Source organism: Chryseobacterium sp. MHB01 (assembly GCF_034651565.1).
In the GTDB taxonomy this organism is placed as follows: domain Bacteria; phylum Bacteroidota; class Bacteroidia; order Flavobacteriales; family Weeksellaceae; genus Chryseobacterium; species Chryseobacterium nepalense.
On record NZ_JAYEDA010000003.1, the window covers coordinates 288,358 to 403,700 of the forward strand.

83 protein-coding genes (2 of these 83 only partly in view) are annotated in these 115,343 nt (G+C 37.5%); 28 read left to right on the forward strand and 55 right to left on the reverse strand.

Features of this window, described 5'->3' with window-relative positions:
• A protein-coding gene (locus U9K52_RS07415; protein ID WP_322925809.1) for an anion permease crosses the window boundary here: on the forward strand, positions 1 to 1,180 show its 3' portion. 251 nt of this gene lie to the left of the window's left edge; 1,180 of the gene's 1,431 nt are visible here — the last part of the coding sequence; the start codon falls outside the window, past its left edge; the stop codon is at positions 1,178 to 1,180.
• An 86-nt stretch (positions 1,181 to 1,266) separates the two neighbouring features.
• Here the strand turns inward: U9K52_RS07415 and U9K52_RS07420 are convergent, their stop codons facing one another.
• From U9K52_RS07420 to gndA, 13 genes are all read right to left on the reverse strand, one after another.
• Positions 1,267 to 2,421, reverse strand: a complete 1,155-nt coding sequence (locus U9K52_RS07420) for an ABC transporter permease (protein ID WP_322925810.1) — start codon at positions 2,419 to 2,421, stop codon at positions 1,267 to 1,269.
• On the reverse strand, positions 2,418 to 3,584 hold the full coding sequence (locus tag U9K52_RS07425) for an ABC transporter permease (RefSeq protein WP_322925811.1): 1,167 nt from the start codon (positions 3,582 to 3,584) through the stop codon (positions 2,418 to 2,420). The genes U9K52_RS07420 and U9K52_RS07425 overlap by 4 nt, the downstream gene beginning before the upstream one ends.
• 16 nt (positions 3,585 to 3,600) lie before the next feature.
• Positions 3,601 to 4,596 (reverse strand): HlyD family secretion protein, encoded by a 996-nt coding sequence (locus U9K52_RS07430; protein ID WP_322925812.1) that lies wholly within the window; start codon positions 4,594 to 4,596, stop codon positions 3,601 to 3,603.
• Positions 4,597 to 4,672: 76 nt separating this feature from the next.
• Entirely contained in the window at positions 4,673 to 6,103 is a 1,431-nt protein-coding gene (locus U9K52_RS07435; RefSeq protein WP_322925813.1) for a TolC family protein, read from the reverse strand.
• 180 nt (positions 6,104 to 6,283) lie between these two features.
• Positions 6,284 to 8,275, reverse strand: coding sequence for a hypothetical protein (locus U9K52_RS07440; protein ID WP_322925814.1), 1,992 nt, complete (start codon positions 8,273 to 8,275; stop codon positions 6,284 to 6,286).
• Between the two features lie 2 nt (positions 8,276 to 8,277).
• A complete protein-coding gene (locus U9K52_RS07445) occupies positions 8,278 to 11,109 on the reverse strand; it encodes a DUF6603 domain-containing protein (protein WP_322925815.1) in 2,832 nt (943 codons plus the stop codon).
• Between the two features lies 1 nt (position 11,110).
• Positions 11,111 to 13,294 carry a phage tail protein gene (locus U9K52_RS07450; protein WP_322925816.1) on the reverse strand — a complete coding sequence of 728 codons (2,184 nt, stop codon included), beginning with the start codon at positions 13,292 to 13,294 and terminating at the stop codon, positions 11,111 to 11,113.
• 2 nt (positions 13,295 to 13,296) lie between these two features.
• Complete coding sequence (locus U9K52_RS07455; RefSeq protein WP_322925817.1) at positions 13,297 to 16,425, reverse strand: hypothetical protein; 3,129 nt, start codon at positions 16,423 to 16,425, stop codon at positions 13,297 to 13,299.
• Positions 16,371 to 18,254 (reverse strand): hypothetical protein, encoded by a 1,884-nt coding sequence (locus tag U9K52_RS07460; protein WP_322925818.1) that lies wholly within the window; start codon positions 18,252 to 18,254, stop codon positions 16,371 to 16,373. Before U9K52_RS07460 ends, U9K52_RS07455 begins: the two co-directional genes overlap by 55 nt.
• A gap of 87 nt (positions 18,255 to 18,341) precedes the next feature.
• Positions 18,342 to 18,806: a hypothetical protein gene (locus tag U9K52_RS07465; RefSeq protein ID WP_322925819.1), complete on the reverse strand. Its 465-nt coding sequence runs from the start codon at positions 18,804 to 18,806 to the stop codon at positions 18,342 to 18,344.
• Between the two features lie 329 nt (positions 18,807 to 19,135).
• Complete coding sequence (gene pgl, locus U9K52_RS07470; RefSeq protein ID WP_322925820.1) at positions 19,136 to 19,849, reverse strand: 6-phosphogluconolactonase; 714 nt, start codon at positions 19,847 to 19,849, stop codon at positions 19,136 to 19,138.
• A 17-nt stretch (positions 19,850 to 19,866) separates the two neighbouring features.
• Positions 19,867 to 21,348 (reverse strand): glucose-6-phosphate dehydrogenase, encoded by a 1,482-nt coding sequence (gene zwf / locus U9K52_RS07475; protein WP_248392877.1) that lies wholly within the window; start codon positions 21,346 to 21,348, stop codon positions 19,867 to 19,869.
• Between the two features lie 12 nt (positions 21,349 to 21,360).
• On the reverse strand, positions 21,361 to 22,779 hold the full coding sequence (gene gndA / locus U9K52_RS07480) for an NADP-dependent phosphogluconate dehydrogenase (RefSeq protein WP_322925821.1): 1,419 nt from the start codon (positions 22,777 to 22,779) through the stop codon (positions 21,361 to 21,363).
• A gap of 316 nt (positions 22,780 to 23,095) precedes the next feature.
• On the opposite strand from gndA, the gene U9K52_RS07485 reads away from it, so the two are divergent.
• The 4 genes from U9K52_RS07485 to U9K52_RS07500 all read left to right on the forward strand — a co-directional run bounded on the left by U9K52_RS07485 (position 23,096) and on the right by U9K52_RS07500 (position 29,628).
• On the forward strand, positions 23,096 to 25,672 hold the full coding sequence (locus tag U9K52_RS07485) for a phosphatidylglycerol lysyltransferase domain-containing protein (protein WP_322925822.1): 2,577 nt from the start codon (positions 23,096 to 23,098) through the stop codon (positions 25,670 to 25,672).
• Complete coding sequence (locus U9K52_RS07490) at positions 25,669 to 26,358, forward strand: AcvB/VirJ family lysyl-phosphatidylglycerol hydrolase (RefSeq protein ID WP_312175054.1); 690 nt, start codon at positions 25,669 to 25,671, stop codon at positions 26,356 to 26,358. The genes U9K52_RS07485 and U9K52_RS07490 overlap by 4 nt, the downstream gene beginning before the upstream one ends.
• A 130-nt stretch (positions 26,359 to 26,488) precedes the next feature.
• Positions 26,489 to 28,819: a TonB-dependent receptor gene (locus tag U9K52_RS07495; protein WP_322925823.1), complete on the forward strand. Its 2,331-nt coding sequence runs from the start codon at positions 26,489 to 26,491 to the stop codon at positions 28,817 to 28,819.
• A gap of 2 nt (positions 28,820 to 28,821) precedes the next feature.
• Complete coding sequence (locus U9K52_RS07500) at positions 28,822 to 29,628, forward strand: DUF4249 domain-containing protein (protein WP_322925824.1); 807 nt, start codon at positions 28,822 to 28,824, stop codon at positions 29,626 to 29,628.
• A gap of 53 nt (positions 29,629 to 29,681) precedes the next feature.
• Here U9K52_RS07500 and U9K52_RS07505 read toward each other — a convergent pair whose 3' ends face one another.
• Together U9K52_RS07505 and U9K52_RS07510 are read right to left on the reverse strand one after the other, a co-directional pair.
• Positions 29,682 to 30,056 (reverse strand): DUF6876 family protein, encoded by a 375-nt coding sequence (locus U9K52_RS07505; protein ID WP_072883217.1) that lies wholly within the window; start codon positions 30,054 to 30,056, stop codon positions 29,682 to 29,684.
• 28 nt (positions 30,057 to 30,084) lie between these two features.
• Complete coding sequence (locus U9K52_RS07510) at positions 30,085 to 30,519, reverse strand: DUF6876 family protein (RefSeq protein WP_322925825.1); 435 nt, start codon at positions 30,517 to 30,519, stop codon at positions 30,085 to 30,087.
• 71 nt (positions 30,520 to 30,590) lie between these two features.
• Between U9K52_RS07510 and U9K52_RS07515 the strand changes: the two genes are divergently transcribed.
• Positions 30,591 to 31,055, forward strand: a complete 465-nt coding sequence (locus U9K52_RS07515; protein ID WP_248392866.1) for a hypothetical protein — start codon at positions 30,591 to 30,593, stop codon at positions 31,053 to 31,055.
• 1 nt (position 31,056) lies between these two features.
• Here U9K52_RS07515 and U9K52_RS07520 read toward each other — a convergent pair whose 3' ends face one another.
• The 3 genes from U9K52_RS07520 to U9K52_RS07530 are packed head-to-tail and all read right to left on the reverse strand — an operon-like array spanning position 31,057 to position 32,057.
• Positions 31,057 to 31,314, reverse strand: a complete 258-nt coding sequence (locus U9K52_RS07520) for a hypothetical protein (RefSeq protein ID WP_072883220.1) — start codon at positions 31,312 to 31,314, stop codon at positions 31,057 to 31,059.
• Entirely contained in the window at positions 31,307 to 31,870 is a 564-nt protein-coding gene (locus U9K52_RS07525; RefSeq protein ID WP_263603331.1) for a hypothetical protein, read from the reverse strand. The genes U9K52_RS07520 and U9K52_RS07525 overlap by 8 nt, the downstream gene beginning before the upstream one ends.
• Positions 31,773 to 32,057 carry a hypothetical protein gene (locus U9K52_RS07530; RefSeq protein ID WP_263603332.1) on the reverse strand — a complete coding sequence of 95 codons (285 nt, stop codon included), beginning with the start codon at positions 32,055 to 32,057 and terminating at the stop codon, positions 31,773 to 31,775. Before U9K52_RS07530 ends, U9K52_RS07525 begins: the two co-directional genes overlap by 98 nt.
• 567 nt (positions 32,058 to 32,624) lie before the next feature.
• Between U9K52_RS07530 and U9K52_RS07535 the strand changes: the two genes are divergently transcribed.
• The 7 genes from U9K52_RS07535 to U9K52_RS07565 all read left to right on the forward strand — a co-directional run bounded on the left by U9K52_RS07535 (position 32,625) and on the right by U9K52_RS07565 (position 39,615).
• A complete protein-coding gene (locus U9K52_RS07535; protein WP_322925826.1) occupies positions 32,625 to 33,533 on the forward strand; it encodes a universal stress protein in 909 nt (302 codons plus the stop codon).
• A gap of 8 nt (positions 33,534 to 33,541) precedes the next feature.
• A complete protein-coding gene (locus U9K52_RS07540) occupies positions 33,542 to 33,988 on the forward strand; it encodes a GNAT family N-acetyltransferase (protein WP_322925827.1) in 447 nt (148 codons plus the stop codon).
• Position 33,989: 1 nt separating this feature from the next.
• Positions 33,990 to 35,102, forward strand: a complete 1,113-nt coding sequence (locus tag U9K52_RS07545; protein ID WP_263603335.1) for an alanine/ornithine racemase family PLP-dependent enzyme — start codon at positions 33,990 to 33,992, stop codon at positions 35,100 to 35,102.
• Between the two features lie 45 nt (positions 35,103 to 35,147).
• Positions 35,148 to 36,029 (forward strand): helix-turn-helix domain-containing protein, encoded by an 882-nt coding sequence (locus tag U9K52_RS07550; RefSeq protein ID WP_322925828.1) that lies wholly within the window; start codon positions 35,148 to 35,150, stop codon positions 36,027 to 36,029.
• 107 nt (positions 36,030 to 36,136) lie between these two features.
• A complete protein-coding gene (locus tag U9K52_RS07555) occupies positions 36,137 to 36,418 on the forward strand; it encodes a hypothetical protein (RefSeq protein WP_248392858.1) in 282 nt (93 codons plus the stop codon).
• A gap of 170 nt (positions 36,419 to 36,588) precedes the next feature.
• On the forward strand, positions 36,589 to 37,719 hold the full coding sequence (locus tag U9K52_RS07560; RefSeq protein ID WP_263603337.1) for a serine hydrolase domain-containing protein: 1,131 nt from the start codon (positions 36,589 to 36,591) through the stop codon (positions 37,717 to 37,719).
• A gap of 132 nt (positions 37,720 to 37,851) precedes the next feature.
• Positions 37,852 to 39,615: an FAD/NAD(P)-binding protein gene (locus U9K52_RS07565; RefSeq protein ID WP_322925829.1), complete on the forward strand. Its 1,764-nt coding sequence runs from the start codon at positions 37,852 to 37,854 to the stop codon at positions 39,613 to 39,615.
• 60 nt (positions 39,616 to 39,675) lie between these two features.
• Here U9K52_RS07565 and U9K52_RS07570 read toward each other — a convergent pair whose 3' ends face one another.
• From U9K52_RS07570 to U9K52_RS07600, 7 genes are all read right to left on the reverse strand, one after another.
• Entirely contained in the window at positions 39,676 to 39,942 is a 267-nt protein-coding gene (locus tag U9K52_RS07570; RefSeq protein ID WP_263603339.1) for a hypothetical protein, read from the reverse strand.
• A 6-nt stretch (positions 39,943 to 39,948) separates the two neighbouring features.
• The gene (locus U9K52_RS07575; protein ID WP_322925830.1) at positions 39,949 to 41,310 is read right to left on the reverse strand and encodes a S41 family peptidase; all 1,362 of its coding nucleotides are present in this window, start codon (positions 41,308 to 41,310) and stop codon (positions 39,949 to 39,951) included.
• 10 nt (positions 41,311 to 41,320) lie between these two features.
• Complete coding sequence (locus U9K52_RS07580; RefSeq protein ID WP_263603341.1) at positions 41,321 to 42,061, reverse strand: hypothetical protein; 741 nt, start codon at positions 42,059 to 42,061, stop codon at positions 41,321 to 41,323.
• 134 nt (positions 42,062 to 42,195) lie between these two features.
• On the reverse strand, positions 42,196 to 43,125 hold the full coding sequence (locus U9K52_RS07585) for a T9SS type A sorting domain-containing protein (protein WP_248392842.1): 930 nt from the start codon (positions 43,123 to 43,125) through the stop codon (positions 42,196 to 42,198).
• A 68-nt stretch (positions 43,126 to 43,193) separates the two neighbouring features.
• Positions 43,194 to 44,495: a hypothetical protein gene (locus tag U9K52_RS07590; protein WP_322925831.1), complete on the reverse strand. Its 1,302-nt coding sequence runs from the start codon at positions 44,493 to 44,495 to the stop codon at positions 43,194 to 43,196.
• A gap of 289 nt (positions 44,496 to 44,784) precedes the next feature.
• Positions 44,785 to 48,087 carry a TonB-dependent receptor gene (locus U9K52_RS07595; RefSeq protein WP_322925832.1) on the reverse strand — a complete coding sequence of 1,101 codons (3,303 nt, stop codon included), beginning with the start codon at positions 48,085 to 48,087 and terminating at the stop codon, positions 44,785 to 44,787.
• A gap of 49 nt (positions 48,088 to 48,136) precedes the next feature.
• On the reverse strand, positions 48,137 to 49,081 hold the full coding sequence (locus U9K52_RS07600) for a FecR family protein (RefSeq protein ID WP_322925833.1): 945 nt from the start codon (positions 49,079 to 49,081) through the stop codon (positions 48,137 to 48,139).
• Positions 49,082 to 49,315: 234 nt separating this feature from the next.
• Here U9K52_RS07600 and U9K52_RS07605 point away from each other — a divergent pair, with 234 nt between their 5' ends.
• The 3 genes from U9K52_RS07605 to U9K52_RS07615 all read left to right on the forward strand — a co-directional run bounded on the left by U9K52_RS07605 (position 49,316) and on the right by U9K52_RS07615 (position 51,452).
• A complete protein-coding gene (locus U9K52_RS07605; RefSeq protein ID WP_248392838.1) occupies positions 49,316 to 49,939 on the forward strand; it encodes an RNA polymerase sigma factor in 624 nt (207 codons plus the stop codon).
• Between the two features lie 223 nt (positions 49,940 to 50,162).
• Positions 50,163 to 50,843, forward strand: coding sequence for a type 1 glutamine amidotransferase domain-containing protein (locus tag U9K52_RS07610; protein WP_248392837.1), 681 nt, complete (start codon positions 50,163 to 50,165; stop codon positions 50,841 to 50,843).
• 87 nt (positions 50,844 to 50,930) lie between these two features.
• The gene (locus U9K52_RS07615) at positions 50,931 to 51,452 is read left to right on the forward strand and encodes a DUF1440 domain-containing protein (protein ID WP_322925834.1); all 522 of its coding nucleotides are present in this window, start codon (positions 50,931 to 50,933) and stop codon (positions 51,450 to 51,452) included.
• Positions 51,453 to 51,542: 90 nt separating this feature from the next.
• Here U9K52_RS07615 and U9K52_RS07620 read toward each other — a convergent pair whose 3' ends face one another.
• Positions 51,543 to 52,238: a DUF1826 domain-containing protein gene (locus U9K52_RS07620; protein WP_322925835.1), complete on the reverse strand. Its 696-nt coding sequence runs from the start codon at positions 52,236 to 52,238 to the stop codon at positions 51,543 to 51,545.
• Positions 52,239 to 52,411: 173 nt separating this feature from the next.
• On the opposite strand from U9K52_RS07620, the gene U9K52_RS07625 reads away from it, so the two are divergent.
• The gene (locus U9K52_RS07625; protein ID WP_322925836.1) at positions 52,412 to 53,257 is read left to right on the forward strand and encodes a transporter; all 846 of its coding nucleotides are present in this window, start codon (positions 52,412 to 52,414) and stop codon (positions 53,255 to 53,257) included.
• Positions 53,258 to 53,331: 74 nt separating this feature from the next.
• A complete protein-coding gene (locus U9K52_RS07630) occupies positions 53,332 to 53,553 on the forward strand; it encodes a hypothetical protein (protein WP_248392832.1) in 222 nt (73 codons plus the stop codon).
• 102 nt (positions 53,554 to 53,655) lie between these two features.
• Here the strand turns inward: U9K52_RS07630 and U9K52_RS07635 are convergent, their stop codons facing one another.
• From U9K52_RS07635 to U9K52_RS07705, 15 genes are all read right to left on the reverse strand, one after another.
• On the reverse strand, positions 53,656 to 54,729 hold the full coding sequence (locus tag U9K52_RS07635; RefSeq protein ID WP_263603348.1) for a glycosyltransferase family 4 protein: 1,074 nt from the start codon (positions 54,727 to 54,729) through the stop codon (positions 53,656 to 53,658).
• A gap of 13 nt (positions 54,730 to 54,742) precedes the next feature.
• Positions 54,743 to 55,963, reverse strand: coding sequence for a DUF1972 domain-containing protein (locus tag U9K52_RS07640; RefSeq protein ID WP_322925837.1), 1,221 nt, complete (start codon positions 55,961 to 55,963; stop codon positions 54,743 to 54,745).
• A gap of 128 nt (positions 55,964 to 56,091) precedes the next feature.
• A complete protein-coding gene (locus U9K52_RS07645; protein WP_322925838.1) occupies positions 56,092 to 57,165 on the reverse strand; it encodes a glycosyltransferase family 4 protein in 1,074 nt (357 codons plus the stop codon).
• 1 nt (position 57,166) lies between these two features.
• Positions 57,167 to 58,399 (reverse strand): glycosyltransferase family 4 protein, encoded by a 1,233-nt coding sequence (locus U9K52_RS07650; RefSeq protein ID WP_248392825.1) that lies wholly within the window; start codon positions 58,397 to 58,399, stop codon positions 57,167 to 57,169.
• Positions 58,347 to 59,087 (reverse strand): acyltransferase, encoded by a 741-nt coding sequence (locus tag U9K52_RS07655; protein WP_322925839.1) that lies wholly within the window; start codon positions 59,085 to 59,087, stop codon positions 58,347 to 58,349. The genes U9K52_RS07650 and U9K52_RS07655 overlap by 53 nt, the downstream gene beginning before the upstream one ends.
• Complete coding sequence (locus U9K52_RS07660) at positions 59,084 to 61,390, reverse strand: hypothetical protein (RefSeq protein ID WP_322925840.1); 2,307 nt, start codon at positions 61,388 to 61,390, stop codon at positions 59,084 to 59,086. Before U9K52_RS07660 ends, U9K52_RS07655 begins: the two co-directional genes overlap by 4 nt.
• Positions 61,391 to 61,506: 116 nt before the next feature.
• Entirely contained in the window at positions 61,507 to 62,814 is a 1,308-nt protein-coding gene (locus tag U9K52_RS07665; RefSeq protein ID WP_322925841.1) for an O-antigen ligase family protein, read from the reverse strand.
• A 1-nt stretch (position 62,815) separates the two neighbouring features.
• Positions 62,816 to 63,934, reverse strand: coding sequence for a glycosyltransferase family 4 protein (locus tag U9K52_RS07670; protein ID WP_322925842.1), 1,119 nt, complete (start codon positions 63,932 to 63,934; stop codon positions 62,816 to 62,818).
• A complete protein-coding gene (locus U9K52_RS07675) occupies positions 63,925 to 65,151 on the reverse strand; it encodes a lipopolysaccharide biosynthesis protein (RefSeq protein ID WP_263603356.1) in 1,227 nt (408 codons plus the stop codon). Before U9K52_RS07675 ends, U9K52_RS07670 begins: the two co-directional genes overlap by 10 nt.
• Positions 65,148 to 67,295, reverse strand: a complete 2,148-nt coding sequence (locus tag U9K52_RS07680; protein WP_322925843.1) for a GumC family protein — start codon at positions 67,293 to 67,295, stop codon at positions 65,148 to 65,150. The genes U9K52_RS07675 and U9K52_RS07680 overlap by 4 nt, the downstream gene beginning before the upstream one ends.
• An 8-nt stretch (positions 67,296 to 67,303) precedes the next feature.
• On the reverse strand, positions 67,304 to 68,035 hold the full coding sequence (locus tag U9K52_RS07685) for a polysaccharide biosynthesis/export family protein (RefSeq protein ID WP_248392815.1): 732 nt from the start codon (positions 68,033 to 68,035) through the stop codon (positions 67,304 to 67,306).
• Positions 68,036 to 68,039: 4 nt separating this feature from the next.
• Complete coding sequence (locus U9K52_RS07690; protein ID WP_248392812.1) at positions 68,040 to 68,477, reverse strand: response regulator; 438 nt, start codon at positions 68,475 to 68,477, stop codon at positions 68,040 to 68,042.
• Between the two features lie 122 nt (positions 68,478 to 68,599).
• Complete coding sequence (locus tag U9K52_RS07695) at positions 68,600 to 71,767, reverse strand: response regulator (protein ID WP_322925844.1); 3,168 nt, start codon at positions 71,765 to 71,767, stop codon at positions 68,600 to 68,602.
• Positions 71,757 to 72,911: an FIST signal transduction protein gene (locus U9K52_RS07700; RefSeq protein WP_322925845.1), complete on the reverse strand. Its 1,155-nt coding sequence runs from the start codon at positions 72,909 to 72,911 to the stop codon at positions 71,757 to 71,759. Before U9K52_RS07700 ends, U9K52_RS07695 begins: the two co-directional genes overlap by 11 nt.
• Before the next feature lies 1 nt (position 72,912).
• Positions 72,913 to 74,262, reverse strand: a complete 1,350-nt coding sequence (locus tag U9K52_RS07705) for a sigma-54 dependent transcriptional regulator (protein WP_322925846.1) — start codon at positions 74,260 to 74,262, stop codon at positions 72,913 to 72,915.
• 248 nt (positions 74,263 to 74,510) lie between these two features.
• Between U9K52_RS07705 and U9K52_RS07710 the strand changes: the two genes are divergently transcribed.
• The 8 genes from U9K52_RS07710 to U9K52_RS07745 all read left to right on the forward strand — a co-directional run bounded on the left by U9K52_RS07710 (position 74,511) and on the right by U9K52_RS07745 (position 86,717).
• Positions 74,511 to 75,764 (forward strand): glycoside hydrolase family 88 protein, encoded by a 1,254-nt coding sequence (locus tag U9K52_RS07710; RefSeq protein ID WP_322925847.1) that lies wholly within the window; start codon positions 74,511 to 74,513, stop codon positions 75,762 to 75,764.
• 24 nt (positions 75,765 to 75,788) lie between these two features.
• Positions 75,789 to 76,694 carry an alpha/beta hydrolase gene (locus tag U9K52_RS07715; RefSeq protein WP_322925848.1) on the forward strand — a complete coding sequence of 302 codons (906 nt, stop codon included), beginning with the start codon at positions 75,789 to 75,791 and terminating at the stop codon, positions 76,692 to 76,694.
• An 88-nt stretch (positions 76,695 to 76,782) separates the two neighbouring features.
• A complete protein-coding gene (locus U9K52_RS07720; protein ID WP_322925849.1) occupies positions 76,783 to 78,186 on the forward strand; it encodes a glycoside hydrolase family 28 protein in 1,404 nt (467 codons plus the stop codon).
• A gap of 1 nt (position 78,187) precedes the next feature.
• A complete protein-coding gene (locus U9K52_RS07725; protein ID WP_322925850.1) occupies positions 78,188 to 81,751 on the forward strand; it encodes a DUF4450 domain-containing protein in 3,564 nt (1,187 codons plus the stop codon).
• Between the two features lie 249 nt (positions 81,752 to 82,000).
• Positions 82,001 to 84,136 (forward strand): hypothetical protein, encoded by a 2,136-nt coding sequence (locus tag U9K52_RS07730; RefSeq protein WP_322925851.1) that lies wholly within the window; start codon positions 82,001 to 82,003, stop codon positions 84,134 to 84,136.
• A 325-nt stretch (positions 84,137 to 84,461) separates the two neighbouring features.
• A complete protein-coding gene (locus U9K52_RS07735; RefSeq protein ID WP_248392788.1) occupies positions 84,462 to 85,508 on the forward strand; it encodes a GntR family transcriptional regulator in 1,047 nt (348 codons plus the stop codon).
• A 72-nt stretch (positions 85,509 to 85,580) separates the two neighbouring features.
• Positions 85,581 to 86,024, forward strand: a complete 444-nt coding sequence (locus U9K52_RS07740; protein WP_322925852.1) for a nuclear transport factor 2 family protein — start codon at positions 85,581 to 85,583, stop codon at positions 86,022 to 86,024.
• 33 nt (positions 86,025 to 86,057) lie between these two features.
• Entirely contained in the window at positions 86,058 to 86,717 is a 660-nt protein-coding gene (locus U9K52_RS07745; RefSeq protein ID WP_322925853.1) for a hypothetical protein, read from the forward strand.
• Between the two features lie 154 nt (positions 86,718 to 86,871).
• Here U9K52_RS07745 and U9K52_RS07750 read toward each other — a convergent pair whose 3' ends face one another.
• The 14 genes from U9K52_RS07750 to U9K52_RS07815 all read right to left on the reverse strand — a co-directional run bounded on the left by U9K52_RS07750 (position 86,872) and on the right by U9K52_RS07815 (position 113,689).
• Positions 86,872 to 88,023, reverse strand: a complete 1,152-nt coding sequence (locus U9K52_RS07750) for an alpha-hydroxy acid oxidase (protein WP_322925854.1) — start codon at positions 88,021 to 88,023, stop codon at positions 86,872 to 86,874.
• Positions 88,024 to 88,152: 129 nt separating this feature from the next.
• A complete protein-coding gene (locus tag U9K52_RS07755; RefSeq protein ID WP_322925855.1) occupies positions 88,153 to 89,541 on the reverse strand; it encodes an FGGY-family carbohydrate kinase in 1,389 nt (462 codons plus the stop codon).
• 796 nt (positions 89,542 to 90,337) lie between these two features.
• On the reverse strand, positions 90,338 to 91,618 hold the full coding sequence (locus U9K52_RS07760) for a hypothetical protein (RefSeq protein WP_322925856.1): 1,281 nt from the start codon (positions 91,616 to 91,618) through the stop codon (positions 90,338 to 90,340).
• 174 nt (positions 91,619 to 91,792) lie between these two features.
• Positions 91,793 to 93,895, reverse strand: a complete 2,103-nt coding sequence (locus tag U9K52_RS07765; protein WP_263603372.1) for a bifunctional aldolase/short-chain dehydrogenase — start codon at positions 93,893 to 93,895, stop codon at positions 91,793 to 91,795.
• A gap of 249 nt (positions 93,896 to 94,144) precedes the next feature.
• Complete coding sequence (locus U9K52_RS07770) at positions 94,145 to 96,208, reverse strand: RagB/SusD family nutrient uptake outer membrane protein (RefSeq protein ID WP_322925857.1); 2,064 nt, start codon at positions 96,206 to 96,208, stop codon at positions 94,145 to 94,147.
• 17 nt (positions 96,209 to 96,225) lie between these two features.
• Positions 96,226 to 99,270, reverse strand: coding sequence for a SusC/RagA family TonB-linked outer membrane protein (locus U9K52_RS07775; protein ID WP_322925858.1), 3,045 nt, complete (start codon positions 99,268 to 99,270; stop codon positions 96,226 to 96,228).
• A 307-nt stretch (positions 99,271 to 99,577) separates the two neighbouring features.
• The gene (gene rhaT / locus U9K52_RS07780; protein ID WP_322925859.1) at positions 99,578 to 100,666 is read right to left on the reverse strand and encodes an L-rhamnose/proton symporter RhaT; all 1,089 of its coding nucleotides are present in this window, start codon (positions 100,664 to 100,666) and stop codon (positions 99,578 to 99,580) included.
• A gap of 221 nt (positions 100,667 to 100,887) precedes the next feature.
• Complete coding sequence (locus tag U9K52_RS07785; RefSeq protein WP_322925860.1) at positions 100,888 to 102,048, reverse strand: glycoside hydrolase family 88 protein; 1,161 nt, start codon at positions 102,046 to 102,048, stop codon at positions 100,888 to 100,890.
• 13 nt (positions 102,049 to 102,061) lie between these two features.
• Entirely contained in the window at positions 102,062 to 103,948 is a 1,887-nt protein-coding gene (locus U9K52_RS07790; protein WP_322925861.1) for a rhamnogalacturonan lyase, read from the reverse strand.
• Positions 103,949 to 104,267: 319 nt separating this feature from the next.
• Positions 104,268 to 105,071 (reverse strand): DUF4350 domain-containing protein, encoded by an 804-nt coding sequence (locus tag U9K52_RS07795; protein ID WP_322925862.1) that lies wholly within the window; start codon positions 105,069 to 105,071, stop codon positions 104,268 to 104,270.
• A 154-nt stretch (positions 105,072 to 105,225) separates the two neighbouring features.
• Complete coding sequence (locus U9K52_RS07800) at positions 105,226 to 108,000, reverse strand: glycosyl hydrolase (RefSeq protein WP_322925863.1); 2,775 nt, start codon at positions 107,998 to 108,000, stop codon at positions 105,226 to 105,228.
• A 132-nt stretch (positions 108,001 to 108,132) separates the two neighbouring features.
• Entirely contained in the window at positions 108,133 to 109,455 is a 1,323-nt protein-coding gene (locus U9K52_RS07805) for a rhamnogalacturonan acetylesterase (RefSeq protein ID WP_322925864.1), read from the reverse strand.
• Between the two features lie 2 nt (positions 109,456 to 109,457).
• Entirely contained in the window at positions 109,458 to 112,313 is a 2,856-nt protein-coding gene (locus U9K52_RS07810; RefSeq protein WP_322925865.1) for a glycoside hydrolase family 2 protein, read from the reverse strand.
• Entirely contained in the window at positions 112,313 to 113,689 is a 1,377-nt protein-coding gene (locus U9K52_RS07815; RefSeq protein ID WP_322925866.1) for a glycoside hydrolase family 28 protein, read from the reverse strand. The genes U9K52_RS07810 and U9K52_RS07815 overlap by 1 nt, the downstream gene beginning before the upstream one ends.
• Positions 113,690 to 113,930: 241 nt before the next feature.
• On the opposite strand from U9K52_RS07815, the gene U9K52_RS07820 reads away from it, so the two are divergent.
• Both U9K52_RS07820 and U9K52_RS07825 read left to right on the forward strand, forming a co-directional pair.
• Positions 113,931 to 114,755, forward strand: a complete 825-nt coding sequence (locus U9K52_RS07820; RefSeq protein ID WP_248392764.1) for a class I SAM-dependent methyltransferase — start codon at positions 113,931 to 113,933, stop codon at positions 114,753 to 114,755.
• Positions 114,756 to 115,055: 300 nt separating this feature from the next.
• Positions 115,056 to 115,343, forward strand: partial view of a glycosyltransferase family 1 protein gene (locus tag U9K52_RS07825; RefSeq protein ID WP_248392763.1) — the start only. Its footprint extends 810 nt past the window's final position; the window shows 288 of its 1,098 coding nt (coding positions 1-288); its start codon is at positions 115,056 to 115,058; its stop codon lies beyond the right edge, outside the window.

A 115,343-nucleotide genomic window follows, 5' to 3' on the forward strand; every position in this document is an offset into this window, starting at 1 on the left:
CGGTTTCGGAGATAAGGTAATATGGCTGATCGGAATATCTTTTTTTATAGCCAGAGGATTTATCAAGACCGGACTGGGAAATCGTATCGCGTTTCTATTTATCCGGATATTTGGTAAAAGTTCTCTTGGACTGGCTTACGGACTAGGACTGGCAGATGTCTGTCTCGCTCCGGCAATTCCCAGCAATACAGCCAGAGGCGGAGGAATTATTTATCCCATTATGAAATCAATGGCAACCAGTTTCGATTCGGTACCTGAAAAACCTGAAACGCACAGAAAATTAGGCTCATATCTTACGCTCAACAGTTATTATATGAATCTGATTTCCTCTTCGATGTTTTTAACGGGAACCGCCAGTAATCCGATGTGCCAGAAATTTGCAGCTAACCTGGGAGTCAATATTACATGGATGTCATGGGCTGCGGCAGGCTTTATTCCAGGATTGGCAGCATTCTTCATCGTCCCTTTGGTTTTATATAAACTTTATCCGCCGGAATTGAAAAAAACAGGTGATGCCCCGAAAATGGCCGCCGAAAAACTGAGAGAAATGGGCCCTATCAGCAAAAATGAATGGCTCATGCTTTTTGCGTTTTTCATATTGCTTACGCTCTGGATTTTTGGAGGAAGCCTGTCTATTGATGCTACAACAACAGCTTTCATCGGTCTTACGTTACTGTTACTCACATCGGTTCTTACCTGGGAAGATGTGAAATCTGAAAAAGGAGCATGGGACACCATTGTCTGGTTTGCGGTTCTGGTGATGATGGCAAGTTCCTTAAATGAACTGGGATTCATCGGATGGTTCAGTGATCTTATTAAACAAAAAATCGGAGGTATGACGTGGACTGTTGCTTTTCCGGTTATTATTCTGGTGTATTTTTTCAGTCACTATATTTTTGCGAGTGCCACGGCACACGTTGCCGCCATGTATGCCGCTTTACTGGCGGTAGGAATTGCTGTAGGAATTCCGCCAATGCTCCTGGCAATGATGCTTGGTTTCTTAGGATCTATCTACGGTGTACTCACGCATTACGGGCATGGCCCTGCGCCTGTGTTTTTCGGAAGTGGTTATGTTGATCTGAAATCGTGGTGGCTGCGTGGACTTGAAATCGGAATTGTTTTATTGATTATTTATATGGGACTTGGCGGAATCTGGATGAAAGTTTTAGGATATTATTAATAAGTCTGTTTTAAAGCAATTTAAATTAAACCCTTCTAATAAAGCAGATCAATATTTAAATATATTTTTAAATTTAATAAATACTGTTATTTTTTATCGGACTTTATAAGATATTTCAACCTTAAAATTAAAAGAATAAGAAGGACGAGAAGCAAAATCACAAGATGTATTACCGAATCAATATTATCCATGAGTGATCCGCCCGCCTGAACCATTGATACATATATTTTCAGAAATGGCGAAGTGGGAATCAGGTCAGACATTACCTGAATGGCAGACGGCAATGATTGATAAGGCATGGAATATCCCGTAATCAAAAATATAGGGTAAGACGAAAATACCAATACCTGAAAAGCAAAAAGTTTACTTCTGAAAAAACTTCCGATCAGCATTCCCAAAATGATTATGGAAGAAATAAATAGAACCGCAATAAGAGCAAGATCCATAAAGCTTCCCCTTACCGAAACGCCAAACACTGAAAAATTAACGATGGTAAAAAAAGTTCCGAAGATCATAAAAATACACAGATAAAGAATTCCTTTCCCGAAGATTAATTTTGAAATGCTGAATCCTGAAATCTTATAAAGCTCCGGCAATTTCTTTTCTTCCCTTTCGGATGTAAAACCTGCAGCAACACCAATCAGTAACGTCTGCTGAAGAATAATGGCGAGCAACCCCGGCAAAAGAAAAGAGCCGTATGTCATCCCCGAATTGTATAAAGGTCTGTAATCCATATTGATGGGATTGGTCATTTTCATGGATTCGTCTTCACCCATTCCCTGCTTATTAAAATAGGTCTTTCTTACACCGGCTCCCACCGTAAGACAGACTTTTGTTACGGTACTCAGCAAATCGCTGGAAGGCAGAAAACGGGACGCATTTAAGACTAAATTTACATTGCCCTGTTTTTGGGAAAGAATATATTTTTCAAGATCTTTCTGAATATAAAAATACCCTTCTACTTCGCCGTGGCACATTTTCTCCTGGGCTTCCGAGATATTGGAAGCCGGAACAATTTCAATCATAGGCGTAACATTAAGCTGATCGGTAAGTAATCTTGAAACCGCAGATCCGTCATCATCAATAAGAGCCAGCTTTACTTTTTCTTCACCTTTATTCAGGTAAATACTGCCGTACATAAAAGCATATAAAACCGGAGCAATCAACAGAATAAGAAAAAGGCTGGAATCTCCTGAAATATTCCTTACTTCTCTTTTCATTATGTTAAAAATATCTTTCATGCCCGATGATTTTTTAGATACCGGTTAATTTTTCTCTGAAAAAATATGATGGCCACCGGAAAAGTAATTCCTGTAAAAACCAGAAGCCTTACCATCTCCGGAATGGCATATCCAATGGGAAGTTCCATAAAATAAAGTTTGATGAAACCATCCAGAAAATGTGTATAAGGCATGATGTCTGCGTACAGCTGATCGTACCACGGCATTGCCCATCTTGGAAACGTAAAACCACTGAACACAAATGCCGGTGAAGTAAAAAAAAGTGCTACATCCACCACAAAAAGCAGGTTGTCTGAAATCGCGGAAAGCATCATTCCGATCCCAATGCATGAAAGAGCCAGTAATGTGTATAATATGAAAAAGCTGAAATCCGTCTCCGGTTTCCCTAGATCAAAAACAGGAAACACCACAAAACTGATGAGGATAAATAATAACCAGGCTATACAAAGATGAGCCAGTAACTTTCCGGTAATGATCTGTGAAGATGAAGCAGAAATTTTCAGCAGACTGTCTATTGTTTCTTTTTTAAATTCGAGATTAAGAATAAGAACGGAAGCGACAATTAACGCCATCTGCAAGCCTACGGTAATCAGCCCCGGGGTAAGATACATCTGATAATTGAATTCCGGATTATACAGAACCGTTGTGTTGAGTTTAACAGGCTGTACAAGAGCATTGGCTTTATCAGCTGCCATTCCCTGCTTTTCCGCTTTTTGAAGCACCACCGCAAGGCCTCCTTTAATGATGATTTCGGCAGCACCTTTATAAATCATTTTTGCAGGAACAAGGTAAGCGCCATTGGTATACAATGTGATATTCGACTGATGATTTTTCTTGGCATCCGCTTCCATATTTTTCGGAAAATGAACGGCTCCGAAAATTTTCCCTTCTTTCATCAGTTGTTCAATTTCCGCATTGCTGAAAACAACATGAGTAAAATGGATGTTTTCATTCTGCTCCATCATATCCGTGAGCGTTCTGGAAACAGAGGACCTGTCTTCGTCCCAAACCGCCATCGGAAGTTCCCTGGCAAATTGTTTCTGATAAATAAAACCGTAAAACAGGAAAATAATGGGTGGAATAATCAGCAATACCACGTAGAAATTAGGAATCGAAAAAATCCGTTTCCATTCGCGTACCATGATGATGCTGATTTTTTTCAAGCTTAAAAAGTTTAAATTAAGGTAAGATAAGCTGTGCTGTCATTCCCGAGCGAAGTCCTTTTATGGCTTTCGGATTTTCGGGCTTTACTTTGATCTGGAAAGTTCTCAGCTCAAATTCTCCGTTCTGTTTTTCAGGGACCCAATCTGCATACCCTAATGCCGGAGCCAGTTCAGAAACTTTACCTTTCACGGTTTCCGGAATACAGCCGGGAATTTTCATCGTTACCATACTCCCTTTATCAATTTTTGCCATCTGATTCTGGCGGAGATTAAATTTCACAAAAAATGAATCGTCTTTTTGAATGGTCATCATGGGATATCCTGCATTTACCATTTCGCCTTTATTAGAAACTATGGTCGATATTCTGCCGGATACAGGCGCTTTGATAGAAGCATTATCTTTAATTTTCTGTGTAAGTTTTTCCGCTTTCTGGGCCTGATTGAGAATAGCCTGTGCAGAGTTTTTCATTTCTTTGTTACTTCCTCTTTCCAGAAGCTGTACATTAAGCTTTGCGGTTTCCAGTTCTTTTTGAGCGGCTTTATATTTAAAATAAATGACGTCCTTTTCCTGACCGGAAACTACTCCTTCGGAATACAGATTCTGAAACCTGCTGTAGGTTTTAGACATCAGATCCATCTGCTGCTGGGCAATCTGCTGAAGATTTTTTGCAGAAGCCAGCACTTCCGGCTCTACTCCACGATCTATTTTATCCATTTGACTGCGTGCAATCTCAACCGCATCTGCCACCTGAGACTGAATGGTTTCTATTTCGGAAGTTTTCATTTGGGCCACGGTCTGTCCTTCTTTCACGTCTTCCCCCTCCTTTACCGGAATATCCAGAACACGCCCCGGAAGAGAAGCTGAAACATCAATAAACTCAGCATCCACCATACCGATCACAGCATCTTTAGGCGTATCAGCAGATTTTTCTTTCAGGAGGTAAATAAGCGCTGCTGCGAGTACAGCAACCGGAATAAAAACAGCCCAGTAGTTTTTTATAAAATTTTTCATCTGTTGGTTGATTATGCTTCGGATACTATCCGGTTATTAATTTATGCAAGAAATATACTCAGTCCACGTTTTACTATCAGGGAATATAACTGGTAATATTCTCCGGTTTTCCGATGATATAAAAATAAGTTGCCAGAGCGGTCTGATAAGCTACCAGTGAGGTAAAATAAAGCTTTTCGGTTTCATACTGCAGCTGTAATACATCATTAACATCTTTTACGGAAGAAAGGCTGTTTTCCATTCTCTTTCTCACCATATCCGTTGTCTGATACGCCTGTTTGCGTGATGCATCCAGGGTTTCACTTTGTTGTTTAAGACTCATCATTTTATTTTCCGCTATTTTCGCAGCCAGGTTTACCGATTTCTGCTTTTGCTCTATAAGAAGATCAGCTTCTTTCACCAGAGATTGTGAGGCCAGATTCCTGGAACGTCTTTCCGGGTCAAAAAGTGTCCACTGCAGCTCTATACCTACAAGCCATGGAGGAGTAATTACAGGAAGGTCTTTTCTGAAGAACTGAACATTTCCTATGGCAAATATATTGGGTCTTGACAATGATTTTGTGATATCCAGTCCGGTTTCCGCTTCTGCTTTCTTACTTTGAAGAAACTTTACATCGGCATTTACCGATTGTGATGAAAAAACCGGAAATTCTGCAGATTCTTTCAACATTTCGGTAATTTCTACCGGTTCGTCGAGAGGAATTCCCATCATATCTTTTAAAATGAAAAGAGCATTTTCTTTTTCAGTCGTTAAATTTTTCAGGTTGGTTTCGCCCTGCATTCTGGCAATATCTGCCCAGTTCTTCTGATAAGGTGGAATAATTTCTGCTTTAAGCAGGTTTCCGGCATACATTTCATTTTTCTGTAAAGATTCCAGACTGCTTTTTTGCTTATCAATCATTGAGTTCAGATACATCACCTGTAGATATTGCAGGGTAATATTGTAAGCCGTAAGATCTTTTGAAGACTGAAGGTTTGCTTCGCTGCTTTTTACCTGTTCTTCGGAAAGTTTTCGGGAAGATTTCAGTTTCCCACCAAGATAAATGGGTTGCCGTACAACGAGGCCGGCAAGGAAATAACTTTGCTTCGTGATTTCAGGATTATAATCAGGATAAACAGCACTGATGATATCTTTTGAGGTCTGATAAATCACATTCTGTACCTGCTGTGAAAGCGGATTGCCTGTAATCTGCTGGTAAGCAGTATTTGCTGAATATACCGCCTGATTGGCAGAGCCTTCAACGATACCGTCTTTTACCTGTTGCAGATTGACTCTTAGAGGTTCACCGATATAATTATACCCCGCAAGAAGGTCAAGCTTCGGGAGTCCGTTATTTTTACTGGATTCGAGAAGCTTCTGCCGGGTTTCAAGCGACTGTTCGGCAAGCTTTACTGCGGTATTATTTTGCTGCGCTTTCTCCATGCAATATTTTAAAGAAAACTGCTGACAGAAAATTTTTGCCGAAAGCATTAAAAAAAGCGACACGGAAGTTTTCTTTATGCTCATAACATTTGTGAATGGTGTTTACTATGTTCAGGGCCACTAACAAATTTAATGAAAAAGTACCACATTAGGAAGACATTAACACGTTAAAATAATGCAATGAACACCAAAGCAGACAATTAGTTATTAATTTTAACGATAACCATAACGCCATAAATCATTTATATAAACTAAAAGCAATATTTAACTGATGGTAAAAACCACTTTTGGCTGTCTGAATAAAAGATCGAAAGGCATTCTGTTTTTATAAATATTCTTTTCAAATCCAGATACGGAATATTCTGTGTCTCCATTCTTGTTTGAGAAAGTTAACAGTCCATCCGTATTTTTGTTCACCGCATATTGATTGGGAAAATCCAGGGCAAAATGTGCGTTTTCATTTTTCATATATAAGGATATTGTTTTGAAAGTTCCATTTACCAGGAATATTCTTACCGTAGAGGCAACATCCGTAACATATTGAAAACCTGAAATATTATCGGTTTCAATCTGAAGCTGCGGCCAATTGGAAATAATTTCCGAATGCATTACAAAACCGGTATAGTCTTTTTTATAATCGAACACCTCCCTCAATGAAGAATTGTGAAGCACATATCTTTTAAAATCTCTGATTTTAAAATCATTACCTATACTAAATATCCCGAAAAGTAATGATAGAATCCAGGTATTATCTAATTTAAAATAACTTAATGAACCTTCAGGTAGCATCGTTTCGTCCGGAAAAAGGTAGTCATATGGAAAATCAACAAACTTCAAAATGTTTATGATAAAATTCCTTATAAGATCAGGAAGTTGTCTTACACTATTATCGACAGATAAATTAACAGGACTATATTCCTGATTTTGCGAAAGAATCAGTTCATTTATTTTCAGCTGATGTTTCCACTTTTTGATCTCCTGAACAACTTTAACATTATTCATAACCAGCAGTCTGCCCAACTGCCACGCTGCCGCATAGCCAAGATCAAGCATATTTGTGTCTTTGCTGTAAAAAATCAATTTTTCCGAATGATCCGGAATATTTTCACACAAATCAATTCCTTGTTCCGGATTAATGCTAAACTCTTTAAAAACAACATTATACCCGCTTCTCACGAATGGACCATGATACCACGAAACAATTTTTCCTCCTGATTTCAGGTGATGAAGCAACGGTACTTTGCCAACGTCTATTAATTCCGCGGTCCATTGGTTGCCCATCAACGTTTTGTGATAACCAATCTCTGAAAACTTGAGTTCATGAAGAAGTCCCTTTAATGTTTTGCCTTCATATTTTAAAAGAGACAAGATTTCCGATCTTTTTTTATCATCCGAATTAATACCCTTAAGCATACTCCCAAAACGGGATTTATTCTTTTCTAAAAATGCAAACAATTTGTCCTCTCCATAAAGCACGGGATTTTCGTAGTTTCTTCTCTCACTTGTATTTTCATCATAAAAACCCCTGAATTTCAAATCATTAAACTGATAAGCATTATTTGCAAGCACTTCAAAATTCCATTGATAAAGAACAATCAGCACCTCTGTTTTTTCTCCTGAAAGCCGGAACGTATTTCCCGAACGCATAAGATAAGAACAGACAACTGCCCTGTATTTTTTTTCCGGGAAAGCCATCCTTTTCGAAAGCACAATGGAAGTCTGTGACGGAGAATTCATTTCCGTATTCTGATCTTCCTGAATTCTTACATGCGCAAGATGTCTCATTTCATCAGCATCCGGTAAAAGATGCATACTTCCCTTAGGAACAGTGAGATAGGCAAATTCTTTATCCTTCTCATTGCCCGGCTCCAGATCGGAAGTATTTCCGTTTCTTATTTTTATTTTCGTTGAATCTATACTTCCGGACTCCTGATCAAACTCATCTTCTTCAAAAAGTGCCAGAAAAAGATATGGTATTCTCTGCCCTTCTGCAGTGAATTCAAAATCCCACGGAAGAGAGCTTCTGCTGAACTGAACCATAGGAAAAGTGCCTGCGTAATTGCCATGTCCTTCTTTAGGCGGATAAACCGATAATATTTCCGTCTGCGGAATCTGACTGACAAATCCTGAAACAATAAAATCTACAGACGATGAAGCTGTAAGAATCTCATTTTCAGATTTCACATTGATACGGTATTTTCCTGCAGCGACCTGAGGAATATGGGATGTTATAACATTTATAGTATTTTCAGCCATAATTATGCATTGATTGAATAGCTAATAATTTCATTATCTGACTGGTATGAGTATATTTCTTTACCAGACAGTACGTCGGTAAAATCCCAGTCGTTTTCATCGAGGATGGCAGCGAAAACTTTTTTATCAGAGCCAAAATTTTCGAACACTGAGGCGGCTTCACCTTTTTCTTTTATTTTTTCTTTTTTAAAATCCTGAACTTTTGTGGTACTTTTTTGGGTATAGCGGTAAAGGTTTTCGTCATAACTCTGTATTTTTTCTCCGGAAATGGTTTGTCCGGCCTTTGCTTCCGGGAATTTAATTACCGCTCCGGTAGTTAAGTTTTTTATCAGTCCATCCCCTGAAAGTACAGAATTCTGGGTTAACGGTACCCTGCTCCATAAAGCTTTAGGCATATTCTGAAGGAGCGGTTCCATCATCCAGCCTTTCTGTATTTGAGGCACGCGGCCTTCCATATACAGCACTTCGATATTAACTTCGTGTATAAATGCTTTTGAATTATCTCTTTGATACGTAACTCCAAATGCAGAATTACCGGATATTACTTTTGTATCTTTTAGTGTTAATGAAGTAATTGGAATCTGGCTGGTGAACTCCATCATAAACTCTTTGGGATTCACAACAGTAGCTTCCGTATGATCATCTTTATCCGTTTCTTTGCCAATCTTACCATTGGAAATATTCAGCTTAAGATGATCGTCAGGAATAAATTCTTTTTTAAATTCATACATACTCAACTGCGAATTTCTGGAAACCGAATCCCCGAACTTCACCGTAAAACTATATCCTGCAACACTAAGATATGCCACTCCTTCCAGATCCGGCCCCCAAATGCTTAATCTTGCATTGAGACTTACATTAATATTGATGGCAAAAAACCAGAAATCCGCATAGAGTCTTACATTAAACAGCAACTCTAAATCAGCCTTATAACTAAAAGGCTTCCAAAACATTACAAAATGAGCTTCAAGTTTTATTTCAACTTCAACACCAATGGTAAAAGTAAAAGTTTTGGATCCGATCCAATAATCAATAGTAATGCTTTTTGACAGATCTAATGTGTAATTTAATCTACCAATTAACCCGAACATAATTGCCTGTGGCGTCAAAGCAAAATACATCTGGAGCGCAGCCGAAAGATTTCCGCGTCGTAACGAAAATCCTAACCGATACAATTCTCCGGAAGACGGATAATGTTTCGGTACATTAAAATTGGGATGATATCCACCGATGGTAAATAAAAAATCACCTTTCAGACTTTCCGAAAACCACATTGCAAAAACAAAGCTTCCCTGCAGTTTAACTTCTTTAAAAATCAGGTAACTTCCGTCGGTAATTTCCCCCCGCGCGATCACAAAACCCGAATTAAAATCTGCCTGTAATGAAAATGCAAATTTGATCCTGTAGACTTCCGGAACTTCCATCACACTCAGCCCAAGCATGTTAAATACCAGTCCGTTTTCAATATTGAGCGCAATAAGTGCGATGGTATCAATTATTTTAAAAGACTGAAAACGTAAGCCGATCATGATTACATAAGCCCCTTCTTTAGGTGGAATATAATGGTTTAGTTTTGAAAAGATTTCTTTAATGCCTTCTCCGGGACGCGGCCCATTGTTTTTGACAATCTGAATTAACGGGAAATTTTCAATTTCACTGATTGCCGGCAATTTAAACTCCCGGTTCAGACCTAAACCAATCGCGAAGCCTTTAATTTCAAATGCGGGATGCAGAGGAATCGTTACACCTAGATATCCGAATGCAAACAATGAAGAATATGTACTTTGTTTTACGTAAGAGCCTAAGGCTATGATTTCAATTTTCTGTAGCTTAATGGTCAATAAGCCGTTGTATTCTTCGTTTTTAGCAGATTTTTCACGATAAAAGCCTCCATAAATAGAAAAAGCAGGCGATTTATACTGAAGTGCCAATCCCTGGATTCCAAAAGATGTTCCTTTAAAAAATCCGGCAATTAATTTAAGCGGATCACTTTCTTTTTTCCTGGAATATTCTTTTATAGTTTCTAAATAATGATTGATATTCAGGCCGACATTTAACCCGATCACTTCAAAGGAAAATCTTGATATGGAAAGTCTGGCCGATAATTTCAGGAGTACCGATTTATTGCCGTTCTGAAAATCGGTATCAGCTCCTACTTCAGTAATTTTGAATACAGACTCCTTGCTTTCCGGATTATTCTTCTGCGGCAACGAAATATTATTATCCGCATCAGAACTGATATCCTGCAGATCTTCAGGATAGGTTAAGAAAGTTTCTCCTTTTCCTGCATTGTAATGTATGAATATATTTTCACCTTCATTCAGCATCATGGCTTTACCATCATCAGAATACATTTTTTCCAGTTGCGGAAATAGCAATAATGAAAAATCTTCAGGATAAATCGTACTATTTTTGTCCTGCTTCTTCAGATATATAAAACCGATCCCGGAAATAGCATGTTCTGCCGGGATATATTCTCCCACCAGCGGAAGATTGGAAAATCCGATTGAATTGTTGATCCAGCAGCTGAATAACGTATATTTTCCGGTTTTAACAATCTGAATACTGACCTTTTTCTCCGCAAAATCTACGGATATAGAAAGGATATTTTCTTTTCCTTTTGGTATTATTAATGACAGCTCAACCTCTTCAGGCAAGATTCCCTCTATCATCGAAAAAAATGATGCATCGCCCACCAAATCCTTCACAATGAAAGCAATATCATTGGTTTTCACCTGCAGTATCGTTTCTTTTTCCTGTACAGAACCTGTAAGGATGAAATTTTTATTAAAAATCTGAACATCAGCTGAAAGGACGATCATTTTCGCATTCATCTCATTTTGCTTTTATGATGTAGTACACTGCATGATAAGGAGGTCTGTTCTCGTGGGAAAGTCCGTCACCTGTACTCTGGATCGGAGTAGATGTTTTGGTGTTGAAAAAGGTTGTGGAACGTGCCGAATCCTTTCCATAATAATATACCGTACGATCTGTTCCGTAAACGCCGTGCATTTCTTCTCTCTGTGTCCATCCAAGGTCAATTTCCTTGAAAGGTTCATAGTTACTCTGTATTCCCTTAATATGATGCGTATGAGCAGGAATCTGGCTTGTCTGCAGGGTAACAGATTCCTGGCCTCCTGTACTACCCAATGGATAATTGTCACCCGCACCTACTAAAAAACGGTTTCTTAAATCCGGTACGTTTCGGTGCTGCAATAAGTTATACAATTCCGGATAAAGTTTTGCATCAACACGCTGTCCGTCACACAACAGCCAGTTTTCAGGTATATCTCTGGTGTAGAAGGCAACAATGCTTCCAACAGGACAGGAAAGTTCCTTTTCAGCTATAAGACCGATTGTGAAGGGAATACTGCCGTCATTATAATCTTCGATATTTTCAAACTGAATCTGAAAAGGATAAGCACCTGGAGGAGTAAGCTCTGATAAGCCATTTATCTTTAAACCACTGATTTTAAATCTTATAATCTCATCTTTTTTAAGTATAAAATCCTGATTGGTTTCCAGAAATACTTCATTCTGACTGCATTTAAAAACCAATTCTTTGATTTCTGTTAACGCATTTCCTGAAATACGTCTGGCCTCTATTTTTATGAGAGAAACCGCATCTTTTGGAATCAACTGCTTCCAGAAAATTGAATGAATTTTGAGCCTTCCTTTTATTCCACGGGATTCCTGATGGATAAATTTCAGATCATTCCCGGATTTGTTGATCAGGTTAAGCTGTACAAGAATCTCCGTATCGGGCTTAATTTCAAAAGATGGCTCTCCCAACATCATAGCATCTAAAGGAACCGTTGTTTTCTTTGACAGATCTTTAATGAAAATCAGTTTATCCATCGAAAGGCTTTCGCAGACTTCAACAGGATTATTATTCTCAAACACCGTAATGTCCGTAATTTCGCACTGGACAAAAAGGTTTTCCGTATTGGCAATGCTAACAGCCTTTACATGCGACAATTCATACTCCAACAGGTTGTCATTAAAATCCATTGAAATCTGCAATTCATCTTTTTCTTCTTTAATTTTAAATAGGTTTTCCTTATCACTTACTGTAAAAAATCCTTTCTTCAGTTTTATGATGATGCTTGAATTTCCTGCTCTTGAAGCAAAAGAATAGCGGTCCGGTAAAAGTTTCAGAATATATTTTTCGTTTCTGCGATCAAAAACCTGAATGCCTTTATATTCTTCGCCCTGATAATCCGTAAATATTTCAAAATTGATTCTGGATCTGTAAGTATATTTGGATGAGACATTTACCCCTTTTTCAATATACGCCCACAATTCTTCTTCATTTAATCCTTTGAATAAATACAGATCTGAAAGATTGAATTCTCCTTTATTGTTCTCCGACCCGAAATTGAGAGCATGAATTTTCCGGAAATTAATATTGTCGTTATCGATAAGTTCTTTGAGATCAAGCTGATAACTACCTGCAAGGCGCTCCGAAATATTTCCTGAATGTAATACCGAATTTATATATAATACACTGATTTCCAAGACTCCTTTTTTATTAATATTCAGGTTGACATTATACCAATAATCCAGGTTTATTTCAATACCGGTTTTTTGATTGATCACATCAAATATTTCTTCATTATCTCCCGTCATTCTGCAGTCTATGTAAATTTCTGCCGTATTGCTTTTCTCTGAATTTTTAATCAGATAAAAAGTTATTAAAAACTCATCGAGTTTTATATCAAAAAGAATAAAATTATTTTTACCTGATTCAGCTATCAAACTGATATTCAAGAATATATTAACACTAAGAGAATTATTCCCGAACAGCAGATCATTGTTTCCCGGAATTATCTGAAGTATTGTTTTGTTCCGGATTCTCATAAAAGAACCTTTAAACCTGTCAAAACTCATTAACGGCAGTTCCGGATTTTTTATTTCAAGCTTTATCGTACCCTCTTTCCGGGAATCTGCCCAGGGATTGATCACAGTATTGAAACTGTCAAACTGATCAAGCGAACAATAAAAAATTTCTTTATTCATAATTAGTTATTAGTAGGTTTTATGGATAGCCAGCCTTCTTTCATCATGAGTTCTGGAACAGTTGGGTTGTTGGTATTAAAATCATTAATCGAGGATATTGCCTGACTGTTTGCAAGAATGAATTCAAATGTTTTATAATGATTCTTAAGCTTTTCCGTAAAATTTTTCTCTTTAGCAGCCATGATGCGGAAAAACCTGTTTCTTAATGAGTATTTAGAACGTACATCTTCATTGCCGTTAAAAACCATCAGCTCAATTCTTTCAAAAAAATCCAACAGTATTTCGTATTGTTCCCTGTCATCAATAAGTATTTGTCTCCGTGCATTCAAAATATCGATTACCTTTAGTTCCGGGATATTTTCTGCACCCAAAGCTTCTGAAAAAGATAATACACCGATCAGCCTGCTTTTAACGGACAGGTTATCTTTTTCCATTTTTATAAGATTTTGTTCTGAAAAAGTATCATACACATAATGCCAGTCATTGTAAATGCTCTCAAATTCAGCATATGGTTTCTCATTGATGAAATAAATATGCTCATCCGGAAAAAAATCATCGGGATTCAAAAATACAGATTGAAGATATTGCTCTGACCGTAGATTCAGGTTGATGTGAATCAAAAGCTCATCATCGACATCGACAAGCTTACTCGCCTGAATCTGAATGTCTTTCGTCTCTTCTGAAGCAAGAACACGAATTCTTTTTAATACCTTTTCATTTTCAGAATCCTGTCTGCTGAACATCTGAAAATACTTTTCTGTAACCACAATATATTTTTCATCATGAAAAAAAGGAGCATCATAAATTATCTCATTGTCCAGGAGTGTTTTTTTTAAACCTGAAGTATAATTGATTATTTCTGCCAAAATATAATCCTGTCCGAAGTTCGGATCAAAAAGTCTCCATCTTTTATCAAAAAACTTCTGTTCAGCATATTCGTAAACAGCCTGAACAAAAGAAGTTCTTCTTTTCCTCTGATCCGTAACAATATACGCATCCGGATGACCTTTAACAGAGGGCTTTATCTTTGTGATAATTTTTTGCATGAAAAGATACTCCCTAAGTTCACTTACCGTTCTGAACTCCCCTTCAATATTGCATTTTTTAAGATCCAACGATTTTATTTGTGTCAGCCGGATTTTTTTAACGCTATTTCCACTTCCCGCAGATAGGTTGCTCTTTTCTTTTTTCAGTTCTATCCAGCTCCACTGATAGCGGTGATCTTTTAGCAGTGTCATTTCAAAGCGATCCTTAGGCGTAAGAACTGGTCCGGTGTATATCGTTAAAGCAATTTTCCTGAGTGCACTTTTAATTTTTTTGTAAGGCATCTGCAGTTTTGTAACAGGCAGAATACCAGACTTTATAAAAACTTCTCCCTTAGGATGCATAAGAAGTATATAGGATCTGGTACGTAAATCCGTTGCTGCAGCCAGCCAGCTTTCCGTATCGCTTTTTTTCAGTCTGACAGCCGTATTTTGCGAAGATTCCGGATAAGGAATAAGAATTCCTTTTTCCATTAATTTAAACCAGATATTGTTTCCTTCAATGATGTAATTTTTCAGAAAATCTCTCTGGTTGATATAGCCTGTATCCTCGTTTTCCATCAGATCATTGAGAAAACGGATCAGGCTTTCACGTTTTTCGATAAATGATTTTGTACCGTTATTCTGCTGATTTGATGCCCTGAACTGATCATCCAGATTAACTACAGATTCATCGATTGATTTATCCGGATTAAAAACCGCTTTCTGAGAACTGTTAAAATAAATTTCTTCAGAAATACTGCGTGTTTCTCCATCGTTGTCATTGTTGCAGTGCCAATAGGCAACACACCCATCATTGTATTGATTCGGATCGCCGATACTTACAGGAATTTTAACCCTGGAATATTCCAGATCGTTACGTTCGCCTCCTTTTTCGGAAAATATCTTCTGGCTCTCCGTACTTAAATCATAATAAAGTCCGCCTTTCAGATGTAATCCGACATCTAAACGGGTAATAGCAATAGGTGTTGTTGATATACTTTCTAATAACGAAGGATCATAAGCAGATTCCGGCTGAACGCTTTTTAACGCAAATATGGTTTCTTCAATAAAATTTTCAATAAAATTCTCTTTTTTGCTTTGTACATTAAGCCAGCTTAAAACCAGATTCAGATCGTTATTCTGATCCTCTTCCGAAAATCCTTCACCAAAAGCATGATCAAAAGGAGAAAACTCCCATTTTCCTTTATCCGTAAAAGTACCCAGGTGATCACCTTTTTCGTTGAATATTTCAAGTCTGGTGTTGATTGTATTGAGAACAAACCAGCCGAGTACCGGAGAATTGGTATCCTGAAGTTTTTTCCATTTTCCGGAAACCGATACAGGCTGCGCCAACCTCGGAGGTAAGGAAATCCAGTTTTTTTTGGCTGGAATCTGTTGATGGTATCCTGTTGTAACCTCATTTACGGTCATCATTTTACTTCTGCCAAAAGTATCTACCAACCGTATTCTGTTGACTTTAAATGCTCCATTTCTGAATGGATTGAAAGCAGCATTGGAATTTGGAGTCAGAAGATTAAGCCTCGACTCATATTTTTTAATCAGTCCTGTGATGGTTCCTGCTAATTCGCGATGATCTCTGAAACCATTGGGAATGAGTGGCATCATACTTAATGCACTTGTCCGCTGGGTAAAAATAGTATTAAAATCGCTAAGGCTTATTTCCAGTAAATCAATAGAATTAAGGCTTTCTTTTATATTCCGGATATATTGCCTGTTACCGGATTTTACTTTATCCGGACTCCCTTCCGTAATCTGGACATTTTCAACGTCCTGGCTGTTTAGAAAAGCATTGAGTTTGCTTTCAACAAATCCTTTTACCGAATCATTTACAAATGAAGATCCATAATATAAATCCGGATTTTGAGAGTAAATAAGATTCTGAAGATCATATTTCTTAATAAGATCGGCATTCTGATCATCCAAAATATAGCCTGCCGTTAAAAAATCCTGGCTGAATCCTGTTTCTGGTTTTGGGGTTTTGTGAGCCATAAAAAAAGCTTCCCAATCAATTTTATAGGTATTCCATGAGTTTACAAGGGTATACTTTTTAAAAAGTTGATGATCTTCCTGCCTGAAAACCGGCATGCCGCTTCATCAAAAATGATATCAGAAATCAAAATTTCTTTAACCGGTTCTTCATAAGAATTTCTCAGAAAATCAATGTTCTTTTTTTCCTGTACGGAACTCTTTTTATCGTAAACAATAACTGTAGGCGGAATAGGCTCATGAAAATAAAAATCATCTTTACGTTCCAATATAAACTGATCACCCAGCAGATCTGAAATGTATTTTTTCTGATTATAAATTTTAGCACGAAGCATTTTTATTTTACGTTCCGTATTGAGAATAACCGGCAGCAGTTTTTTCTCCATGATCACGCGGATATTGCTGTTGGAAATATCTTCATTCTTATACACGAAAAGACTCATCAGATAAGTATGCCAGTCCATATAAAGATTTTCCAGGTCGCGATATAACCTATATTTTTCAGAATCAAGCTGAGCCTGTTTTGCATTTAGACTGTCCAGCCTTTCTTCAATACGTACCGGAATTTCAGGAACTGCAGATTCTTCGTTTTCATCCGGTTTTCGGGAGGGAACAATTTCCCATTTTCTTATATTTCCGTTTGTTTTAAACTGATTTTCATGTCTTTTGTGACGCAGCCTGCTTACCCAGTCGAGATTTTTATCATTCAGTTCACCCCAGTTAAGGATGGCTTCCAGCTGCTCTTCCTTCACCAGTTTTTCCACTTCATCATGATCTTTCAAAAGGATGGCTGTAAGCGCTTCCGGTAATGTATTTGCAATGGAAATATTAAGACTTTCCGAACGGTCTTCGTATTCTTTAACGGCCGATTTTTTATATTCAAAAACCCCAAAACAAATTGTTTTTATATCTCCTGAAATGTCACTTATATTAAAAGAATTGATCTTCCATTCGTTAATATTCACGGAAGATTCCGAAAGATGGAGTGCGTAATCATCTGCTTTGAAAGAGTTTCTGTTGACGAAATACCGGAATGCATGATCCGGATCAAATATCACAGCTTTATTGATTTCTTCGGATAGATAATCAATATGTAAATTTCTCATGACCTCCAGCTGTTCTGCAGAAAAATTGCCTTCTGACCTTTCAGCCTGAATTCCCATTCTGAAAAGCTCATCATCCGCCATCTTCCGGAGATCAAGAGACTCTATTCTTTTTTTGAGCTTAATCCTGTTTACCTCAAGCAGTTTTTTAAAATAATCCTGTTCTTTTTTATTTTCGCTGTAATAGCCTATGATGGTATATGTTGAATCAATTTCACCATTAAAATCATCATCATAAAAACCGAAAATACTTCTGCAATTTGCGTAATGGCTGTCAAATGAAAGACTTCCCCAACCCAGGGCGGTGAGCCCTTCAAGATAATCTGATTTTTGACTTTCTTTATATCCGTCTTTAAGATATTTCCTTCCTACATACCGAAATTCAAAACCTTCTTTTATCCCGGAATTTTGTCCTTTTTTTATGATCGGATAAGAGCAAAGTTCAGCGCTGGAAAATCCATCTGTATTGATATCCCAGATATAATCGCTTTCTACAATCCACTCTTCTTTTTTACCGTTTTGATCGTGTTTTATAACCAGCCACCGGTTGGGCACTTCGGGAAGAGTTCCGTATTCATCGAATGTTTTCAGCAGAGACGGCAGCGACCAGTGAAGGTGCATCCCTTTTCCCAAAGTAATAAGATTATCATTGGAGAACGGCCGTGGAATCACCGATTGCGAAACAAACGGCGTAAGCGAATTGATGAATGTTTCTTCCTGCTGATTGAACCAGGGTATATTTTCAAAAACAATATCCTGACCGATCATTTGTTCCGGAGCCTCAAGAAGTAAAGCTTGTATTTTTACAGGCAGTTGAAAATGCATAGTGTAACGGTAAGAATAAAAAGCCATTCTGCAAATGCATCAATGGCTTCCCAATATTATAAAAGTTCGATTTTGTAAATTAGAATATTATTTTTCCAGCTTTTTTACATTGTCGTTCATCCAGGTGACAAATTCTTCCTTTTGTTTTTCTTGTTCCGAACCATAGCTCAGGTATCCTACTTTAACCGAATTGATTGTAAAGTCATTTCCTAAAAGACCTCCTTTTTTTAATGCTTGCTCAGTTTTTTCCTTTGATGTAACTGCAAAAACCATTTTTGTATAATTGTCATTTTTTTTCGGACTTCCTTGTGCTGCAGAATCCCCCTGGTATTCTACCATGAAATCAACTGTTAAATCTTCCAGCCCCAGTTGCGCTTTTGCAACTTCGTCTCCGATCTTTGTTTCTCCGATCTGTACTTTGCTCAATTCTATTGGTTTCAAGGTTTTCAGGCTGTAAAACTTTTGTGAATTGTCAATGATTCCTTCCAGCGTACCACCCCATAAAGTGATGTTAGCATGTGCTATGAATATACTTTTTGATTCGTCTGCCATGTTTCGTTTTTTTTAGTTATTAATTATTTGAATATTTTAAAAGATTATTTCTTAATTGTAAGCGTATAACAGAACTTTTATCACATCAAAATAAGGACATGATAGAATTGCCGGTTAATTAAAGCTTTAATGAATTGCTGCACGAATATGCATCGAAATTGAGTGTTTCATAAAGGTTATTTTCTAGTTTTCATACAAAACTATGCATTTTTTTAAATCAGACAATATGAAATCTGTATTATCTTAATAATTAATCAATTTATAATATACTTATAATAAAAAAATCCTGCAGATTGTTCTGCAGGACCAAATGATATATTTTACGATTTTTATTTTCCCATTGCTTTATGATCTGTAAAGAACATAAAATTTTCCTTTTTTTCAATAAGCTGCATAGGATATAATTCCGGGTTATATTCTCCGTTCAGGATTTCGTTCAATGCATGTTTTTTAGATTCACCGAATGCAACGGCCAGTATATTTTCCGCCTTGTTGATAATAGGTGCAGTCAGGGTAATTCTATACATTTCCTGTGGTTTTAAATAATATGCAGAAACCCATTTTTCTTTTTCATTAAGAATTTCTTCTCCCGGAAACAGCGACGCGGTGTGACCATCATCCCCCATTCCAAGAAGGATAAAATCGAAAACGCCCTCATTTCCGAGTACATTTCGGATGTAGGATTCATATTCCTGAGCATATTCTTCAGGAAGGGTGTGATCTTTATACATCGGAAAAATATGATCATCAGGAACCGGAACCTTATCCAGCAGCGTTTCAAAGGTCATTCTTGCATTACTTTTATCATCATGTAAAGGAACCCATCTTTCATCAACCCAGAAAAAATAGATTTTACTCCAGTCAATCTTTTCTGCATATTGCTGTGTTGCGAGCAATTTGAATATGGCTTTTGGTGAAGAGCCACCGCTTAAAGCAACGGTAAAACGTCCTTTTTCGTGTATTGATTTTTCGGAAAGATCCTTAAAAATATCGGCTGCTTCCGTATACAATGTATCTAAATCATCAAATATTCTGATATTCATTTTTTCTTTATTTAAAGTTACCACCACTTGTCTCCCTGTCTTTCCACCAGCGTGAAGCTTTCATCAGGACCCCAGCTTCCGGCTTTATAATTCGGAAAAGAAGCGTCTTTACTGTTTTCCCAGGCTTCCTGAATTGTTTTCACAACATCCCATGCTTCTTCCACCTGATCGGAACGCATGAATAAAGTAAGGTCTCCCAACAATGCATCAAGCAGTAATGTTTCATATGCTTCCGGAGTATCTTCCTGACACACGAAATAATCGAAGATCATTTCTACCGGCTCAAGCGACAGGGTAAGTCCTGGCTTTTTGGCCATGAACTGCAGCCTGATATCCATCAGCGGCTGAATATTGATAACCAACCTGTTAGCCGCAAGATGATGTTGCGTATCTGAAAAAGTGGAATTCGGGAGCGGTTTAAACTGAATGGTAATATAAGAATGCTTCTCTTTCATTTTTTTACCAGTACGTACATAAAAAGGAACACCCTGCCAACGTTCATTATCAAGATAGAATTTTACCGCTGCAAAAGTTTCTGTGTTGGAATCCGGTGCAATTCCGTTTTCCTGGCGGTAGCCTTTGGCTTCAAAACCATTGATTTTATTTCTTCCATACTGACCTCTCACAGCGTAATGATCCACCTTATCGGCGGGAATTCTTCGGATTGACTTCAGGACGTCAACTTTACGGTCTCTTATTTCTCCGGATTCCAGTGTTGCAGGCGGTTCCATGGCCACCATGCAGAGAATCTGCAGCAAATGGTTCTGGATCATATCACGGAGTGCCCCGGTCTGTTCGTAGAAGCTTCCTCTTGTCTCTACGCCTACTTCTTCTGCTACGGTAATCTGTATCGATTCTATATGTTTGTGATCCCATAAAGGCTCAAAAATAGAATTTCCGAATCTGAAAGCCAGAATATTCTGTACGGTTTCTTTACCCAGATAATGATCAATTCTATAAATCTGCTCTTCTTCAAAAGCTTCGGAGAGAAGATTATTCAGCTCAATGGCCGATTGTTTATCGTGTCCGAAAGGTTTTTCGATAATAATCCTGTCTTTTTTAGGATCGGAAGCAAGCTCACTTTTTTTAATGTGATTGGAAATGGTGGAGATAAAATTTGGTCCGATGGACAAATAGAATAACCGATTGGCCCTGGTCCCGTAGATCGTGTCGAAGTTTATTAACTTCTTTTGTAAATCTGCATAAGAATCTTCCTGGTCAAGTTGATGTCTGAAATAGGTAATATGCGCCTGAAATCCTGCCCAGTCTTCCTGAGTCAGTTTTTTTCTTGAGAAATTTTCAAGATTTTCTTTTACATAATTTTTAAAATCTTCATCCGTATTTTCTGCCCTGCCCAAAGCAAGTATATTGAATCCTTTAGGCATTCTTCCGTCAATATATAAATTATAAAATGCCGGAAATAATTTTCTTTTTGCAAGATCGCCTGTAGCACCAAAGATGATAACAGTAGTTGGCCTCAGGCTTTTATTTTCATTCATTTTCCCGAAATTTTATTGATTTGTACTGTTCCAGATTGTGTGAAAGATTCCTTCTCTGTCAATTCTTTGGTAAGTGTGAGCGCCGAAATAATCCCTTTGTGCCTGGATAAGATTTACCGGCAATGATTTTGTGGTATACGCATCAAAATATCCCAGAGCTGTCTGAATGCCAAGACTTGAAATTCCGTTTGAAACCGCAAATGCAGCAGTTTTTCGAAGGGACTTTATTTTGGATTTCACCAATTCTGAAATGTCATTATCCAGTAAAATATTCGTTAATTGAGGATTTTCCGTATAAGCGGAATAGAATTTTTCAAGAAGCAGCGAACGGATGATGCAACCGCCTCTCCAGATTTTCACAACATCTTTTAAAGGAATTCCGAAGTCATACTCTTCAGAGGCTTTGATGAGTAAAGCTAATCCCTGCGCATAGCTGATAAGAGCGGAAAGGTAAAGTGCCTCTCCAACTTCACGGATGAAAAGTTCTTTATCTTCAGGAGTGTTAATTTCTTTTTCGGCATAAAGCTCTGAAGCCTGAATTCTTTCATCTTTATAGGCGGATAAAATTCTCGATGTTACCGCAATATCAATAGTCGGGATAGAAACACCTATTTCCATGGCCTGTTCCGAGGTCCATTTTCCCGTTCCTTTTGCGCCGGCTTTATCCAGGATCTGATCAAGAAGATCATGATCGGTAAATTCGTCTTTCTGTTTAAAAATATCTCTGGTGATTTCGATGAGAAATGAATTCATTTCACCATTATTCCAATCTCTGAATACTTCATACAATTCATTATTGGAAAGGTTTGCTCCTCTTTTTAGAAGATCGTACGCTTCACTGATGAGCTGCATAATGGCATATTCGATACCGTTATGCACCATTTTCACATAGTTTCCGGCAGAACCTTTTCCCATATACGCCGTACAAGCTTCTCCGTCAACTTTGGCAGCAATAGCTTCAAGCATAGGCTGAAGAAGGGCGAATGCTTCAGCATCTCCGCCGGGCATAATACTCGGTCCCGTTCTGGCCCCTTTTTCACCACCTGAAACGCCGATTCCCATAAAATGGAGACCTTTGGAAGACATCCCGGAAATACGTCTGTCGGTATCTTTAAAATAAGAATTCCCGGCATCAATTACAATATCACCTTTGCTGAGTAATGGTGAAATATTGTCCAGAACGGCATCCACCGGTTTTCCTGCAGGAACCATAAGAATGATTTTTCTTGGAGTTTCCAATGTAGCTACAAATTCTTCCAGAGAGCCTGTTCCTTTGATTTGCATTTCCGAAGTTGCGTCGCTGTGCAGCTGTTTTACTTTCTCCTCATCGAGGTCAAAACCTGCTACTGAGAATCCGTTGTCAGCAATGTTGTAGAGAAGATTTCTTCCCATCACTCCGAGACCAACCATCCCATAATTATATCCTTTCATTGTATTGATATTAATATAAATTCTGTTTCCAGAGAATAAAATTACACAAATGCTTATGATGAAAAAAATAAAGTTCAAAAAACTGCTTATTATGAAAATCATTAAAATCATTAAAAAATCACTTAATACCTCAAAACAATATAAATTATTTAAATAATATTCGTTTTATATATCTAAAAACCACTTCTAAAAGCTTTTCATTAATTAATAAATTTTAACAAAAGTCGGATTAGATTTTTTAAATATCAGATTATTAACAGCTGTTTCAACACGGAATTTTAGTATTTTTGAGAAGCTAAATCCAAAATTAACTGATATGAAAAGTTCCAAAATATCAGGAGTCTTCAAACTAATCCGCTGGAAAGAAATTCTTGCCATTGTCATTTTACTTTTGGCATTTGTTTTCTTCAGAAGTGAAAGGCATGAACTTGCTTCTATCGGGCCTCAACTCGAGGAATCAGACCCTGCATGGATTGTCGCCGGAATTTTTTTATCACTTATCTATATTCTTCTCCAGGGTTTAATGTATGTTACCAGCTTTAAAAGTGTTGACCTGTCTATCAGTATTCCTGATGCCATTTCGCTTTTTTTGAAGCGTAATTTTTTAAGTGTTTTTCTGCCGGCCGGAGGAGTGAGCTCTCTGGCTTATCTTCCAAGAAATATAAGAATTCTCGGCTACAAATCTTCAAAAGTGCATCAGGCCAGTGCCATTTATGGTTTTGTAGGTCTTCTTACCGTTGTTATTGTAGGAATTCCCCTACTTTTTTATGCTTTATCAATTCATAAAAATTTTGGTAACAGCTGGATTGGAATTTTTGTGTTAATTGCATCACTTTCCTTATTGTATGCAATCTTTATTTCTTTTAAGAGAAAAAACAGATTCTATCATCTTATCGGACAAAGATTTCCAAAATTGATCAGTTCCTCCGAAGAAATTTTCAGCAGCGAGGTCAACAAGAAAAACTTCTGGTACACCGTTGCGATTTCGGTAATTATAGAATTTTGCGGTGTTTTTCATTTGTTGATTGCAATGTACGCTTTTGGCGTTAAAGATTCTTTTTCCGCCGCAGCAATTTCCTATGTAATTTCTGTATTGCTGATGATCATATCTCCTTTTTTAAGAGGCTTGGGTGCTGTGGAATTTTCCCTTACTTATATTCTTTCTGTTTTTGGCTATCAGCATTCTGAAGGATTGGGAATCACTCTTCTTTATCGTTTTTTTGAATTTTGGCTGCCGCTTGTTTTTGGAGTTTTAGCTTTTCTGTGGGGTGGCCGGAAATTGTTTGCGCGCCTTCTGCCTGTTATGATGATTTTTTTACTTGGTGTGATTAATATTCTTTCAGTTATTACCCCGGCCTTGGCCAACAGGCTGAATCTTGTAAAAAATTATTTATCATTAGATTTTATTCATCTTTCAAAAATGCTCACCCTTATTGCGGGAGTTCTGCTGTTGGTAACTTCCGCCAATCTCTTTAAGGGAACAAAAAGAGCGTGGTATTTTGCGGTAGGGCTGGCCATCACATCAGTTATTTTCAATATTGCGAAAGCCCTCGACTACGAAGAGGCATTATTTGCACTGTTTACACTTGGTTTATTATTTTACAGCCGTAAAGAATATACTTTCACAACAAGCAGAATGTCACTTCAGCGCGGATTTGAGTGGTTTATAGGAATCTTCACGGCAATCTTTCTATTTAATTATCTTGCATTTTATTTTATCAGTAAGTCTCATTTCGGAATAGATTTTACAAAGGAGCAAGCCCTGTATTATACTTTGCATACTTTTCTTCTTTTTAAAGATTCCGGATTGGTGCCCAAAACAGGATTTGCTAAAGATTTTCAGCAATTAAATTATATCCTGGGAGTTATTTCATGGCTTGTTTTTATCTTTTCATTTTACCGTACCAATACTTATAAGAAGCAGAACAGTTCACAAAATCATGCAGATGCAGAAAGCCTGGTAAAAGAATACGGAGCCTCTTCTCTAGATTATTTTAAACTGACCCGGGATAAGCAGTTTTTCTTTTCCGAAAACAGGGAAGCTTTTTTATCTTACCGGATCGCCAATGGTTTTGCGGTAGTGCTTGAAGATCCCGTATGCGCAGAAGGTAATAAAACAAACAGTATTCTGGAATTTGAAAATTACTGCAGAAATCACAGCCTAAAAACTTCTTATTACCGCGTTGGGGAAAGCAGCCTGATTTATTTCAATCCGCTTCAAAAGCAGAAACTTTTTATTGGTCAGGATGCTATTCTGGATGCCGAAAACTTCAATCTGACAGGTAAAGAAAGAAAGTCAGTAAGAAACGGAATTAATGCTCTTCAGAAATCCGGATATTCAACAGAAATAAAATACGCCCCACACGATGGAAAAACTTTAGATCAGGTGGAGGCTGTTTCGAACGAATGGCTGAAAGAATTCGACAAAAAAGAAATTGTTTTTGCTGAAGGAATGTTTGAACGTGAAGTTGTAAAAAACCAGGACCTTATAACGATATCCGATCCGGAAGGAAAATGTATTGCTTTTCTTAATATAATCCCTTTTTGCGCTCCGGATGAGTGTAGTTATGATATGATCAGGAAAACTGAAAATGCTCCCAATGGCTCTACTGATGCCATGATTGTGAAATTAATAGAATATGCTAAAAGCAAAAACCTCAAATTCATTAATATGGGAATGACCCCAATGGCCGGGATTAAAGAACCCGGTAATACTGCAGAAGAAATAATGAAATTTGCCTATCAGAGAGTCGGAAGTTTTAAGCATTATCAAACCCTGAGAAATTTTAAGGAAAAATATGCCGATCTGTGGGAAAACAAGTATATAATATATGATAATGATTTCGATCTTTTGCAGCTGCCTGCCGTTTTAAATAAAATAATGAAACCATGAAGCAATTCATTACATTAATCTTCAAAATAATCTGCGCATCACTGGTTCTGACCATCGGAGGATGCAAATCTGAATCTGATTTCAGGATTACCGAATGGAATAGTCATTCTGAAAAACCTATTATTTTTTACCTCAGCGGAGATGCCGGTTTTAATACCTTTTCAAAAAGTTTAGGTGAAAACCTGCATCATTTCGGATATGATATTTTTGCCTTGAATACCCAAATTTATTTCTGGAATAAAAAAACACCGGAACAGACTTCCTCCGATATTGAAAAGTATATTAACGAACAGCTGCAGGGAAGAAAAAACCAGCATGTGATCATCATAGGATTTTCATTTGGAGCAGATGTCACACCTTTCGTATATAACAGATTTTCAAATAATTTAAAAAATAAAATTCAGAAAATATTTATTATTGGCCCTTCAAAAAGTAATGATTTTAAAATTCATCTTGAAGAATATTTGAGTCAGGAACCTAAAGGAAGTTTACCCGTTATCCCGGAAATTAATAAAATAACGCAGATTCCGGTAATGGTTGTCCTCAGCGATTTTGAATACACGCATTTTCCTTATCAACAAATTACCCTGAAGAACAATTATCAGATGAAACATATCCCCGGAGATCATCATTATGGTGGCAATACGAAAATGCTGGCTGATTTTATCAATAATCATCTGAAATAATTCATTCTCGACAGATAATTTCTTTTCGCTAAAAATCATGTCTTAAGAGATATGATGACGTCTATAAAAATTGTATTTTTGACCAGTTCAGATTAAAAATATTATTACATCCTCAATCAATTAAACCAAAATGCAGATATTATCCTTTAAAATTGCCACTTCCGCAGCAGCAATTTGTTTCAGTACGGCTGTTTTTGCACAACAAAAATATTCTGTAAGCGGTACTATAAAAGATATTAATAACGGAGAGCTTATGATTGGGGTTACAGTAAAAGTTGCTGAAGACCCTACCATTTCTGTAGTTTCCAACGATTATGGATTTTATTCGCTTTCGCTTCCCAAAGGCACTTATCACCTCATCATTTCAAATCCAGGTTTTAAAGATTTTCAGCAAAATGTTACGGTTGAAGATAATATAAAACAGGATCTGCAGCTCGGTCAGGAAGAAGAAAAAGTAGCGAAGATTGAGGAGGTAGTCATCTCGGGAGTTAAAAAGGACAAAAACCTGACTACCGCACAAATGGGAACAGAAACGCTAAGCATCAAAAATATCGAAAAACTGCCTGTTCTTTTTGGCGAAAAAGATATTATGAAAACCATTCAGCTTTTACCGGGTATAAAAAGCAATGGAGAAGGCAGCAACGGATTCAGCGTTCGTGGCGGAGCAACAGATCAAAACCTTATTCTGCTTGATGAAGCTGCCGTTTACAACGCTTCACATCTTCTTGGTTTTTTCAGTACTTTCAACAGTGATGCTCTGAAGGATGCGAGTATTATCAAGGGAAACAGTCCGGCTCAATATGGCGGCCGCCTGTCTTCTGTACTGGATGTTAAAATGAAGGATGGAAATAATAAAGAATATAATGTGAACGGCGGCCTCGGACTGATCAGCAGCAGACTGAGTGTTGAAGGTCCTATTCAAAAAGAAAAGTCTTCTTTCATTGTTTCCGGAAGAAGAACCTATGCTGATGTATTCTTAAAGGCAACCGATGATTTTAAAGACAGTAAACTTTATTTTTACGATTTAAATTTAAAGGCTAATTACCAGATTAACGAAAACAACAGGCTTTATTTATCAGGATATTTCGGAAGAGATGTTTTGGGATTGGGTGACACTTTTGCAACCGACTGGGGAAATACTACTGCTACCCTACGTTGGAACAGTATCATCAGCAGCAAATTGTTTTCCAATACCTCTTTTATATTCAGCAATTATAATTATAATGTAAGCTTAAGCAGCAACAATAATACTTTCGGACTTTCTTCCGAAATTGAAGACTGGAATCTGAAGCAGGATTTTACCTGGTTTGCGGGGAATAATCATTCCGTGAAGTTTGGTCTTCAGTCGATTTACCACACCATTACACCAAGCAGCGCATCCGGAACCAGTGTCAGCAGTTTTCCCAGAAATCCGAGACACTCGTGGGAAAATGCTTTTTACATAAATGATGATTATAAAGTAAATGAGAAACTTACCGTGAACTACGGGATAAGGCTTTCCTTATTCAGTGTTTTAGGTGGTGATACTTTCAACACGTATGAAAATGGAGTTCTTACAGGTTCGGAATTTCTTGAAAAAGGAAAATTTGGCAAAACCTATATAAATCCGGAACCTAGAATTACAGCCAACTACCGCATCAACGATGTAAGCAGCATAAAAGGAGGATATTCCAGAAATACGCAGAACCTGCATTTATTGAGCAACAGTGGAAGCGGAAATCCTACAGACCAATGGATCGGAAGCAGCTATACAGTGAAACCGGAAATCGCAGATCAGATAAGCATTGGCTACAGCAGAAATTTCAGTAATAATAATTATGAACTTAATACTGAAGTATATTACAAATCTATGCAGAACCAGATCGATTATAAAAACGGGGCACAGATAACCTTCGATACGGCAGCCGATGTAGAGAGTGAGCTTCTTTTCGGTAAAGGAAGAGCATACGGACTTGAAATTATCGCCAAAAAGAAAAGCGGAAAACTTACCGGATGGATTTCCTACACCCTTTCGAAAACGGAAAGAAAAATTGACGGCATTAATGATAATGAATGGTATAACGCAAGAATGGATAAAACGCATGATCTTTCGCTAGTAGCAACGTATCAGCTTAATCCGAAATGGTCTTTTTCCGGATTGTTTCTGTACAGTACCGGTAATGCCGTAACTTTCCCTACAGGAAAATATGAACTGAACGGGCAAACTGTTTTTCAATACAGCAAACGAAACGCAGACCGTATGCCGGCTTATCACAGAATGGATCTGAATGCCACTTATGAACCCGCTTCCAACCGACGCTTTAAGGGATCATGGTCATTCGGGATCTACAATGTTTACGGCCGGGAAAATGCCTATGTAATTAATTTTGAAGATAATCCTGACAGCCCGGGAACAACGAGGGCCGTACAGACATCCCTGTTCAGATGGGTTCCCAATATCACTTATAATTTTAAGTTTTAATCATGAAAAAAATATTTTTAATCATAGCAGCACTTACAATAACCGTTTCATGTGAAAAAGAAATTGATCTTGATCTCGAAAATCAAAGCGGAAAAATTGTAATTGAAGGTAATATTACGGATAAAGCAGGTCCTTATATTGTAAAAATAACAAAATCGGCTTCTTTTACCTCTCTCAATGAGTATCCTGCCGTAGAAGGTGCGCAGGTAACCCTGAGAGACGATGCGGGACATTCTGAAATACTGCAGTACATAGGCGGCGGAAACTATCGGACCTCGGCGATCACCGGTGAGCCGGGAAGAACGTATACCCTGACAGTAAAAGCTGAAGGTAATGAATATGTTGCGCAGAGCACCATGCCCCAGCCGGTTGCTTTTGAAGGTCTTATGCAGGATTCTTTTGTAGTGGCGGGCGAAACAAGCTATACACTTCTGCCTGTTTTCACGGATCCTCCTGCCTTAGGTAACCGTTACCTCTTCAGTTTCACCGTAAACAATAATCCTAAAAAGTTTTTCTCTGAATTTTCAGACAATGTAAATAATGGTATGCTCAATCAAAGGCCATTGCTGCTTCCTAATGATGACAGTGACCCCGGAGATATAAAAGTTGTGCCCGGAGATATTATTTATGTTGAAATGCAGTGTATCGATAACCAGGTATATACCTTCTACTCTGCTCTTCTTCAGCTTTCCGGCAGTGGTCCCGGTGGCGGAATTACGCCGGCCAATCCGCCGAGTAACATCAGTAATGGCGCGCTGGGATACTTTTCCGCGCATACCTCAGAAAAGTTAAGTGCCGTTATTCAATAACGGCACTTTATTTAATAATAAATTTTGAGTTCAAATCTTAACATTTCCAATGGTTACGCATACATTTTTGATTCAATCGGCAGACAAAGAAGGTTTTTCTTTACCAGCAGGAAGAGGTCATCAAAATAAAAAGGAATAGAGATGTCATTTTTTTCAGTAAGAATTATTCCGTCCTCATCGGTACAGTAAAGCCTGAAAACGTTTCCTTCTACTCTTTTAAAATGCCAGTGCTGTGTTTCACAGTTGATTTTTGGCTGTTCTTCCAGAATGATCTCCAGCAGCCAGCTGCAATCTTCTTCGTTGGAAACATCCACAATTCCTTTGGTTAATTTATAACCTTCTTTAAATTCAAACAGTTCTTCTGTTGATGTGTAAGAGTCGTAAAGCGTGTTTACGGAATTTCTTTTTTTGTTTCTTTTAATACTCATGAGATTAGTTAATTAATTATTCTTAGTTTTAGTTCAATTTTGTTTTAATATCATCCATACTTTTGGAAGTATGATTGGCTGTTTCATTTTTGATAAGCTTTACAAATTCATTATATTCTCCCGGCAAGATGAGGTAGCTGCCAATTTTCCATATCGTGATTTCATTAAATAAAAAATCCGGTGATATAAAAGTATTTTCAAAAAGAATACTTCCTGAACTGTCTTTGCATTGGAGCTCATATTCTAACCCTTCTTTTCTCTTCAGCTTCCAGAACTCCACCAGTTGTATACCAGATGCTTTCTGCTGAAAACAGATGATCTGTAAAAGCCATTGGCATTGTGTTTCGCCGGATATTCTGAAAATCCCTTCAGAGAGAAAAAATCCGGATTGGAATTCAATAAAATCTCTTGGCTGTATAAAATGACGGTAATAGTCATTCGCCGATTGCATATAATTTTTCATTTGTATTAATATTCTATAATTTTGTTTTATCTTTGCAAATATAGACTAAATTCCGACTATAAAAAATAATTATGGACAAAATTCAGACCACGAAAGAAAGAATTTTAATTTTTTTAGAGGCAAACAACATTAAAAAGGAAACTTTTTACAGAGAAAGCGGGATTTCGGCATCCAATTTTAAAGGTGCCGGACTGAAGAGTGACCTGGGTGTAGATAAGCTTGCCCGGATTCTAAGAGTCTATCCGGACCTTAATGATAACCTTGTCTGGCTGATCACCGGTGAAGGAGAATTGTTAACAGAAGCTGATAAAAACAAAAAAGATCATCGGAATGATGATCTTTATACTAATGAGATTAATGATAAGATTGGAGATCTGCTTGCCAATTTGTTTGCCCAGTATAATACTCAGGACAAAACATTAATGTTTCTGCAAAGCCAGATCAGTAAAATTGAAAAGAAATACAGTAAAGCTATTTCAGAACAAAATAAGATGTTGAACGAAATACTTTCAGCAATGAAAATATCTGCCAAATAAATTAGTTTTTATTAATGATAATCTTTTCTGAACCATAAATAAAACTCTTCGTAGGTACAGACATAACGATATACCCCAGTTCATTGGTAAATACTTCCAGTTCCTCAAGGGTTTTTATAAATCCGTTATTGATTTCTTTCTTTACCAAATTCATTTTTCTTATATATTCCTCCTCAGATATTACCGTATTGTCATAATCTTCCCATAATTTATCCGAGAGAGCAACAAGAATCTTTAATCTATCTCTGTGACTACTCATTTTTTCCTAAACGTTTAAATAATATGGAAGAAAATCTTTCAAGCGTACTGTTATTAAATTTATCAAGCAGATAAATTTTTCTGTAATATCTATCCAGCAGAAACACAAGGACTATAATTACCAACAGCAGGCAAATTATTGCTGCATCTGCAATTGCGGAAATTTTGTTCTGGTTAAAGAACACAAATTTCACATAAGTGCTTAGGTGAAAGTACCCCGATATTAAAGCCGCATAAAAAGTAAACCTGTTTGCCCTGAACAATCCGCCCAGCGCCAACAGTATCATACAAACCGGTATCGACAAAAAGTAAATAGCAGAATCCAGATCAAGACTTCTTACACCTGCGTTATTATCCAACTGCACCGTTACATCAGTGAAGTATCCTACTATATTGTTCAGAAAAGGCAATATAGCTGAAATAATAACAAAAACAGAAGCCGTAATCTCAATAATGAGCTTACTTAGGCCTGTCCGGTTTTGTCGGATCAATTGTTTCTCCTGTGTCAGTTCCTGCCTGTTCTGCGGAGATGTCTGCTGGGATTGCTTGTGGTACATCGATAATTTCCTTGCTTTTTGTTGAATCTGTTTTTTTAGCGGTTTCATCTCCTTGTTTGCTTTCAATTTTAAAAGCTTCTGAAGTCTTACTCGTCTTCGGGTATGAATCTCCCTCTTCATACCTATCCGAACAAGCCGCTAAAAGGGATAATAATAAGATTCCGGATAATAATAGTTTTATGTTCATAGTAAAAATAATTTTTAGCACCTAAAGATAAAGCTTTTACCTCTAAATTTAGACATAGTAAAAATATAATAATTACTTCTTATTTCCTATAAGAATATTCATATAATTTTTCCGGATTTTATTATATCACCGCATATTGAATTCAAATTTAGTAAAATATATTCAGATTTAAGAAAATAAATGAAAAAATAAAACTTAAAATTTATTGAATTACAAAGTAATGTACCCGTTTTAAAACAGTGCTGCCACTAATAAAATGCTAAGTAATTTAACGCAGGATCTGTTGAAATAATTTTTAAACTATTGACAGTCAAAAATTTAAAAATAATATCTTTTATTCATTAATACAATCCAAAAATCAATTAAAAAAATAACTCCACTTTTAACATACCATATTTAAAAGAGAACTTTTTTTTCCACACAGAACGATTGTCAAATAGTTTCATTTGATAAAACAATACGAGACGTAATCGAATATAAAAAGTAAAATATACCATAACAACAATAAATCATGACATGTTTTTCTTATGCTTGGCCGTAATTTTGCACTCTTATATCACAATTGATATGGAAAAACACACCAAAATAAAAACAATCTTAGTTGCTATTGATTTTACCCAAAAAACAGATAGCGCAACAATTCTTGCCGTACATATGGCAAAAAGACATAATGCAAGAATCATCCTGTTCCATAATGTAATGAATTTTTTTATCATTGACCGGACAGGCAGGCAGATCGTAGGTGAAGATACAGTTACTAAACAATATGCTGAAGCAGAAAACAGTCTTGAAATGATTAAAAATTCTCTGCAGCAAAACTATAACGACATTACCTTTTTAAAAAGAATCGGGACAGAGACCATTACCAACAGCATCAATAAAATTGTTGAGGAAGAATCTGTAGACATTGTCATTACCGGAACATCCGGAAAACAGGGATTGCGGGAGCTTATCCTTGGGTCGTCTTCTTATCAGATTCTTAAAGGAGTAAACTGTTCGGTTCTGATGATGCCGGAAGATTCCAGACAATTCAAATTTGAGAGAATCCTGGTTCCTGTACGTGTTCTTGAAAAACTTAAGGAAAAAATGGAAATCTCAAAACTTATAGCCGAAAAGAATAAAGGTTTTATTAGTCTTTTCGGAATTTCGGGAGATGAAAATTTTACCAGCATCCGAAAAGCTTTTATAAATATACGGGAATCTCTGAAAGGAAGTGATACGGAACATTATACTTCATTTACTGTGAGCAACGATAAAGCCGTGGAAATATCCAAAGCTTCTAAAGATGCCGAATTTGATCTTATTATTCTGAATTATCAGGATGAAGAAAGCTGGAAATCATTCTTTTCTGAGAATTTTTTCAAGCAGATCATTAATAACACATCCGTTCCGTTGTTGTTTTTTAAGGATGATGACATGCCTGCCCAGGATCCGGAACCGGCGGGTTACGACATTACACTACCTTTTCCGGGATAATAATAAAGATGATAACAATTAATATATACAACCCAAAAAATTTAACAGAAACAACTGAAATTTCAGCATTAACAGCATTTCTCTTCGAGCAGCTCGGCCAGTACGGAGATCCTGAGAAAGATATCAGAAAAGCTATAGAATATGCTTTAGATATTGAAAATAAACCTGGCGGAACAATTGTCACAGCGGTGGATCAGCAGACCGGAAAACTGAAGGGAGTCTGTGTTGTCAACAAAACCGGAATGAGTGGTTACATTCCTGAAAATATTCTGGTTTACATTGCTACAGACAAAGAATCCAGAGGACTGGGAATTGGAAAAAATATCATGCAGAAAGTTATTGAAACCACAGATGGAGATATCGCTCTTCACTGTGAAAGCGAAAATCCTGCCCGTAACCTTTACGAAAAACTTGGATTCAAAAGCAAATATCTTGAAATGCGATTAAAAAAATAATATGTCTTATATCACTCTAAATACAGAAAAGCTTGCGCAGAATTATGATTTTTTAAATCATCTTTTTGACAGGCATGAAATAGAATGGGCAGTTGTTGCCAAACTTCTCTGCGGAAACGAAATCTTCCTGAAGAGTCTTCTTTCAGTAATAGATACGGATATCTGTGATTCGCGTCTCAGCAATCTGAAAAAAATCAAGGAACTTTCCCCTGAAACCAAAACTGTTTACATAAAACCTCCGGCAAAACGTCTTGCAGCAAGTATTGTAAAATATGCAGATGTAAGTTTCAATTCAGAAATTGAAACCATAAAAGCACTTTCAGAAGAAGCTTTCAAACAAGACAAAATTCACCGTATCGTCATTATGATAGAGATGGGTGAGCTTCGGGAAGGTATTATGGCAGATTCTCTTCCTGATTTTTATGCGGAAGTTTTAAAGTTTCCCAATATTGAAGTTTCAGGAATCGGAACCAACCTCAAATGTCTTAACGGCATTCTTCCGGACCGGGAAAAACTCAATCGTCTTGTCAATTACAGAAGAAACACTGAGAAGATTTTTAAAAAGAAAATTCCATACATCAGTGCAGGTTCATCCGTAACGATTCCTTTGATCAGCAAGGGCAAAGTTCCGGACGGAATCAATCATTTCCGGGTTGGAGAAAGTCTTTTCTTCGGAACCGATGTCTTTAATGATACTTACATTAAAGGAATGCACAAGGATGTTTTTACCCTGACGGCGGAAGTAATTGAAATGATTAAAAAACCCATGGTTCCTACCGGAAGAGTGGGAAAAAATCTTACCGGTGAAAGTCCGGAATACGATGAAAAAGACAGGGACAAGACTTCTGTAAGGGCCATTGTAGATCTTGGCGTTCTTGATATAGATGTGAAGCAGGTATATCCTCTCTCTGAAGGGATTGAAGTGTTGGGAGCAAGCTCAGACATGATGATTCTGAATATCACCGATGATAAAAAAGATTTAAAAGTTGGCGACGAAATCAATTTCGGAGTAAGCTATCTCGCTGTACTGCGTGCTATGAATTCAGATTATGTAGACAAGAAGGTAGTCAATTCATTAAAAATGAAGAAAAAATCCGAAAAGGCAGAAGTTTAATTTTTAAACTTTCGGTATTAAATCAATAAAGGAAAAGCATACATTGTGAAACAGGATATCAAAACACTGCAATTGTATCATCTGGAGAAAGTGCATTATCTGAAAAATGAAGTACTGATTCTCCCTGTTGCTTTGTTATTTGATAAAATGAACGTTAATAAACATTGGCGAAACCGTTTTTATTCTATTTTTCTGTTTAAAGAAGCAGAAGGTTCGGTAATCATTGATGATCATTTGTATGAATTGAAAAAAGACAGTCTGCTCTTCCTTAATTACAACCAGGTATATTATTTTAATCTTTCATGGGTTCCCGAAGGCTATGTGATATTATTTACAAAATCCTTTTACAATCATGTTTATACCGGCAATAAGCTCATCAGAAGCGACACCGCAATGGCGGAAATGCCACAGATGATAGATCTTGGTGCATCATCTGTAGCGGAGTTCTGGCAGCAATTTTATATCATCAGAAAAGAATACGGCAGAAACCGGATGTTTGCAAAAGAAATGATCTGTATGCAGCTTAAGATATTCATATTGAGATACATAAGAGCTTCTAAAATAATAAAAGAACACAGCCTGCCTGCCGATCATAAAAAAGAAATTGTTGCCAGATTTTCAGAGCTTGTCAATCAGTTTTATAAAGAACTGAAAACAACTGCCCCCTATGCAGAAAAATTAAATCTTAGTCCTAATTATTTAAACATGCTTATTAAGCAACATCTTGCCCTAAGTGCAGGACAGCTTATAAAAAACAGGGTAATTCTGGAAGCAGAAAGGCTGTTGCTCCACACTCATCTATCCGTTACTGAAATTTCTTACGAACTCGGATTTAGCGACAATTCACATTTCGGAAAATATTTTAAGTCTGCCACCAACAAATCTCCCAAAATCTTTCGTACAGAAAATAAAATTCAAAAATCCTGAAATTTTAACATTGTAATCATAAATCATTACAATTTCATCAACCTGCTTTACATACCACAATTATTATTTTTTCTCCAATGTTTTAATACATTAGCAAAAAAATAAAGGTGTCTTATACCATAAAAACAACGAAGGAAGGATTGATTTATATTAAAGCTTCAAGCATTATAGGAGTAAGCAGACCCAACTCGATTGACGGTGCAAAAGTTTCCGGTGGTCCTTTAATTATCAACGCTGATCATGTTACCTTTTTAAGCTTTGATACGGAAAGTAAGGTTACTTATTTTATGATGAACGGTTTTCAGATCTCCATGAAAATTCTATTTCAGGATGCGGAAGAAGCACTCCAATATGCTAAATCGCATGTGGATAAAATTATAAAAGACTGATTTTTTATAATTTCTATATTGAATAATTCTTAAACATCATATTCAGATTCCAAAATATTGTCGGCACAGCCTTTGAATGAAATCAGCAGATGTGTTGTAATTGTAAAACCGGATCATCAGGATATCCACTATAATTACAGCAATCTGAACCGACTTCATCTGAAATCAATATGAAAAAATTTCTGTCTGTATTCATCGCCGTAATATCAGCATTTATTGCTGTAATCTGTCTTTCAGGTTACCATTTTATATTTAAAGTGTTTGCCCTGAATATCAAAAAAGGTCCGATAACGCCATCAAGCGATGATGCAGAAAAGTTTTCTTCCAGAAGCATTCCGAATAAAAATCCCGAGCCCTGGCAAAAATCAACATCGTACAATTCTGCTGCAATTCCGGAAACTATTCTTAAAGAGCTGAAAAAAACAAGAGCCTCATCCCTTATTGTTATCCAAAATAACGAAATCATTCACGAAAAATATTGGAAAGACCACAATTCTTCATCCCTGATGAATTCTTTTTCAATGGCTAAGGGTATTCTTTCATTATTGGTGGGATGTGCCATTGACGACGGCTATCTTCAGTCGGAACACCAGCTTCTATCATCAATTTTTCCATCCTATAAAAACAATAAATACGGTAAGCATATTACCTTATACCATCTCATGACCATGCAGGCCGGACTGGACTGGAAGGAAGAATACCACCACCCTTTTTCTGAAAATTCAAAACAATATTTTGTTGAAGATCTTGCCCAACAGGCTTTTGAAACTGAATGTAAAGAATTGCCGGGTCAGCATTATGAATATCAAAGCGTTGCTGCACAGCTTCTTGGTCTTGCGTTAAGAAAAGCCACACAAAAAGATCTTGCCACCTATCTTTCTGAAAAAATATGGAAACCTCTGGGTATGGAATCTCCCGCAAAATGGAGCATTGATAAAAAAGGTGTAGAAAAAGCATTCTGCTGCATTCATGCCAGATCAAGAGATTTTGCTAAAATTGGTCAGCTGGTGATGCAGAATGGAAGCTGGAAAGGAAAACAAATCATCAGCGAAGAATACTGCAAAAGAATGTTGACACCAACGAAAATAAATGACGCATTTGGCTTTACCATCTGGGCAGATGATGAAGATTCTTTACAATACCGGTTTTTCTACGGCTTTTTAGGCCAGTTTATCATTATGATTCCTGAAAAAAAAATGGTTATTGTAAAAACCGGATTTTACAACAGACTGGAAGTGGATCAAAAGAAACGGCCACTTCAGGTAAAACTTTTCGCCGAAGAATTTTCAAAGATGATCTAGATGATCAGAATCATTTTTTAATTCTATATATACCACATTTTATTAGGTACCCAGGTACTGGCATACGCTTTGGAGTAAGATCATGACTGCAATCATAAACCGGTTCAAAAAAATTTATACAACCGGTTTTCAATGATGCATCAATTACTGCAAAATAGAAGTATAGATATGGAAAAAATCGACAGTATAGGAATTGTCGGGGGCGGACCGGCAGCATTATTTGTTGTCAAACATCTGATCTCCGAAAATATATATCCCCAGACATTATATATTTTTGAAAAAAACACGAGAATAGGCGCAGGAATGCCTTACAGCCAAGAAGGTGCAGCCAAAGAACATGTAGCTAACGTTTCTGCCAATGAACTTCCTGAGCTTCCCGAAACTTTTTCATCATTTATCCAAAGAAAACCTTATCCGCATCATCCTGATTTCTCAGATTATCGCGATATCAATGAATATAAAGTCATCCCGAGGTTAATATTAGGCGATTATCTGGAAGAACAATTCAAAATACTTCTGAATACTGCCAGAAAAAAAGGTGTTACAGTAAAAGTGTTCACCGAAACGACAGTTATTGATATCCGCAAAAAAGATCATCTTTTTGAAATTATTACAGGTGGGGATGATATCTATGAGTGCTCGGCAACAATTATCTGTACCGGGCATCACTGGCCTAAAAAATTTGAAGGAAATAAAAACGGATGGTACGATTCTCCTTATCCGCCGTCAAAATTTTCTTCGCCAACCAATTACCCGATTGCCATACGCGGAACTTCTCTCACAGCGGTTGATGCTATTAAAACACTTGCGAGAATTAACGGAACATTTAGTGAAAAAGATAATGAGATGACCTATACTTTACATGAAAACAGCAGTAATTTTTCCCTTACCTTATTTTCAAAAAGAGGGTATCTTCCTGCGCTTCGTTTTCATTCTGAGGGAAGTGCTTTTTCAGAGGGATGGATTATGTCTCAGGAAGAAATTTATGAATACAAAGAGAAAAACGGAGGTTTTGTAGATTTAAATTATGTATTTGAACGCAATTTCAAGCAGCCGCTCCGTAAAAAAAATGAAAAATTTTATAATGAAATTAAAGACCTCACCATTGAACAGTTTGTAGAAAAAATGCTGGCTTTGCGTGAGGAACTGGACAGTTTCGAGCTGTTTAAAGCAGAATATTACGAAGCACAAAAATCAATCGAAAGACATCAGACCATCGCCTGGAAAGAAACGCTTTCGGCATTCAGCTATGCGATTAACTATCCTGCCAAGCATTTTTCGGCAGAAGATATGATCAGGATGAAAAAAACGCTGCTTCCTCTTATTTCGGTGATTATTGCATCATTACCACAGTCCTCATACAGGGAAATTATTGCTTTATATAATCAGGGGCTCATCAGTCTTGTCAGCGTAGATGATGAAAGCCATGTAGAACCCCATCAGGAAGAAGGTGCAATATATCATTATACCGATCATCATTCAGGAGAGGCAAAATCAGATCATTACAGAATGTATGTTGATGCTGTGGGACAGCAGCCGGTACAATTCAATGATATTCCATTCGAAACACTTCGTGAAGAAGGATTAATCAGTTCCGGATATCTTAAGTTTAAAGATACAAGTACAGGGAAAATGCAGTTTGAAGAAGGCAATAAAAAAATCCTGAAAATCGAACCGGAAAACTATTATCTTCGTGTGGATGGACTGAATATAAACGATTATTTCCAGGCACTTGATTATTACGGAAGGGCAACACAAAATCTTTTTATTATGACCGTGCCATACATTGCAGGACTCAATCCGGATTATTCGGGTCTTGATTTTTGTGATACCGCGGGAAAAAGAGTGGCAACCTGTTTAAAATCAGGGATAATTGCTGACCAAATCGTTTCTTAATTCAGAATATTTAATGATAAATCAATGAGCTCGCATAACGGTGAGCTCTTTTTATGAGTATTATTTCCGTGTCCTTTTTAACTGGCGTATTCTGGGAGTCAGTAATTTTTGTTGTCCCTGATAGAACTCCCGGTATTTTTTTATACTCTTTTCCAGGTTTCTTTTCTTGCTTAAATAATCTTCATACAGCTCATTCAGCTCGATCATCATCTGATGAGCATCTTCCGGATTGATACAGGATTCATGTTTCGAATTCTTGATGAGATCCGAATAATATTTCATTCTTTCGATGAGACTGGTATGGATTTTCGGCTCTATTCCCTGCATTTTTGTTTATTTAAAATTTAACCCTGAAAATCCCGCTGCCGGACTGTCACTCTGAAATAAAACTTTAATTTCATTTTCATCAGCATTCGTATTTCCCTGCTTAGAATAGATTTTATTCAGAACAGATGAAAGTAAAGCTTCAGCAGGATCGCCTAAAGGCATTAACGGTAAATTATTAAATTCATTGACAGCAAATTGCGGACTTATACCATTGATATAACCACCCTCTTCATTGGCATTGAACACTTTATAAATAACAGGATGAAGCTGCCATGTAATTTTTTTCGGTTTTCTTTTATCCTCAATGATAAATCCGGCCATATCTTTTCCTAAAGTAGCCTCTCCTACCTGAATTACTTCCATGTACGGCTTAAGATTATTGATTACAATTTCAGCGGCGGATGCTGTACTTCCCGAAGTCAGCACATACACTCTGTTTAAGCCTAAGGAATGGGCATGCAAAGCATCAAAAGATAGTGCACCGGGATCATAGGCCATTTGCTGGGAAAAGGTTCTGCTGAGTTCACCACCGTTCTTATTACCTTTATAGATAATGAACTTGGAATTCGCTGAAATTCCTGAAGGTATCATTGCACACAGTGCTGCTGCAGAGGAAACAGAACCTCCGTAATTGTAGCGGAGATCTAAAATAAGTTCCTGAATCCCTGATGATTTGAATTCACTGAACTTCTGGTTCAGAGCGGAAGTCATTCCATCCGGAAAATCATACATGTAAAGATAACCGGTTTTTTTACCGTTCTGCTCAAAAATTTTGGAGAGTAGCGGCTGTTCAAGAGAATAACCGTAATATACCGTTACATTTTTTTCATTAATAACAGATCCGTTCTGCCAGTTTCCGACTGTCAGATCAATAACGGTTTTGCTTGAAATGGATTCCGTCAATTGTTTCGCATTGGAAGCAGTAATGGCTTGTCCGTTTATTTTTTTGATCACCATTCCACGTTCCAGGCCTGAGTTGGAAGCAGGAGAATTTTTTAAAACCAGTTTAACTACCGTTACTATTTCACCTCCTGACAACTGCAGGATCGCGTAATCGAAACCGAACAAGTTCCGTACAGATTTCGGATATGTATTGGGATCAGCAGTATTAACAATGAAAGAAAAGCGGTCCTGGGATGATAATAAGCTTTTAAAAAAATCCTTTGTAGAAAGATAATAGTCCGGTTTTGCAGGCATTTGATCTGCCCAGTAATAATACCGGCGCATGCTATCCTGAATCCAGCGGTTGGTATATTCCGTAGTTCCTTCCGGGAAGTCCGGCACGTCATCATCCGTCCAGTTACAAGAAACCGTGAAAGCTGACAACATCATTACCCACAAAAACTGAATTTTAAAAAAATCTTTCATAAATAATTATTTATAAATAATCTGCTACGTCAATATCTCCTTTAATGACCAATACTCCATTTTCCATTTTTTCCTGAAGAACAATCATATTGGCTCCAATATCCTGTTTTAAGGTTGCTTTTATAATAGTAGTTCCTGTGTAAGGTTCCGTAGTTCCAGATTTATACAATTCAAGATAGACAGGAGCGGTAGCACTGAAATAGTTATATATTTTTACACTGGTAAAATCTCTTCTTCCAATGTTGTCAAATTCGGCAAGCACGACGCCATTTTCTCTTTTTAGGACACCTTTCACACTCTGAAGGGAAGATCCTGAAAATTCGCCAAGATTGGGAAAGATAAACTCAAAGCCTACTTTTCCCAAATTCACCTGTGGTTTTACGGCATAGGTCTGCAGGAAAATTCCAGGAAGATTGAAGAAATACAGATTTTTGTAACCCTTGGCATTATTATAATTAATAGAATATGCAACAATCTTGCTTCCTGTCTGATGGTTGTAAATTTCCAATTCGTCGGTTTCCCCGTTATCAAGCACAAAATTGATTTTGGTTTCTATTTTATCCGTATAAGATGTGGCACCATTGATGGAAACGGGCTGGCCATTCAGCCTCATCTGAATAATATCCGGTTTTGAAAATCCTTTCACCGTAACTTCGGCAGGAATCTGATCTTTATCATAAGTTTCCAACGTGCTGTTGTCGGTGCATGAAAAAAATATGGTGAACGCTAAAAATGCTAAAAAGTTTTTCATTTTATTAGTATTGGGTCATTATCAACATTAAAAAAACTGCCCAAAACCGATCTGGCATCGGGCAATTACCTAATTTTAAAATCTAATTGAAAATGTTTACTTGAGTTTTCATGGTTTCCTTGTAAAGGAATCTTTTATTTTTTAATAAACTTCAGTCTTTCCGCTATTTTACCATCGGATACTTCTGCCACATATGTTCCTGAAGATAAAGCTGTAACATTAATGTTTTTTGAATACTTTGACATCAAAACTTTTTGTCCTGACATATTGTAAACGCTTACCACAACCGAATTTTCATTCAATACCGGATTAAGCTTAAGCTGCAAAAATTCGGAAACAGGATTTTCCTTTACTTTCGTAAGTGTTTTTTGTGCTGCTGATTCTTTTGTCCCAAGAACAAATGAGGATGCATAAATTCCTATCTCATCAATATTGATATTCTGAACGTTCAGTCCTGAAGTAATTCTATTTGACCAGAAACCGATATAAATTTTCTTTCCAGCAAAGCTTGAAAGGTTCACTAAACTTTCCGCAGACTGTGTTAAATCTGTAGAAGGCCACGGATTCGCCGTATTTCCGGCGATAATGGTATATGGGCTTGTAATGGTGTTACCGTTTCCGTCTACCGTCATTGCCTGGAAATCTGCAACGGTAGGAACCGGTTTCTGAGGGGTGCTGGTAAAAATCCAAAGATCTCTCCCTACAATAGTATGGGTTGTTCTCTGTCTGCTGATATAGGCTGCAAGAGTGATCGTTCCTGAAGCTCCTGTTAAATCGATTTCAGGCGAAATAATCCAGTCATTCTCCGTAGAAAAATTGGCAGCTGTACCAGTAGGCACAAGATTAATGGAATATCTTAAAACCCCTGAAGCACCATATGTAAGAGCCGTTCCGTTGTAGTAAATATTATTTCCCTGCTGCCATTGGTTGCTGTTTCCATTTCCGTTAAAAAACGTCCATCCCTGAAGATCATCAGGGGTATCAAAAGAATTTACCCATACAGGAATCTGAGAATAAGCCATCAGCGGCAGAAGCAGAATAGAAAATAAAATTGTTTTTTTCATTATGAAAATATTTATCAGATTAAAAAAGCAGGAAACAGCAGCATCTCCACTATTTCCTGCATTGAAAGTTATTCTACGATTGAGAAATCATATTTAGTCCAGGAAGCAAAGAAATTTCCGCAGTTTCTTGATCCAAGATTAACAGTACCTGAGTTGAAGAACGGCTGAGGCATACCTCCGTTAAGTGTGGTTGCCGTACCTCCGGAAACAGTAAGTGCAGACTTTGTAGATCCTACTAATGAAGCAAAATTGAAAGTATATCCATAAGCCTGTACATTCGTAAAATTAAGATCAGAAAGGTTCACAGGAGCACCGCTTACCGTTTCCAATAGTACCCCAACAGGATAGCCCGTTACCGTAGCATTGTTTAATGTTAATTTTCCATTTCTTCTCACGTGAATTGCATTTTCATACAAAGCTCCGAATGAAGAAGTACCCGCTCCTACAATCGTAAGATTGTTGATTACCGGATGCGTAAATGGTGAAGCAGAAGAACCAGTTCCGTCGTTATCAAGCTCAATACCGTTAGAATCAGGATTAGAACCACTAAGACTGTGCGTAGAATTTTGATCTGCCAATGCCAGAGCACAGTCAATTGTTCCGCTGTATCCGAAATCGAAATCGAAGTTATCATCATCCGATGCAAAAGAAATAAGATTTGATGCATTTACAGTACCTCCGAAGAATTCGAAAGAATCGTCTCTACCGTAAGCAACCTGGATGTGATCCAAAGTAGTACCGCTTCCAACTCCTCCTAAAGTTAATCCGTTGATTTCGTTTCCTGAATTAGGAGCAAGAAGATCGTACCCTGCAAATTCGATACGGGCGTACTTCAGAATTCCGCTGTTGTCTGAAGCATTAGATCCTCCGTACTGGTAATCTGCTCCGGATAACCCTTCGATTACCGTAGTGGTCGGTTTGTTGGTCGGTGCAGCTCCCAGCATGATTACCCCTCCAAAATCTCCAGGCTTAGCGGTTGTGCTTTCGTCTCCATCCAATAAGTTGTAGCTTGTGAAAACAATTGGCTGAGAAGAAGTTCCCTGAGCATCAAGCCTGCTTCCTCTTGAAATTACCAATACTCCGGTGGCCGTATTGGCAGCAGTTGGCTTTGCTTTAATAAATGTTCCCGGCTGAATGGTAAGTACCGCTCCGTTTTTCACGGTTACAATACCATCAAGCTCAACAACTCCGCTCCATGTAGTATTTGATGTAATGGCTCCGCTTACTGTGGTAACAGGAAGTGAAGAAGCTGTTAAATATTCTGCAGAAGCAGACTGCATTTCGAACGGTGTCGTAGCATCTGCTAAAGTTTCATGCTGACAAGCTGTAAGAGATAAAGCTGTAACTGCGATTAAAGTTAATTTTCTCATTGTTAAAGTTTTTGAATGATCAAGCCTTTTATCTAAGTTTTTCCAGACCTGATGTTTTTAAATATTTAGAAATACCCGCCTCTGTATTTCTGCGATTTGGTTATTTTTACCCAACATTACATGAGGAGCTATAATGAAGAGTCCCCTATTTTTCATTGCTGATATTCGGGAAGGTATCAGCTTTTTCCGAATCAATACTGTGGCGCGCATCATCAGTATTATATTGATTCAAATCATCAGGATAAGACCTGTAACATTGCAATGAGCTCTTTACTGAATATTCATTTATTTAGAAAGTATAATTCACGCTTAACCCGAAAGTTCTTCCGTTATAAGCTCTGAACAATATCCTGTCTATATCTTTATCATATTTATCGGTAGCTCCGGGTAGAAGCTCAAGCGCTTCTCTCTGCGTCTGATAATCCGTTCCGGATCCTTTAAAGACTGAATAGGAATTGAAATTATTGTAAAATTCTTTTACTCTGTTAAACAGGTTTCTGACATTAAATTTTACTTCTAAGCTTTTATTCCTTAACAATTTGTAAGAAATCTGTGCATCGGCCACTGCATAAGGCCTCTGGATCTCTTCCCCGATGTAAGCATATCCTACAGTGATGTACTGGTCTCCTTTGGCATTGTACAGGAAGTTCACTCCAAGGCGCTCTCCGTCATATAAAAGTCCAAGATTGTAAGCATAGGGTGTCTGTCCATACAGCGGCCGTTCCACTTCATAAGTCTCATCGGTATCTTCAGTTTTGTAACGGTCTTTAAAAGCGATTACCTTCGTAGTGTTATAGGTAAAGTTTCCGCTGATAAAAAGATGCTGCAGAAAAAAGCTCTCTTGTATAAAACCCAAACTTTTCTTTACCTCCACTTCAAATCCTTTCAGTTTTGCATTTTTTGAATTTCCATTGTATAAAAAAAGATTTCCTTCATTAGAAATAAAACCTTCACGTTCTATTGGCCGATCGATATTTTTGTAGTATAGACCTGCTGAAATAATTTCGCCCAAATTAGGAAACCATTCAAATTTGAAATCATAATTATTGATTACGGAAGAGGTCATTTCCGTATTGTAAATCAACCCATTGGCAACAGGATCAAAATAAGGCAGACCGGTTCTTTCATTAAATTGTGGTCGGATTACCGATCTGTTATACGCAAGCCTCACATTAATTTTACTGGAAGGGCTGTACGTGAAGTTGGCAGAAGGCATCCATTGCCACGGCTTTTCTTCAATAGATCCTTTGGTTACGTTTCTAGGATCATCTGCATCCAGCTGCTGAGAGATAAGTGTATATTTAAAATATTCGGCGCGAACTCCCCAAACCAGTCTCAATTTGTTTTTCCAGCGGTTGTCAAACATGATGTAGGGTGCATGCTGATCTACCTCTCCTTCATATGTATCACTTTTATAAAGCGGTTTGGTCTGCCATCCGATGCCTCCCTGCGTATAGTGTGAACCATCAAACCAGTCTGAAAGCAGACCGTACATTTTCAGGTAATTTTTTTCACTATTGGGAACATCAAGGTTTTCATCCACTTTCAGGAAAAATTTCTGCTGCTCGTTGGTATTGCTTTTCAGAGCGCCGGCATACCCTATTTTGATATCGGTCTTAAAGTTTCCGGCATTCATTTTCCATTTTGCCGAAGCTCCGAAATTATAATCGGTTTCTTTATTTCCGATATATCCTCTTGAAAAATTATTCCCTGAATTATAAATCTGATGGTAGGTTAAAATTTCATTTCCCACAAAATCATAAAAAGTCTGGTACTGCGTATAATCTTTAGTATCTGAAATTACACCTGTTCTTGCAGCAAACCAGTTGATTTCCAACTCTTTTATCTTGTGGTTTCCCTCCAGCTTATTCTGCAGTAAGGTCTGATAAACAGGATAATCCGTATTATCCGTATAAGGACGATCCAGGGCAGCAAGCTGAGAAGGATCGTTATCAGGGATGATCCCATTATAAAAATAATTGTATGAACCTTCTGCCATTGCCGGCTGGCCGGTACCACCGGTATACTCGTTCCATCCCGTAATTCTTGTAAGGGTCTGATCGTAAATATGCGTATATGAGTTACGGAAGGATAACCTGTTCTTTCCCAGCTGCAATCCGAAATTCAGCATTGCTCCGATGGTGGAATTGTAACTGTAAGATGCTCCTTTATTTTTAAAATTAAAAAACTTCACTGGTGCCACTCCCAATTCCTGCCAGTTGTTGATAAGTCCTGCATTATCCAGCCATCCTCCCCTTCCGGTGTGATCTATATCTAGTTTATTTTGTTCGTTCCGAATAGTCAGTGCGCCGGCAAGTCCCCATTTATTATCATTTTTCAATTTAAAGCTTCTTCCCAATGCTAATTGCATATTGGAATTCAGATCTGCCTTTGTCTTATAATTGGTAAAATTATCATTAACAAAACGCTTTGACTGTTCAAAAAACAACGGATTATTCCAATCTGTGTACACAAGGTCTAGAGGAAAATCTCTTGTTCCATCGTCATAGCCGAAGTAATCATATTTCCCTCTTTTCCGGGTAAGAAATTCTTTAAAAGTTGCGATATCATTATAAGAAGTTCCCAGTGTCACAGTTGTAAAATTTTCATTAGGAATGTCCTTTGTTTTTACTTCTACAAATCCTCCGGCAAAACTTGCATTCATATCGGGTGTTGCGGTTTTACTGATCACAACACTTTCCACCATAGAATTCGGAATAATATCAAAGGAAAAATTCTGGTTATACGCTTCGGTGCTCGGAAGATTAATTCCGTCCATGGCTGCCGTATTCCACCTTTCGCCCATCGATCGCACAACGACATATTTATTATCAATAGTAGTTACACCTGTTACTCTTTTCAGAGTTGCACCCAAATCATTATCCGGTGTTTTTGAAATCTGTTCTGCCGAGATTCCATCACTCATCTGAGCAGCTTTTTTTTGCTGCGTTAATAATCCGGCCTGTGTATCTGCTTTTTTTGTCGCCGTGATCACCACTTCTTTTATATCTGAAACTTTATCCGAAACCGGCCGCATGGCAAAAGAAACGGTATTGGTTGTATTATCTTTTACCTGCAGTTTTTCTACACGTAAAGAGTTGTATTTGGGAGATTTTACCATTAACGTGTAGATTCCTGAAGGAAGTTCTATCACAAAATCTCCGTTGTTATCAGTTACGGTTTTTCTGCCTGCAATACTGATTTCTGCACCTGTAACCGGATTCCCGACTTCATCCACTATTTTTCCGGATATTCTTCCGTTTCCCGATACGGAAACTTCAGATGCATTATATTTAACCGAAATAAGATCTCCACGAAGACGATATACTACAGGAAGCCCGGTGGTTAAATCGTCCAGACATCGATGAACAGGAATATTTTCACACTGTATTTTTTTTATTTTTACATCTTTAATATCTGTCTTTGAATAAGCCAATCTCATTCCTGTTTTACCTGCAAATTCTTCCAGCACTTCGATCAAAGACCTTCCTGCCGGAGCCGTAAACGACACTTTCTGTGACAATTCCTGCGCCTCTGCCGCTATCGAAAAAAATATGGCCGCAATGGTAAAACTACATTTCAAACTTTTCATTTCTAGTGTTTACTTTATTATATTGATCTGATTATTAGTTTAATTGGTATTATTTAAGAATGTAGGTCTGCTTTTCTTTTTGTACTTCAAGTCCAAGTATGAAAGCAAGTGCTTCAATATTTTCGTCAGTACTACCACCTGTGAAATCGGCGGTTATTTTCTTTTCTGCAAATTCTTTAGGGTAAATGATACTGATACCGTAGTTTTTCTGAAGAACTTCCGCTACTTCCTTCATCATAACATCATTAAAGCTTAATGATAATAAAGACGGAAATATTTTATGAGTAGTTTTTTCTTTTTCATAAGAAATTACAGCTGCAGTGCGTGAAATCCCGAAATTCGTCCATTTCTGATGAGGCTTCAGAAAAGCGACCGGAGCACCCGCGTAAGAAACGGCAACTTTTCCTTCATAAAGATCTACTGTTTTACTGTTTCCGGTTTGTGTAATTTTAAAAACAGTTCCCAATACTTTTGTACTGAAACCTTCAGCATGTACAATGAACGGATGTTTTTTTGATTTTGCCACCGTGAAAACAGCGTTACCTTTCAGATCAACAATCCGGGTATCCTGTGGAAAAGACTTTTCTACCGTAAGCTGCGAACCGGGAAGCAATATGACAACTGAACCGTCTGCCAGTATTATTTTTCTATTGGCAGATTCTGCATAATATTTGTTCGCCTTAAAGAACGAATGATAGATGAAAAAACCACCTACCGTAAAAAGCAATATGATTGCAGCCGCTATCCGGAAAAAATGTTTTTTAAACGTATTCGAATGATGTGAAATATGTCTTGATGCAAAATAAGGTTCCAAAGAAAACAGAACTCTTTCTCTTGATTCTTTCATATAGTGTTCATCCAGATTTTTTTCCACACCGGTTTTCCATTGCCCTAAAAGTTGTTTTTCTTTTTCTGAAATTTTTTCTTCAGTAACCTCCCTTTCCCAAAGTCTGAAAACGAATGCCTGAATTTCTTTATACTGTAGGTTTTTCATAAATGCCTGATCAACGTTTGCCGTTACATCTATAAAACAGCAAAAATGAAAAACTTCCCCAGCAAGGATTTAACATTGTATTTATATTAGCATCGACTTGTTAACAATTTGCGGTATTTTTTAATCATTTATAAAAATTCATTCCATTATTCATGTCTCATTTTCAGAAATAATTAATATTACATTCCCCAAAGTTCACAAAAAGTTAATTTTCGTTTAGGTAATTTTGCATCAATGAATCAGACGGATCACATCTTATTGAAAAAAATAAAAACAGGCGACCGGCCGGCTTTTATGATACTCTATGAAAGGTATTGGGATGATTTGTACCGTTTTGTTTTTGCACGAACCAAAGACAAGGAATTGGCAGAAGAATTACTTCAGAATCTATGGATAAAAGTTCTGGAAGATACAGAAAGCATCCAGACCGACGGAAACGAAAGTGCAAAAGGGTATTTCCTGAAGCATCTTCATTACCGGGTGATTGATTATTTCAACAGCCATAAAAAAGAATGGGCTACCGTAAGCATTGACGAATCTGAAAATTTTGTACACCTTACTGATACAGAATATTTTGAAATTCTTGACGAATATGAAATTACCGATCTTTTTGCAATGATTGACGAAGTTGTTTCAACACTTCCTGCCACTGAGCAAAAGGTATATGACATGAGAATTCGCAAAAATATGTCGGTAGATGAAACTGCTGAAACATTAGGCTTGAGCAATAAAACCGTCAGCAACAAGCTGAGCAATGCGCTGGGTGAAATCCGGGAACAGCTAAATCCCAAATATCAGTCTTCTAAGAAATTTATTTCTATTATCCTCATGATCGAGCTTCTGATGAAAAGTCAATAGATCAAAGAAATATTTCCTTCTTTTTAATCTATTCATTACATACCACATTTTATTTGATTTTGATCCTGATTGGCAATAAAGTTGTATAGTAGTACCCGAATATGGTGTGAAAAGTACCTTAAGAAAAGGCAGGATTTTCTATTGATAAAACTTGCCATTCTATTGAAAAACAGTACACTTTTCAACCTAAATCTATTAAAAAATCAACCATAAAATAAATACAATGAAAATACTATTCGTAGTAACCTCCCATGATGAGTTGGGAAATACAGGAAAAAAAACAGGATTCTGGGTAGAAGAATTTGCAGCACCTTATTATCTACTGAAAGATGCGGGATTTGATATTACCGTAGCAACCCCAAAAGGCGGACAGGCTCCTATTGATCCGAAAAGTGAAGATCCTGATGCGCAGACCACTGCAACAAAACGTTATTATCAGGATGAAGAAGTAAAAAATATCATTGCCAATACCAAAAAACTGAGCGATCAGAAAGCAGCTGATTTTGATGCTGTTTTTTATCCGGGAGGCCACGGTCCGCTTTGGGATCTTGCTTTTGACAAAGATTCTCAGCAATTGATCCTTGATTTTTACAATAATGAAAAGCCAGTAGCAGCGGTTTGTCATGCTCCTGGAGTTTTTAAAGATATCGTTCTCGAAAACGGTAATCCTTTTGTTAAAGATAAAAATGTTACCGGTTTTTCAAATAGTGAAGAGGAGGCTGTTCAGCTTACAGAGATTGTGCCTTTCCTTGTTGAAGATGAACTTAAAAAATCAGGCGGACACTATACCAGAACAGACGACTGGGGCGTACATGTTGTGCAGGACGGATTGCTGATTACCGGACAAAATCCGGCTTCTTCAGAAGGTGTTGCAGAAAAATTAATGTCTGTTCTGAAGAAATAATTTAGTTTTTTTGAATATAAGATTTTCGGGCGGCCGTTTTCAACGGCCGCCCGAAAATCTGTCCAAATAACAATCTTACATTATAAAATGAATACCATTACAAAAATATTAATAAAGGGAGTTGCTGTAGGACTGATTGCTTCTTATGTCAAATCTCTTGCAGAACCACCACTTCAGAAAATAGGAAAAAAAAAATTTCCGCCCAAAGAAGATGAACTGAAGTTGCGTGGTGCAGATGTAACCCATCAGGCGGAAAATATGCCGCCGGCGGTTTTGGCTAAAAAAGTATATTCTGAGATAACAGGAAAAGAACTTTCATATAATAGCACAATGAAATCCATGAAAATCATCCATTACACGTTAGGAGCATTGATTGGAGTAAGCTATATTTTTCTGACAGATAAAAGAAAAAAATTCACAGCAGGTGAAGGTATTGCAGCAGGAACAGCGGTTTGGGCATTAACCCACGGTTCTACCGTTCCGGCTCTTAATCTACAGGGAAAAGTTTCCGAAATGCCAACATCCTGGTGGGTATGGGAATTCGGGTCACATCTAGTATTTGGCGTAGCGATGGAGCAGACGAGAAAAGTGATTGACAAACTTTTTTAATATCAATTTAATCCCAACGTTTTAATATGTTGTCCCGTCAAATAAAAAGGGATTCTGAAACAAAAGTATAAAATTACAAAGTAGTGCCTACTAACAAATTAACAGAAGACGGTATTCTCCCGGATTTTCCTGCGGGGCCCGATGAATGCAGGGTAAAACATTTTGTCCGGGATGATCTACTGCAAGTCTCCATAGGTTACCCTTTCCTAAATTAACCGGTTTCGCATCTTCATTTGCCGCATAATGAAGGTCAAAAAAGTTGTCTTTCAGAAAATTTTCAAACTCTTCATCGGAGCCTTCGTACAATTTTTTAAGAGATTCTCTTATTTCAGGAATGAGAATTTTCTGCGTGCATTGATCATTCGGGATAAGTTCGCTTGCTGCTCCGTAGTATGTACATAAAAAAGTAGAAGTTTCTATTGGGGAGCGGTCTGCATGATAGGAATAAACATCGGTGGATATAAAATCAAATTCATCATCACGCTCATATTTTTTCAATAAATTAAGGGACGGTGCTGCTCCAAAATCCGACAGCATCTGCATATCCTTTATGATGGTTTCTCTTGCTGTATTCCCTTTTTCAGACAGATCAAGTGCCAAAAGATCATCTATAAAAACTTCTGTAATATTCTCTTTCAGTTTAAGTTTTGATACAATTTCCTGAAAATCGCCTTCCAGATTTCTTTCCCAGCAAACAGCATTCACATTCCCCCGAAATTGTGTTTTTACCAATTCCGGAAATGAGGAAACCAAACCTATATGATGATGTTCTGGAAATGTATTCATAGAATAAAAAGTTTGCATTCAGCCTATGCAAAAGTAATTGCTTTGAAAACAATTTACAAGATGGAATTTCTTGATTGGCTATTATGCCTGCAGATAAATTTAATTTTAAATACCACATATAAGTTTTATGATGAAAATTAGTATACAATTTGCAATAGTCATTAAAAAAAACAATGACTCATCATTACAGTTTCTCCTTATTGGTTTTATCGGCTTTTTTAATTTCTTTCACCTGCAGTGCACAGGAAGAACATGAAAAAAAATATACATTATTTAATCCCGTTCCGAAATCAATGATGCGGGAAATGGAAACGGACCGTCCTGATGTCACAGAATCACCATACACAGTGGATGCCGGGCATATTCAATATGAAACAGATGCCGTACGAATAACAAGAGAAGAATCTGATCTTACGAAAACAAAAACCTTACTAATCAATCAGGGTAATATAAAAATCGGAATTACCGGATCAACCGCTGTACAGATCGGTTTTCAGAGTTACGGCATACAAAAAGAAACTGAAAAAAGCTCCGGGGATATTTCTAAAACGCATGGTTTTGGTGATATTACTTTACGGATAAAACAGAATATTACAGGAAACGATAAAGGCAATTTTGTAATGGCAGTACTGCCGTATGCTAAAATTCCTTCTTCACAATATGATGACGAAAGCCGGTTTGAATACGGATTGATCGTACCTATGCTTTATAAATTTGCAGGAGACTGGAATTTAGGTTTTCAGGTAGAAGTGGACCGACTGAAAGACCAGGACCTTCCCGAAATGCATACGGAAATTTTGCAGACTCTTACCATAAGTCATCCGCTGACCAAAAACCTTGACGGAATTGCAGAAACTTATTATACTTACGATTTTAAAGCACATGAATTTTCAAACTACATTAATGCTGCCCTTCAGATGGAAGTGATGAAAAATTTTAAAATCGACGCCGGACTTAATTATGGATTACAGCACCATTCGGAAAAACATTATTTTATCGGTTTTTCTTATCTTCATTAAATTTAAAAACCTAATAAAGATCGTATTTGCATACAATTTGCTCCATCTGTAAAACAAACCAAATACAAAATATTATGCAGTTTATTGATTTTAAAAAAGAACATTTTAAAGAGGATGAAAATACAAATGATTTCGTGATCGAGATCTCCAAGGCAGAGATCGGATTTGATGAAATCAAAGTACAGGAAAGAAAAGATGATGAAATCTATGAAGACGCAGATTATCAGATCACAGATGATCCTTTAAAGATTACCATAAGAATGAAAAAACCTGCAGACATCAGGGTTAACTTTTAAAATGAATAAATGCTCCGAAAAATTCCGGAGCATTTTCAAAAACTAATTATACATGAAAAACAACTTTAGCTAAACAAAAATTATTAACCAGACCCAGAATCATCATTGTGCATTATTTTCCAATTCTTTCACTTTAGTTTTCCATATGGTAAAGAAATTAAGAACTTTAATGCATTTAAAAATGGCCACAAAAGCAATCAATGATACCAGAAAGGTATATATGGAAAAGCTTTTCAGAAAGATGTATTGTGCAGCAAATATGGAAATATTCATCATCACAAAAAGTATTGTAATTTTTTTATGTGATATTCCCAGCTGCAGAAGGTAATGATGAATATGGGATTTATCTGCGTTAAAAGGTGATTTACCCTGCAATACCCGGTCTGCATATACTCTCACGGAGTCGATCATCGGGATGGTAAACACAAATAACAGGAAAAATAATCCATGAGGGAAACCGGACGCCGGATGATCAAATTTTGATATATAAATTCCTATTGACACCAGAAAATATCCTAAGAATAGTGATCCCGAATTTCCCAGGAAAACTTTATTCTTTTTTGAAAAATTATATCTGAGAAAAGCAGCAATACCTCCTATAAATAACATCACCAGTTTCATCAAACCGTAATTTTTTTCGATAACGGCAATCGCTAAAAGCAAAATGAAGCCAATTCCGGCAACGCTTCCTGCCAGTCCGTCTATACCATCAATAAGGTTAAAGGCATTCACTGCAGCTGCAATCACCAGCACCGTAATTATATATTGAGCAAGCACGTCAATTTCATAGATCCCGAAAAGTCCGTATAAAGAGGTAATTCTTATTCCTGAAGAAGCAATAATAATACTTATACAAATCTGAATTCCTAACTTATAGATTGCCTTGATATCTGTTTTATCATCCATAGTCCCCACCAGAAGCATTATATAAGAAGTAATGATTATCGGTAAGATTTCCTCTACATCCTTCATGCTGGTTAATCCGCCAAGCAATGCCACGATAATACCTATCGCTAAGCCACCAATAAGCGGAATGGCTTTCTGATGCACCTTCCGGGCGTTAGGAACATCAACTAATTTAAATTTTTGGGCAACCATCGTCATCAGCGGAATGATGCAGATCGACAGGGTAAAAGCAAGAAGCCCATACACGGTAAGTTCTGTAAAATTTTTCATAATGGTTTAATTTTTAAATCCTGCTTTTAGCATTGTTAAATAACTGTATATTCTGCAGATGACTGATATTATATTTTTCAAGCATTTTTTTATCCAGCCTTGAAATTTCAGGATAGACATTTTTCTTTGCTGTAACCGAAAAACTCTCCTGAATAACCTGGCTGTACTTTTCGGCGACAGTGTTCCATACATATTTATTTTCCGCAATTTTTTTCATTCTCAAAGCGCATTTCTTAATATCAGCCTGCGTAAGGGTCTTAAGGAGGTTTTCCAGCTCTTTCTCATCAGAAAAATAGAAGGCCTGGTCGCCTGTTGTCGTTCTGTTATATGAAACGCCATAGCAGATAACAGGTAGCCCCAAAAACATCGCTTCTACTAGAGAAGGATTGGTTCCTCCAGCCGAATGCCCGTGAATATACAGAGAAGCATTCCCGCGGATCATATCTAATGTATGCTGGTCATAAATAGGATCAAGAAGACTGATATTCTCAAAAACAGAAAATTTTTGCTTCAGATCTTTTCCATAATGACTGTTTTCCCAATTACCGACTAACACAAGGTGATGCTCAGGATTTTCACTAAAAACTTTTAAAATCGTTAAAACATTATTTTCGGGCTCTATCCGGCATACTTTTACTGCATATGGCTTTGATAAAAAAGGATAGGTCAGAAAATCCTGTTCTGAGGGAGCAGCATTTACTCTTGTATGATCTGCACCATATTCAATAACCCTGCTGATGGTTTCATACCGTAAAGACGTATAATCCTGAATTGACTCGTTATCTGAAATATCAATATGGGAATATTTTACGGCCAGATTTTCTGCAAACCACAAATATAGTTTTGCAGCCAGCGGCCATTTATCTCTCTTCCATTCGATTCCGTCAATAGAAATAATTATTTTTTTATTGGTGAACATTCTTACAAAAGGCAGAAGCCACGCCCCCGCAACTCCGAGAATGAGCAACACATCACTGCAGCGCAATGCATGCAGGATAGACCAGCTGTCGTAGAATATGCTCTGAATTCCGTTTGCATCAAGAGGAATGTATTTAAGTCTGCTGCCTTTCCAGCTTTCTTTTCTTTCTTCCCTGCTGTATTTTTTTGATGAACAGTACACCGTAAAATCATAAGTATCAGAAAGTTCTTCTACAAGATGTTCCGTAAGGGTTTCAAATCCACCGTATCGGGCAGGAAGTCCGACAGTTCCGATAATAGCTACTTTAGTTTTCATACGATTATATTTTTATAAAATCTATACTATTGATATTCCAAATTCAAATTAAATTACAAATAACTGATTTTCAAATATTTAAATTAAAAATTAAATGACCATTATTCCAGATTCCGGAAAAACAACCGTTAAATGGAAATCATCTGCACACAGGTTTCTTCAAAATAATCTTCTGAAAACATCAGACTTTTTTGATATGCCGATTCGCTGAAAGATTTGTAAATTTCTTCATTACACATCAGATAATGGATTTTGCCGGACAGCTCATATACGTCTGCAGAATTTATAAGAAAACCGTTTTTATTTTCGTTTACCAGTTCTGTGATTCCTCCCACCGGCGGGACTATTGCAGGAAGCCGGTAGCGCATTCCTTCCAGAATCGTTAATCCGAAAGTTTCCACCCATTCATCCGGTCGGGAAAGGTTAACAATAATGCTTGCTTCCCGGTAAAAAGAATGGGTATCAGTCTGGGTTGGATAAATTTTAAGATGATCCGGTAAAGTTTTTCCTTTAAAATAAATATCGATCTCCTTCTGCGAAGCATTCAGCACCAGTTTAAAAAGATACGTCCTGTTTATTTCTGCAAGTTTTACAAATTCATCTACCCCTTTGTAAGACTTTAAAGAGCAGATCATTAAAATAATAGGTTCTTTACCGTAAATACCATGGGATTGATCTGCCTTTTCAGCAAATTCGCGCTCCAGAACATTATAAAGAAGTACCTGATTTTGAACAATCGGTTCTTTTTTCATCAGATAATCTGAAACAAAAACCCCTTTTGAAGCCGTTAATCTTGCGATTCCGAACAGAAAATCTTTAAAAATTCTAGGTTTTACGGAAGTTTCATGGATATGATAAATTATTCTGCAGCCCCGTAATTTTCCCGCAATAGCTGCTCCAAAAGGAAGCACGGTATTAATGTAGATAATATCTTCCCTTTTCAGGAATAACAGAAGCTTAATCGTAAGAAAAAGCTGACTGATAAAAAAGCTACAGATTTTTATCAGCGGGTTCTGAGAAAACCGGTACCAAATCAGATGGCGGGCTACTTTAGGCAAATCTGATAAAAAGCCTGTACTCCCGCCGGAAGTAAATAAGTGAACTTCTATATTTTTTCCTGTCCAGGTTTTTAGAAGCTGCATTAATACCTTCGGGCTTCCGCTATAGTCGTTTAATAAATGTATGGCTACAATTCTGTTCATATTACATTTTGCTATAAATTTCATCCAGGTGCTCTCCCCTTTTCTCCCATGAAAACTTTTCAACATATTGTTTTCTGGCTCCCAGGCTTAATTTTTTTCTGAGAGGCTCATCTAAATACACTCTTATCAAAGCAAGACTCAATTCTTCCAATGTTTTTTTATAACTCTGCTTCGGAACGGCAATACCACAGGAATGATTGATAAATTCTCCGGGACCTTCATTTTGCAGGCAGATCACCGGCAAACCGAAACAGAGTGCTTCAGGCACTACCATTCCGGCACCTTCGTGGGAAGGAAAAAGAAATACCGAAGCGCTGTCATACAGTTTCATAAGTTCTTTACGCTCTACCCATTCTTTAATTTCAATGAAATCATTCATTCCGCTGCGTTCAATCAGGCTTTCGTAGAGCGCTTTCTGTTCTCCTGCTCCTACAAGGATGAGTTTGCATTCGGACTGTTTTTTTTCCGGAAGCTGATTAATAAATTCTATAAATGAGCGTATCGTTAAATCAAAACCTTTTAAAGGGACAAACCTTCCCACACTTATTACCGTAAATCCTGATTTAGGGCTGATTTCCTCATGTTTCTTAAAATCTTCCGTTGCAACTGAAGGACACAGAGAATAGGAACTTTCAGCAAGATTCAGTTTCTGCGGAACACTGGTATTCATACACCAGATATGTCCGGAATGTCTGATGGTATTTTGTAATGAAGACGAAAATTTCCAGAAAAAATTCTTAACCATCCACGTAAGCCTGTCTTTTATAAAATGTGTTTTCGAATACATATTTAAGTATTGACCCGGAATCAGCGGGTGATGCCCTACCGGACCCCAAACCATTGGTTTACGGAGTTTCCAGAGAAAACTCGGGGTCCAGTCATTATGGAAATTTATATTGTGCGTGATATCAAAATCCAGTTTCTGTTTTTTGATGAAAGAAACGATGCCTTTTTGCCATAGGTAATAGTACAGCAATGCTCCTCTGCTGCCTTTTTTCCAGAACCTCATCCAGTAAGGAAGGTCAAAATAAAGGAAGGTGATATTTCTGTGCACACCGTCCGGATGTTCTGAAATGTATTTTTCTATATTTGCCCTGTTGTTTTCCCGGGTAATCGCAATTACTTTCCGGAATCTCGCAATCTGGCATACAAAATTCCAGCCCATTGCATCTTCGGATCCTTTATATGGATTTACGGCATAGCAACTCGCCAATATAGTCTGATTCGTTTTCATAATTTCTTGTTTTTATTAGTTTTGCAGGAACTCCTGCGATGATACTGTTTGCGGGGAATGATTTTGTGATAACGCTTCCTGCTGCCAGAATGCTTCCTTCCCCTATTTTCACACCGTCCAGAATGGTAACTCTGCTTCCGATCCAGCAGTTTCTTCCTATTTTAATTCCTTTCCGGCTTACCCCCTGAAGCCGGATGAAAACATCAGGATTTTCATAATTGTGATTTTCCGGGTGACAGCTTAAGTATTGTCCTGCAATGCAGTCATCACCAATTTCCAATCCTCCTGCACCACCGAGATAGGCAAATTCTCCGATACCGACATTATTTCCTATTTTGATCTGTTCTCCGATATTGTTCATGGAAGTGGATAGAATAATCCGGCTGAAAGCCCCGATGGAAACATTATTGCCAAACTCCACTCCTTTCTTTCCCAGTGCGGAAACATAGACGTCATTTCCCAATCTTAAAAACTGTCCCCATTTTATTTTGGAAAGGTTAAAAAAACCTACCCGTTTTCCCAACAACATTCCTTTTGGATTTTTAAGAAATAAAAGAACGCTTAATCCGCGGAGCATGCTGCACGCCTGAATCCAGATCATCTGCATAACCGCACCGGAATTCAAACCAGGATCTACTGTGAAATCCGGGTTTCTCATTTTTACAATTTTCTCGATCAATATTTTCATTTTGCTGTGATGATGCTGTTCATGATGATATCTAAAGTGTCATTCAGATCATTATTCTCAATTGCAATGTATTTTGCACTGTTATTATGCTTTCCCAGTTTCGAGAACAGTTTATTGTATTCTGCATTGAGATAGGAGATCGACTGATAAGAAAGTTCTTCTTTTCTACTGAGAATCTTCTCTGGTGATGCATACAGGAAGAAGTTGAACTTCGGTTTCATTAAGAAAAAATACCCGCTTTCGGCAATTGATTTGGGAAGTTTAATATTACTCCTACGGGCATCGGCCATAAAATCAAAATAATACCGGTCATACAGAACAACTTTACCACGCAAGACATATTTCAGATAAATAATAAACTGCCCGATGATGTAATCCGTATAATAATAACAGAACCTTGCAAAAGACGAAAATGTGTTGCTATTGCTGCCTTGTCTTGGCAATGAACTGACTACATCAAGATGCGCTTTTTCTTTCCCTTTTATCCAGACGCTTAAAATCGGTAGTAAAGAAGGTCTGTGCCTTAAAATTTTCACCGGTCTGCGGTACCGTTTTTCAATAAGATTCGAAATTTCCGAAATGACTGTTGATTTTCCGGCACCGTCAACACCGCTGAAGGTCATAACAAATCCTTTTTCTGAGAATGTGTCTTTGATATATATGAATGTGTCTTTTAAAAAGGATATTCTTCGTTTTGCATTCATTTTCAGCTGATTAACATGACTTGTTATTTTTACAAGCTTATTTTCTGAAATATTTTTTTCAGTAAAACCTCTGTAATATTCCGGTATCTCACTGCCGTTAAGAGTATAGAAGTAATGCAGGTATTTGGCGGTATCACTGTCGCAGGCTGTTTTAACACCATATTCATTTGAAACAGAGTGCTTGATGACTTTATTCACATTCATAAATTCAAAACCTTTCCACTGGATTTTCAGGATCAGGTCAAGATGAAGAATCTGCTTGTCATTTGTAATAATCCTGACTCTGTACATATATGATTTTTTTGAAACTACCACACGTTCTGCAAGACTGTTCCTTTTCAGAAAACGAATTAATCCTTCTGCATTTTGCGAAGACATCAGAATATCAATGTCAGAATCAAGGCTTAGCTTTTCAGGTTTCTTATCGTGAAATTTCAACGCTGCGTAAGGAATCGTGTGAAGACTGTCAAAAATATCCATGATCAACAGCTCCCTTTCCGTATATATTTCTTTTGCAAAATGGTTCAGCGCTTCTGTCCAGGTCTTCAGCAGCCAATGAATCTGAAGATGCCATTCCTTTTGTTCCGAATATATTTTAAGGTAAACTGATATGTTGATTAAAAGATAAAATTTCAGGTGATGATACAATTCATCTTCATTAAAATGAAAAGTAAGCCTGTTTTTATGTCTAATTTCGTCTAGGATAGATTTCCAAGATCTTTTATCAATTAAAATTCCTTTCTGAATAATGAAATGAAAGAAATCGAATCCTTTAGGCTTTTCGCAGGAAGCCAGTTCCCAATCGTAAACCGACAGCGTATTATGGTGAAGAAAACAATTCCATGGAGTGAAATCACCGTGAGAAAAAGAAAGGCTGATACGTTCGGTTTCATCTACTTTTTCCAATAGGGAATTCAGCTTCCTTAGCAGATTCGGCGGTATTCTTTCATCGCTTAATGTATTAATTTCTTTTTTCAGCATCTGAAAATACCTCCATTCTGATATTGAACAACACCGCTGATATTTCTGTGTAATACCCTGCACTGTTTTAGCATGAATTCTTCCAAAGGTATTGCTTCGCTTGCCTTTTTTTGACATATCATCGGTCTGTAGAATATTGCCGTTGTGTAAGACCGTTTTCGGAACAGTATATAACCGGCTGGCGGAAGCAAAGCGTATGTTGGCAAATTCATTGATCAACAGGTCTTTTGCTGTTTCCGTACAGGCAATTTTATAAAAACTTCCCGCTGTATACAACAGAGCCTTATTATTAGGTCCGGGTGTTCCGGTGAACATGGCCCAGTCTGATTTGATATTGAAAATAGGATTTCCCTCAACTTTATAGTATAAGATTTCTTTTTCGAAGATCAGATTTTGCAGACCAAGTTCAAATACCAGTTTTACCGCTATTGCATATAATTTTGCTTTAAAAGAAGAAGCATTATAAAATTTTAAAAACAATGGTTTTTTTGATTTTGAATTCCAAAACCAGCGTAGAGAACCGTCTGTGTTTCTGATGTAAGAAAAAGATATTTTAAAACTTTCAGGCTGTTCTTTGGCGTACAATTTATATCCTGTATTTTTAAATAAAGTCTTCATAATTCTTGCTTTTATACAAAGAGATATAAATACGCTGCTAAAAATATAGTTATTTGATTATCAATAATTTAAACACAATAAAAAAGATACCTTTTTTCCATATTCTGGAATAAAGTCTAATTTTTAAACTCGAATTGCCCCATCATATCCGGTCTTTTCTTTTGAAGAATTATTCTTTGTATTCTCGTAAGATGATTATTATTGCGGAATGCAATTGAGAAAATAATGATCTGATAAAATAATATTCCATAGTTACTTTCTCCGAAAATTCCGAATTCGGTGAACGAGTTGATGAGGATAGGTATCAGAATACCAATCAGCATAAGTTTTAGTTCCTTCTGTGCGGAAAGTATGGATTTAACGGTAAAAAATACCTGAAAAAGAACGATGGTAAAACCGATAAAACCGAGGTTCATCAGTACCTGCATAAAGGTATTGTGCGTCATTTTTCCGGGATAGGTATGAGCACTCTGAAAGAATTCTTTATAGTCAATCCTCATAAAACCGAAGCCCAGAAGAGGTTCCCTGGGCAACCCTTCTGTAATAAGGGCTTTCCAGAAAGGCAATCTTCCCGTAAGGCTCATCACTTCTTCCAGCCTGGACTGGTCTCCGCCTTTAAGAATGACCGTGTACACTGCAAATGGTGCTATTGCCAAAACCACTGCAATAATGCCCAGCTTCAGTCCTTTCCGTTTGGTTTGGTTAACATGAAAAAATATGATCAGCAGAACACCAATCAGCGAAGACCTTGAACCGGTCATATATAATGCATATAAAATGATCATAATTTTGATGATGGTCCAGGCTTTATTTTTAAACCTGTAAAGATCAAAAATAAGGCAGGCAGAGCCTACTCCGGCAAGCATTCCCAATTCGTTGGGGTTCATTAAAGTTCCCCCCAGACGGGCTTCTTCCCCTCCGTCTGTAAGACGGAAAAAAACGTCCGGATTCGTCCACATGCCGATCACAAAAACCAGCTGCAGTACAAAAACCGTATTTCCTAAAAGATGATACAGCCGTATTGAATGACCTTCAAAATAGACATCAAGTATCGCTAGGCTTTTCACAAAAAAATAAGCAAAAACAAAGCTTTGAAAAGTCATAAACCATTGCAAAGCACTAAATCCCGGATTGGTGCTCCAGGAAAACGAGATAAAGCCTAAGATAAGATAGGCAATATATAAAATCGGTGAAAATATATTTTTATATACTAATGAATTAACACTTCCGTAAGAAATAATTCTGTAATAAACGATTATAGATGAAATCATCACTCCCATTCTGCCGACAACTTTTATGGCTCTCGTAATGGCTACGTTTTCACTCCACGTAAAAAAACAAGCCACCATAAGCAGCAGAATAATAAAAAGCTGATTGTTGATCTTTTTGAGAAAGCGCTGATGTTCTGTAGTGGGTGTTTGCATTTCAGAAAGTGTATAATTTTCTGTTCATTTCATCAAGAATTGTATTCCAGTTAAAGGCTTGTTCTACCATTTTTAAGGCATTATTGCCCATCATCTGATATTCCTGTTTATTTTTTTGCCGTATGTTGCAGATTTTAATTAAAGCATCAGTAAGAAGTTTTGATTCAGGACAGGCTATGCAAATGCCTGCGTTATATTTTTCTATAAGATGCCCTACATTCGTATTTCTGGTTACAATACAAGGTTTGCCGAAAGCAGCCGCTTCAATTACAGAAACCGGAAGACCTTCATTTCTTGAAGGGTGCAGAAAAACATCCATTTTCCGGATAAGGTCATTTTTTTCTTCTCCAAATTTACTGCCCATCAGTTCTACTTCATTCTCAAGATTATTTTGTTTAATCTGCTGATGAAGCTTTTCTTTTTCCGCACCGTCTCCGATAAGCCACAGCCGGGATTCCGGATATTCTTTAGAAAATGCTGTGAAACTTTCAATCAAAAGATCAAGTCCTTTTGTGTACACATCAAGCCTACCTACGAAACCAAAAACAACAGGTCCATTTGCTGTAGCTGTATTACGATCTGAATTTATTTTTTCAAATCCGTAATTAATTAAAACCGTTTTATCAGTACGCTGAAGCGTTTGAAGGCCATCGATTTCGCTTTCTCCGATACAGTGAATTTTTTGGGCATCGATAATAACTTTTTTTTCAAACCACCTGAAGTACAGCTTTTTAACAAATTTGCTTTTCTTCATTGCAATTTCGTTATAGGAACCATGCGGCGTGATCACGTATCTGCGGTTATTTTTCTTTAAAAACCGGCTCAATGAGGAAAATACAGGAATCCATCCGCCATGAAAATGAAAGATCGTTTCCTGACGGCTTTTCAGAATTTCTTTTTTCAATCCTTCCGGAATGGAAAAGGGATTTTTCCTTCTTTTAAAAATTTTTGTAATAAATACTCTCGCAGGATAATTAATTTCTGTATTTTCCGAAATACCCCAAACTTCCACTTTCATCTTTTGCGAAGCCTGCTTGGAAGCAATGTTAAAAACAACTTTGTTCACCCCGTTCATTTTCTCGGGGTTCGCTTTTCCTAATATAAGATGTACTATGTCCATAGTGAAATCTTTTTTTTGTTGAGGAGAATTTTCCAGTAAGCAATCATCAGAATCTGATTCATGGCGAGTCCGCCCACGGCTCCGTACAATCCTCCGAATTGTAATAAAAAATGAAAGCTGAGAACAGAAAATAAAAAAGAAATACAATATCCGGTAAAAAATGCTTTATTCTGTTCAAGCACCCTGATGGAAATGCGGGTTGGGTAACTGTAAATAATCAAAAGATACAGTACCGAAATGAGCCTTACTACAAATCCGTACTGACGGTATTTTTCACCGCCAAGCAAAGCAATCAGCGGTTGGGAAAAAACGAAGAATAACCCAATGACGATTCCAAGGGCCGTCATCCACTGTACCATATTTTTAAACAGTGTTTTTCTTGCTGATTCCTGATCCTCATAGTACAGCTTTGCTGTTTTAGGAATATAATAATTCTCTACTGTCTGCAGGATAATATTGATGACTCCAAAAAACGACTGCACCAGTCGTAAAGCTCCCAACGCACTCGCCCCTAAATATATTCCGGCAGCCAGCGTAAAGAAATTCGATGAAAACCACTGTAAAAGGGATGCGCTTACGAACCATTTTCCCGCATTCCAGTGATACTTCCAGAGAGCGGAATTTTTAATGCTTAAATCCGAATTCCTTACGATATGGTAGATTCCCGGTATGGAAGCAATACCATTGACCCATCCAATGATCATCAAACTTTTACCGGGCGAAAGATTTTCCTGGATAGCGATTAGGGGAAAAACGAGGAGAAAAATACTGTCGATAATAAGTACAAGCTTAATCTTGTCTGTTATCAGCAACACTTTTCTCAGAAAATCCTGTAAAATATATGCTGATATAAAAATTATAATAGAAAAAATATGATGCTGAAAAATTGTCAAAACTGAAAACGGTAAAAATGCAGACGAAAATATCAGCAAGGCAAAAATCAATAGCAGCAGCAGTGCAGCCTGAAATACAAACCCCAGTGATTTTTTACCGAATTCTTTCGCCGCCAGAATCTGAAATGGCTGTACAATAAGCGCATTAGAAACTGCAACCAAAAGATAGGTTATCAAAAGAACGGATGAAAAAAATCCGAAACCCGAAATGCTTAATTTCCTGGCCAGAAGAAATGCCAGCAGAAAATTAGATCCGCTGAATATCATCTGGTCAGCCAAGACAAGAAAAGAATGTTTTTGTACGATTTTAAAAATATTTTTCATGATCTGAATTTTTTCAGCATCTTCATAATTGTGGTCATCAGGCTTGGGTTATATCCTTCTTTGTTTAGGACAAACCATAGATTATCAAGATGGTATTCATCTTTCAGGAGTTCTACATTCATGATATTTCGGGCGGCAGTTTTCCGGCTGTCCAGCAGAAAAATATTCTGATCGGCAAGTTTCAGGAACATCAAGGGAAGTTTTCCCTGTTTTATAGCCTGATTATTAATAATGCAGAGGTCTTTATCTTCCATATTCCGGCGGATGATCTCTTCCATTTCATGAGCAGTATGCTGAAGGTTTTCTTCCGCTGAACAATGGATATATTGACCTCCGATTGTATTTTTTAATGTTCCGGCAACATCAACTACCAATATATTTCTTGACTGAGCATTTAACGCCTTTATCATATGTTCTGCATGAAAAGCATGCTGAGAAGCATCGTCGTAAGAGGTAAGACAGATGACTTTTTTTTCTTTAAGAATACCTTTGAGATCCATCTCCAGGATATTTTCAAGGAAATGGTGCATTATCTGATTCTTATTCCTGATATAAGGCGTCGTAAAAGCAACAGGTACTGAACTGTTCTTTTCAATGGTGTAAATATCATTTACTTTAGCTTTGGCAAAATGAACAGCATAAATCAATATGATTGAACCGATCATTCCCACAACAGCGGCAACAATAATGATAATGGAGCGCATGGGAGACACCGGGTGTTCGGGAAGCTCTCCTCTGGTAATGATTTTATGGAAAGAAATTTTGGCAGATTTGGCAATTTCCGCATCTATCCTTTTTTCATTCAGGAAGTTATAATTTTTCTCATAAAGATTAAATTCCCTGTTCATTATGTTGAGTAGTTTTTCTTTTTCCGGCAGCCCTACAAAAGCCTGTTCGGCAACGTTGATATCTCGGTTCAGATCATTATACTTGATCTGGAGATTATTCTGTGTATTTTTAATGCTTTCGATCTGATAATCGGTAAGATCTTTTATTTTAGCATCAATGGTTTTCACTTTTTCATGTTCGGGAGTGTAGGTAAGAAGAAGTTCCTTTTTTTCAGCCTGCAGCTGTTTGATATTTTTGATCATTTCCGTTGAAAGAAGATCGTTGAAAGCCTCAAAATTCGTGGCCAGATCAGGAAAATTATCTTTTCCATTTTCTACATAGCTGTTAAGACTTTTGATGGCATCAAGATTCATTTTAATATTGCTTTTCTGAATTTTCAGCTGTGCAATTTTCCTGAGATCCGTTTCGGTTTCCTGCGGGATATTGATGATATTTTCCTTTTCCCTGTAATGTTCTATCCTGTTTTCGGCATCCGAAAGTTTGTTGTTGGCCTGTCCGATCTCACCTTTAAGAAAATCTACCGTGGTATTGGCAGCACGGTATTTATTTTCTATATAATCCTGAATATAAGTTTCAGCCAGCGTATTCACAAAGAGTGAAGCTTTTTCAGGCACATTACTTTTAAAATTGATCCTGATAACGGGAACATCTTTATCAACCGCAACAATATCCAGGTCTTTATTGATTTTATCTAAAAGTTTTTCCCTGCTCAGAAATTCAAACTCATACTGATCAATGATTTTTGCATCCCGTTTTCCCGAAAGATACTCTTCATTTTTTGAGATTATTATTTTCCCGCCTTTGATGTTTACCGGAATACTGAAAGTTCCTTTTATTTCTTTTGATGAATCCGGCACTAATAAAGTGTATTGATTTTGGGAAGTGACAACAAGCTGAAATTTTTTATCATCGTTTTTTTTATCATTAAAAGTTGCTTCTACCTTAATGGGAGAATCATTGAATAATTCTACGGAACGGACTTTCCCTTTTCGGTATATTTCCGTTGAAAAAGGTAATTTTCCGAGTGTTTTTTCAATTAATGATGTTGATTTCAGGACTTCAATTTCAGTGCTTATTTTATTGGGCGATGCAAAGACATCAAAATCTTTAAAAAGATTGGCACTGGGAACACCTTCCTGGGTGTCTGCCAATTTCAGTTTGGCAGTACTTTCGTACATCGGGGTAACGTAATTTAGGTATTTTTTTGCACCCAATACGGAAATCACCATCACGGCAATTACAATGGGAAGCCCTCTTAACAGAGGTTTTAAAAATCTTACATTCTCGTTGTTCATGGTAATCGTTATAACATTCCGAATAATATTGCCGCAGCAGATGTAACCGTAGCAAACGGGATAATGGTAGAAATTCGCTTATCGAAGTCTTTGCTTTTTTTGGAAGGAACAATAACGTAATCTCCAGGATGCAGTACAATATTCTGATTAGGAATATCCTTCATCTGAGTAAGATCTATATTGGTTACCCTCACATTTTCGCCTTCCTGTCTTAATATTTTGACTGATTTCAGATTGGCATACATTTCAAAACCTCCGGCTTTGGAGACCAGCTCCAGCAGAGTATTCTGATCTTTATCAACCTGGATTACCGCAGGATTACGGACTTCTCCCATCACTGAAATTTCCTTGTTGAGCACTTTTACATCAACAATGGGATTCACCAGCCATTTTTTAAGCTTGTTTTTTATTTCTTCTTTAAGTTCCGGAACGGATTTCCCGATCACCGGCGTAGTTCCCAGCCTCGGAATTTCAATATTTCCGCCGGCATCTACCAGAAGCCATTTTCCGTACACTTCATTGGAGTTATAGATTCCGTACACCGAGCCTACACTGAGATCATCCTGCCCCCACACCGACAAGGTAATTTTATCATCTTTCCTGATCCTGTACTGATAGGACGGATCAAAGCTGAAATCCTGCATATTCCGTGTGGCTTTTTCTTCTTCCAGAACGTTATACGTCTTGCACGAAAGCACCGACAGTAGGACAACTGCGTAAAAGAGTAATTTTTTCAACATGGCTTTAAAATAAAAATGAAAAAAACCTTCTGATTGTTTTAAATTTATTCTGGGCCATTTCCTGCCTGATGCTTACAATCTTTTCTATGGTCTCCTTCATTTTTTCGCAGACATCATTTCCTTTTACCAAATAATCGAAAGTACCGTATTTAAGCGTATCTACAGCGGTGTCAATACTTTGCTGTGCCGAAACCATAATTACATAAATATTCGGATCGTAGCGTTTTATTTTTTTCAGAACTTCAAAGCCGTTGAGATCCTCCATGTTGTGATCAAGGAAAATAATATCGGGTTTAAGATGAAGCGCATTTAGACATTCCGTGCCGTTGCTGAAGATGGTAATATCACTGTAATGGTGATTTTTTAAATACCGTTCATACATGCTTGAGCAGAATTGATCATCATCTACAATAAAAAGCTTCAGGTTGTGAGTGTTTTCCATTTTATAATTAATTTATAGAATAAGCTCCCCACAACCGTACCTTTTACATAAGTATATGATTTTCAATTATTTAAATTTAAATACATTTCCATAATATGGAATTTAATCCGGATTCCGGATCGTTACAGATGGTCTTCTTTCATCTGTTCAATTGCTTCGATAAGTATATTTTTGATTTTTTCAAATAAGGAATACATTTTAGAACTCTCCATGCTCTGCTCCTTTGCCGAAACTTCCAGTTCTCTCATTTCTTCAGATATAGATGCAATGCCAACCGCTTCCACACTCGGTCTGAGTTTATGCACAAGCCTGGCGATTTCTGTAAAGTTTTGGTTATTGAATGCAAGATCTATCATCGGAATCATTTCTTGCGTCTGAGTAATAAATAAAGTAATGATTTTCTTAATAAAAGCTTCGTCGCCCTGTCCCAGCTTTTGAATGCCTGTTAAATCATAAGGCACTGCTCTTGCCTTCACTGCATCTGATTGATTTTTTTGCCGCCCGATATGCTTCTCAATAATGTTGATCAGGCTTTCTTCCGCAAAAGGTTTGGTAATATAATCATCCATTCCGATGCTGATGCATTTGTCGATTTCACTTTTAAAAGCGTTGGCGGTAAGTGCAATAATCGGTGTTTTGACTCCCATATTTTCCCGTAAAATCTGGGTAGCCTCAATACCATCCATCTCGGGCATCTGAATGTCCATCAAAATAATATCAAATTGTTCTTTTTCAAGAAGTTCTACTGCTATTCTGCCATTATCTGCTTTTGTGACCAGACAGTTGTAATGTTTCAGCGAATTTTCGGCAACAAGCTGATTAAGCTCATTATCCTCAACCAAAACCACACGGATACCATCCAGAACAATATGCTGTTTTTCTGCTGAAACGTCCAGGTTTAACTTTTCATTTCCTTTATGAAGAACCAGCTGAATGGTAATGGAAGTTCCGACGTTTTTCTCACTTTTCACATCTATTTCTCCTTTCATCAGATGGATAAGCTCTTTAGTAATAGACATTCCCAATCCCGTGCCTCCATATTTTCTGGAAATAGAACTGTCTTCCTGGTTGAATTTTTTAAATATGCTTCTGACGTATTCTTCGCTCATCCCGATGCCAGTATCAGTAATAACGATTGAGAATGTCTGCTGATGAGGTAAATCCTGCAGCACTTTACAATCAACCGCAATTTTCCCTTGATTCGTAAACTTAAGGGCGTTACCGAGAATATTGTATAAAACCTGTTCTATTTTAGAAGGATCTCCCTTAAAAACAGGATAGAGCTTATCGGAAAATGAGGTGGTAAGCATCAGTCCTTTTTCCCGTGCTTTGGGTTTAAGGATCGTAATTACATTTTCAATACTTTCTTTTAATGAAAAGTTTTTATTCTCCAGCAGCATCTCACCGGATTCTATTTTTGAAATATCAAGAATATTGTTGATGATTGAAAGTAAATGCTGGGAAGCATTATAGCTGTAATCTAAAAATTCCTGTTGCGAACCACTTACTCCTGCTCTTTTCAGTTCACGAAGAAATCCGATAATGGCATTGAGCGGCGTTCTGATTTCATGGCTCATGTTAGCGAGAAAAACTTCTTTCGCTTTAGATGCTTCAAGCGCTTTGGCGCGCTGGAGTTTCAGTTCTTCTTCCAGTTTTTTCTGATCTGTGATATCCAGGTGAATTCCTACAGAACCGAGAAGATTTCCCTGGTCATCATAATTGGGCGCGCCGCTTATTGCCCACCACCTTATTTCTCCGCGTTTGTTCTTTACAGGAAGCTGATAAACACTAGAAACTCCCTTTTTTCTTAATTCGATCTGCTCTTCCAGGAATTTCATATTATTTTCTCCATAAAGGAAAAGCTGAGATGGATTTTTTCCTATCAATTCATCAGCTTCAAAACCCGATACGTCACAAAAGCTTTGATTGGCGTACTGAATCATCTGATTATTATCGACTTCAATAAGCCCCAGATTCATATTGGCAATAATATTGCGGTATTTTTCTTCCTGTCTTCTGAGATGATCTTCTGCCCTTTTTCTTTCAGAAATATCATTATACTTCCAGAGATGTCCCTGATAGCGGTCATTAATGAAAATGGGAATATAATCTCTTTCCAGAAACCTTCCGTTCTTCATTTCCAGAAGCTCGTTGGTTACAATTTTCTTCTCTTCAAGGATTTTATTGATTCTCTGAACAAAATATTCTTCATTTTTAAACAGCGTCTTAGATTCTTCCGCAGAATTTGTACAGTCCAGACCAATCATATCATCAGCAGAAACAGGTATATTAAACATATTGCAAAAAAGATCATTGGTGAAAATGATCTGACGCTTTTCGTCTTCCATTAATATCCCGGACTGTAAATTGGCCAATAGCTTTTTAAGCATTTCCACAGTTCGGGAAAGGTTTCTTTCCAATACGAGCCGTTCTCTCACATTGACAAGAACCTGGGTAAATATGGTGAGCAGGTTTTTTTCCGTATCTGATAGGTTGTGATAATCTTTCACAAAATCAAAACCGACAAAACCTAAACATTCATTCTGCATCATGGCCGGAATAACGAAAAGACTTTTGATATCCTGCGCCTGCAAAATTTCTTTAATTTCGCTTTCGGGAAGTTCATCAACATCGGGATAATAAATACTTCCTCCTTTTTTGTTGATTTCTACCCAATCGCCCATCATTTCAAGAGGAATATCCTGAAGGTTGTCTATTTGCGGAGTAATTCCTTCATTGCAGTATTCATAAACATTTGAACAAGTTTTTTCAGCGAAATCATATCTGAAAATATATGCACGGTCTGCATGTACAAATTCAGACATTTCTTTAAGGGATTTATTAACACTTTGAGATACTTTTTCAATGGGAATATTGATATATTCTGAAGATATATCCATTAAAAGATTCTGAAATTCAAGCTGTTTATTTAGCTGTTCCTGTAAGAATATTCTCTTTTTAAGCTGCTCGGAAACATAAGATGACAGCTCTGTAAGATCTTCGGAACCCTGATTTTCAACAGAAGAGTCCAGCATTTTAATAACTTCATAGAGATTTGAAATTGACTTTTGCTTGAGAATATTTTCATTTTTGAGGCTTTCATTGATCTCATTATACTCTTCTTCACTTTGCTTAAAAACATGGTCCATAAGATCTTTATCCCGCTCAAAAGATTTATACGATTCATTGACTGCATTGATAAAGCCTTTAAACTGAGGATGATTTTTGCAGTCTTCCGTAAGGTATTTATCAATCTGCCTTCTTAATAGCTTATGAAATTCAATTTCCATTTTGTGTAATTTCGTTAATGGTAGTAATGGTAATGGTCTGGTTATGTAAAACACCGTTATCAAAAGGTCGCAGCGGTGATATTTCGCCGTAAGAATAAAACCCGGAAATTAAAGTATCCGGACCTAAAACATCCTTTACCATATCAACTTCTTCTGCAGTACGGTCTCCCAAAACGAGTTTTCTGCCCACACAGCTAATGATAATTGCCATTTTAGGATTTTGGCGGCATATTTCAAGACATTGGTTGGCTGCCTCATGAGCTGCGTCAACCAGCCGGTCTATATTGGCCTTCATGAACCTCACTTTGCTGCCTTCCGGAAGATCTCCTGCAAATACCATCGTGTTGTCATTTTCATTTACCGATAAAATAGTTCTCACCACAGGATATGAATGATCGCCTGAAGTAAGGGACAGCGGAAAAAGTAAAGCTGATCCCGGTAGATCCTGGGCATATTTCCCAAGATATTTTTTGTACAACTCGAGAGCATTTTTTCCGTCGATTTCATAAAGAATATTATGCCGGGACTTTGTAACTGTTTTTTCGAGTCCGAAGCTTTCCCATCCCCCTAATGAAGAATGAGACAATACCAAATTGTTGCCGTAAAATCCTATGGCCACAATCTTATTGGGTTCTGCCATAGCATTTAACCCTACTACCGTTTTTTCAAAATGATCACCGTCGCCCGCCAGACCTCCCGTAATTAAAACATTTTCAGGACGTCCGGAATTGAGACCTTCAACAAGCTGACTTCCGTTGACACTGCTTCCGTCCGACAAAATGAAGACCCATTTGAGATCTTTTTTGGGAAGCTTGTCCATAAGCACTTTTCCGGCCTGATAGCTATCCGGGAAATTGGTAATATCAATCTGGGAGGTTTTCAGCCAGGCTGTCTCAAACTTGAGTATGGTTACTGCTACGGTATCATCGTAAACATCATTGTCGTAAATTTCGCCAGAAGATGAGGACAGAACGATCTCCGCGTTGGGAAATTTTTCTTTTATAAGCATAAAAAAAGAGGCATCTTCAATAATGTTTCTTGCTCCGTAAGCCAATACAAGCTGAGCATTTTCGTAGTTAAGGTTTTCATCATTCCTTTCAAGCTTCCATTCTCTGTTCTTATAAAGTAGTTCGGCAACTTTCATGTTATTCTGTTCTTTTATTTTCAGTCTGGCTTAGTAAATTGTATATCGTTGATTTCCCGATATCCAGCATTTTGGCTGTTTTAATAACATCATTATTATTTTTTTTCAGAAAATGGAAGATAATATCGGTGGTGTATTCTTTCAGTGTTTTCCGGCCGTTAAGGAAGTTCTCCGATTTTTTTTCAAGGTTATAAAAAGTAATATCTTCTGCCATAATCTCCCCGTTATCCGCCATTACACATGCCAGATCAATAACCGATTTCAGCTCTCTTACGTTTCCCGGAAAACTGTATGACAAAAGTTTTTTTTTAGCCTCATCCGACAAAGCTAAAGGTTTGCTTTTATTTTCCTTTGCAAATAATTCGATAAAATGTCTTGCGAGAATTAAGGCATCCTGTTCTCTTTCGCGAAGCGGCGGAAGCTCAATCGGAAGTCCGATAATCCGGTAATACAAATCTTCCCTGAAAGTACCTTTCTTAACTTCATTAGCAAGATCTTTATGTGTTGCCGTAATAACACGTACATCAAGGTTTATTTTCTGGGTTCCGCCGACTCTGGTAATCTCTCTTTCCTGAAGCGCACGAAGCAGTTTACTCTGGATATTGAGATCAAGCTCTGCAATCTCGTCCAGAAAAATAGTTCCGCCGTTAGCCTGCTCAAATTTTCCTAACGCTCTTTCTGTTGCACCTGTAAATGAACCTTTTTCATGCCCGAAAAACTCGCTCTCGACAAGCTCCTTTGGGATCGCAGCCATATTCACCGCTATAAACGGCTTGTTTTTTCTGGGAGAATTGTAATGAATTGCTTTAGCCACAACTTCCTTCCCTGTACCGGTTTCGCCGGTTATCGAAACGTTGATATTGGATTGTAATGCTTTGTTGATTTTTGAAAATATTCTTTTCACAGATTCGCTCTGGCCGATAATGGTTTTTTCAAAGGCATATTTGGTTCCGAGCTCATCCTTCAGATCTTTAACCTCCTGTTTTAGGGAAATATTTTCTTTAAGCCTGATGATTGAATTCCAGAGCAGTTCTTTTGTATGCTCGTTTTTTACAATATAATCTCTCGCACCGAGTTTTAAAAAATTAACGGCTACCTCAATATTTTCCTGTCCGCTGATGACGATAATCGGAAGATCGGGGTATAAATTCTTAATTTGGGTAAACAGTTCGTCTCCCTGCAGATCAGGTAATCCGAAATCAATACAGATAATATCAGGAGCCTGGTAAAGTGCAGAAAGACATTCTTTTCCGGTGTTGCAGATATGAACATTATAATCGGGATTCAGCTGCAGGTAATATTTAAGCATTTCCGCGAAGAAAGGATCATCATCAACTAAAAAGATTTTCATTATTGTGGTTGGTTTTAGTTTTTATTCTATTACTAATTTAAAAACTTTTCATCAGATTAAGAATAATTTTCAATAAAATAATACGAATATGAAAATGATAAATAATTATTATCATTAGTTTATAAAATTACATCTGAATTATTACCAAAATGAAAGCAATCAGATTAGTAAATTCAAATGAAATCCAGACAGTGCAGGACAATATTTACCGGCGTTTGTCTTAGATTGCAATTATTAATATTTTGAAAATGAAGTTCATCAATGATAAAATAAAAATCCTGGTCTTCACAATTCTTCATACAGGAATAATGCAGACATCAGCTCAGCCTGCAATTCACAACAAAGCTGAAACGGCAAAAGCACAATCCGGCAATGTTGTGCCCACAAATCTGAAATGGTCAGAAAGAATGCTGCTTTCCGAAATGCATCGGTTTCCGGAATCCTGGATGCTTGATTTCAGTAAAAGTCCGAAATGGACTTACCCTTCAGCTATTGTACTGGACGGTGCCGAGCAGCTTTATACAAAGACTGGCAAAAAGGAATATTACGATTACATCAGGGGTTTCGGAGAAAAACTCATAAAAGAGGACGGTACAATTCTCACGTACGAACTGGAAAAATACAATATCGATCTTCTCAATAGCGGAAACGTATTGCTTTATCTTTATGAAAAAGAGAAAAAAGGAAAATACCTTAAGGCACTTCAAACTCTTCGTTTACAAATCACCGGCCAGCCAAGGACTAATGAAGGTTCTTTCTGGCATAAAAAAATATATCCGTATCAGGTCTGGCTGGACGGGCTTTATATGGGAATGCCTTTCTACGCTCATTACACAAAAGATTTCTCAAAAGGAAATGATGCCGCAAAAGCGTATGATGACATTATTTTCCAGTTTGATTCTGTTCAGAAAAATCTTTTAGACAAAAAAACAGGACTGCTGTATCATGCCTGGGACGAGAGTAAAAAGGAAGCCTGGGCTGATAAAGAGTCCGGATTATCACCTAATTTCTGGGGCAGAGCGATGGGCTGGTACGGAATGGCTATGGTAGATGTTCTGGATTATTTACCCCAAAATCATCCCGGCAGAGCGAGATTAATTTCTTATATTAAATCTTTTTCAGACGCTATCATCAAAGTTCAGGACAAAAATTCCGGACTTTGGTATCAGGTTTTGGATAAACCTTTGGAAAATGGGAATTATGAAGAAGCAACTGCATCTGCAATGTTTGTCTATACAATGATAAAAGCCGTCAACAAAGGATATCTTCCCCAATCTTATAAAGTGTACGCTAAAAAAGGCTATCATGGAATTATTAAAAATTTAATCACAGTTGATGAAAACGGCGTTGTTAATCTCAACAAATGCTGTGCGGTTGCCGGTTTAGGAGGAAAGCCATACAGAGATGGTTCTTACGAATATTATGTGAATGAAAAGATCCGTTCTAACGATGCCAAAGGAACCGGACCATTTATACTCGCCAGTATAGAGTTTGAAAAATAAGATCATCAATAAATTGGACTTATAATGAAAAAACTGTTATTGTTTCTGTGTTTTCTAATGGTAAACTTAACCATTGCACAGGAGAAAATCATTTTGTGGCCAAAAGGCCAGATGCCAAACTCCAAAGGATTACAGTTAAAAACTGAAGAAAAGGACGGACGAATTATACAGATAAAAGAACCCGAATTATTTGCCTTTCTGCCTCCAAAAGAAGAAAGAAAACCAATGGCGGTCATTGTGATTCCCGGAGGAGGTTATTACAAACTGACGTATGATCTTGGAGGTTACCAGATTGCAAAATGGTTCAACACCTTAGGAATTTCTGCTTTTGTCCTGAATTACAGATTACCGATTTCTCCTGATGTAAAACAGCGGGAGATTGCTCCGTTGCAGGATATTCAGGCGGCGATAAAATACATAAGAAAAAATGCAGAACAATACGGAATTTCACCGGAGCAGATCGGTGTGATCGGAACTTCAGCCGGCGGACATCTGGCCGCATCTGTAAGTAATATCGCTACGGATTACACAGAACTGAAGGACAGCTGGACCTCCATTTCCACCATTCCCAATTTTGCAATTTTAATTTCTCCCGTTATCGATTTGGGAGAATTTGCGCACGTGGGAAGTCGCAAGAGCTTGTTGGGTGAAAATGCTTCTCCGGAAAAAATCAGCGAATATTCTATGCAAAACAGAGTGACCGAAAAAACACCGCCCACCATTCTCTTTCACGCGCAAAATGATAAGACAGTTCCGGTGATGAACAGCCTTCTTTATTATCAGGCAATGACAAAAAACAAGGTGAAAGGTTCATTATTTATTTTCCTGGAAGGCGAACATAAAATCGGAATCACAAACAAATCAGAATTAACCGATAACTGGAAGAAACTTTGTTCCGATTGGCTGAAAACATTATTTCCGAACAAATAATTTTTCTTACCGACAGTGCAGGACAATCAATTCTTATATTTATTTTAGATTGCAATACATAAAACCATTCTACATTTCCCTGATTCTTATGAAAAAATATATTCTGTTTCTTCTTTTTTTAGTTCTTTCCGGTACAGTTTCGGCTCAATATAAACCCTGGGCTTCCGCAAAACAGCCTTTAAAGGAAATCAAAGCTTTAAAAAAGCAAATCAAAAAACCTGAATTCAGAAAAGCGGATTATCTGATTACCGATTTCGGCGCAGTTGGCGACGGAAAAACAAAAAATACGGAAGCGTTCAAAAAAGCGATTGAAAAATGTAATGCTGAAGGCGGCGGAAGAGTTGTCGTTCCAAAAGGTATATTTTTAACGGGAGCTATTTATTTAAAAAGTAACGTCGAACTTCATTTAAATGATGATTCTACGATTTTATTCAGCCAGGACAGCAATGACTACCCTATCGTTTTCACGCGTTGGGAAGGAATGGAATGTATGAATTATTCATCTTTAATTTATGCTTACGAAGAGAAAAACATCGCCGTAACCGGAAAAGGAACATTGGACGGAAATGCAGATAATGACAACTGGTGGTTCTGGTGCGGTGCGACAAAATATGGTTACAATGAAACCCGTCCGGGAAGACAAAATCCGGCAAGAGCGAAACTTCACGAATATATGGCGCAGAGAAAACCTGCGAGAGAAAGAATTTTCGGGGATGGATGGTATTTGAGACCCAATTTCGTTCAGCCTTACAAGTCCAAGAACTTCTATATGGCAGATGTTTTGGTTAAAAATTCTCCGATGTGGAATCTGAATCCTGTGCTTTGTGAAAATGTTTTAATTGAAAGAGTAAAAGTCATCAGTCACGGGCCTAACAACGATGGATTCGATCCTGAAGCCTGTAAAAATGTATGGATCAAAGATTCCTATTTTGATACCGGGGATGACTGTATCGCCATCAAATCCGGAAGAGACGAGGACGGAAGAGACATCGGAAAACCTGCCGAAAACCATATCGTCGAAAACTGTGAAATGAAAGACGGTCACGGCGGAGTCGTTATCGGAAGCGAAATTGCTGGTGGAGCGAAAAATATTTATGCCGTTGGAAATGTAATGGATAGCAAAAACCTTGACAGAGCTTTGAGAATTAAAACCAGTTCAAGCCGTGGCGGAATTATCGAAAACGTATTTTTCTACAACACAAAAGTGGGCGCTTATAAAGAAGCGGCAGTGCGTTTCAATATGCATTATGAAAAGCCTGGAAATCACATTCCGACCATCAGAAATATCTGGGTCGAGAATCTAACTGTTGAAAAAGGCGGAAAATATGCCGTATTTTCTGATGCTTACGAATCTTCTCCTGTAACCGATTTCACGATGATTAATACTAAAATGGTCGGTGTTCAGATTCCGTACAAAGTAGATTATATGAAAAACGTGACCTTAAAAAATGTAACTGTAAACGGAAAGCCTTTAACCGAGTTAAAACCCTAAAATGCGTAGAAAGACCATTGTCGCCGGACTGATTGCTTTATCATCAATTTCACACTCTTTTGCCCAATCGAAACATTGGCAGAACAACGAGCGTGAATTGCATTACAAAGAAGACAAAGGCGACTTTTTACTGGTTAACGGGAAATACCGTTTCAACCGTGCGTTGTACGGAGACAACCGTGCATCAAGAGTCGAAGCGGGAGACTTGCCGGAATTTGCATTGTATTTTCCCGGAATGGGCGGAAACCTTCAATTCGTTATTCAGAAAGGAAATTCAATCAAGAAATTAATTCAGGCTGATAAAATTGGAACCCGTTATCGTCCGGGTTCTATGTTATATGAAATCAAAGACCCGATTCTTGGAACCGGAACTTTGAAATTAACAGTTTTAGCGCAGGCTAAAGAAGAAGGTTTGGTTGTAAAAATGGAAACTGAAAACATAGATTCTTCAACAAAAATCTATGCGGTTTACGGCGGAGCAAGCGGAACGACTTTCAGCAGAAACGGCGACATCGGCGCAGACCCGGAATCCGGATTTTACCTGTTACCTGAATATTGCCTGAACAATCAGTTTCAGATTAATAACAATCAGTTTCAGCTCAATTATTTAAATAAGAAAAAGGAAATTCAGATCGTCAGCGGAAGTTTTTCGAATGTCAGTTCCTTACAGCAAACCGATGCGACAACTTTAGAAAAATTGGGTGAGTTTACTCAAAATAAGACAGACAAATCACCGATTGTTTACGCTTCGTATTCTTCGCAAAAACAACTGATTTACATTCAGGTTGCAAAAGGAAAATCAGCTAAAAAATTTTCTGACGAAGAATTGAAAAGCATATTTAATGAAGCTGAAAAAGCTCGTTTAACATTAACGAATCGAATTCAGTTAAAAACTCCGGATGCAGATTTGAATAATTTCGGAGCCAATTTAGCGGTTGCCGCAGACGGAATTTGGGAAAGTCCGACTTTCCTTCACGGCGCTGTTGCCTGGAGAATGCGGTTAAATGCCTGGAGAGGAGCTTACACGGCCGATGCTTTGAGCTGGCACGACCGGGCGAAAGAACATTTTGAAAGTTATGCCAATTCGCAGGTTTTGAAACCCGATTCTGCGCCTGTGGAAATGGATACGATGCGCCATCTAGCCCGTCACGAGGAGAAAATGGGAACTTCCGTTTTTTCAAGCGGATATATTTCCAGAAATCCTAATGACAATACAAAACCGCATCATTACGATATGAATCTGGTGTTTTTTGACCAGATGTTTTCGCATTTCAATTACACGGGAGACAAAGAATTTCTGAAAAAAATGTGGCCAACGATGGTTCGACATATGGATTGGGAAAAAAGAAACTTCAAGCGTGGCGATTTGTATGATGCGTATGCGGCAATTTGGGCGAGTGATGCCCTGCAATATTCGGGTGGAAAAGTGACGCACACTTCGGCGTATAACTACAGAGCCAACCGTGAAATGGCGAAACTGGCAAAAATTATTGGTGAAGATTCTACACCTTATGAAAAAGAAGCTGATGCGATTTTAAAGGCAATGAGAAATGAACTTTGGATTAAAAACAAAGGTTATTTTGCTGAATTTAAAGATGCTTTAGGCAATCAAATCGTTCACGATAAACCGGGAATATGGTCGATTTACCACGTTTCCGATGCCTATATTCTGAATGAATTTGAGGATTATCAGAACTTACAATACATCAACAATCACACACCGAAAATTCCGATTACGGTAAAAGGTGCGGACAATAAAGATTATTTTACGTTGGCGACGACCAACTGGCAACCTTACGATTGGTCGATTAACAATGTTGCTTTGGCGGAAAATCTACAAACCGCTTTGGCGTATTGGCAGGCCGGAAGAAATGCTGAGGCGTACCAACTTTGGAAAGGAAATCTGATGGAGTCGATGTATTACGGCATCAGCCCGGGGAATTTTGAACAGCTTTCTCATTATGATGCGTTTCGTGGTGAATTGTACAGAGATTTTGCTGACCCGATTGGTGTGGCGTCCAGAACTTTGACGGAAGGACTTTTTGGCGTTCATCCGAATTTGTTGGAAAATAAAATCAGCATCAAACCTGGTTTTCCGAAAGACTGGAATTCTGCCGAACTGAAACTTCCGGATTGGGAGTATCAGTTTAAAAGAAATTCGAAAACGACGGAGTATATATTCAAATCAAAATACCAGAATCCTATAGCGTTGGAAATGCAGATTCCTGTGAATTATTCCAATATCAAATCGGTGAAAGTGAATGGTAAAAATGTGGATTGGAAAGTAAAATCGAATTCTATTTTACAGCCAATTATTCAGTTTGAAACTCCCAAAGCGAAAGATTTTAAAATTGAAATCAATTATTCGGGAGAAGAAATTAAAAACGAACAGACCGATTATATCACTTATATTTCTGAAAGTCTTCAGCTAAATTTTGATTCAAAAAAGAAAATTAAAGATGTTCTTGACCCTCAGGAATTGATTAAATCCAGAAATGGAAGTCAATTTAATTTGATTCAGGAAGAAAGAAAAGGAACTTTTTTCGTTCAAGTTGAGCAAAACGGAACAATTTGGTGGCAACCTGTGAATGTAGATATTCGTTTTCCGTTGGAGACAAAATGGGTGAATAAAAAACTTCAGATTGAGTCAAAATCTGCAAATTCAATTAATGGAAAACTGAGCACTAATGGTTTAAATAAAACATTTAGCACTCAAAAAAATCAAAATTCATCGATTGAAATTCCTGTAAATTATTTAAGCAAAGGAACCAATTCTATCGAGCTTGAATACAACGGAATCAAACAAAATATTGAAATCACGGATTGGGAAGTAGAAAACCAAGGTCAGTTTAACAACATTTCATTAGCTTCAAAATACAATGAAAAAGTAACAGAGATTTTCAATCAAAAGTATCTTTCGCCGAGGTTAGAATTCCCTACTCTACAACTTCCGTGGCAGGGAATCGGAAACTGGTGTTATCCATTGATTACTGCTCAAATTGATGATTCTGGGTTGATGAATAAAAGAAAAAATAACAAAGTTGATTTCCTTGGAATTCCTTTTTTAATTGATAAATCAGATAAAAATATTGCATTTGCAAGTCAGTGGGATAATTACCCGGATTCGATTGAAATTCCGGTTTCAGGAAAAGGCAAAAAAATCTATTTCCTGATGGCCGGCTCTACCAATCCGATGCAGTCGCAGATTGTGAATGGAACAATTACCGTTCAATACGTTGATGGTTCAACTTCGGAATTAGAATTGAAAAATCCGATGAACTGGTGGCCGATTGAGCAGGATTTGTTTGATGATAATTTTGCGTTTGAAATTCCGGATGATAAAATTCCGTATCGTGTAAAATTGAAAACGGGGGAATTATATAAAGGCGGAACATTGAGTAAATATTCGAGTATCAAAGGTTTTACGGACCGGCAGGTTGATGGCGGCTCTGCAACGATTTTGGATTTGCCGATTGCCCCGAATAAAGAATTAAAATCTGTGAAACTAACAGCTGTGAGCAATGATGTGATGATTGGAATGATGAGTGCGACGGTTTTAAAATAATTAATGCCACGAATTAACGAATTAATGTTTAATAAAAAATAAGATAGCGTTCCTATGGAACGCCCTAAAATTTGAAAAATAATAAATCTACACATATAATATTCCTAAAGGAATATAAAGAAGAATAAAAGATGTTCCAGCGGAACATTATCTGTGTAGAAAAAACAAGTTTGGATGTCTTGCGCTCCGTAGGAGCGCTATCTTAACACATTGCAATGCAAATAATAAAAAATAAATCTAATCCATAAAATGAAAAAAATTGCAATATATCTGAGTCTTTTCTGCATCGGATTTTCGTCCCTGAATGCCCAGAAAATCGACCGTAAGAAGGTTGTTCAACGACATAATGTGGTGAACACTAAAGCAGATACATTATCAACTTTAACGGTTGGGAACGGGAAATTTGCCTACACCGTTGACATTACCGGAATGCAGTCATTCCCTGAATACTACAAAAACGGTGTTTCATTGGGAACGCAGTCAGAATGGGGCTGGAACAGTTTTCCGAATACTGAAAATTATACGTTTGAGGAAACTTTAAAACCTTACGATTTCAATAATGACGGTAGAAAAGCTTTGTACAGTGTTCAACTGAAAGAACCCGAACGCAACAGAAAAGCGGTGGAATATTTCAGGGTCAATCAACATCGTTTGCAGTTGGGAAATATAGGTCTTGAGCTGCTTAAAAAAGACGGCCAAAAAGCTCAGGTTTCAGATTTGCAGAATATCAATCAGAAAATTGATTTATGGACGGGAATTATTACGAGTGAATTTACTTTGGAAGGAACTCCTGTAAAAGTGTGGACGGCTTCTTTCCAAAATTCAGATAAAATCGGGGTGAAAATTGAATCTGATTTGATTAGTCAGAAAAGATTAAAGGTTTTCGCTAAATATCCTTATCCGAGCGGACAGTTTTTAGATGAAGCGGCTTTTTATGGAAACGCAGATAAACATTCAACAAAAATCATTTCATCAAACTCAACGCAGGGATTGATTGAACATAAATTACAAACTGCAGATTATTTTACGCAATTATATTTCACCGATGGAAAATTAAGTGAAGCCGGAAAACATCATTTTGTTTACGAACCTTCTTCAAAAAACAAAACTCTTGAATTGACAGTTGAGTTTTCAGATAAAAATCAAAAGACTACAAAAAGTTTATTTACGGATGCTGAAAAAGAAAGTATTTCCGGCTGGAAAAACTTTTGGGAAAGCGGTGCTGCTGTTGATTTTGAAGGAAGTACGGATAAAAGAGCCAATGAATTAGAGCGAAGAATTGTTTTGTCTGAATATCTAACGAAAGTTCAGTGTGGAGGAAGCAATCCGCCGCAGGAAACAGGTTTGACCTTCAACAGCTGGTACGGAAAGCCACACACCGAAATGCACTGGTGGCACGGCGTTCATTTCGCTTTGTGGGGAAGATCTGAAATTTTGGAAAAGCAACTGGATTATTATTTCAGGTCATTTGACAAAGCTAAAAAGCTAGCGGAAAGACAAGGCTATAAAGGCGTTCGTTGGATTAAAATGTCGGATAATGACGGCAATGAAAGTCCGTCTTCTGTGGCTGCATTTTTGATCTGGGAACAACCGCATTTGATTTATATGACCGAGCTTTTATATCGTGATAAAAAGGATAAAAAAGTATTAGAAAAATATAAAGACCTGGTTTTTGCAACGGCTGAGTTTATGGCTGATTTTGCGACTTTCGACAAAGAAAAAAACCGTTATAATCTCGGAAAAGGTGTGATTCCGGCACAGGAAGTTTTCCCTGCAAAAGATACTTATAATCCGACTTACGAAGTCGCTTATTGGGATTGGGCGCTGAAAGTTGCTCAGCAATGGAAAGAAAGACTGGGTGAATCAAGAAATAAAAAATGGGATGACGTGATTACCAAACTGGCTCCGCTTCCGGTGCAGGACGGCGTTTATTTGTCAACAGAATCGGCGAAAGATTCTTTCACTTTTCCAAAATGGATGACCGACCACCCTTCAGTTTTGGGAGCATTAGGAATGGTTCCGGAATCTCTGAAACTGGATAAAAAGATTATGAAAAATACTTTGGATACCGTTTGGGAAAGATGGAACTGGGCTCATACCTGGGGTTGGGATTTCCCGATGACGGCGATGAATGCTGCAAGGCTTGGACTTCCGAATAAGGCTCTGGATGCGCTTTTTATGGATATTCAGACCAATACTTATTTAAAAAACGGGCATAATTTCCAGGATGGACGTTTGAGAATTTATCTTCCCGGAAACGGCGGAACTTTAACAGCCGTTGCGATGATGCTGGAAGGTTGGGACAGTTCAACAGGACAATTTCCAGGTTTCCCGAAAGACGGCAGCTGGAAAATAAAAACGGAAGGGTTTAAAAAGATGCCTTAAAAATTTCACATTCATATAGTTGAAGTCTGTCCTTTTATAGGGCAGGCTTTTTTGTTTAAGGTTTAGGGTTCAAAGTTCGGATTAAAGTTTACAATAAAATTGGAGTTATCATCGTTTTACAGTTGAGGATTGGTAATTTAATAAATTTAAACTCATATGAATCCACAACTATAAAACACTGAAAACAAGTTATTTATATTAATTTATTTCATTAAACATGATGATTATCAGTTATTATAAATTTTTGTAACTTGTCTTCTTTAACAAATCATTTTTCTGAAAATTCATTTTGGTTAAAGAAAATAATTCCTATACCACAAAAGCTATGGCAGAAACTTTTGAAATACATATCAACGAAAACTCCAGAGTTCCCAAATACAAACAGATTGTAGATTCTATTTTAAATGGAATTGATGGCGGAGAGATCAGCATCGGCGAAAAAATTCCCTCCATTAATGAGTTAAGTGAATCCTGTTTTCTTTCAAGAGATACAGTGGAAAAAGCATATAAAGAACTGAGAAAACGACAGATAATTGAATCTGTGAAAGGCAAAGGATATTATATTTCCCGAATCAATAAGAATGACACGATTAATATTTTCTTTCTGATCAATAAGCCGAGCACATACAAAATGATGATTTATAATTATTTTGTGAATGCAATCGGTACCAAAGGCAATGTGGAAATGTATATTTACCACTGCGATGAAACGCTTTTTATAAATGCTTTGAAAAAAAATATAGGAGGTTTTGATTATTATGTCATCATGCCCCATTTCCGGGACGAACAGTCTAAACACACGAGCTCTACCAGAGAGGTAATTGAAATGATTGAAAAAATTCCTAAGAATAAATTGCTGATGCTGGACAATACAAAACCCAATATTTCAGGAGAATACGGTTCTATTTTTCAGGATTTCGAGCATGATATTTACAATGCTTTAAAAGAAGGTCTGGATAAGATCAGGAAATACGAGAAAATTATACTCGTGTATCCCGATAAATCCATCCATCCCTATCCTTTCAGGATCGTAAGAGGTTTTGAAAAATTCTGCAGGGATTTTAAGCTTGATTATGAAATTCTCGATGAAATTTATCATGACATGGAACTGCAGGACAAAGATATCTTTATTACCATCCGTGAACGTGATCTTGTAAACCTTGTAAAACAGATCAGGCAGAAAAATCTGAAGCTTGGTGAAGATATCGGCATTATTTCATACAATGAGACACCGCTAAAGGAACTGCTGGGAATTACCGTAATCACGACTGATTTTAAAGCGATGGGCGAATCTGCAGCATATATGATCCTAAAGAACAAAAAAGAATCGGTGAACAATGTTTTCAAATTTATTCAGAGGGATTCTCTTTAAAAGTATTTTAAACTCCGCAATAATTGCGCAATCGATTACACTATTTTATTATTTTAAATACATTATTTCATTATGATTAAAAAATTAATTTTTGCTTTGAGCTTTATCATGGCAATTACCATCACCGCACAGAAAATAAATGATACTGATGCTGTGACAGCCGCCGCCGAAAAGTTGCGAACGGCCATGATAAGCGGGGAAAAATCTGCTCTCGAATCTTTAATTTTACCTGAACTTACATACGGACATTCCGGAGGCCACATTGATGATGCCACAGAATTTGTGGAAAAATTAGTTACGAAGAAATCTGATTTTCTTACAATTGATATAACCAATCAAACCGTGCAGATTGTTGGAAATACAGCGATTGTCCGCCATCATTTTTACGCAACGACCGCCGACGCAGGAAAAGCTCCCGGTGATGTCACTCTGGATATTTTACTGGTTTGGGCTAAAGTTAAAAACGACTGGAAATTATTGGCAAGACAGGCTGTGAAAGCGGAGAAGAAAAAGTAAATTAATTATTTTTGCAACAATTATATTTCGACCATGAAATTAAAATGCATTCTTTTTGTCATTTTGATGATGATTTTAAGTTGTAAATCAAATGATGCTTTTACATTAAAAAAAATGAGTAATCGTGAACGTAACGAGTACATATCTTCAAATTTACGATCTAAAACAGGTACAGAATTAGGCAATTTTTTGTACCATATTAAATTGTCTAAAATTGATTTAAAACCCTATAATCAGATTTTATTTGAAAAATTAGAAACTGCGGCTTTTCCTTATGATATGTATATAGTATCAGAGCTTTTAATTGAAAATGGTAGTGATAAGTCTGCCATTGAAAATACATTAAATTCGAAAATAAAAATATGGGATGTTGGAAATTGGTCAGAAAAATTTTGGGATTTAATTCAAAATAACAATCTGAAAATTGAAAAGCCCCAGTATTACAGTTCTGATTCCACGATTCAGAAATATAACATTCCTGAATTTATGAAGGTTAAATTAGCCAACAATGAGCTTGGAGAAAATCCACTATTAATGGTAGATTGGAAAATAGTAGATTATGAAAAAGGTAAATTAATTGAAGTATTAAATAAATTAAACATCAAACAGATTGATATTACTCCCAAAAGTCAATCTGTCAATCAATATGGAAAAAGAGGGATTGATGGACTTATGAGAGTCAGCACAAATTAAAACTTTTACATTTACATTGTTTAAGTTTCGGCTAAAGCCGATCGAGATACACTAATAAAAAACGGGCTTAAAGCCCGTTTCTATTAATCAATTTCTTCTGTTAATTTTTTGAGAAAGCTTATTAACTTCCATCATCCAGCTTCGCGCTCAAAACCTACCTCACCCTAAAATCCCGCAGCTGTTCAGGCTTTTCACAGCAAAGCTGTTCCATTACCTGTCTGAACTGCATTTTGAGCATTTCAATAATATGATCACCACCCTGATCACCCAAAGCACCTACAGCATACATAAATGTTCTTCCCATAAAGGTAAATTCGGCACCGCAGCTTAAGGCTCGGGCTACATCAGGACCGGTTCTCACGCCGCTGTCCATCATAATTTTAATCTGATCTTTATATTTTTCACTGATTTCTTTTACCACCGCAATGGTAGATTCTCCTGCATCCAGCTGTCTTCCTCCGTGGTTGGAAATAATCATTCCGTCGAAACCCAAACGTACTGCTTCTTCCGCATCTTCATCGGAAGCCACGCCTTTGATGACCAGTTTTCCTTTCCACTGATCGCGGATCGCCTTGATTCTGTCCGAATTTAATCTTCCTGAAAAAGTGGAGTTCATGAACTGTCCCAACTGTTTTACATTCATGTTTTTATCCATATATTTTTCCATTGTTTTAAAACCCGGAACGCCATGTTTCAGCATCTCCAGACACCATTGAGGTTTTGCCAGTGCCTGGGAAACATTCCGGAAATTCAGTTGTGGCGGCATCGCCAATCCGTTTCTGATTTCTTTGGCTCGGTATCCGAAGGTAGGAACATCTGCCAGAATCACCAGGACATCATATCCCGAAGCTTCACAGCGGTTGAGAATATCATCACGCAGCCATTCTTCCCTCGGGTGATAAAGCTGATACCATGCTTTTCCTTCCGTTAATTCCGCAATTCTTTCAATGCTGCTTGTGGTAACCGTGCTTAAAATAAAAGGAATATTATGTTTAAAAGCTGCCTTTGCAAGGATTTCCGGGGCATTCGGCCACATTAATCCCTGCAGACCAACAGGAGAAATCCCGAAAGGTGCAGAATAATTCACCCCGAATAATTCGGTTTCCATATTGGCTTCGGCAAAATTGTTATTCAGATAACGCGGGCGAAGCAACACCTCTCTTAATTCGTTGGTATTTCTGTCACGGTTTATATTTTCATTACAGCCGCCGTCCAGGTATTCAAAAGCAAAACGGGGCATTCTTTTCTTTGCTCTTTCAATTAAAAGCTCAAGCGATGCATATCTTGTGTCAAATGGGAAAGCCATGATTACAGGTTTTATGTTAAAAAGTCAGAAGTCAGAAGTAAAAAGTTAGAAGTAAGAAGTAAAAATTAGAAGTTGATTCTTTCACATTTTACTTTTCACCTCTCACCTTTCACATTTTACTTTACATATTTACAAATTAAAAATTAAGGGCTGAAGCACTTTCATCTGATAATGCTGTTGCAGAAAAGCTTCATCTATTTTTTTGTTGGAAATCACCATGGACGCTCCCAATGCAGAACCCAGCGGCGAATGGCTGGACATTACATTATAATGCTGAAAATGGTGTGACATCAGTTTCATAAATACATCATTATCGGTAAATCCACCATCGATATAAATATGCTGAATTTCAGAATTTCCGATGGCATTTGCAATCGTATGAATTTGTAGATCCATAAGCTCGATCATCAGCTGATGATAGGCTTCTTCAAAAGTTGCGAAAGAATTTAAATCGGTCTCGCTGATCATTTTTCTTTTTAAAATAATGCCTTCAAAACGGAAATAAACTGCTTTATGCTTCATTAAACGAAGGTACAAATCCTGATCAAACTGTACTTCCCTGTGGAAACCATACTCTTTTCCATAATGCGCACATAATTTTTCAACCTGAATTTTATATTCATTTCCCATGAAAAAACGGGATGCTTTCACACGTTTTCCGTCGATTCTCATGTAATTCAGGCAATTGTTTTCGATGTCTTCATCGGTTAAACTCTCATCATTGAAAGGATTGAGAGAAATACTCCAGGTACCTGTTGAAAGCAGCAAGAACGGTTCTTTTTTGCTTAAAATATAAGGCAAGAGTGCCGAAGAACTGTCGTGGATTCCAACCCCGATTTTAATTTTCTTATTTCTGTATGAGGTATTAATGCTTGCTGAAGTCGGCACAATCGGCGGTAACAAAGCATCGATCTCTTCTTCGTACACCCAGTCATGGTAATCTGCTTTATCGTAATCCCATAAATTGGTGTGACAGCCGATTGATGTAAATTCGGAGACACAGATTCCGGTAAACAGGTAGGATAAATATTGGGGTAAATGAAGACTGTACCGTATTTTTTTGAAAACTTCGGGATGTTTGTATTTTAACCAAAATAACTGCAACCCGGAATTCAGCATTCCTGCCTGCGGAGAGGCTGTTTCACGGGCAATTTTAAGTTTACTGCCGTGTATTTTATAGAATAAATCCAAGATTTCTTCATCCATCGGTTTGGTGTAATTGTACAATGGCGTGAGAACATTTCCTTTCTGGTCCAGATGTACAAAACTTGCCCCGTATGTAGAGAAATTGATGGCTTTTACTTCAAAATTTTCATCATCAAGAATAGCATTGAAATTATCTTTGATCCAGTTTTGGAGTGCAGCCAGATCTTCCGTTGGATAGCCATCTTCATCAGTTGTGAGCGGTAATTCGGTATATTCCCGGACAACTTCTTTGTAATTTTTATCAAACAGAAAGAATTTTTTATTGGTTTTTCCAATATCAAATACAATGGTTACTTTCTTTTTTTTAGACATTTTCTTGGATGATTATTTTGGTCATTGCGAATGACTTTTAAACGCAAAGTCCGCAAAGAGTTTTTTTAATACTATATGTTTTTAAGTTCGCAAAGGCGTCTTACTTAGCAAAGAGCACAAAAGAATGTACTGTATATTCTGTAAATTCATAATGTTATCTTTAATTATAAAACCTTTTTAAGCAAAGATTATTTTGTCATTGCGAGGAGCGATGAAGCAATCTTTTTAATTAAATACTTTCTTTTATTTAAACGCAAAGCCCGCAAAGATTTTTTTTTAAATACTATACGTTTTTTAAGTTCGCAAAGGCGTTCTACTTAGCAAAGATCACGAAAGAATGTACTATATATTCTGTAAATTCAATTGTGTTATTTTTTATTTATAACTTTTTTAAGCAAAGGTCATTTTGTCATTGCGAGGAGCGATGAAGCAATCTTTTTAATTAAGCACTTTCTTTTATTTAAACGCAAAGCCCGCAAAGAGTTTTTTTAATACTATATGTTTTTAAGTTCACAAAGGCTTTCTACTTAGCAAAGAGCACAAAGAATTTAGCATATATACTTCTACAAAATTCAATAATGTATTTTGTTAAATATTCAATTACAGTAATAATTAACACCATTAAGGAGTGTTCAGATATTAAGATCATTAAGAAAAAATCCACTAATTCTTCAAGCATATTGCTTAAACCCCAATAATCTAAACACTTTCAACCTTAATGATAAAAATATAAGGATACATATAATTAAAAACTTTCGATTGCACTTGAAAGTTCAAATTATCAAATTAAAACAGGTTATAATCCTGTAGCTTTTACATTCAGGCCTCTTTCGGAAATTAAATTTTCTCTCACTTTAAGATTTCTGTAAGCCGAAATAGGATCAATCGCTGCGCCTGTCTGTAATCTTGCAGCTTTTAATAACGGACGAACATCTGTTCTGTAGGCATTTTGTAAAATTTCCTGTGCACGAACCACATCGTTATTCAGCTGCGCATCTTTCAATGCTTTCTGATCTACTAAAAGTGCCTGAGCATACGCGATCAAAATCGCTTCCAGTGACTGAATAAGGTCTTCCAACGGATCTTTAATATTGTGGCTTGCATCAATCATCCAAGCCGGATACGGATTCTGCGGATTGTTTTCCATCCCGTATACCAATTCATTGAAAATCAGGAATAATGCATAAGGTTTGATAGACCCTACTGTTAAATCATCATCACCATATTTACTGTCGTTGAAATGGAATCCACCTAATTTTCCTTTATACATTAACGTGGCAACGACTTGCTCAATGTTCGAATTGGGTAAGTGATGACCAAGATCAACCAAAGTATAGGCTCTTTCTCCACAAGCATTGGCTAACATGAAAGACGTTCCCCAATCCTGAATGGTTGTTGAATAGAAATTCGGTTCATAAGGTTTATATTCGATGAACAGTTTCCAGTCTTCCGGCATTCCTGCATAAATTTCTTTTAAACTTTGCTCTGTTTTCGACAAAGCGGTCTGGAAATTTAACTGTCCCGGGAAGCTTGCGCCGTCTGCCAACCAAACCGTTAAGCTTTTTGAACCTAATTCTTCACCAATGCGGATTACTTCTTTATTGTGTTCAACGGCATAGGCTCTTACCTCTTCATTCGCTGCGTTCAAAGATCCGAATTTGTAGGATTGTTTTGCTCCCGGCTGATCCTGAAACGTATTGGAATTCATTGCATCGAAAACTAATCCGTGAGCTATTGCTTTTTCTTTAATCGCTTTTATATCACCAGGAATATCCCAGGGAATGTGAAGCGAAACTGCTCCTGCGGAGTGTGTTAAAGCATGAATCAATCCAACATCATCTAATTTCTGCTCTAATGTTGCCGGCTCTCCACCGTAAGAAAATCTTCCAAAACGTGTTCCGCCTGCTCCCAAAGCCCAACTTGGAATGGCTACCTGAAAATCGGCAATTTTTTTGGCAATTTCAGAAACATTCGCTCCTGATTTCGTGAGTTTATCTGATAAATAGGCGAAGTCTGAATTGAAATTTTCAACTTCATTTTTATTGCCTTGTTCTATACTTTCTTTGTTTATAATCATATTCTGATTTATTTTTTACAGAATTATATTTATTATGCACAGGACTTGCATCCTGTGCTATTGTAGGTCGCCACTTCGTGGCTCTGGTTGAGGAAATTTATTTTCAAATTCATTTAACATAATAATATCAAACTTACGATTTAAAATAAATTCTTTCAGGATTGATACAAAAAATTATCTTGGGAAAGCATTAGCCATTCCGCCATCTACATTGATGATGTTTCCTGTGCTTTTATCTAAAATGGCAACACAGGCGAAAACTCCGTTGGCAATGTCTTCCGGAAGAATGATTTCATTTAAAAGATTTCTTTTGGCGTAAAATGCCGGAAGTTCTTCCACCGTGATTCCATTGGCTTTTGCACGGCCTTCTGCCCATTCTCCTTCCCAGATTTTGCTTCCTACAATTACACCATCCGGATTTACAACATTTACTCTGATCTTATCTGCAGCCAGTTCTGCAGCCAACAGTCTGGTCATATGTTGCTGAGCCGCTTTTGCAGTTCCGTACGCTACATTATTCGGTCCCGCAACGAGTCCGTTTTTGCTTGCAATGTTGACGATATCTCCACCCAGATTTTGTTTTTTCATGATCTCGGTTCCGATTTTTGACAATAAAAACTGCCCTTTCACCAAAACATTTTCAAGAAGATCCCAATCATTTAAAGTAGTTTCTTCCAGCGACTTTGAAATGGCCAGTCCGGCAGAATGAATGATGATATCTACTCCACCGAATGCCAAAACGGTTTCTTTGAATGCATCGGCAATCGCTTCATCACTCGTTACATCACACTGAACGGCAATTGCCTGGTCTTTGCTGTATTTTGAAATAGCCGATTGTACGGCTTCTGTATTCAAATCCGTATACACAACAACTGCACCTTCAGCAATCATTTTATCAGCAATAGCCTGCCCTATTCCGCCTCCTGCTCCGGTAACGATGGCAACTTTTCTTGACAAAGGCTTCTCCTTCGGCATTCTCTGAAGTTTAGCCTCTTCCAGCAGCCAGTATTCGATATCGAAAGCTTCCTGTCTTGGTAATGAGGTGTATTCAGAAATAGCTTCTGCACCGCGCATTACATTGATAGCGTTGACATAAAATTCACTGGCCACACGCGTAGTCTGCTTATCTTTTGAAAAGCTGAACATTCCCACTCCCGGATAAATGATGATCACCGGATTCGGATCTCGCATTGCAGGGCTGTTCGGATGTTTACAGGTTTCGTAATATTCTTTATATTCCTGTCGGTATTGTTCGAAAAGCGGAGTTAATTTTTCCAAAACAGCTTTAGAATCAGTAAGATCTTCGTTTTTACCTAAAGTGAGCACCAACGGCTGAATTTTCGTTCTCAGAAAGTGATCCGGACATGAAGTTCCCAGCGGAGCCAGTCTTTCAAGATCATTGCTATTGATGAATTCCAGAACAGTATCACTGTCAGTAAAATGGCCAACCATCCTGTTTTCTGAAGAAGCCAGACCTCTCAACAACGGCATAATCTGCGCCGCTTTATTCTTACGTTCGTCCGCAGGCAGAGATTCTATTTTTTGTCCGCCAAAAACCTGTCCTTTTTCTTCAATTTTTTTAGCAATATATTCTGAAGCCGTTTCGATAACTTCCAGGCTGTTAATATAACACTCGTAGGAAGTATCTCCCCAGGTAAATAATCCATGACTACCTAAAACAATCCCCCTGATTCCCGGATTATCGTTTAAACATTTTTCCAGCTGCAAACCCAGGTCGAAGCCCGGCCTTTGCCATGGCACCCATCCCATTGTATCACCCCAGATTTCTTTGGTGATAGCTTCACTGTCTTTTGCTGCAGCGACTGCAATTAATGCATCAGGATGAAGGTGGTCTATATGTCTGAATGGAAGAAGTCCATGAAGAGGTGTATCGATGGATGGCGCTTTACTGTCCAGATCGTAGATGCAGTGATCAAATAATCCTACCATTCTGTCTTCATCTTCCAGACCTTCGTAAACATTTTTAAGGTTTCTCAACCTTTCAGTATATAAACCCGCAATTCCTTTTCTTGTTAAAGTCCCGATATCGCCTCCGGAACCTTTCACCCACATTACTTCAACTTCTTCATTGGTTAAAGGATCTTTTTCTATGGTTTTACAGCTTGTATTTCCTCCTCCGTAGTTGGTGATTCTTAAGTCTGCTCCCAGAATATTTGAACGGTATAAAAATAAGGCTACCTGGTCATCTCCAAAAGATGCTGCTTTTTCATCATCCCACAAATAGTTTACGTATCTAAATGTTTTTAGTTTTTCCATTGTCTTTACTTATATTTCTAAATTCTCACCCAAAATTAGATTGTTCTGTTTTGTACAGCATCCCGTACTATACTGCTAAATGCTTTATGTAAAAATAAATTAACACGTTACTTTTAATTCAGCTTAGTATGGTTTATTTCAATCTGATCCGGATGAATCATAATTAATATTTTGTGATCTATATTTTAAAAAATAAACATCAAGAAATCTAGAACTTCTCAATGTTTATGCTGAATGAGTTTAGTTTAATTAATATCCGGGCAACTGAGTCAAATTAGGATTATCAACCAAAGGATGTCCTGCAGAAGCTGCTGCGAAAGGCAATAGTTCTGTTTTATTAGGTACAAATCCATAGAAAAGTCCGTCTCCGCCTCCTTCAATCCAGTTCGGATAAGTGCCTCCGTTTTCAGCGGAACCTGTAGGTTTGGTATAGATAATATTCCCGATCTGCAATGCATTAAATCCTTCAACAAATCCTACCGCTTTTCTTGCATTTCCGTTAAATGTACTTGTGTAAGCCTGGAACATATTTACAGGATACCATTTGTCTTCAGCCGTTGAAGTTTGTCCGTTTGCCAGTGCAATACTCTTTAGAGTTGTCTGATAAGCGGCATACCCTGAAGAATTGGTAGGAACCGCCTGAACTGCTGCAATTTCTGCCGGATTTGTTAAATCTATATAGGTAACTGCCAGGAACGGATCTCCGTAAACCTGTGCATTTTTATGAAATTTATACAATCTGTACACCGGGGTCGATGCAAACTGTCCTGTACGGTCCGAAAGATTTTTCATTGCCTGTTTTGTCGCATTAATTTCGCTGGCGATGCGGTTCATTCTTATTAAGTCTGTACGAAGCATAAATTCATCGGAAAACTCCCACTTGCGCTCCTGAACAATAGCATCCTGAAACGCCTGCTGACCGCTTGGTATTGGCAATGAGCCTATTCCGGCACGGTTTCTCACCTGTTGCAAAGCAGCAGTTCCTGCGGCTGTAGGACCTCCGTTCAGATAGTTTTGAGTTTCTGCATACATCAGCAATACATCAGCATATCTTATGATCGGAATATTGAGGTTACGTGCATCTGCCGCCTGTGGCTCCACACACCAGCTTATTCTGAATTTACCCGGCATAATACAGGAATAAGTAGTTCCCACATCCACCCAGGTGTCTGATGCAGCACCTGTTTTCAGAAAATAAATACTGTAAGAAGTACATGCGACATCCCTGCGTTTATCTGCCTGATTAAAAGACAAATAATAGGTTGGCAATATGAACTGTAAAGCTTTTCTGGATCCATATGTACCCCCTCTGGAACCCGGATGTGCATAAACACCAAATGCAGAGTTGGTATTCGGACCATATTCGGCGATATGCCAAAGCATCTCCTGATTTACGGCTGCAAAGTTTCTTCTGTCAAAATTGAACCATAAGGCTTCGAAACCACTTTTTCCTCCCTGAGCCTGCACCAGGCTGTTGGTACCTGCATTAATTACAGAAGCTGCTGCTGCATCTGCAATCTGGTAAAGCTGCTGAACTCTGCTGTTATCAGGGCGACGGGACATCGTACCGGCAGATCCTGTATTCAGATCCCAACGAAGAGAATATCCCGCGGCATACAATGCAATTCTTGCTAAAAGTGCATTAGCAGACTGTTTGTTCAGTCTTTCCGGAGTTCCATTTGAACCCGGCAAATTGTTTACCGATTCCTGAATATCAGCAATGATGCGATCGTAAATTCCGTCTCTTGGAGAACGTTTCGGATAAAATGTATTCTGATCATTAGGATCTGCATCTTCAAGGGGGATCCAAATAGCAGGCACATCTCCGTAAACGCGTATTAAGTTATGATAACAAAATGCACGAATTGCTTTCGCTTCTGCCAATAAGGCATCACGCTTTGTGCTTGCAGGCATGGTCGGTAATCTGCTGATGGCAATATTAGCCCTTTCAATAATAGCATACATGGCAGCATAAATTCCTGTAACGGTATTTGGAGTATAGGCATCGTACTGATAGTTGCAGATATTGTACTTGGAATTGTTGGTTGAGCCGTCTTCCGCAGAGTGGGTTACGGTATCTCCGGCACCGAGCTGATAAAACATTTCAGTAGGAACAAGCCCTCTGTAAAGTCCCTGGACAAAAGCATCTGCGGTTTCTATATTGTCAAATACCGATTCTGTATTGGATGAATTATAGGCGGGCTGATCCAAAAAATCATCACTGCAGGAATTGATACTGACGCTGCCGGCTAAAATTGCCGGAATGATAATCAGCGTTTTTAAAAGATTTTTTTTATGATATCTGTTTTTCATGATGTAATCGTTTGCATTTAGAAAGTTAAATTAATACCAAGAACGTAACTTCTTGAACGTGGGTATGAAGAGCTGTCGTATCCCGGCGTAACCGTAACGCCGCTGGCCGCAGAAACTTCCGGATCATAGCCTGAATATCCCGTAATTGTTGCTAAGTTATTAACGGTAAAGTAGATACGCGCATTGGTAAGTTTCACATGGCTTAAAAATTCTCTCGGGAATGAGTACCCCAGCGTTACCATAGCAATTCTTAAATAAGAACCATCTTCCACATAATACGATGACGGATAAGTAATATATCCTGAGTTGGTAGTATTTAAGCTCCAAAGACGGGATTCTTCATCAGGATTAAGTTCTTTTAATCGTGCAAGATTTGTAGTGGCCTGACCGGTATTAGGATCAATAATACGATAATAATTATCTCCGAATTCCGAAGGCGTATTCTGGAACAGAGCATATGGGCTCAAACTATGTTTGGTTGCATTGTAAATATCACCCCCTACACTAAATTTTAAGAATACTGCAAGATCAAAACCTTTATACGAAAAATTATTGCTGATCCCCCCGATAAAATCCGGAGTTCCATTTCCTATTTTTACCAGTTTTCTTGTAAACTGATCTCCGGCCTCATTATCTGCTGCAAATTTGATATCTCCGGGTTTAGGAGTTCCGGAAGCCGGTTTTACAACTCCTGGTTTTAATGTTAATGATCCGTTGGATTCCTGGATAAAATCGTCGGTCGTATAAATTCCCTGATAAACATATCCATACATATCTCCCAGTTCTTCCCCAACTGTAGCGTAATATGTAACCATACCCGCCCTGTTGCTGCCGACACTGAAGTTTCTGAATTGTCTTCCTTCATCCAGTGATAATACTTTTGATTTATTGAACCCAACATTAGCATCTGTAGACCATCTGAAATCACCGGACTTTACATTGATTGAGTTTAAAGTGAATTCCATACCGGTATTTTTCATGGAACCGATATTTTTAAACTGTCTCGCATATCCCGTAGATGCAGGCAATACAGTCTCCAGCAACATGCCGGTTACATTGTTGTTGTACCATTCTGATGTTAATTTAATCCTGTTATTAAATAAGGCTAAATCTACTCCGATATTGGTGGATCTCATTTCCTCCCACTGAACCATACGGTTACCCAGAACACTGCTTGTTACCAGAGCAAGATTTCCTACCGTATTATTCAGAGGATAATCTGTTCCCACAACATTGGTTCTGAAAACATTATCCGGAATACTGTTATTACCAACGATCCCGTATTCAAACCTGAATTTAAGATCATTAACATAATTTTCGATTTTGGAGTTTTTCCAGAAACCTTCTTCTGAAACTCTCCATGCAGCAGCTACAGAAGGAAATACACCCCATTTATTATCCGGTCCGAATTTTGAAGATCCGTCACGGCGCACCGTACCGGTAAGAAGGTAACGATTATCATAATTATAATTTACTCTTGCAAAATAGGAAAGCAGGCTGAATGATGATCTGTCCGTACTTTTATCCGCAACGGTCGCATTGGATATATCATCCAGTCCATAATTTAAAATAGATGGAAATCTTACCAGTCTCATGCTGTTGCTCTCACTTTCCTGATAGATGATTTCATTACCGATAAGCCCGGTTATTTTATGTTTTTCGCCTAACGTTTTATTATATGTCAATGTATTGGTGATCTGATATCGGTACGCCTCAGAATTCCCGATACTTCCGTTAATACCGGTATTGACAGGATCTGTAAGGTACGCACGGGAATTTTTATCTGAAAAAGCAGTGGCTTTTGTATTGGTCCAGTTATAAGATCCTGCCGTTCTGAATGTAAAATCTTTCAGGAAATCAAATTCCAGACCCACATTGGCAAGGAAGGTTCTTACCCTTCTGTTCTGCGTAGATGCTGCCGTTTCGATATACGGATTTTCCGTGTCGAAACCTGAATCCAATGCTGAAAAATCAGGAAAAGTCTGCGTATTGAATAACTGATCCTGGCTAAATAATGTTCCTCCTGTGATAGGCTGGAGCAATATTTTTTTCATTCCCGAATAGGCTCCGCCACCATTAGTGGAATTTGAATTAAACATGGAACTGAAATCCAACCTTATTCCTTTGTACAGTTCTGAATTGATATTAGCACGTAAAGAGTTTCTGGTTTCACTGAAATTCTGCAGCAAACCATCCTGCTTATTATAATTATAACTGATGAACGTCTGCGTCTTATCACTACCTGCCGAAACACTCACGTTATGGTTTTGGGTAACTCCCGTCCCCCCAAGCATTCTTTCCTGCCAGTCCAGTGCAGGTGCAGATGCGTAGCGGTTGTTGATCCTGGCAAATGCACCAGTGTAAAATCCGGGAGAGTCTGTTCCTAAACTGTTATCAAAAACATTGCTCCACTGAGTGGTTTTTCCCTGGAGCTGTGCCATTTCATACTGATATTTCACAAACTGTTCAGAATTTGAAACCATGTCCAGCTTCTTTGACAGCATATCGAAAGACATGAATGAATTGTAGTTGATGGTAATTCTTCCTTTTTTTCCGGTTTTAGTTTTAATAACAATAATACCGTTTGAACCTCTTGCACCGTAAATTGCAATGGCGGAAGCACCTTTCAGTACATCAATACTTTCAATATCGTTGGGATTAATAATATTAAGCGCGTTGTCCAGCTGGAAACCGTCTACAATATAAAGAGGCTCCGTTCCCTGGGTAATGGAAGCACCACCACGAACGGTAACATTTGCTCCTGCTCCGGGTGCACCACCTGCCGTAACAATATTTAATCCTGCTGCCCTGCCCTGTAATGCCTGTAAAGCATTCATTGCCGGTGTTGCCGCCAGATCTTTTGCAGAAACTGAAGATACCGATCCTGTAAGATCTGATTTTTTAACTTTACCATAACCAATAACGACCACCTCCTCAATATCTTTAGTCTTTTCTTTCACAGTGTCATTTACTGCCTTTTGCCCGAACATAAAGCCAGATGCAAGCAAAAATAGCGGTGCAATAAGTGGCTTAAAATTCTTCTGTTTGATTTTAATAGACATATATTAATTTTTACATCACCAAAATACATCCTTAGAAATATTCAGCCATCCTGCAATATCCTGTATTAAAATATTCATTATTTAAGTTAATTAAATATCAATTTTATAATTAAAATCAATTAAATATAAAAATTTAGTCACAATTAAATGAATTAAAATAAAAATTCGCAATAAATAAATTTCAAGATAAATCAAACACCTTCTCCCGAAATTATACGCATAGCATAAAAAAAGGTGTTGAAAAATCAACACCTAAGAGAAATTAAACTATATAAACTGTATGAAATAATACCGTGGTAAAGCTTTATTAGCGCAAGGAATTTCCGTATCCTACGATAAGAATAGAGATAAACATAACAATCATCCCAACCACAATAGTAGAAATTGTTTTTTTGGAAACCCCTTTCCATTCTTTAATGACCACTCCCCAGAGATTGGCGATCAAGATGATAAACGCCATGTGTAAAATCCATGAGCTCGGACCGTTCCCCATTTTACTTTCACCCATTCCGTAAAAGAAAAACTGTAAGAACCACATGGTCCCTGCCAATGCGCAGAAAAGAATATTTTTTGCAACAGGCACATTTTTTTTAGTGTAATCTGAATAAGATTTATTTTTAAATGAAAGATAAAGGCAGCCCAAAAGATTAGAAGCCATACCGCCCCAAAGGACAACAATATAGGTTACATTATTCTGGAACAGAAATTCTCCCTGACCGGGATTTGCAGCTTTCCATGCTTCGTTGGCTACCATCGCCATAGGTTTTCCGGCTTCAAGTCCGAAATTGAAACAGGCGCTCAAAACTCCGGAAATGATAGCCACCGTAAGTCCAAGTCCGAATTTATACTCGGTTTTTACCGATGTACCGTGAGGATCTTTAGATTCTTTCTGAAGCTCTTTATCTTTCATAACACCGGCCTTTCCGCTGATGATAATTCCGATAACGCATACAAAAAGTCCCAGAAGGACCATTCTTCCCCATGTGCTTGAAATCATCAGTCCGATATTGTCCTTTCCTTCGTGAGGCGAAAATTCGTAAAAAATAGAAGGAACAAGCGAGCCGATCACCATGGTAAGCCCCAGCATGATACTGCTTCCCAGGGCAACCCCTAAGTACCTGACTCCTAAACCGTACATGAAGCCACCGATTCCCCACAACGCCCCGAACAAAAAGGTTAATCCTAAAATTGATGAACTTTCATTCTGAATAATTTCCCAAAAATCCGGAATAGTAAGATAGGCAGCCAGCGGCGGAACAATAATCCATGAAAAGACACCTCCTATTAACCAAAATGTTTCCCATTGCCAGCCTTTAACTTTTTTATAGGGCAAATAAAAACTTCCCGAAGAAAAACCTCCTAAAAAATGAAAAATAACTCCTAATAATGCGTTCATAATTTTATCGTTCGATTGAGTCTGAAAATTAACAAGATGTAATCGATCGCGCATCTTGTAGTGTCATGTAAATAAATGTGATTCTGGATTGAAAAGGCAAATTTAAAATTTCTAAACTATAAATAAATATAATTATAGTATACATTTAAACGTAAAACCCATGTTGTAAGCATCTGTTAAAGGTTTCAATCAAATAAAAATTCGAAAACAAAAGCCTTTTATTATTTTAATTGATACACTTCACTTGCAGCCAGCAATAGACAACCAAGGCCATAATCTTCAAAATCAGGCTCTTTGCTCACGGAAAGTGGCTGACCATCTTTCGGCTCTTTTCCGGTACCCTGAACCCAACCCAAAAATCCGCTGGGCTGCACAGAATCTTTCACAATGGCATTCCATGCTTTGATTACAACCGGCAGATATGTCTTTTTATCAATCAGACCTTTGTTGATTCCATAGGCCATTCCATATACGAACAATGCAGTTCCCGTCATTTCCTTACCACCGAAATTTGTGGGATCGTGAAGGCTTACATTCCAGAAACCATCTTCTCTCTGGATGGAAACCAAAGCCGATAACAAATCTTTATAATCCTGCAGATATTCCTGATAATGCGCATCCGACTTGGGTGTATCTTCCAAAGTTCTCGCAAGTGCGGCTACTACCCAGCCGTTTCCGCGGCTCCAGTAGCAGTCTTCGCCGTTCGGTTCTTTATATGGCGGAACAAAGCTTTTATCTCTCCACCAGAGTTTATCCTTAGAATTATAGAGGCCATTTCCGCCGTGTTTGTATTTCGTAAAAGCATACATTTCATAGTTCTTATCAAAATACTTTTTGTCGCCGGTGATTCTTCCCAATTTTGTAAAAATCGGCATTCCCATTTGTAAAGCGTCAATCCACCACCAATCATCCGACTTCCCGGAAGTAATCATACTGTCCATCGACATCTTCACATATTTAATTCTTTCCGGATGCTTTTTTCCATCGATCTCGTAAAGATCAAGATAGGTCTGTCCGCACGCCTGGTTATCGGCATTTCTTGTAAATGTTCCGCGCATCATATCCCAATTGTGTTTTTGCGACCAATCCAAAGCGTAATTATAGTATTCTTTTTTAGGATCAACTTTATACAATGCCATCAATCCTTCATAATAAACCGCTCTAGTCCATAGATTGCTCGGCCAGACTTTTTTCCCGACAATTTCTTTTCCCGGATCCGGCCATTTGTTCATAAAGTATTGATTGGCTCGTTCTGCAACTTCCAGAACTTCTTTTTTATTCGGAAGATCTGCATTTGTCGCTGTATTTTTCTTTTGAACCGAACAGGAAGTCATTCCTGCGATGATCAGTGCAAAAATGCCTGTTGTTAATAGTCTTTTCATTTTATATTTAAATTTAATTATCAATCTTAGGTTTTACAACATAAACATTAGGTTTTGGAACTTCTTTCACCGATTCATCCAGATAATAATCGGTGTGTGGAGGCTGATTGTACCCCACATTTTGCCAAACGATACTCAATCGGTATTGCGGATTGTGCATTAAAGTGTACAATCTGTGTTTTGTCGGAATGGTCGTGCTGAAAATTCTCAATTCCTGATTATCTGCAGTTCTGTAAATCACTTCTTCTCGCCAGTCTCCGAATAAATCGGCAACCAGAGCCGGATTTTTCTTTGTTCCGTTATTGGATTCACACTGAAAATCTTTAGCATCGAAAATCAAATTGGTTTTCTCGTTTTCCCAGTCCCATTTGGAAACAACGGTTCCGTCTAAAATTTCACTTAAAAAATCATCATCCCAATAAATCCCCATATTCACTGCCGGATTTTTATCACTGATTTTCTTTCCCTTTGCACTATAAACGCCTTTCAGTCCTGCACCGGCCGCCCAACATTCGGAACCTTCATAACGAGGGTCGATATTTAAAGATAAACCTCTTCCCGGACCCTGGAATTTACTCGCCTGACTGTACACGGTTGACGGCAATTTCCAAAGCACTTTTCCTGTTTTTCCATCCCTGAAGTGCACTCCCGCATCATCAAAACGTTCCTGAATATCAAAAATTTCCAAGCCCGGATTAGATGGGTCTAAATCTCCAACGTGCAAAGCATCGCCGTGACCGTAACCTGTGCTGTTCAACACTTTTCCGTCATCATCGACCGTCATTGCCCCGAAAACGATTTCGTCTTTTTCGTCATTATCGACATCGGCAATTGTTAAGTTATGATTTCCCTGTCCTCGGTATTGTTTGTTTTCTTCTGAACTTTCGGTATCGAAAAGCCACCGAAGACTCAGTTTTTTGTCTTTAAAATCCCAGGCTGCAATCGCTGTTCTGGTGTAATAGCCTCGTGACATAATCACACTCGGAGTCTTCCCATCGAGATAAGCAACAGCTCCCAAAAACCGATCGATACGGTTTCCTTTGGCATCGCCCCAGGTTTCGGTCATTTGTTCGGCAGTTGGATTTAAACTTCCTGCAAATCTTGGAACCTGATAATTGACGGTATGAATTTCTTCTCCTGTTTGCCCATCGAAAACCGTCAGAAATTCGGGTCCGGAAAGAATCATTCCGTTTTCGTTGACGTAATTTTTGGTTGGGTCGCCAATGAATTTTCCTTTTCCGTCTTTGCTTCCGTCGGCAGTTTTCATTACGATTTCCGCTTTTCCGTCCTGATCTAAATCATAAACTAAAAACTGCGTGTAATGCGCTCCTTCCCTGATATTTTTGCCTAAATTAATCTCCCACAAAAAATGACCGTTCAGTTTATAAGCCTGAATAATCGGCGGATCAGTTTCTCCTTTCTGGCTGTTATCGTGCGATCTTCCGGTTTGATGAAGGATGATTTCATATTCGCCATCGCCATCCAAATCGGCCACTGAAGCATCATTCGGCATGTAACCTTGAGGCGTTTTCAGCGGAATTGAAAAATACGGTTTTTTATTGGCAGTATATTTTGCAAAATCCTGGTCAACTTCCTGATGTTGCGTATTTGATTTTACGAAGTAGGTATAGTTTTTTCTTTTGTCAGCGGTTTTATCTAAAAAATTGGTTTCGCTGAGCAAAGGTTTATCATTCAGTTTTTTGGTCTGATTTTTTTCTGTGCGATACAAATCGAAATGCGTGTTCTGAGCTTCCTTTCCCAATAATCGCCAACTTATAAAAATTCCTGATTCCGCTGGAATGGCAACGATTCCTCTTTTCAGGTATTCCATTTGTCTTTGCGCGAAAAAAACTTGCGAAAGAAAAATGGCGGATGTAAAGAATATGCATTTGATTTTCATAAATCTTGTTTTAATAAGTTAGCAGAATGCTTTATAATATTTGCTCGATGTCATTCTAAACATAGACTGAAAGTCTACGAACGAAGTTCAAAAATGCAGTGAAGAATCTCAATTTATCTGGTAAGATTCTTCCTTCGTCAGAATGACAAACGTTCTATCAATAACATTTAAACGCTGAATTGCACGCAGCACGACTTGAGCGGAAATCGTCATTGCGAGGAACGAAGCAATCCGCTGAAATTGCAAACTGCTTGAGCAGATTGCTTCGTCGTTCCCTCGTAATGACATCACTCGAATTTAATCGATTGCACAACTTTGGTTATTTTTTTGAAATCTGCTTCAATAACCACTTTACCCATTCTTTGGTCCCTTCATAATTCGAAAAATCTTCAGTTAGTTTTTTTCCGTCAATGTATTCGTTATAACACCAAGGATCACCTAAAGCGAAGACAGTTCCTTTTCCCACTTTCGCAATGGCACCAATCACTTGGTTCTCAGCGTACAAAAATGGCTTTGCAGGTGCTTTTACTGAAATAGTGCTGACTTCTTTCATATATAATTTAAGTTCCGAAAAGACTTCATTTCCCGGTTTTACGTAGACTGCACCTTTCTCAAATTCTCTGCCTTTCAGCCTGTTAATACTGTCATCATTAAAATGAATCCCGAATTTCTCTGCAAGTTTGTTGAAATGTTCAAACTCAGAGTTTCCATTGTCGTTGCTTAGCAGAACGAGAACACCTCCGTTTTTCACCCATTTTTCCAGGTTTTTTATCGTTTTAGCATCCATTAGGTTGGCTTTTCCGCCGTACGCTTCCTTGTCGATATCGGGGTCAACAATGATGTAAATATTAGCATTTTTTAAATCATTTTTTGAAGGAGCTGTTGTTAATGTGCTGATTTCTGCGCCTTGCTTTTGGAAAAGTTCGCCCAACATAGAAAAGCCCCCATTGGTTGTATCATTCCACGTATAATGCCACGATTCCAAAACTTTGGTTTCTTTATTTTCTCTTTTTTCGTTGTTGAAAAAGTTGTCCAGAACAACTTTTGGTTTGTTTTGAGCATTAGAAAATCCGAATGTGAGGAGCGTTCCTAATGCTAATGTTTTTACTATGATTTGTCTCATAATTTTATTTTAATATTTAATTTAACCTGTTTCTCTATAATTTTTTAACGCAAAGTCCGCAAAGTTTTTTTTAACTACTAACTGTTTTTAAGTTCGCAAGGGCGTAAACTCAGCTAAGAACACAAAGATTGTTAATTGCAGGCTGTCATTAAAATTATTTTGAGAAATATACAGGAATTAATTGAATTTCGCCATCTAAACCTGAAGGTTGTACTTTCCAATTCGAAGCGTCGAACGGTTTGTAATCGATGTTTACGAAATTGATTTCGTGGTAATTTCGCCACGGGATTTTATTCTGATCCATATAGCGGATTCGGTTCGCCATAAGGTTTGAAACTTCAATCTGAATGGTATTTTTCCCTTTTTTTAAATATTTTCCAACATTGATTTCAAACGGATTGCTCCAGACAATTCCAGCTTCCTGTCCGTTGACAAGCACTTTTACGCTTTCGTAGAGTTTATCAAATTTCAATTGATAATCGTCTGCTTCTTTCTTTTTTAAATTTAAAGTTGTCGTGTAAATTCCTGTTCCTGAAAAACTTTGCGTTGAAGCATCTTCCGTGAAATTCGTCCAAGGCTGGAGTTTCGTTAAAATTCTTGATTTCGGAAGTTCGGGTCCACCTTCTTTGAACGTCAGTTGCCAAGGTTGGTTTAAAACAATCGGAGCATCAGTTTTTTCAATATATTTCCATTTTGCAATTGAGTTATCTGGCGTTTCTGATGCTTTTATAATTAAAGATTCTCCAGATTTCAACTGAACTTTGACTGAATTATTCCGGGTTTTAGCAATTCCGAAATCGCCATTTTCCGGATTCATCAAAACGACCTGTTTCCCGATATAATTTACGGGAATATTTTGATTGATTTCTTTTGAAGTGTGATTGACGACGTAATAAAATTTCCCGCCATCAAACTGTCTTCTGACAAATCTCAATCCTGTATCGGTTAATTTTTCTCTTTCGATTTTTAAGAATTCTAAAGCTTTTTCAACATCAGAACTCAACACAAGCTTTCCTTTTCCGAATGTTACCGATTTTAAATTTCCGTTTTGCGGGAAAGGAATTTGATTCCATAAAGACTGTAATTCATTTTTTCTTTTCTCAAATTCAAAAAATCCCGGAACATCTTTTGGTTCACTTTGAAAAATCACAGAAGCGCCGTTTTGAGCTAAGTTTAAAATATTTTTTAACGTTGATTCAGAGAAATAATTCAATTGAGGAATAATTAATACCTTGTAAGAACCTCCATTTTTCATCACCTGAATATTCTGATTTTCAAATTTCGCTTCGGAAATCATTTTATCCGAAATCATATCCAGAGAATAACCGGATTTCCCTAATTTCTCAAGGTTTTCATAGAATACAGTCGGATGCAGCCACCTTTCAATATTATGAATTTTGAACGCCATATCTTTTCCTTTCGGACTAGCCCATTGGTCGTAAACCGGCCAGTACATCAGGATTTCATTGTCTGATTTTCCACTTTGTAAAACAGATTGAATTCGCTCGATATAAGAATTTAAGCCTTTAATATTTGGCCACAAACTGTTTTCAGGAACGAAATTCGTCGAAGCATAAAACAACCAGCCCGGAAACTGGACATCAGCCGGCGTATACGTTGTTCCGTGATAAAAAATATGGTTGATTCCTGAAAGGAAAATCTGTTCAGCTTCTGGTTTAACCTGTGACCAAGAGGTTTTGAAATGTTCCGTCAACCAGGTGAAAGATTCGTTGGAAATCAGAGGTTTTCCGGTAATATTGGCTGCTGAAGATGCAAATTTCAACATATTAATATCTGGAACTTCCTTTGTGTTGATGTCTTCCAGATTTCTTCTCAAACCCTGAATATCAAAATTTGTACTTCCGAAAGTTTCAGATTCCGGAATATCAACTGCAGCATATAAATCCAACAAATTTCCCGGCGAACCGTGTGCCTGATTGGTATTTCTAGAGTTTTTTGAATGTGCCCAATTCGTAAAATTTTCAGCGAAATTATGCAGAATCAGCTCACTCATCGTTTCGCGGTAATCGGATTTTATTCTTCCGGCGATTTCGTTTTCTTCATTTCCAACCAAATATTTGATGTAAGGACTTAAATCATACCCTCTTCTTTTCTTAAATTCTTCTTTAAAATCGGGTGTCCAATCTGCGCCGTAAACCTCATAACTGTCATTAAAAAATGAACGAATTCCGTAGTTTGAATTTCCAAAAGCTTTATCAAAAGTTTTCAGATAATCTTTGGTTGCATCAGGCGAAAAATGGTCTAACGTGTAGCCATCACCACCCGGAGCGGCACGTTTTACTTTCTGCAAAGTCTTGCCTGCAAAAACTACGTAGATTGTCCATTTTCCTGCGCTTGGTTTCCAGTTTAAAGTTCCGTCTGCATTGACTTTATCCGTTAAAACAACAGCTTCATTTTTTTCATTGTAAGCAGTAACGATATCGAGTTTTATGGTTTTTAAATTCTTCTGTTTTTCGTCTTTCAGGACAATTTTTTCAGAAAATTTTTCATTTGGTTGAATCTCGTAAGTCTGAACAATCATTTTTGTTGCAGCATCCTGTTCGTTCACTTGCGGCCCGCCAATCGGCCAGCCTGTTCCGACTGCCATATCAACACCCATAGTCAGACTTTTTGCTTTATCCGTGGTGAATTGCAGCATTTTCATCCATTCCGGAGAAAGGTAATTGATGTATTTGTTTTCAAAACCTTTAGCACCATAAATCGGGACGATTTCTACTCCGCCGAAACCCGCATTGGAAAGAGTTGTCAATTGTTTGTCCAGACCTTCTTCGTCAACGGCACTTCCCATCCACCACCAGCGCGTCCACGGCTGAGCGGTGTTGGTCGCTTTTGGCCACGGATTTTGCGCGGAGAGATTTCCGAAGGCAAAACAGAGAACGCTTATTTTTATGATATTATGAATATTCATTTTTTACTTGTTTAATTTAACCACAAAAGTGACAAAAGTTTTTAAACACATTAGTTGTTTAAGTTTGTGATTCCAATGCTTAGAAGAACACATTAGTTTAAAAATCAAAGATTTTTATTAGTGTTTTTCCAATCAATTTCCATCAGGTTTTAAAGATTCCATAAAAACAGATTCCGGCCAGTGGAATTTTTCAACATCATCGGGTTTATTGGGGTTAAAATTTTTATAGTTTTTTGAAATATATTTCTTTAATGGTAAATTTTGGTCAACGATTGACTTTACAACACATTGTGCTAATTCGTAAGCTCCATATGGATTAAAATGGGTACCGTCTGCCAAAGCATTTTGTTGATTAGGATAAGCATTTGCGGGATAATATACGAATGCTTTCTTAGAATTCTCCGGTCCCATCGCTTCAAACAAAGTCTTGCTCATTGCATTTAAATCAATTAAATTCACATTTTCTTCTTTCGCAATTTCCCTCATCGCATCCGGAAAATCGTCTAAAGTATTGATGATTTTATTATTTTCATCAAAAACTCTTCGGTTCATTGAGGTTACTAAAACCGGATCGGCGCCCAATTGTCTGGCTTTTTGAATCCATTCTTCTAATCTTTTTCGGTAACCGGATTTTGTGCTATTCCCTGCTTTTTGGTCATTGTGACCGAATTGGATGAATAAATAATCTCCGGGCTTTAATTGAGTCCAGATTTTATCGATTCGATGGCGGTCTTCAAAGGCTTTTAGAGTTTCTCCACTTTCTGCGTAATTCGCAATGACCACTTCATTCGGAACGAAAAAGTAAGGCAACATTTGTCCCCAGGAAGCCCAGGGTTCGTATTGCGCATCAACAACCGTTGAATCTCCCGTCAAATAAATAGTTTTCGCCGTTTTATTGGGCTGAATAATTACCGAACAAACTTTCGGAGCTTTATCATTAAATTCAATCGTCAACAGATTATCCCAATGCAGGTATTTTCTTTCTCTTGGCTTCAATTTTACAATTCCTATGTTTTCTCCTTTCTGGTTTCGAATAATGCTGTCTTTAACATGAATAGTTATTGTTTTTTCAACGACTTCACCTTGTCTTGTTTTAATATCATTCAACATTAATCTGCGGTTTTCTACACGAACTGTTGTTTCTGAACTTCCTTTTGCATCACCTAAGTTCAGTGTAATATTATAATTTCCTTCCGGAATTGCCACCGAAAAATAGAAAGGTTTGTCGCTCGTGATAAAATCTCCTGTCAAAGCATTTCCACCATTGTCAACAGCTTTCAAACCGGAAATATCCATAAAACCATAGCCACTTTTCTTATCGAATTTGGAAGTTGAAGTGATAGGGATAAAGCCTTTTTTTACTCTGTTTCCGCCAAAATCAAACTTGAATATCGTCTGTTGCGCGAACAAAAACGAACCTACAAAAAACATTAAAAACTGTATTTGACTTTTCATTTTTAATCTGTTAAAATATTTTCTTTTGGCATTGTAAACTGTTTATTTTCATCGCCTAAATCCGGCAAACCAAAATAGAAATATAAGGTTCTTTTAAACGTTCCGTTCAAATGATTGGGTTCGCTTTCTGGTCCTAAAGATTCAGTTTTGTCGTTAATGTTAAACGCCAGAACCGTTCCCAATGGCGGAATTGCATCGAGGAAAGAAATATTTCCGCTTGGTAATTTTGGGTAAGCTTCTGCTCCGTAAATTCCGTAAAAATCAAACAATCTGACGAACATTTTCTCTTCCGTGGTTCCAACCGTAATTTTTCCTTCTGCTGTATCCAATTGCAGCCACGAAACATCATCAAAATAACCTTTAAATTCAGGATAAATCCACGGTGATTGTCCGGTTCTTGTCGAGTTTTTTAAATTTTGCCAAACATTGTATGTCTGTCCCTGGGTTCTGTTTTTCCAAACGTGATATGGTCCTTTCCCGAGCCATTTTGCGTTGATGACATAATTCTCAGGATAATCAAAACTTACGCCTGCAAACTGATAATCCCCCGACAATGAATATTCATAATTCAATTCTAAAATACCGTTTGGATTGAGTGTCCAAATGATTTTATTTCCGTTTTTATAATTGATTTCAATCAGTTGATTGTGTCCTTCTGCAAAAGATTTTATGAATGATAATTCCATCGTTCCGTTCACGAAAACCGGTCCGTTTTTGAAAGTTATTTTCTTTCCTTTTTTGTCGACAATGACGGATTTTAATAATCCATCTTTCTTTCCGATTGCAAATTCTTTTTCGTGTGATTTTAGAATAAATAATGAATCATTTTCGACTAGAGAAACAGGGAATTCTTTGATTAATGATTTGGAAAACTGTTTCGAAATTTCATCATTAGACTTCAATTTCCAAGTCCAGGTGTAAATTTTTTTTCTGAAAGAATCGATTGCGGTTAATAGTAATCCTTCGTTTTCTCTCCAGTTTGGAGGAAGATTGAGATTGATATTTCCTTTTTCTGTCGGTTGAATATCTGGCGATTCTGCTTTTCCTTTCTGAATTACATCAAATCCGGATTCGGAAGAAAATGGTGTTTTGAATTTCACTAATTTCCATTCAAGCTGGCAATCTTTTAAATTCGTAAAATGATAACGGTTTTCTACAGGAATGATTCCGTTAAAATCATTCGGCAAAGTTTTCAAATCAATTTTTACCGGACTGTAAATTTCACGGATAGCGTAAAAACTTCCTTCTTTTTCCCGATGTGGCCCTAAAACTCCGTCAGGAGCGTTGATGGCGTTGACATCAATCTGGTTATTAAAATCTGTCCGTACCAAACCTTCATCCACAAAAGCCCACAGAAAACCGCCCGCACCTTTTTTGGAATTCCAGTGAAGTTCCCAATAATCGGCAAGAGAAGTTCCGCCACCGCCGTCGTCCTGTGCGTGAAGAAACTCGGTCGGCATATAGATATTTTCGCCTTCAAGAATTTTTTTGGTGCTGTAATAATCTTCGTAATGATTGCAGTCGATTCCGTTGAAAGCATTTCCAGGTTTGTGATGTGCGTGAATAACAGGACGGTTTGACAGATCATATTTTGCAAATTCGGCATCCAAATCAAAATTATGTCCGCCTTCATTTCCGTTGCTCCAGAAAATAATCGAAGGATGATTTGCATCTCTCGTCACCATTTCTTTCACGAGTTTTTTCCCGACTTCGGTGCTGTATTTTTTTTGCCAGCCTGCCAATTCATCCAAAACATATAAACCTAGCGAATCACAAATTTTCAGAAACGATTTATTTGGCGGATAATGAGAACATCGAACGGCATTCATATTCATTTCTTTGATGAGCTGAACGTCCATTAAATCAATATTTTCCGTAACAGCCCTACCCGTTTCAGGCCACCAAACGTGACGGTTGATGCCTTTCATTTTGATTTTGGTTCCGTTGATGAAAATTCCGTCGCCTTTACGGATTTCAATGGTTCGGAAACCAAATTTTTCTTCAGTTTGGCTGATTGTTTTTTTGTTTTTGCTTAAAATAAATTTGGCTTTGTATAAATTCGGGGTTTCCGCCGTCCAGAGTTTTGGATTTTTAACAGAAAACTGAATCTGTTTTAAAGTATCTCCTTTTTGAATCTGAACCTGACATTCACCAACCAAATTATTTTTAACATCAAATAATTCAACTTTTACATTGTTAGCAGAATTAATTCCTTTTAAATTAATATTTGAACGAAAACTTCCATCTGCTTTTGCATCAATTGACACTGATAAAATATGTTCTTTTGGAGTCGCTTCCAGATAAACAGGTCGAAAAATTCCGCCTAAAATCCAGTAATCTGCCAATCGTTCTGCGTTGTTGACCGATTTATCTGCTGACATTTTGGAAACTTTAACTTCTAAAACATTCTCTTTTCCGAATTGAATTTTATCGGAAATATCATATTTAAATTCATAAAAAGCGCCCTGATGAATTGCTCCCGCCAACTTTCCATTGATTTTAACTTCGGTATCGGTCATTGAACCTTCAAAAACGATGTTGACGGTTTTTCCTTTCCAGGAATTTGGAAGGGTGAATTTGTGTTTGTACAAACCTGTTTCATCGTGAAACTTAAAATTTCTCCCGTAAGTAACATAATCCCGGCCGTAATTGTAAGAACCAAAACCCTGCTGTTCCCATTGCGAAGGCACCTGAATTTTGTTCCAGCTTCCTGATTTTCGTCCATCATTAATCCAAAAATCCCATTCTTTTGTATGTTCAGCATCTGTCCCGCTCAGGAATTGAATTTCCTTAGATTGCGAATGCAGAAACTGTGAGCAAAAGCATAAAAGAACGAATATTTTGGAATAAAAACTCATTATTTTGCAGCAGTATCGGAGTCGTCTTTTTTATCGTAAGTCTGGCTAAGAGAAGCAACTTTGGTGATGTTAACTTTGGTCTGTTTCAAATTCTTGATAGCCTTTAAATTCTGTTCTTCAGGCTTTAACGCTCTGATTTTCAAATTTTCAAACGTAAAATCTTTCAATTCATACAAATCCGAAGCTTCAACTGAAAATGCAGTTTCGCAATCGATGTCAATATTTTTCAAGACGATATTATTTGCCAATCTCCTTTTCGGCGCTTCTTCTCCTTTCAAATCAAAAAACTGATTCCAGCCTTTTACATATAAGAATGTTTTTACATTTCCTTTGATATTGTCTAAAGTGATGTATTCGTAATGTTGAGGCGTATCGGGACGCATTTTCAAGTGTAATAATCTTGAGGCATCCTTCACCGTAGAATTTCTGAAAATGATATTGTAATTATGAATCGATTCGCTTCCGCAAGTGAGGGCAGAATGACAGAAACCGAACGTATTGTCTTCGATAATAATATTTCTGTTTTCGCCGTTGTTTGGGTCAACATCTGCTTTCGGACCTTTTCCGCCTTTCAAAGCAATCGCATCGTCATTGACTGACATATAGCAATTTTTAACCAGGAAATTTGAACACGCATCGATATCGATTGCATCTGTACTAGGCGCTTTTACCGGAGCTTTAGGCGCAAGAATCGTGAGATTTAATAATTTTACGAATTGAGATTTATAATAATGCGTGCTCCAGAAGGGCGAATTCTTAACGGTAATTCCTTCAATCTGTACGTTTTTGGAGTTTGAAATGTAGATGATCCTAGGTCGCATTTCATCCATATTGGTGCATTTGGGATTCCATTCGCGTCTTTTCCAGAATGATTTCCAAAATCTCAATCCGTTTCCGTCAAGCGTTCCTTTTCCTGAAATCGTGAAACCGTCCAACCCGTCTGCGTTGATCAAGGCGGGAAAATATTTTACGGTCTGCCCTTCCATTCTGGTTGTCATCACCGGAAAATCATTGATATCATCGCTTCCTTTTAGTTTTGCACCATTTTCTAAATATAAATGTGTTCCTTGTTTAAAGAAAACTGAACTGATGAGGAAAGTTCCTTTCGGAATGATGATGACTCCACCTCCGTTTTTCGCAGCCAAATCAATAATTTCCTGAAGTTTTTTGGTCTGAAGAATGGTACTATCGTTCTTCATTCCGTTTTCAGTAATGATGTATTTTTTGCCTAAAGTATTGATGTCGGTTGGTTTGTTTTCTTTGAACCATTTCGGGATAGCAGTTCCATCCGGAAATTTTTCCTGGCTTTTTAATCCGGAAAAGAAAAAGAGAAAAGAAAAAGAAAATAGAAGCTTTGATATGTTTTGAATTGTCATAACCGGTTTTGTATTGCTAATAAACGAAAATAAAAATATAGTTTTTGAGCATCCGGAGCATCCTGTCCTTACCTGTCAGTCAATTTTCACATTTGTAACATTATTATAACCGATGGAAAATTTCTTTATCTTTATCCCATTAAAATTGTTTCATAAATATCATACAGACGCATCCTTGCGTTTCAGCCAGCTTATTCTGAGCCGGCTCATTACTCTTATTATTAATTTTAATGAAACAATTATGAAGTTTATAGATTCATCTATAGATCAATTCTATACACAAAGTCAGGAAGAATTGAGGCTCTCCGTAGGTTTGGGACCTCTCGAATTCGAACGCAATAAAATATTAATCAGCCGTTATCTTATTCCATCAGATAAAATTGCTGATATTGGCGGTGGCCCGGGACATTATGCGCAGTGGCTGGCTGGTCTAGGTCACGATGTTACGCTAATTGATCCGGTTAAAAAGCATATCAATCAGGCTAAAAAGCGTTCTGCAAAAAACTTTTTCAATTGCCTGCAGGGAGAAGCACGCCACCTTCCGCTTGATGATGCAAGCCAGGATCTGATCATTATGCATGGTCCTTTGTATCATTTACAGGAGGAGGAAGACCGAATTGCAGCACTGCGTGAAGCCGGCCGTAAACTTAAAAAAAACGGAATCATATTAGGTTTTGCAATTACGCATTCGGCATCTGCTGTTGCTGCTCTTCACAGCGGACTTATTTATCAGAATGAGATATGTGCCATGTGTGCTGAAGAACTTTCTTCGGGAATCCATGAACCGCCATCCGGATTTCCGTTTATGCTGCCAAAAGGGTTTTACCACCGTCCTTCAGAATTAATTGCAGAGTTCAGCACCGCAGGTTTTGAAACGATTGATCTTTTACCCGTGGAAGGTATGGCCTGGCTCGACGGTAATTTTTTTCAAAATTGGGCAGACCCTTTAAAACGCAGTCAGCTTCTGAGATTAATTCAAATGACTGAAAAAGACCGCGAATTGCTTTGTTTCAGCCCACACATTATGTTAGCGGCAAAGTTAAATGCTGATAGTTGCCTGTTTTAATTATTACAATTATGCAACAGATCATAAAAATGAAGATGGAAACGCAGTATTTTTGAGATGTACTACCTTGTTTTTACACATATCCTACACTCCTTTTTAAAGGGGTGTTTTTTCTTTTTAGAAAACCATTTTTGTACATGATTTTCCGTGATTTAGAATTTGCATAAATAGTTGTTATCAGGAGCAAAATCAATCCAGTTGCCGTATAAAATTATAAAATAAACTTCTTTATTTATGACTGCGGTCATGAATCTCACACTTTTTTAAGAGTAGCTTTATGAATACATAATATAACATCTAATGCAAAATATTCTATGCTTCAGCCACCTCCGGTGGAATTTCGTATTTCAACGACCTCAACATTTACTTACCCGTTTCGCAAAACAATACAATGTTTTCTATTTTGAAGAACCTAAAACAGGCCCCGATTCGTATGAACTGACACAACAAAATGGGGTTTCAGTAGTGGTTATTTATTTAGAAGACCATCATTCTGACTTTAAAAAGCGTATGGCCAGACAAATTGATAATTTCCTTAAAGATCATAATATCCGGGAATACCTGTGCTGGTACTATACCCCGATGGCA

Coding starts and splice junctions, on each gene's coding strand:
- U9K52_RS07665 (WP_322925841.1), bottom strand. CDS start 62,814: ATGCAAACACCCACTACAGAACATCAGCGCTTTCTCAAAAAGATCAAC.
- pgl (WP_322925820.1), bottom strand. CDS start 19,849: ATGAATATCAGAATATTTGATGATTTAGATACATTGTATACGGAAGCA.
- U9K52_RS07545 (WP_263603335.1), top strand. CDS start 33,990: ATGTCTTATATCACTCTAAATACAGAAAAGCTTGCGCAGAATTATGAT.
- zwf (WP_248392877.1), bottom strand. CDS start 21,348: ATGAATGAAAATAAAAGCCTGAGGCCAACTACTGTTATCATCTTTGGT.
- U9K52_RS07720 (WP_322925849.1), top strand. CDS start 76,783: ATGAAAAAATATATTCTGTTTCTTCTTTTTTTAGTTCTTTCCGGTACA.
- U9K52_RS07585 (WP_248392842.1), bottom strand. CDS start 43,125: ATGAAAAAAACAATTTTATTTTCTATTCTGCTTCTGCCGCTGATGGCT.
- rhaT (WP_322925859.1), bottom strand. CDS start 100,666: ATGAACGCATTATTAGGAGTTATTTTTCATTTTTTAGGAGGTTTTTCT.
- U9K52_RS07710 (WP_322925847.1), top strand. CDS start 74,511: ATGAAGTTCATCAATGATAAAATAAAAATCCTGGTCTTCACAATTCTT.
- U9K52_RS07455 (WP_322925817.1), bottom strand. CDS start 16,425: ATGCCGGTTTTCAGGCAGGAAGATCATCAACTTTTTAAAAAGTATACC.
- U9K52_RS07640 (WP_322925837.1), bottom strand. CDS start 55,963: ATGAAAACTAAAGTAGCTATTATCGGAACTGTCGGACTTCCTGCCCGA.
- U9K52_RS07450 (WP_322925816.1), bottom strand. CDS start 13,294: ATGAATAAAGAAATTTTTTATTGTTCGCTTGATCAGTTTGACAGTTTC.
- U9K52_RS07745 (WP_322925853.1), top strand. CDS start 86,058: ATGAAATTAAAATGCATTCTTTTTGTCATTTTGATGATGATTTTAAGT.
- U9K52_RS07570 (WP_263603339.1), bottom strand. CDS start 39,942: ATGCAGGGAATAGAGCCGAAAATCCATACCAGTCTCATCGAAAGAATG.
- U9K52_RS07690 (WP_248392812.1), bottom strand. CDS start 68,477: ATGGAAAACACTCACAACCTGAAGCTTTTTATTGTAGATGATGATCAA.
- U9K52_RS07610 (WP_248392837.1), top strand. CDS start 50,163: ATGAAAATACTATTCGTAGTAACCTCCCATGATGAGTTGGGAAATACA.
- U9K52_RS07700 (WP_322925845.1), bottom strand. CDS start 72,911: ATGAAAGTTGCCGAACTACTTTATAAGAACAGAGAATGGAAGCTTGAA.
- U9K52_RS07785 (WP_322925860.1), bottom strand. CDS start 102,048: ATGAAAAGACTATTAACAACAGGCATTTTTGCACTGATCATCGCAGGA.
- U9K52_RS07460 (WP_322925818.1), bottom strand. CDS start 18,254: ATGCATTTTCAACTGCCTGTAAAAATACAAGCTTTACTTCTTGAGGCT.
- U9K52_RS07635 (WP_263603348.1), bottom strand. CDS start 54,729: ATGAAAAATTTTACAGAACTTACCGTGTATGGGCTTCTTGCTTTTACC.
- U9K52_RS07530 (WP_263603332.1), bottom strand. CDS start 32,057: ATGAACATAAAACTATTATTATCCGGAATCTTATTATTATCCCTTTTA.
- U9K52_RS07750 (WP_322925854.1), bottom strand. CDS start 88,023: ATGGCTTTCCCATTTGACACAAGATATGCATCGCTTGAGCTTTTAATT.
- U9K52_RS07685 (WP_248392815.1), bottom strand. CDS start 68,035: ATGTTGAAAAAATTACTCTTTTACGCAGTTGTCCTACTGTCGGTGCTT.
- U9K52_RS07730 (WP_322925851.1), top strand. CDS start 82,001: ATGAAAAAAATTGCAATATATCTGAGTCTTTTCTGCATCGGATTTTCG.
- U9K52_RS07735 (WP_248392788.1), top strand. CDS start 84,462: ATGGCAGAAACTTTTGAAATACATATCAACGAAAACTCCAGAGTTCCC.
- U9K52_RS07515 (WP_248392866.1), top strand. CDS start 30,591: ATGGACAAAATTCAGACCACGAAAGAAAGAATTTTAATTTTTTTAGAG.
- U9K52_RS07740 (WP_322925852.1), top strand. CDS start 85,581: ATGATTAAAAAATTAATTTTTGCTTTGAGCTTTATCATGGCAATTACC.
- U9K52_RS07575 (WP_322925830.1), bottom strand. CDS start 41,310: ATGAAAGATTTTTTTAAAATTCAGTTTTTGTGGGTAATGATGTTGTCA.
- U9K52_RS07590 (WP_322925831.1), bottom strand. CDS start 44,495: ATGAGAAAATTAACTTTAATCGCAGTTACAGCTTTATCTCTTACAGCT.
- U9K52_RS07505 (WP_072883217.1), bottom strand. CDS start 30,056: ATGAGTATTAAAAGAAACAAAAAAAGAAATTCCGTAAACACGCTTTAC.
- U9K52_RS07600 (WP_322925833.1), bottom strand. CDS start 49,081: ATGAAAAACCTACAGTATAAAGAAATTCAGGCATTCGTTTTCAGACTT.
- U9K52_RS07430 (WP_322925812.1), bottom strand. CDS start 4,596: ATGAAAAATTTTATAAAAAACTACTGGGCTGTTTTTATTCCGGTTGCT.
- U9K52_RS07440 (WP_322925814.1), bottom strand. CDS start 8,275: ATGGCTGAAAATACTATAAATGTTATAACATCCCATATTCCTCAGGTC.
- U9K52_RS07800 (WP_322925863.1), bottom strand. CDS start 108,000: ATGAATATTCATAATATCATAAAAATAAGCGTTCTCTGTTTTGCCTTC.
- U9K52_RS07495 (WP_322925823.1), top strand. CDS start 26,489: ATGCAGATATTATCCTTTAAAATTGCCACTTCCGCAGCAGCAATTTGT.
- U9K52_RS07820 (WP_248392764.1), top strand. CDS start 113,931: ATGAAGTTTATAGATTCATCTATAGATCAATTCTATACACAAAGTCAG.
- U9K52_RS07525 (WP_263603331.1), bottom strand. CDS start 31,870: ATGTACCACAAGCAATCCCAGCAGACATCTCCGCAGAACAGGCAGGAA.
- U9K52_RS07770 (WP_322925857.1), bottom strand. CDS start 96,208: ATGAAAAACAGATATCATAAAAAAAATCTTTTAAAAACGCTGATTATC.
- U9K52_RS07760 (WP_322925856.1), bottom strand. CDS start 91,618: ATGATTATAAACAAAGAAAGTATAGAACAAGGCAATAAAAATGAAGTT.
- U9K52_RS07580 (WP_263603341.1), bottom strand. CDS start 42,061: ATGAAAAACTTTTTAGCATTTTTAGCGTTCACCATATTTTTTTCATGC.
- U9K52_RS07620 (WP_322925835.1), bottom strand. CDS start 52,238: ATGAATACATTTCCAGAACATCATCATATAGGTTTGGTTTCCTCATTT.
- U9K52_RS07810 (WP_322925865.1), bottom strand. CDS start 112,313: ATGAGTTTTTATTCCAAAATATTCGTTCTTTTATGCTTTTGCTCACAG.
- U9K52_RS07420 (WP_322925810.1), bottom strand. CDS start 2,421: ATGAAAGATATTTTTAACATAATGAAAAGAGAAGTAAGGAATATTTCA.
- U9K52_RS07725 (WP_322925850.1), top strand. CDS start 78,188: ATGCGTAGAAAGACCATTGTCGCCGGACTGATTGCTTTATCATCAATT.
- U9K52_RS07490 (WP_312175054.1), top strand. CDS start 25,669: ATGAAGCAATTCATTACATTAATCTTCAAAATAATCTGCGCATCACTG.
- U9K52_RS07645 (WP_322925838.1), bottom strand. CDS start 57,165: ATGAACAGAATTGTAGCCATACATTTATTAAACGACTATAGCGGAAGC.
- U9K52_RS07540 (WP_322925827.1), top strand. CDS start 33,542: ATGATAACAATTAATATATACAACCCAAAAAATTTAACAGAAACAACT.
- U9K52_RS07805 (WP_322925864.1), bottom strand. CDS start 109,455: ATGAAAAGTCAAATACAGTTTTTAATGTTTTTTGTAGGTTCGTTTTTG.
- U9K52_RS07695 (WP_322925844.1), bottom strand. CDS start 71,767: ATGGAAATTGAATTTCATAAGCTATTAAGAAGGCAGATTGATAAATAC.
- U9K52_RS07485 (WP_322925822.1), top strand. CDS start 23,096: ATGAAAAGTTCCAAAATATCAGGAGTCTTCAAACTAATCCGCTGGAAA.
- U9K52_RS07435 (WP_322925813.1), bottom strand. CDS start 6,103: ATGAGCATAAAGAAAACTTCCGTGTCGCTTTTTTTAATGCTTTCGGCA.
- U9K52_RS07615 (WP_322925834.1), top strand. CDS start 50,931: ATGAATACCATTACAAAAATATTAATAAAGGGAGTTGCTGTAGGACTG.
- U9K52_RS07595 (WP_322925832.1), bottom strand. CDS start 48,087: ATGAAAAGTTTGAAATGTAGTTTTACCATTGCGGCCATATTTTTTTCG.
- U9K52_RS07605 (WP_248392838.1), top strand. CDS start 49,316: ATGAATCAGACGGATCACATCTTATTGAAAAAAATAAAAACAGGCGAC.
- U9K52_RS07655 (WP_322925839.1), bottom strand. CDS start 59,087: ATGAAAATATTGATCGAGAAAATTGTAAAAATGAGAAACCCGGATTTC.
- U9K52_RS07795 (WP_322925862.1), bottom strand. CDS start 105,071: ATGAGACAAATCATAGTAAAAACATTAGCATTAGGAACGCTCCTCACA.
- U9K52_RS07445 (WP_322925815.1), bottom strand. CDS start 11,109: ATGAATGCGAAAATGATCGTCCTTTCAGCTGATGTTCAGATTTTTAAT.
- gndA (WP_322925821.1), bottom strand. CDS start 22,779: ATGAAAGGATATAATTATGGGATGGTTGGTCTCGGAGTGATGGGAAGA.
- U9K52_RS07715 (WP_322925848.1), top strand. CDS start 75,789: ATGAAAAAACTGTTATTGTTTCTGTGTTTTCTAATGGTAAACTTAACC.
- U9K52_RS07535 (WP_322925826.1), top strand. CDS start 32,625: ATGGAAAAACACACCAAAATAAAAACAATCTTAGTTGCTATTGATTTT.
- U9K52_RS07660 (WP_322925840.1), bottom strand. CDS start 61,390: ATGAAGACTTTATTTAAAAATACAGGATATAAATTGTACGCCAAAGAA.
- U9K52_RS07815 (WP_322925866.1), bottom strand. CDS start 113,689: ATGACAATTCAAAACATATCAAAGCTTCTATTTTCTTTTTCTTTTCTC.
- U9K52_RS07790 (WP_322925861.1), bottom strand. CDS start 103,948: ATGAAAATCAAATGCATATTCTTTACATCCGCCATTTTTCTTTCGCAA.
- U9K52_RS07775 (WP_322925858.1), bottom strand. CDS start 99,270: ATGTCTATTAAAATCAAACAGAAGAATTTTAAGCCACTTATTGCACCG.
- U9K52_RS07565 (WP_322925829.1), top strand. CDS start 37,852: ATGATGCATCAATTACTGCAAAATAGAAGTATAGATATGGAAAAAATC.
- U9K52_RS07765 (WP_263603372.1), bottom strand. CDS start 93,895: ATGGAAAAACTAAAAACATTTAGATACGTAAACTATTTGTGGGATGAT.
- U9K52_RS07755 (WP_322925855.1), bottom strand. CDS start 89,541: ATGTCTAAAAAAAAGAAAGTAACCATTGTATTTGATATTGGAAAAACC.
- U9K52_RS07630 (WP_248392832.1), top strand. CDS start 53,332: ATGCAGTTTATTGATTTTAAAAAAGAACATTTTAAAGAGGATGAAAAT.
- U9K52_RS07465 (WP_322925819.1), bottom strand. CDS start 18,806: ATGGCAGACGAATCAAAAAGTATATTCATAGCACATGCTAACATCACT.
- U9K52_RS07675 (WP_263603356.1), bottom strand. CDS start 65,151: ATGAAAAATATTTTTAAAATCGTACAAAAACATTCTTTTCTTGTCTTG.
- U9K52_RS07560 (WP_263603337.1), top strand. CDS start 36,589: ATGAAAAAATTTCTGTCTGTATTCATCGCCGTAATATCAGCATTTATT.
- U9K52_RS07680 (WP_322925843.1), bottom strand. CDS start 67,295: ATGAACAACGAGAATGTAAGATTTTTAAAACCTCTGTTAAGAGGGCTT.
- U9K52_RS07510 (WP_322925825.1), bottom strand. CDS start 30,519: ATGAAAAATTATATGCAATCGGCGAATGACTATTACCGTCATTTTATA.
- U9K52_RS07500 (WP_322925824.1), top strand. CDS start 28,822: ATGAAAAAAATATTTTTAATCATAGCAGCACTTACAATAACCGTTTCA.
- U9K52_RS07520 (WP_072883220.1), bottom strand. CDS start 31,314: ATGAGTAGTCACAGAGATAGATTAAAGATTCTTGTTGCTCTCTCGGAT.
- U9K52_RS07650 (WP_248392825.1), bottom strand. CDS start 58,399: ATGAAAACGAATCAGACTATATTGGCGAGTTGCTATGCCGTAAATCCA.
- U9K52_RS07705 (WP_322925846.1), bottom strand. CDS start 74,262: ATGAAAATCTTTTTAGTTGATGATGATCCTTTCTTCGCGGAAATGCTT.
- U9K52_RS07625 (WP_322925836.1), top strand. CDS start 52,412: ATGACTCATCATTACAGTTTCTCCTTATTGGTTTTATCGGCTTTTTTA.
- U9K52_RS07670 (WP_322925842.1), bottom strand. CDS start 63,934: ATGGACATAGTACATCTTATATTAGGAAAAGCGAACCCCGAGAAAATG.